This window comes from Neisseria leonii, assembly GCF_028776105.2.
Lineage (GTDB): Bacteria > Pseudomonadota > Gammaproteobacteria > Burkholderiales > Neisseriaceae > Neisseria > Neisseria leonii.
On the sequence record NZ_CP145606.1, the window covers coordinates 564,831 to 680,173 of the forward strand.

98 protein-coding genes and 6 tRNA genes (2 of these 104 cut by a window edge) are annotated in these 115,343 nt (G+C 54.4%); 54 read left to right on the forward strand and 50 right to left on the reverse strand.

The window, feature by feature from the left end; genetic code table 11:
* Nucleotides 1-246, forward strand: partial view of a site-specific recombinase gene (locus tag ORY85_RS02750; protein ID WP_274571446.1) — the 3' end only. The gene continues 1,755 nt to the left of window position 1, outside the view; only the last 246 of its 2,001 coding nucleotides appear in the window; its start codon lies off the left edge, out of view; its stop codon occupies nucleotides 244-246.
* 110 nt (nucleotides 247-356) lie between these two features.
* On the opposite strand, the gene truC is transcribed toward ORY85_RS02750, so the two are convergent.
* The 5 genes from truC to ORY85_RS02775 all read right to left on the reverse strand — a co-directional run bounded on the left by truC (nucleotide 357) and on the right by ORY85_RS02775 (nucleotide 5,047).
* Nucleotides 357-1,085, reverse strand: coding sequence for a tRNA pseudouridine(65) synthase TruC (gene truC, locus ORY85_RS02755; RefSeq protein WP_274571447.1), 729 nt, complete (start codon nucleotides 1,083-1,085; stop codon nucleotides 357-359).
* Nucleotides 1,078-2,748 carry a DNA repair protein RecN gene (gene recN, locus ORY85_RS02760; RefSeq protein WP_274571448.1) on the reverse strand — a complete coding sequence of 557 codons (1,671 nt, stop codon included), beginning with the start codon at nucleotides 2,746-2,748 and terminating at the stop codon, nucleotides 1,078-1,080. Before recN ends, truC begins: the two co-directional genes overlap by 8 nt.
* 461 nt (nucleotides 2,749-3,209) lie before the next feature.
* A complete protein-coding gene (gene xerD / locus ORY85_RS02765) occupies nucleotides 3,210-4,082 on the reverse strand; it encodes a site-specific tyrosine recombinase XerD (RefSeq protein ID WP_274571619.1) in 873 nt (290 codons plus the stop codon).
* Nucleotides 4,082-4,552, reverse strand: a complete 471-nt coding sequence (locus tag ORY85_RS02770; RefSeq protein WP_274571449.1) for a methylated-DNA--[protein]-cysteine S-methyltransferase — start codon at nucleotides 4,550-4,552, stop codon at nucleotides 4,082-4,084. The genes xerD and ORY85_RS02770 overlap by 1 nt, the downstream gene beginning before the upstream one ends.
* Before the next feature lie 15 nt (nucleotides 4,553-4,567).
* Nucleotides 4,568-5,047: a DUF456 domain-containing protein gene (locus tag ORY85_RS02775; protein WP_274571450.1), complete on the reverse strand. Its 480-nt coding sequence runs from the start codon at nucleotides 5,045-5,047 to the stop codon at nucleotides 4,568-4,570.
* A 234-nt stretch (nucleotides 5,048-5,281) separates the two neighbouring features.
* On the opposite strand from ORY85_RS02775, the gene ORY85_RS02780 reads away from it, so the two are divergent.
* Nucleotides 5,282-6,988 (forward strand): YadA C-terminal domain-containing protein, encoded by a 1,707-nt coding sequence (locus ORY85_RS02780; protein WP_338578286.1) that lies wholly within the window; start codon nucleotides 5,282-5,284, stop codon nucleotides 6,986-6,988.
* A 644-nt stretch (nucleotides 6,989-7,632) separates the two neighbouring features.
* On the opposite strand, the gene ORY85_RS02785 is transcribed toward ORY85_RS02780, so the two are convergent.
* Complete coding sequence (locus ORY85_RS02785; protein WP_274571452.1) at nucleotides 7,633-9,123, reverse strand: S41 family peptidase; 1,491 nt, start codon at nucleotides 9,121-9,123, stop codon at nucleotides 7,633-7,635.
* A 106-nt stretch (nucleotides 9,124-9,229) separates the two neighbouring features.
* The gene (locus tag ORY85_RS02790; protein WP_274571453.1) at nucleotides 9,230-10,552 is read right to left on the reverse strand and encodes a peptidoglycan DD-metalloendopeptidase family protein; all 1,323 of its coding nucleotides are present in this window, start codon (nucleotides 10,550-10,552) and stop codon (nucleotides 9,230-9,232) included.
* Nucleotides 10,553-10,697: 145 nt separating this feature from the next.
* Between ORY85_RS02790 and ORY85_RS02795 the strand changes: the two genes are divergently transcribed.
* The 10 genes from ORY85_RS02795 to ORY85_RS02840 all read left to right on the forward strand — a co-directional run bounded on the left by ORY85_RS02795 (nucleotide 10,698) and on the right by ORY85_RS02840 (nucleotide 18,334).
* The gene (locus ORY85_RS02795; protein WP_274571620.1) at nucleotides 10,698-11,246 is read left to right on the forward strand and encodes a YqgE/AlgH family protein; all 549 of its coding nucleotides are present in this window, start codon (nucleotides 10,698-10,700) and stop codon (nucleotides 11,244-11,246) included.
* On the forward strand, nucleotides 11,239-11,745 hold the full coding sequence (gene ruvX / locus ORY85_RS02800) for a Holliday junction resolvase RuvX (RefSeq protein ID WP_274571454.1): 507 nt from the start codon (nucleotides 11,239-11,241) through the stop codon (nucleotides 11,743-11,745). The genes ORY85_RS02795 and ruvX overlap by 8 nt, the downstream gene beginning before the upstream one ends.
* Nucleotides 11,699-12,112, forward strand: a complete 414-nt coding sequence (locus ORY85_RS02805) for a DUF1294 domain-containing protein (RefSeq protein ID WP_274571455.1) — start codon at nucleotides 11,699-11,701, stop codon at nucleotides 12,110-12,112. Before ruvX ends, ORY85_RS02805 begins: the two co-directional genes overlap by 47 nt.
* A 62-nt stretch (nucleotides 12,113-12,174) precedes the next feature.
* Complete coding sequence (locus ORY85_RS02810; protein WP_274571456.1) at nucleotides 12,175-13,803, forward strand: ABC-F family ATPase; 1,629 nt, start codon at nucleotides 12,175-12,177, stop codon at nucleotides 13,801-13,803.
* A gap of 192 nt (nucleotides 13,804-13,995) precedes the next feature.
* Nucleotides 13,996-15,012: an ABC transporter permease gene (locus ORY85_RS02815; RefSeq protein ID WP_274571457.1), complete on the forward strand. Its 1,017-nt coding sequence runs from the start codon at nucleotides 13,996-13,998 to the stop codon at nucleotides 15,010-15,012.
* A gap of 21 nt (nucleotides 15,013-15,033) precedes the next feature.
* Nucleotides 15,034-16,578 carry an ABC transporter ATP-binding protein gene (locus ORY85_RS02820; protein ID WP_405030338.1) on the forward strand — a complete coding sequence of 515 codons (1,545 nt, stop codon included), beginning with the start codon at nucleotides 15,034-15,036 and terminating at the stop codon, nucleotides 16,576-16,578.
* 84 nt (nucleotides 16,579-16,662) lie between these two features.
* The gene (gene trxA, locus ORY85_RS02825; protein WP_274571458.1) at nucleotides 16,663-16,995 is read left to right on the forward strand and encodes a thioredoxin TrxA; all 333 of its coding nucleotides are present in this window, start codon (nucleotides 16,663-16,665) and stop codon (nucleotides 16,993-16,995) included.
* 131 nt (nucleotides 16,996-17,126) lie between these two features.
* The gene (locus tag ORY85_RS02830; protein WP_274571459.1) at nucleotides 17,127-17,651 is read left to right on the forward strand and encodes a DUF2062 domain-containing protein; all 525 of its coding nucleotides are present in this window, start codon (nucleotides 17,127-17,129) and stop codon (nucleotides 17,649-17,651) included.
* Nucleotides 17,651-18,163: a type IV secretion protein Rhs gene (locus ORY85_RS02835; protein WP_338578292.1), complete on the forward strand. Its 513-nt coding sequence runs from the start codon at nucleotides 17,651-17,653 to the stop codon at nucleotides 18,161-18,163. Before ORY85_RS02830 ends, ORY85_RS02835 begins: the two co-directional genes overlap by 1 nt.
* Nucleotides 18,164-18,258: 95 nt before the next feature.
* Nucleotides 18,259-18,334 (forward strand) — tRNA-Asn (locus ORY85_RS02840).
* A gap of 304 nt (nucleotides 18,335-18,638) precedes the next feature.
* Here ORY85_RS02840 and ORY85_RS02845 read toward each other — a convergent pair.
* Nucleotides 18,639-19,130: a peptidylprolyl isomerase gene (locus ORY85_RS02845; RefSeq protein WP_274571461.1), complete on the reverse strand. Its 492-nt coding sequence runs from the start codon at nucleotides 19,128-19,130 to the stop codon at nucleotides 18,639-18,641.
* 161 nt (nucleotides 19,131-19,291) lie between these two features.
* On the opposite strand from ORY85_RS02845, the gene ORY85_RS02850 reads away from it, so the two are divergent.
* Nucleotides 19,292-20,125, forward strand: coding sequence for a BPSS1780 family membrane protein (locus ORY85_RS02850; protein ID WP_274571462.1), 834 nt, complete (start codon nucleotides 19,292-19,294; stop codon nucleotides 20,123-20,125).
* Between the two features lie 71 nt (nucleotides 20,126-20,196).
* On the opposite strand, the gene galK is transcribed toward ORY85_RS02850, so the two are convergent.
* Nucleotides 20,197-21,348, reverse strand: a complete 1,152-nt coding sequence (gene galK, locus ORY85_RS02855) for a galactokinase (RefSeq protein WP_274571463.1) — start codon at nucleotides 21,346-21,348, stop codon at nucleotides 20,197-20,199.
* A gap of 307 nt (nucleotides 21,349-21,655) precedes the next feature.
* On the opposite strand from galK, the gene ORY85_RS02860 reads away from it, so the two are divergent.
* On the forward strand, nucleotides 21,656-22,357 hold the full coding sequence (locus ORY85_RS02860) for a LysE family translocator (protein WP_274571464.1): 702 nt from the start codon (nucleotides 21,656-21,658) through the stop codon (nucleotides 22,355-22,357).
* On the opposite strand, the gene ORY85_RS02865 is transcribed toward ORY85_RS02860, so the two are convergent.
* On the reverse strand, nucleotides 22,289-23,416 hold the full coding sequence (locus tag ORY85_RS02865) for a UDP-glucose--hexose-1-phosphate uridylyltransferase (RefSeq protein ID WP_274571465.1): 1,128 nt from the start codon (nucleotides 23,414-23,416) through the stop codon (nucleotides 22,289-22,291). The two genes, ORY85_RS02860 and ORY85_RS02865, sit on opposite strands and share 69 nt — an antisense overlap.
* 183 nt (nucleotides 23,417-23,599) lie before the next feature.
* Here ORY85_RS02865 and mglB point away from each other — a divergent pair, with 183 nt between their 5' ends.
* The 9 genes from mglB (at nucleotide 23,600) to ORY85_RS02910 (ending at nucleotide 36,747) form a co-directional block, all read left to right on the forward strand.
* On the forward strand, nucleotides 23,600-24,622 hold the full coding sequence (mglB, locus tag ORY85_RS02870; RefSeq protein WP_274571466.1) for a galactose/glucose ABC transporter substrate-binding protein MglB: 1,023 nt from the start codon (nucleotides 23,600-23,602) through the stop codon (nucleotides 24,620-24,622).
* A 156-nt stretch (nucleotides 24,623-24,778) separates the two neighbouring features.
* On the forward strand, nucleotides 24,779-26,293 hold the full coding sequence (gene mglA, locus ORY85_RS02875) for a galactose/methyl galactoside ABC transporter ATP-binding protein MglA (protein WP_274571467.1): 1,515 nt from the start codon (nucleotides 24,779-24,781) through the stop codon (nucleotides 26,291-26,293).
* 14 nt (nucleotides 26,294-26,307) lie between these two features.
* A complete protein-coding gene (mglC, locus tag ORY85_RS02880) occupies nucleotides 26,308-27,318 on the forward strand; it encodes a galactose/methyl galactoside ABC transporter permease MglC (RefSeq protein ID WP_274571468.1) in 1,011 nt (336 codons plus the stop codon).
* A gap of 243 nt (nucleotides 27,319-27,561) precedes the next feature.
* Nucleotides 27,562-30,390 carry a 2-oxoglutarate dehydrogenase E1 component gene (locus ORY85_RS02885; protein ID WP_274571469.1) on the forward strand — a complete coding sequence of 943 codons (2,829 nt, stop codon included), beginning with the start codon at nucleotides 27,562-27,564 and terminating at the stop codon, nucleotides 30,388-30,390.
* A gap of 86 nt (nucleotides 30,391-30,476) precedes the next feature.
* Complete coding sequence (gene odhB, locus ORY85_RS02890) at nucleotides 30,477-31,670, forward strand: 2-oxoglutarate dehydrogenase complex dihydrolipoyllysine-residue succinyltransferase (protein WP_274571470.1); 1,194 nt, start codon at nucleotides 30,477-30,479, stop codon at nucleotides 31,668-31,670.
* Nucleotides 31,671-31,737: 67 nt separating this feature from the next.
* Nucleotides 31,738-32,493 carry a hypothetical protein gene (locus ORY85_RS02895; RefSeq protein WP_274571471.1) on the forward strand — a complete coding sequence of 252 codons (756 nt, stop codon included), beginning with the start codon at nucleotides 31,738-31,740 and terminating at the stop codon, nucleotides 32,491-32,493.
* 76 nt (nucleotides 32,494-32,569) lie between these two features.
* On the forward strand, nucleotides 32,570-34,003 hold the full coding sequence (gene lpdA, locus ORY85_RS02900; RefSeq protein WP_274571472.1) for a dihydrolipoyl dehydrogenase: 1,434 nt from the start codon (nucleotides 32,570-32,572) through the stop codon (nucleotides 34,001-34,003).
* A gap of 216 nt (nucleotides 34,004-34,219) precedes the next feature.
* Nucleotides 34,220-35,368, forward strand: coding sequence for an ATP phosphoribosyltransferase regulatory subunit (locus ORY85_RS02905; RefSeq protein WP_274571622.1), 1,149 nt, complete (start codon nucleotides 34,220-34,222; stop codon nucleotides 35,366-35,368).
* An 80-nt stretch (nucleotides 35,369-35,448) separates the two neighbouring features.
* Nucleotides 35,449-36,747 (forward strand): adenylosuccinate synthase, encoded by a 1,299-nt coding sequence (locus ORY85_RS02910; protein WP_274571473.1) that lies wholly within the window; start codon nucleotides 35,449-35,451, stop codon nucleotides 36,745-36,747.
* Nucleotides 36,748-37,177: 430 nt separating this feature from the next.
* Here the strand turns inward: ORY85_RS02910 and ORY85_RS02915 are convergent, their stop codons facing one another.
* A complete protein-coding gene (locus tag ORY85_RS02915) occupies nucleotides 37,178-37,969 on the reverse strand; it encodes a basic amino acid ABC transporter substrate-binding protein (RefSeq protein WP_274571474.1) in 792 nt (263 codons plus the stop codon).
* A gap of 72 nt (nucleotides 37,970-38,041) precedes the next feature.
* Entirely contained in the window at nucleotides 38,042-38,290 is a 249-nt protein-coding gene (locus ORY85_RS02920) for an NGO1151 family protein (RefSeq protein ID WP_274571475.1), read from the reverse strand.
* Nucleotides 38,291-38,366: 76 nt separating this feature from the next.
* Here ORY85_RS02920 and ORY85_RS02925 point away from each other — a divergent pair, with 76 nt between their 5' ends.
* A complete protein-coding gene (locus tag ORY85_RS02925) occupies nucleotides 38,367-39,086 on the forward strand; it encodes a hypothetical protein (RefSeq protein WP_274571476.1) in 720 nt (239 codons plus the stop codon).
* Between the two features lie 326 nt (nucleotides 39,087-39,412).
* Here ORY85_RS02925 and ORY85_RS02930 read toward each other — a convergent pair whose 3' ends face one another.
* Nucleotides 39,413-40,216 carry an outer membrane protein assembly factor BamD gene (locus ORY85_RS02930; protein ID WP_274571477.1) on the reverse strand — a complete coding sequence of 268 codons (804 nt, stop codon included), beginning with the start codon at nucleotides 40,214-40,216 and terminating at the stop codon, nucleotides 39,413-39,415.
* Here ORY85_RS02930 and rluD point away from each other — a divergent pair.
* The gene (rluD, locus tag ORY85_RS02935) at nucleotides 40,215-41,336 is read left to right on the forward strand and encodes a 23S rRNA pseudouridine(1911/1915/1917) synthase RluD (RefSeq protein ID WP_274571478.1); all 1,122 of its coding nucleotides are present in this window, start codon (nucleotides 40,215-40,217) and stop codon (nucleotides 41,334-41,336) included. The genes ORY85_RS02930 and rluD overlap by 2 nt on opposite strands.
* 83 nt (nucleotides 41,337-41,419) lie before the next feature.
* Here rluD and greB read toward each other — a convergent pair whose 3' ends face one another.
* Nucleotides 41,420-41,908 carry a transcription elongation factor GreB gene (gene greB / locus ORY85_RS02940; RefSeq protein WP_274571479.1) on the reverse strand — a complete coding sequence of 163 codons (489 nt, stop codon included), beginning with the start codon at nucleotides 41,906-41,908 and terminating at the stop codon, nucleotides 41,420-41,422.
* A gap of 3 nt (nucleotides 41,909-41,911) precedes the next feature.
* Entirely contained in the window at nucleotides 41,912-42,988 is a 1,077-nt protein-coding gene (prfA, locus tag ORY85_RS02945) for a peptide chain release factor 1 (RefSeq protein ID WP_274571480.1), read from the reverse strand.
* A gap of 205 nt (nucleotides 42,989-43,193) precedes the next feature.
* Between prfA and clpB the strand changes: the two genes are divergently transcribed.
* Nucleotides 43,194-45,770, forward strand: coding sequence for an ATP-dependent chaperone ClpB (gene clpB / locus ORY85_RS02950; RefSeq protein ID WP_274571481.1), 2,577 nt, complete (start codon nucleotides 43,194-43,196; stop codon nucleotides 45,768-45,770).
* Between the two features lie 117 nt (nucleotides 45,771-45,887).
* Here clpB and ORY85_RS02955 read toward each other — a convergent pair whose 3' ends face one another.
* The 5 genes from ORY85_RS02955 to ORY85_RS02975 all read right to left on the reverse strand — a co-directional run bounded on the left by ORY85_RS02955 (nucleotide 45,888) and on the right by ORY85_RS02975 (nucleotide 52,788).
* Complete coding sequence (locus tag ORY85_RS02955; RefSeq protein ID WP_274571482.1) at nucleotides 45,888-47,717, reverse strand: SurA N-terminal domain-containing protein; 1,830 nt, start codon at nucleotides 47,715-47,717, stop codon at nucleotides 45,888-45,890.
* A 53-nt stretch (nucleotides 47,718-47,770) separates the two neighbouring features.
* Entirely contained in the window at nucleotides 47,771-48,859 is a 1,089-nt protein-coding gene (nagZ, locus tag ORY85_RS02960) for a beta-N-acetylhexosaminidase (protein ID WP_274571483.1), read from the reverse strand.
* Between the two features lie 113 nt (nucleotides 48,860-48,972).
* Nucleotides 48,973-50,445: a DegQ family serine endoprotease gene (locus ORY85_RS02965; RefSeq protein ID WP_405030339.1), complete on the reverse strand. Its 1,473-nt coding sequence runs from the start codon at nucleotides 50,443-50,445 to the stop codon at nucleotides 48,973-48,975.
* Nucleotides 50,446-50,542: 97 nt separating this feature from the next.
* On the reverse strand, nucleotides 50,543-51,184 hold the full coding sequence (gene nth / locus ORY85_RS02970; RefSeq protein ID WP_274571484.1) for an endonuclease III: 642 nt from the start codon (nucleotides 51,182-51,184) through the stop codon (nucleotides 50,543-50,545).
* A 5-nt stretch (nucleotides 51,185-51,189) separates the two neighbouring features.
* Nucleotides 51,190-52,788 carry a peptide chain release factor 3 gene (locus ORY85_RS02975; protein WP_274571485.1) on the reverse strand — a complete coding sequence of 533 codons (1,599 nt, stop codon included), beginning with the start codon at nucleotides 52,786-52,788 and terminating at the stop codon, nucleotides 51,190-51,192.
* A 219-nt stretch (nucleotides 52,789-53,007) separates the two neighbouring features.
* Here ORY85_RS02975 and ORY85_RS02980 point away from each other — a divergent pair, with 219 nt between their 5' ends.
* From ORY85_RS02980 to ORY85_RS03010, 7 genes are all read left to right on the forward strand, one after another.
* Nucleotides 53,008-54,546, forward strand: coding sequence for a type I restriction-modification system subunit M (locus ORY85_RS02980; RefSeq protein ID WP_274571486.1), 1,539 nt, complete (start codon nucleotides 53,008-53,010; stop codon nucleotides 54,544-54,546).
* The gene (locus ORY85_RS02985; protein WP_274571487.1) at nucleotides 54,543-55,544 is read left to right on the forward strand and encodes a virulence RhuM family protein; all 1,002 of its coding nucleotides are present in this window, start codon (nucleotides 54,543-54,545) and stop codon (nucleotides 55,542-55,544) included. The genes ORY85_RS02980 and ORY85_RS02985 overlap by 4 nt, the downstream gene beginning before the upstream one ends.
* Before the next feature lie 61 nt (nucleotides 55,545-55,605).
* Nucleotides 55,606-56,220 (forward strand): restriction endonuclease subunit S, encoded by a 615-nt coding sequence (locus tag ORY85_RS02990; protein ID WP_274571488.1) that lies wholly within the window; start codon nucleotides 55,606-55,608, stop codon nucleotides 56,218-56,220.
* Nucleotides 56,198-56,947: a restriction endonuclease subunit S gene (locus tag ORY85_RS02995; RefSeq protein ID WP_274571624.1), complete on the forward strand. Its 750-nt coding sequence runs from the start codon at nucleotides 56,198-56,200 to the stop codon at nucleotides 56,945-56,947. The genes ORY85_RS02990 and ORY85_RS02995 overlap by 23 nt, the downstream gene beginning before the upstream one ends.
* A 28-nt stretch (nucleotides 56,948-56,975) precedes the next feature.
* The gene (locus ORY85_RS03000) at nucleotides 56,976-58,154 is read left to right on the forward strand and encodes an AAA family ATPase (RefSeq protein WP_274571489.1); all 1,179 of its coding nucleotides are present in this window, start codon (nucleotides 56,976-56,978) and stop codon (nucleotides 58,152-58,154) included.
* Nucleotides 58,147-61,248 carry an HsdR family type I site-specific deoxyribonuclease gene (locus ORY85_RS03005; RefSeq protein ID WP_274571490.1) on the forward strand — a complete coding sequence of 1,034 codons (3,102 nt, stop codon included), beginning with the start codon at nucleotides 58,147-58,149 and terminating at the stop codon, nucleotides 61,246-61,248. Before ORY85_RS03000 ends, ORY85_RS03005 begins: the two co-directional genes overlap by 8 nt.
* A 148-nt stretch (nucleotides 61,249-61,396) precedes the next feature.
* Nucleotides 61,397-62,260, forward strand: coding sequence for an alpha/beta fold hydrolase (locus ORY85_RS03010; protein WP_274571491.1), 864 nt, complete (start codon nucleotides 61,397-61,399; stop codon nucleotides 62,258-62,260).
* A gap of 27 nt (nucleotides 62,261-62,287) precedes the next feature.
* On the opposite strand, the gene ORY85_RS03015 is transcribed toward ORY85_RS03010, so the two are convergent.
* From ORY85_RS03015 to ORY85_RS03025, 3 genes are all read right to left on the reverse strand, one after another.
* Nucleotides 62,288-62,935, reverse strand: a complete 648-nt coding sequence (locus ORY85_RS03015; protein ID WP_274571492.1) for a cytochrome b/b6 domain-containing protein — start codon at nucleotides 62,933-62,935, stop codon at nucleotides 62,288-62,290.
* A gap of 46 nt (nucleotides 62,936-62,981) precedes the next feature.
* On the reverse strand, nucleotides 62,982-63,650 hold the full coding sequence (locus ORY85_RS03020; protein WP_274571493.1) for an HAD family hydrolase: 669 nt from the start codon (nucleotides 63,648-63,650) through the stop codon (nucleotides 62,982-62,984).
* Nucleotides 63,651-63,874: 224 nt separating this feature from the next.
* Nucleotides 63,875-64,711, reverse strand: a complete 837-nt coding sequence (locus tag ORY85_RS03025; protein WP_274571494.1) for a ferritin-like domain-containing protein — start codon at nucleotides 64,709-64,711, stop codon at nucleotides 63,875-63,877.
* Between the two features lie 423 nt (nucleotides 64,712-65,134).
* Here ORY85_RS03025 and lolA point away from each other — a divergent pair, with 423 nt between their 5' ends.
* Nucleotides 65,135-65,758 (forward strand): outer membrane lipoprotein chaperone LolA, encoded by a 624-nt coding sequence (gene lolA, locus ORY85_RS03030; protein WP_405030340.1) that lies wholly within the window; start codon nucleotides 65,135-65,137, stop codon nucleotides 65,756-65,758.
* 295 nt (nucleotides 65,759-66,053) lie between these two features.
* Here lolA and ORY85_RS03035 read toward each other — a convergent pair whose 3' ends face one another.
* Nucleotides 66,054-66,860 carry a glycosyltransferase family 25 protein gene (locus ORY85_RS03035; protein WP_274571495.1) on the reverse strand — a complete coding sequence of 269 codons (807 nt, stop codon included), beginning with the start codon at nucleotides 66,858-66,860 and terminating at the stop codon, nucleotides 66,054-66,056.
* Between the two features lie 484 nt (nucleotides 66,861-67,344).
* On the opposite strand from ORY85_RS03035, the gene ORY85_RS03040 reads away from it, so the two are divergent.
* The gene (locus ORY85_RS03040) at nucleotides 67,345-67,488 is read left to right on the forward strand and encodes a helix-turn-helix transcriptional regulator (protein ID WP_274571496.1); all 144 of its coding nucleotides are present in this window, start codon (nucleotides 67,345-67,347) and stop codon (nucleotides 67,486-67,488) included.
* Nucleotides 67,489-67,635: 147 nt separating this feature from the next.
* On the opposite strand, the gene argH is transcribed toward ORY85_RS03040, so the two are convergent.
* Both argH and trpS read right to left on the reverse strand, forming a co-directional pair.
* Entirely contained in the window at nucleotides 67,636-69,015 is a 1,380-nt protein-coding gene (gene argH / locus ORY85_RS03045) for an argininosuccinate lyase (protein WP_274571497.1), read from the reverse strand.
* A 66-nt stretch (nucleotides 69,016-69,081) separates the two neighbouring features.
* A complete protein-coding gene (gene trpS / locus ORY85_RS03050) occupies nucleotides 69,082-70,101 on the reverse strand; it encodes a tryptophan--tRNA ligase (protein ID WP_274571498.1) in 1,020 nt (339 codons plus the stop codon).
* Between the two features lie 141 nt (nucleotides 70,102-70,242).
* Between trpS and ruvB the strand changes: the two genes are divergently transcribed.
* The gene (gene ruvB, locus ORY85_RS03055) at nucleotides 70,243-71,274 is read left to right on the forward strand and encodes a Holliday junction branch migration DNA helicase RuvB (RefSeq protein WP_274571499.1); all 1,032 of its coding nucleotides are present in this window, start codon (nucleotides 70,243-70,245) and stop codon (nucleotides 71,272-71,274) included.
* Nucleotides 71,275-71,576: 302 nt separating this feature from the next.
* Nucleotides 71,577-71,768, forward strand: coding sequence for a hypothetical protein (locus tag ORY85_RS03060; protein WP_274571500.1), 192 nt, complete (start codon nucleotides 71,577-71,579; stop codon nucleotides 71,766-71,768).
* A 177-nt stretch (nucleotides 71,769-71,945) separates the two neighbouring features.
* On the opposite strand, the gene rplT is transcribed toward ORY85_RS03060, so the two are convergent.
* The 7 genes from rplT to ORY85_RS03095 all read right to left on the reverse strand — a co-directional run bounded on the left by rplT (nucleotide 71,946) and on the right by ORY85_RS03095 (nucleotide 80,752).
* Entirely contained in the window at nucleotides 71,946-72,302 is a 357-nt protein-coding gene (gene rplT / locus ORY85_RS03065; protein WP_004284179.1) for a 50S ribosomal protein L20, read from the reverse strand.
* Nucleotides 72,303-72,315: 13 nt separating this feature from the next.
* Entirely contained in the window at nucleotides 72,316-72,513 is a 198-nt protein-coding gene (rpmI, locus tag ORY85_RS03070; RefSeq protein ID WP_274571501.1) for a 50S ribosomal protein L35, read from the reverse strand.
* Between the two features lie 135 nt (nucleotides 72,514-72,648).
* A complete protein-coding gene (gene infC / locus ORY85_RS03075; RefSeq protein ID WP_338578460.1) occupies nucleotides 72,649-73,170 on the reverse strand; it encodes a translation initiation factor IF-3 in 522 nt (173 codons plus the stop codon).
* 209 nt (nucleotides 73,171-73,379) lie between these two features.
* Nucleotides 73,380-75,989 carry a DEAD/DEAH box helicase family protein gene (locus ORY85_RS03080; RefSeq protein WP_274571502.1) on the reverse strand — a complete coding sequence of 870 codons (2,610 nt, stop codon included), beginning with the start codon at nucleotides 75,987-75,989 and terminating at the stop codon, nucleotides 73,380-73,382.
* Nucleotides 75,990-76,350: 361 nt separating this feature from the next.
* Nucleotides 76,351-78,300 (reverse strand): site-specific DNA-methyltransferase, encoded by a 1,950-nt coding sequence (locus ORY85_RS03085; RefSeq protein WP_274571503.1) that lies wholly within the window; start codon nucleotides 78,298-78,300, stop codon nucleotides 76,351-76,353.
* A 61-nt stretch (nucleotides 78,301-78,361) separates the two neighbouring features.
* Nucleotides 78,362-80,266 (reverse strand): threonine--tRNA ligase, encoded by a 1,905-nt coding sequence (thrS, locus tag ORY85_RS03090; protein WP_274571627.1) that lies wholly within the window; start codon nucleotides 80,264-80,266, stop codon nucleotides 78,362-78,364.
* Nucleotides 80,267-80,675: 409 nt separating this feature from the next.
* Nucleotides 80,676-80,752: transfer RNA gene (locus ORY85_RS03095), tRNA-Val, on the reverse strand.
* Nucleotides 80,753-80,923: 171 nt separating this feature from the next.
* Between ORY85_RS03095 and tgt the strand changes: the two genes are divergently transcribed.
* Nucleotides 80,924-82,039, forward strand: coding sequence for a tRNA guanosine(34) transglycosylase Tgt (tgt, locus tag ORY85_RS03100; RefSeq protein ID WP_274571505.1), 1,116 nt, complete (start codon nucleotides 80,924-80,926; stop codon nucleotides 82,037-82,039).
* A 221-nt stretch (nucleotides 82,040-82,260) separates the two neighbouring features.
* On the opposite strand, the gene mqo is transcribed toward tgt, so the two are convergent.
* On the reverse strand, nucleotides 82,261-83,940 hold the full coding sequence (gene mqo, locus ORY85_RS03105; RefSeq protein WP_274571506.1) for a malate dehydrogenase (quinone): 1,680 nt from the start codon (nucleotides 83,938-83,940) through the stop codon (nucleotides 82,261-82,263).
* A gap of 243 nt (nucleotides 83,941-84,183) precedes the next feature.
* Between mqo and prpF the strand changes: the two genes are divergently transcribed.
* Nucleotides 84,184-85,350 carry a 2-methylaconitate cis-trans isomerase PrpF gene (gene prpF, locus ORY85_RS03110; protein ID WP_274571507.1) on the forward strand — a complete coding sequence of 389 codons (1,167 nt, stop codon included), beginning with the start codon at nucleotides 84,184-84,186 and terminating at the stop codon, nucleotides 85,348-85,350.
* A gap of 121 nt (nucleotides 85,351-85,471) precedes the next feature.
* Complete coding sequence (locus tag ORY85_RS03115; RefSeq protein WP_274571508.1) at nucleotides 85,472-86,674, forward strand: acetate kinase; 1,203 nt, start codon at nucleotides 85,472-85,474, stop codon at nucleotides 86,672-86,674.
* A gap of 91 nt (nucleotides 86,675-86,765) precedes the next feature.
* Here ORY85_RS03115 and ORY85_RS03120 read toward each other — a convergent pair whose 3' ends face one another.
* Nucleotides 86,766-86,978, reverse strand: coding sequence for a hypothetical protein (locus ORY85_RS03120; protein ID WP_274571509.1), 213 nt, complete (start codon nucleotides 86,976-86,978; stop codon nucleotides 86,766-86,768).
* Between the two features lie 200 nt (nucleotides 86,979-87,178).
* Nucleotides 87,179-88,672, reverse strand: coding sequence for a sodium/proline symporter PutP (gene putP, locus ORY85_RS03125; RefSeq protein WP_274571510.1), 1,494 nt, complete (start codon nucleotides 88,670-88,672; stop codon nucleotides 87,179-87,181).
* Between the two features lie 213 nt (nucleotides 88,673-88,885).
* Between putP and serB the strand changes: the two genes are divergently transcribed.
* The gene (gene serB / locus ORY85_RS03130) at nucleotides 88,886-89,716 is read left to right on the forward strand and encodes a phosphoserine phosphatase SerB (protein WP_274571511.1); all 831 of its coding nucleotides are present in this window, start codon (nucleotides 88,886-88,888) and stop codon (nucleotides 89,714-89,716) included.
* A 288-nt stretch (nucleotides 89,717-90,004) separates the two neighbouring features.
* Nucleotides 90,005-91,930 carry an RNA polymerase sigma factor RpoD gene (gene rpoD / locus ORY85_RS03135; RefSeq protein WP_274571512.1) on the forward strand — a complete coding sequence of 642 codons (1,926 nt, stop codon included), beginning with the start codon at nucleotides 90,005-90,007 and terminating at the stop codon, nucleotides 91,928-91,930.
* A gap of 181 nt (nucleotides 91,931-92,111) precedes the next feature.
* Here rpoD and ORY85_RS03140 read toward each other — a convergent pair whose 3' ends face one another.
* A complete protein-coding gene (locus tag ORY85_RS03140; RefSeq protein WP_274571628.1) occupies nucleotides 92,112-93,803 on the reverse strand; it encodes a glutamine--tRNA ligase/YqeY domain fusion protein in 1,692 nt (563 codons plus the stop codon).
* Nucleotides 93,804-93,870: 67 nt separating this feature from the next.
* Nucleotides 93,871-94,818 (reverse strand): prolyl aminopeptidase, encoded by a 948-nt coding sequence (gene pip, locus ORY85_RS03145; protein WP_274571513.1) that lies wholly within the window; start codon nucleotides 94,816-94,818, stop codon nucleotides 93,871-93,873.
* Between the two features lie 343 nt (nucleotides 94,819-95,161).
* Between pip and ORY85_RS03150 the strand changes: the two genes are divergently transcribed.
* The 3 genes from ORY85_RS03150 to ORY85_RS03160 are packed head-to-tail and all read left to right on the forward strand — an operon-like array spanning nucleotide 95,162 to nucleotide 97,081.
* Nucleotides 95,162-95,734: a DUF4126 domain-containing protein gene (locus ORY85_RS03150; RefSeq protein ID WP_274571514.1), complete on the forward strand. Its 573-nt coding sequence runs from the start codon at nucleotides 95,162-95,164 to the stop codon at nucleotides 95,732-95,734.
* The gene (gene ybeY, locus ORY85_RS03155) at nucleotides 95,731-96,249 is read left to right on the forward strand and encodes an rRNA maturation RNase YbeY (RefSeq protein ID WP_274571515.1); all 519 of its coding nucleotides are present in this window, start codon (nucleotides 95,731-95,733) and stop codon (nucleotides 96,247-96,249) included. Before ORY85_RS03150 ends, ybeY begins: the two co-directional genes overlap by 4 nt.
* A 1-nt stretch (nucleotide 96,250) precedes the next feature.
* Nucleotides 96,251-97,081 carry an HlyC/CorC family transporter gene (locus ORY85_RS03160; protein WP_274571516.1) on the forward strand — a complete coding sequence of 277 codons (831 nt, stop codon included), beginning with the start codon at nucleotides 96,251-96,253 and terminating at the stop codon, nucleotides 97,079-97,081.
* Nucleotides 97,082-97,407: 326 nt separating this feature from the next.
* Here the strand turns inward: ORY85_RS03160 and ccoP are convergent, their stop codons facing one another.
* From ccoP to ccoN, 4 genes are read right to left on the reverse strand one after another with little or no spacing between them, the layout of a single operon-like run.
* The gene (ccoP, locus tag ORY85_RS03165) at nucleotides 97,408-98,724 is read right to left on the reverse strand and encodes a cytochrome-c oxidase, cbb3-type subunit III (protein WP_274571517.1); all 1,317 of its coding nucleotides are present in this window, start codon (nucleotides 98,722-98,724) and stop codon (nucleotides 97,408-97,410) included.
* Nucleotides 98,721-98,912, reverse strand: coding sequence for a cbb3-type cytochrome c oxidase subunit 3 (locus ORY85_RS03170; RefSeq protein ID WP_274571518.1), 192 nt, complete (start codon nucleotides 98,910-98,912; stop codon nucleotides 98,721-98,723). Before ORY85_RS03170 ends, ccoP begins: the two co-directional genes overlap by 4 nt.
* A 4-nt stretch (nucleotides 98,913-98,916) precedes the next feature.
* On the reverse strand, nucleotides 98,917-99,528 hold the full coding sequence (gene ccoO, locus ORY85_RS03175; protein ID WP_274571519.1) for a cytochrome-c oxidase, cbb3-type subunit II: 612 nt from the start codon (nucleotides 99,526-99,528) through the stop codon (nucleotides 98,917-98,919).
* A 25-nt stretch (nucleotides 99,529-99,553) separates the two neighbouring features.
* Nucleotides 99,554-100,987 carry a cytochrome-c oxidase, cbb3-type subunit I gene (gene ccoN / locus ORY85_RS03180; RefSeq protein ID WP_274571520.1) on the reverse strand — a complete coding sequence of 478 codons (1,434 nt, stop codon included), beginning with the start codon at nucleotides 100,985-100,987 and terminating at the stop codon, nucleotides 99,554-99,556.
* A 387-nt stretch (nucleotides 100,988-101,374) separates the two neighbouring features.
* Between ccoN and ORY85_RS03185 the strand changes: the two genes are divergently transcribed.
* From ORY85_RS03185 to ORY85_RS03220, 8 genes are all read left to right on the forward strand, one after another.
* Nucleotides 101,375-103,171: a M61 family metallopeptidase gene (locus ORY85_RS03185; protein ID WP_274571521.1), complete on the forward strand. Its 1,797-nt coding sequence runs from the start codon at nucleotides 101,375-101,377 to the stop codon at nucleotides 103,169-103,171.
* Between the two features lie 316 nt (nucleotides 103,172-103,487).
* On the forward strand, nucleotides 103,488-103,922 hold the full coding sequence (locus tag ORY85_RS03190; protein ID WP_274571522.1) for a TIGR01244 family sulfur transferase: 435 nt from the start codon (nucleotides 103,488-103,490) through the stop codon (nucleotides 103,920-103,922).
* 240 nt (nucleotides 103,923-104,162) lie between these two features.
* Complete coding sequence (gene rng / locus ORY85_RS03195) at nucleotides 104,163-105,656, forward strand: ribonuclease G (protein WP_274571523.1); 1,494 nt, start codon at nucleotides 104,163-104,165, stop codon at nucleotides 105,654-105,656.
* 21 nt (nucleotides 105,657-105,677) lie between these two features.
* Entirely contained in the window at nucleotides 105,678-106,463 is a 786-nt protein-coding gene (gene cysE, locus ORY85_RS03200; protein WP_274571524.1) for a serine O-acetyltransferase, read from the forward strand.
* A 118-nt stretch (nucleotides 106,464-106,581) separates the two neighbouring features.
* A tRNA-Val gene (locus tag ORY85_RS03205) sits at nucleotides 106,582-106,657 on the forward strand.
* A gap of 31 nt (nucleotides 106,658-106,688) precedes the next feature.
* A tRNA-Asp gene (locus ORY85_RS03210) sits at nucleotides 106,689-106,765 on the forward strand.
* Nucleotides 106,766-106,774: 9 nt separating this feature from the next.
* Nucleotides 106,775-106,850, forward strand: a tRNA-Val gene (locus tag ORY85_RS03215).
* A 31-nt stretch (nucleotides 106,851-106,881) separates the two neighbouring features.
* Nucleotides 106,882-106,958: transfer RNA gene (locus ORY85_RS03220), tRNA-Asp, on the forward strand.
* Nucleotides 106,959-107,202: 244 nt separating this feature from the next.
* Here the strand turns inward: ORY85_RS03220 and ORY85_RS03225 are convergent.
* The 6 genes from ORY85_RS03225 to pheS form a co-directional block, all read right to left on the reverse strand.
* Nucleotides 107,203-107,499: an integration host factor subunit alpha gene (locus ORY85_RS03225; protein ID WP_274571525.1), complete on the reverse strand. Its 297-nt coding sequence runs from the start codon at nucleotides 107,497-107,499 to the stop codon at nucleotides 107,203-107,205.
* A 74-nt stretch (nucleotides 107,500-107,573) separates the two neighbouring features.
* Complete coding sequence (pheT, locus tag ORY85_RS03230; RefSeq protein ID WP_274571526.1) at nucleotides 107,574-109,937, reverse strand: phenylalanine--tRNA ligase subunit beta; 2,364 nt, start codon at nucleotides 109,935-109,937, stop codon at nucleotides 107,574-107,576.
* Between the two features lie 68 nt (nucleotides 109,938-110,005).
* Nucleotides 110,006-110,314 carry a nucleotidyltransferase family protein gene (locus ORY85_RS03235; protein WP_274571527.1) on the reverse strand — a complete coding sequence of 103 codons (309 nt, stop codon included), beginning with the start codon at nucleotides 110,312-110,314 and terminating at the stop codon, nucleotides 110,006-110,008.
* Entirely contained in the window at nucleotides 110,307-110,726 is a 420-nt protein-coding gene (locus tag ORY85_RS03240) for an HI0074 family nucleotidyltransferase substrate-binding subunit (RefSeq protein ID WP_274571528.1), read from the reverse strand. Before ORY85_RS03240 ends, ORY85_RS03235 begins: the two co-directional genes overlap by 8 nt.
* Nucleotides 110,727-110,764: 38 nt before the next feature.
* Nucleotides 110,765-111,568, reverse strand: a complete 804-nt coding sequence (locus ORY85_RS03245) for a PhzF family phenazine biosynthesis protein (protein WP_274571529.1) — start codon at nucleotides 111,566-111,568, stop codon at nucleotides 110,765-110,767.
* 91 nt (nucleotides 111,569-111,659) lie between these two features.
* The gene (gene pheS, locus ORY85_RS03250) at nucleotides 111,660-112,649 is read right to left on the reverse strand and encodes a phenylalanine--tRNA ligase subunit alpha (RefSeq protein ID WP_274571530.1); all 990 of its coding nucleotides are present in this window, start codon (nucleotides 112,647-112,649) and stop codon (nucleotides 111,660-111,662) included.
* A gap of 236 nt (nucleotides 112,650-112,885) precedes the next feature.
* Here pheS and ORY85_RS03255 point away from each other — a divergent pair, with 236 nt between their 5' ends.
* A complete protein-coding gene (locus tag ORY85_RS03255; RefSeq protein ID WP_274571531.1) occupies nucleotides 112,886-113,752 on the forward strand; it encodes a phosphoribosylaminoimidazolesuccinocarboxamide synthase in 867 nt (288 codons plus the stop codon).
* A gap of 365 nt (nucleotides 113,753-114,117) precedes the next feature.
* On the opposite strand, the gene ORY85_RS03260 is transcribed toward ORY85_RS03255, so the two are convergent.
* Together ORY85_RS03260 and ORY85_RS03265 are read right to left on the reverse strand one after the other, a co-directional pair.
* Nucleotides 114,118-114,738 carry a 3'-5' exonuclease gene (locus ORY85_RS03260; RefSeq protein WP_274571532.1) on the reverse strand — a complete coding sequence of 207 codons (621 nt, stop codon included), beginning with the start codon at nucleotides 114,736-114,738 and terminating at the stop codon, nucleotides 114,118-114,120.
* Nucleotides 114,739-114,747: 9 nt separating this feature from the next.
* On the reverse strand, nucleotides 114,748-115,343 hold the final stretch of the coding sequence (locus ORY85_RS03265; protein ID WP_274571533.1) for a DUF294 nucleotidyltransferase-like domain-containing protein. Its footprint extends 1,210 nt past the window's final position; 596 of the gene's 1,806 nt are visible here — the last part of the coding sequence; its start codon lies off the right edge, out of view — the gene reads right to left on this strand; its stop codon occupies nucleotides 114,748-114,750.

Below are 115,343 nucleotides of genomic sequence, written 5' to 3' on the forward strand. Positions count from 1 at the left end.
GGCAGCCTGCCGTGGTATATTTTTCTGCAAAGTCTGCTGTTTGTTTTGGCCATCGGCGCGGTCAATCTGTGGGTCAGTTTTTCGATTACGCTGTGGGTGGCACTGCGTTCGCGCGAAACCAAAATGATCAGTTGGTGGCGCGTTTTGCGCAATGTCGGCCAGATTGCCCGCCAGCGGCCGCTCAGCCTGTTTCTGCCCTTGCAGTTGGAAGAAGAAAAAGGCGCGGCGAAAAAAACGGAAGATTGATTAAGAAAGGTAAATTTGATTTTTCGTTAAATGATTGAAGCATGTCCTATCAGGCCGTCTGAAAACGCCGTGTCCGTTTTCAGACGGCCTCTGTATGTGGGAGGCGGGATTCAGCCGTCGGCCGGCCAGCCGAACGACTGCATCAGATCCCGCCAGGCGTTATCGGGCGGGGCGGTGATGGTGCAGGGGCAGCCGTTGTCCGGCCGGTTGAATTGCAGGCTGCGGGCGTGCAGCATCAGGCGGCGGATACCGGTATGGCAGACAACGGCATGGTTTTGGCGCAAATCGCCGTAATTGGTGTCGCCGACAATGGGGTGGAAAATATGTTTGAGGTGGCGGCGCAACTGATGTTTGCGGCCGGTATGCGGTGTCAGTTCCAGCCAGGCATAGCGCGAAGTGGGATAACGCAGGGCGGATTGGAACGGCTGTTCAGTACGGGCAAGCACACGCCAGTCGGTTACGGCGGTTTGCGGGATTTTGTCCGGCGCGGCATGAATATCGGCGATTTTGTCCAAAATGACGGTGAGCGGATAATCGATGCGGCCGCTGTCTTCGCGCGGCCAGCCGCGAACCACCGCCCAATAGCGTTTGACGGTTTCGTGCCGCTCGAATTGCAGGCTCAAATACCGTGCGGCGGAGCTGTTTAGGGCGAACAGCAGAACGCCGGAAGTGGGGCGGTCGAGGCGGTGGACGGGAAAAACGTGCTGCCCGATTTGATCGCGCAGGGTCTGCATGACAAAAACGCTTTCGCCGCTGCTGATCCAACTGCGGTGCACCAGCATACCGGCGGGTTTATTGACGGCGATGCAGTCATCGTCGCGGTACAGAATATCAAGCATGGCCGCTTCCGGCATGATCCAGCAGCTCTGCCGCATGATGGCGCGACAATTCCGTGATGACTTCGCCGCCGAGCATACGGGCGATTTCTTCGACGCGCTCACCGCGGTTCAGGGTGCGGATTCGGCTGACGGTTTGGCCGTCCTGTACCGCTTTGCTGACCTGCCAGTGGTTTTCGCCGCAGGCGGCCACTTGCGGCAGATGGGTAACCGCCAACACCTGATGGCGGCTGCCCAAAGCACGCAGGGCTTTGCCCACTATTTCGGCGACACCGCCGCCGATGCCGGTATCCACTTCGTCGAAAATCAGAGTCGGCACACGGGTATATTGGCTGGCGACCACCTGCAAGGCCAGACTGATGCGCGCCAACTCGCCGCCGGAAGCGACCTTGTTCAGCGGGCGCAGCGGCGAACCGGGGTTGGCGGCCACTCGGTATTGAACCTGTTCCAATCCGGCAGCGGACGGCTCGACAGGCAGCAGCGCGATTTCAAACTGTGCGCCGTTCATGGCCAGATGCTGCATTTGGGCGGCGGTTTCGCGGCCGAGACGTTCGGCCGCATCGCGGCGCAGGCGGGAAAGGGCTTCGGCCTGTGCTGTATATTCGGTACGGCATTGGGCGGCGCGGGCGGCCAAAGCTTCCGTATCGGCACCGGCTTCCAGCAGGGCGAGGGCATCGGCAATTTCCTGCTGTTTGGCAGGCAGGTTTTCCGGCTGAACCCGATATTTGCGCGCCACCGCCATCAGCTCGGACAAGCGCGCTTCCTGAGCGGCCAATTCGGCGGGGTCAAGGTCGGTATTGCCCGATACGGCGCGCATATTGGCGGCGGCTTCGCCCAATTCCGCTTCGACGGCCGAGAGCAGATTCAGGCTTTCTTCAAAGCGCGGCTCGATATGGCTCAAAGCCTGTAAGGATTTTTGGCAGCGGTAAACCATATCCTGCAAACCGTTGTCGCCGTTAATCAGATTTTCAACGGCTTCTGCCGTCTGAATCAGATCGGCGGCGTGCGCCAGCGTATCGTGGCGGCTGCCGAGCTCTTCCCATTCTCCCGCTTGAAGATTGAGTGATGACAGTTCGTCTGCCTGCCATTGCAGCCGTTCGCGTTCGACTTCCACACTCTCCTGCCGCGACTGTGCGTCGGCCAAGGCTTTTTCGGCCTGCTTCCAGTGATGATAGGCGGTTTTGACCGTTTCGGCCTGCGTTTCAGCACCGGCAAACGCATCGAGCAGGGTGCGTTGGGTGTGTTCCTGATTGAGGGACTGATGGGCGTTTTGACCGTGAATATCGATCAGGCGGCTGCCGATGCTTTTGAGCTGGGCGAGTGTCGCCGCCTGATGGTTGATAAAACTGCGGCTTTTGCCTTTGGCATCAATCAGGCGGCGGATCGATAATTCTTCCGCCCCTTCCTCCAACAGCCCGGCAGCGTACAGCTCCTGCTGTAAATCGGGCAGGCCGCTGATGTCGAATACGGCGGAGAGACGCGCTTCCGCCGCGCCGCTGCGGACTTGGCCGAAATCGGCCTTATCGCCCAGCAGCAGGCCGATGGCATCGAGCGTAATCGATTTGCCCGCACCGGTTTCGCCGGTCAGTACGGTAAAGCCGCTGTCGAAATCCAGATCAAGTTGATCGACGATAACGAAATCGCGTAGGGAAAGGGCTTGCAGCATGATGCTCCTTTGAAATTCCTGCGGAAGTGAGATTTTTCGAATTATAGCTAAGTTTTTTTTAAGTTGTGAAGAGATTTTCCTTAGTCTCTCTCACCAAGGCCGTCTGAAAACCGTTTCAGACGGCCTTTGCGGTGTTTTTTGTGCAGTACGGCAGACTTCAAACACTGCGCGGGCATTTCAATCGCATCAAGCCGGTCGCAATGGCAGGTTTCGGATTCAACTTTGGCTTTTCGTAGGTTGGATACCCGTATCCGACAAACTTATTTGCCATAGTTTTGCCCGCACCCAATCCGTTATGCCGCTCCGCCATTATGGTGTCGGATTCGAGAATCCGACCTACGGCGGCTTGGACAGGAAGTTGTTCGTTTTTCCAAGGGGATTGCAGCAGTGTGAAATCGAAATCGGAAACCGGATTCAGACGGCCTGAAAACAGTATGGTTCATGCAAAGAGCACCGTGCATCTAGCCGCGCGGGTGGTGTTCGGCGACGATGTGTTTGAGCCGTTCGTTGGCGACATGGGTATAGATTTGGGTGGTACCGATATCGGCATGGCCGAGCAGCATCTGCACCACGCGCAGGTCGGCACCGTTATTGACCAGATGGGTGGCAAACGCATGGCGCAGCCCGTGCGGACTCAGGCGGGCGATACCGGCGGCGGCGGCGTATTTTTCCACAATCAGCCACGCAAGCTGGCGGCTGACGGCACATTTTTTCTGGCTGACAAACACCGCATCGCAGCGGCTGCCTTTGAGCAGGGCGGGGCGCGCTTCGTTCAGGTAGCGGGTCAGCCAGTAAACGGCTTCCGCCCCCATCGGCACCAGCCGCTGTTTATTGCCTTTGCCGACGGTATTGACCAAACCTTTTTCCAGATTGATTTCGTTCAGAGAAAGTTTGACGGCTTCGCTGACACGCAGCCCGGTGGCGTACATGACTTCGAGCAGGGCTTTGTCGCGCAGGCCGTGCGCCGTTGCCGTATCGGGGGCATTGAGCAGGGTGTCGATTTGGCTTTCGCTGATGATGTCCGGCAGTTTGTCATGGTGTTTGGGCGCGCGCAGACGGGCGGTGGGCGGCTTGTCGCAGCGGCCGGTGTCGGCCAGCCAGCGGTAGAGCCGCTTGCAGGCGGATAAGGCGCGTGCCTGCGAGCGCGGCGACTCTTCTGCATGATAAACCGCAGCGGCCAAAGCGGTTTCGTCGGCACTCAGCCAATCGAAACCGTTTGCGGCCAGACGGCGCGCCACTTTTTCCAAATCGCGCCGGTAGCCGTTCAACGTATTTTCACTTAATCGCTCCTGCAACCAGAGATGTTCGAGCAGGCGTTCGATCAGCGTATTCATCATTCGTCCGCCAAGATGATACCCTCATGCCTCAGCAGCCAGCGTTTGACGGCCAATGCCCGGCTGCCGCCGCTGGAAAAACCGCCCAAGCCGTTTTTCGCGATCACACGGTGGCACGGCACCACCAGCGCCAGCGGATTTTTGCCGCAGGCCGCCCCCACCGCGCGCGGGTGGCTGCCGATTTCGCAAGCGATGTCCTGATAAGTTCGGACACTGCCGTAGGGAATGGCGGCAATGGCCTGCCACACACGGCGCTGAAACGGCGTGCCGTCCGAAGAAGGCGGGCAGTCGAAAGATTTCAGACGGCCTGAAAAATAACCGTCCAGCCTCTGCCGCCAGCATTCGGGCAAAGGATAGGGTGCATCGGCCTCATGACCGTGCAGATCCAGCGCAGTCAGCAAACCGCTGCGGTCGAACGTCAGGGTCATAGGGCCGAACGGGGCGGCATAAAGGGCGGGGTAAAACATCATCAAGGCCGTCTGAAATCAGAAAAACGCGCTGAACACCAGCGTCATCAAAATCGCAAAAGCACAGCCGACCTTGGCCGCCGTGCCGACAACAAAGCCGATAAACGTACCGATTCCGGCCTTGCCCGCCCGCAAAATATCGGGCTGCGACCACAACTGTCCGGCCGCCGCGCCGACAGGCGGCCCCAACAGCAGGCCGGGCAGGGCGAAAAACGCCCCGACAATCCCGCCGGCAAACGCGCCCCATACCGCCGCACGGCCTGCGCCGCTGAATTTTGCCCCCAGCATACCGGCCGCATAATCGGCCAGCATACCCAGCGCCGCCACCACAGCCAAAGCCATCACCGTATTGCCGCCGATGATCCGGTAATCGCCGCTGTAAGCCAGCAGCCACGCCCCCGCAAACATCAACCCCAACCCCGGCAAAGCCGGATAAACCGTCCCCAGCAATCCGGCCAGCAGAGCCATCAGGCCGAGAATAAACAGCAGTACCGTCATAGCACTTTCCCCCAAATCCGTCTCCCAAAAGACCGGCTGCCCGTCAGGCAGTCGCACCCGGCATTATAGCGGTTTTTACCGGCAGCCCTGAGTGTAAATTTTTGATAAAAACATTGATTTTTTGTTATGGGGGGTAAATTCTGAAAGCCTGAATTTTCATGATGTTGCAGAAATATGAAAACGGATTCGGGCTGCCTGTTGTTTAAATTTAATGACGAAAATCTAGGAAGGAAAATGATGAAACTCAAAAAAACCACCTTGCTTGTCAGCGGCGTATTGACGGCATGTATGGCTTCGGGCGCATTGGCGGCCACTCCCGAAGAAAACCGGAGGGATATTGACACCATCACTGAAATTTTGGGCTATACCCACCAGATTTTAACCGCACAAAACCAGAAATCCGACGAACTCCTTGCGGACATTGCATCCAATTCCGAACAGATTTTAGACAATGAAGGGAACATCGAACGGAATAGTGCAGCCATCGAAACCAATAAGGCCAATATCGATCTTCTGACACAAGCAGCCTTGGAAAACAAAGTAAGTGTTGAAGCCACCCAAGCCGCCGTTGAAGAGAACCAGAAGGACATCGGCACCATCACCGAAATTCTGGGCATGACCGAACAGATTTTAACTGCCCAGAAACAAAAAGTTGCAGAACTGGATATGAACAAAGCCGATAAATCGGCGGTTGAAGAGAACCAGAGAGACATCGGTACCATCACCGAAATTCTGGGCATGACCGAACAGATTTTAACTGCCCAGAAACAAAAAGTTGCAGAACTGGATACAAACAAAGCCAATGCGGCTGATGTTTACACCAAAGCAGAGGCAGACGGCAAGTTTGCCGAGAAAGCGGCTGTTGCCGGCAACCGTAAGGATATTGATACCATTACTGATATTCTGACTGTTAATGAGCAGATTTTAACCTTGCAGCATCAAAAAGTTACCGCCAATAAGGAGGGTATCGAAGAGCTGAAACTCAATAAAGCCGATAAATCGGCGGTTGAAAAGAATGAAAGAGACATCGGTACCATTACGCAAATTCTGGGTGTAACCGAGCAGATTTTAACTGCGCAGAACCAGAAATCTGACGAAATCCTTGCGGACGTTGCAGCCAATTCCGAACAGATTTTAGAAAATGAAGGGAATATCGAACGCAATGCCGCAGCCATTGAAACCAATAAGGCCAATATCGATCTTCTAACACCGGCGGTTCTGGAAAACACAGTAGGTGTCGAAACCAATAAAGCTGCCGTTGAAACCGTGAAGCAGGAATTGGCAGGTAAAGCCAACGTTGCCGACGTTTATGCCAAAGCCGAGGTCTACAATAAAACCGAAGCGGACGGCAAATTTGCCGAGAAGGCTGCCGTTGAAACCGTGAAACAGGAGCTGGCAGGCAAAGCCAATGCGGCCGATGTTTATGCCAAAGCCGAGGTTTACAATAAAACCGAAGCAGACGGCAAATTTGCCGAGAAGGCCGCCGTTGAAACCGTGAAGCAGGAATTGGCAGGTAAAGCCAACGCTGCCGACGTTTACACCAAAGCCGAGGTCTATAATAAAACCGAAGCGGATAATCTGTTTGCTTTAAAAGCCAGTGTCCAAGATGTATCGGGTCTGACAAAACGTGTCGATACGGTGGAAACCGCCTTGGCAGGCAAAGCGGATAAGGCGCAGGTAGATGCTTTGTCCAACCGTGTCGGCAAGCTGGAAAAAGACACCCGGCGCGGTTTGGCTACCCAGGCAGCGTTGGCCGGACTGTTCCAGCCTTACAAAGTCGGCAAAGTCAATATTTCGGCTGCCGTGGGCGGTTATAAATCGGAATCTGCCGTGGCCGTCGGTGCGGGCTACCGTTTCAGCGAACAGTTCGCGGCGAAGCTGGGCGTTGCCGCCAACAGCGGCGGTACGGCTTATAACTTCGGCGTGAATTATGAGTTTTAATCCGCCTGTTTCAGGCCGGTGTTAACGGCTTAGGCCGTCTGAAAAAGGGTTGCTTCTGCTTTCGGCAGACCGGCAGCCCTTTTTTCAGACGGCCGTTTTATGGCATGGATATGGATGGTACGCAGCCATTCCGTAGGTCGGACTCTTGAATCCGACATTTCATGAAATCCGGCAGGAGTATGATGGATTTTGCAGTTGATGGTTTGGCGGAATGTGCGGCGGATTCATGAGTGTCGGATTCGAGAATCCGACCTACGGAATTGTTGCTTCCATAACTTAATCAGGCCGTCTGAACCGCTTTTCAGACGGCCTGTTTGTTGAAGGAAACCTGTTTGCCGACATGGGGAGGTTTCCCGTAGAAATCTGCTTGATCAAGTAGGTCGGATTCTTGAATCCGACATTTCTTGAATCGGGCAAGGGTATGATGGATTTTGCAGTTGATGTTGATGATTTGGCGGAATGGGTGTCGGATTCGAGAATCCGACCTACGGAAAGGTTGTCCGAAAAGGTATTAAAAACCGCGCGGTTTTATCAGGCCGATAAAAAGCGCCATTTTCTATATGGAATGACCGGCCGTATCGGACGGAAATACCGCCGGCAGGCCGTTTTTTCGGTCTGCCGGCGGTGCCGGTTTTCAGGCGGCCTTATTGGCCGGTTTCCGCTTCTTTGTCTTTTTCTTTCTCTTTTTTCGGTGCCGGTTTTTTGGCAGCCAGGCCGAGCGACTGCTGCCACTGCGCGGGTTCTTTGATTAAATCCAATGCGGCTTTGAGTTGCGCATCTTTGGCCGGGTTGGGAATGCGGCGGGCGGCGATGTCTTCTTTCTCCTCTTTTCCGTCCGCTGCATCTTTGGATACGCCGTCCTGATCTTTTTGATCGGCTTCGTCCTCATCGTCGATGATGCGGCCGGTAACTTCTCTGCCGCCTGAGGGGTTGCCGATGTGCCCGGCCAAGTCGGCTTCGCGGCTTTCAAACAGGCGTTTTTTGTCTTTGACTTCCACGTCCGGCACGATGCCCTGTGCCTGAATCGAACGGTCGTTCGGAGTGTAGTAGAGTGCGGTGGTCAGTTTGACCGCGCTGCCGTTGGAGAGCGGCAGGACGGTCTGCACTGAGCCTTTGCCGAAACTCTGCGAACCGACAATCACGGCGCGTTTGTGGTCTTGCAGCGCACCGGCGACAATTTCAGAAGCGGATGCCGAGCCGGAATTGATCAGGACGGTGAGCGGTATGTTTTTGATTTCGGGCGGCAGTTTGTACAGCGGGTCGGTACCGGGGCCGAACATATAGTCGTCGGGCAGGGCGGACAGGCTCATGCCGTCGCGGCCGTCGCGGCCTTTGGTGCTGACAACTTTCACGCCTTCGGGCAGGAAGGCTGCCGATACGCCCACCGCGCCGTTGAGCAGGCCGCCGGGGTCGTCGCGCAGGTCAAGTACCAAGCCTTTCAGCGCGCCGCCGTTTTCTTTTCTCAACTGCTGTACTGCTTCGTTCAGCGCGCCGATGGTACGTTCTTGGAATTGGGTGATGCGCACATAGCCGTAGCCCGGTTCCAATAGATGCTGGCGTACGCTGTTGACTTTGATGATGGCGCGGGTAAGTTTGACGCTGATCGGTTTGGGGCTGTCTTTGCGCGTGATGGTCAGCGAAATTTGCGTTCCCGGCTCGCCGCGCATTTTTTTCACCGCTTCGCTGACGGTGATGCCGCGTGTGGAAACGCCGTTGATTTGGGTGATGTAGTCGCCGCTTTTGATGCCGGCACGCTCGGCGGGGGTGTCCTCAATCGGCGCGACAACTTTGATAAAGCCGTCTTCCGCACCGACTTCCATACCCAAGCCGCCGAATTCGCCTTTGGTGGATTCGCGCAGGTCGGCATAGTCTTTCTTGTTCATGTATTCCGAATGCGGATCCAGACCGGAAACCATGCCTTTCATGGCGTTTTCCAGCAGGTCTTCGTCTTTTTTGTTTTCGTAATAATTGGCTTTGATCTGGCTGTACACTTCGGCCATGGTGCGTATCGACTGTACCGGCAGGGCCCGGCTGTCTGTTTTGTCGGCGGCGTAACTTTGGAGGCTGAAACTCAGTGCTATGCCGCTGAGTGCGCCTGCGGTATAGAGGGCGATTTTTTTCAGAGTGTTGGCCATACAACTGCTTTCTGTTCTTTTGAATTGAATGGGGCAAACGGTAAAACTTTATTGGATTTGAATCTGTCAGGCAATAGGCGGGGCGTTAAATCACGCTAAGCCGCATTCAGCGCAGCCAGGAGGCGGGGTTAATCGGCGTACCTTTATAACTGATGGCAAAGTACAGACCGCTGCCCGCATCGGGCAGGCTGCCGCTGCTGCCCAAACTGCTGCCGGCCGATACGCTGCTGCCGCTGCCGACGGAAATGGCAGACAAGCCTGCATAGACGCTGGTATAGCCGCCGCCGTGATCGACGATGACCGTATTGCCGTATCCGCCCAGGCTGCCGGTGTAGGCCACGGTACCGGCGGCTACGCTGCGCACGGCGGCAGTGCCGGTACTGAAAAACAGGCCGCGCCAACTGCCGCCGCCGGGACGCGGGCTGCCGAAGCGGCCGGTCATGCTGCCGCCGGACGGGCGGTTCAGACGGCCTTGCAGGCGGGCAAAACCGCTGCTGTTTTCATACGGAGCCTGTAAGGCTCTGTCTTCTGCGGTCAGTGTGGATTTCGGTACGGCCGGGGTTGTTTTCGGTGCAGCGGCGGTCTGTTTGGTTTTCGGTTCGGACTTGGCGGGGGCGGGTCGGGTGCGGTTCCGGGCCTGGCGGGCTTTTTCCGCCGCCAGCCGTTCTTGTGCCGCTTTGGCGCGTGCCTGTGCTTCTTGGCGGCGCTGTTGCGCATGGCGGCGCGCAATGTCGGCCAATACGCGGTTCAGGCGTGCTTCGTCGGCGCGCAGGGCGGTAATACGTTTGGCCTGACTGTCGATTTGTGCCGTCAATTTGCGGCTTTCGGCCTGCGCCTCGCTGCTGTTGCGGCTCAGGCGGCCCAAGGCATTCTGTTTTTGTGTTTTCAGGCGGTTGAGGCGTGCCAGTTCGGCATCGATGGCCGCTTCGCGCTCTTCCAGTTTTTTTTGCTGACCGGCCAGATCGGCAATCATGCGGCTGTTGGCCTGACTGATGCGGCGGGCGTATTCCAGATAGCGTGTTTTTTGGCCGGACTCGGCGTTTTTCAGAAACAGGACAACGGCATGGGGCTGGCGGTTTTTGTACTGGCTGCCCAGCAGGCGGGCAACTTGGGCTTTGGCGGCGGCCGCTTCGGTTTTCAGGCTTTCCAGTTCGTTTTGCAGGGTTTGCAGTTTCTGCCACGCATCGCGCTGGCGGCGGGTAACGGTATCCAGCTCGCGGCGGGCTTTGTCCAAAGCGGCACGGGAACGGTTCAGCGTCTGCTCGGCCTGCTGTCTGGCGGCCTGTTTCTGCCGCAGGTCGGCATCGGCGGCGCTGATGGCCGCACGGACATCCTGTAACTGTTCGGCAGGGGCGGCATCGGGATTGGCCGATGCGGGGGCGGCAAAAACGGCGGACAGGACGGTAAAAGTGAGGGTGCGGAGCAGCATGGCGGATCGGAGAAAAAACAATGGCGCGATTATAACGGATTTGGGCGGCAGGGATAACTGTCCTGCCCGGTGCGGTTCAGACGGCCTCTTGTTTTTTGCCGCACGGGGCGTTATATAGGCCGCCTGAATGCGAATGGGGATACAGATGAATTTGAGCGACCATTTTCTGATTGCGATGCCGCAGGTGGAAGACCCGTTTTTCGGCGGCAGCGTGGTGTATATGTGCCGCCATGACGGAGACGGGGCGATGGGGGTGGTAGTCAATAAACCGTCGCCGGTAATGATGGAACTGGTGTTTGAAGCAGCCGCATCGGCTACGCCGGAACGCTTTGCCGGGCAGTCGGTGATGATGGGCGGACCGGTGCAGATCGATCGCGGTTTTGTGCTGCATTCGCCGCCGGGCAACTGGCAGAGCAGCCTGCTGGTCAGTGATGAAGTGGCACTGACCAGCTCGCGCGATATTATCGAGCAGTTTACGGAAACGGGTGCGGTGCGGCAGGCATTGGTGAGCATCGGCTATGCCGCATGGCAGGCGGGGCAGCTGGAACGCGAGCTGGCAGACAATGCCTGGCTGACGGTAGCGGCCGACCGGGAAATTCTGTTTGAACTGCCCTACGGAGCGCGTTATCAGGCGGCATTGGACAAATTGGGGGTCAATGCGGCTTTTCTGATGAAAAGGGCAGGCCATGCCTGAGCATTATCCCGCACCGCAGGGCTGCGGTTTGGCTTTCGACTTCGGCGAAGTACGAATCGGCGTGGCGCAGGGCGATGTGCAGGTCGGTACGGCGCATCCGATTGCCACGGTTACCGGCCGCAGCAATGAGGCGAAATTTGCGGCACTGGAACAGTTAATCCGCGAATGGCAGCCGGTTTATCTGGCCGTCGGGCTGCCGGTACATGCCGACGGTACGCCGCACGAGATGACCCGTCTGGCACAAAAATTCGGACGCCGCCTGTACGGGCGGTTCGGCCTGCCGGTGTACTGGGTGGACGAACGTTTGTCGTCGGTTTATGCCGAAAGCCTGTTGGCCGAGGCGGGCGTATTCGGACGCAAACGCAAGGCGGTACTCGACCGGGTGGCCGCACAGGCGATTTTGCAGGGCTTTTTCGACGGCGGTGCGGCCGATTATTTTAACGGGCGGGACAATGATGAAAGCGGTACGCATCAGGAAGACGGCACGGGCGTTCCGTAACGGCGGCAGTCTGCGTATGCCGCTGGCGGCAGCAGCCGTGTGGCCGGGCGTTTGGGCATATCCGGTACCGTGGTGGGCGGCGTGTCTGGCCGCCTTATCGCTTTGGTGCTACCTGCTTTATGCTTGGGACAAGCGGGCGGCACGGCTGGGCAAGCGGCGCGTTGCCGAAAAACGGCTGCTGCTGGCCGCGCTGCTCGGCGGCTGGCCGGGTGCTTGGATCGCACGGCGGCAGTGGTGCCATAAAACGGCCAAACAGCCGTTTGTCCGTTTGTTTTGGTGCTGCGTGCTGCTGCATACGGCAGGCAGCATCGGACTGTATCTTTATTGGCGTGCCGCCGCAGTGAATACAGACGGCCTTTTCCTGTAAAAGGTACGGATTTAATGCTACAATCCGCCGATTTTGATTCTTGGAACGGAAAGGTTAGACAGATGATTTCCACCAACGGCATCACCATGCAGTTCGGCGCCAAGCCGCTGTTTGAAAATGTGTCCGTCAAGTTCGGCGAAGGCAACCGCTACGGCCTGATCGGTGCCAACGGATCGGGCAAGTCCACCTTTATGAAAATTCTGGGCGGCGATTTGGAGCAGACTTCGGGCGAGGTGGCCATCGAACACGGCGTGCGGCTGGGCAAACTGCGCCAGGACCAGTTTGCCTACGAAGATATGCGCGTGCTGGACGTGGTTCTGATGGGCCACAGCGAAATGTGGGCGGCGATGACCGAGCGCGACGCGATTTATGCCAACCCCGATGCCACCGAAGACGATTACATGCGCGCGGCCGATTTGGAAGCCAAGTTTGCCGAATACGACGGCTACACCGCCGAAGCGCGCGCGGCCGAATTATTAAGCGGCGTGGGCATCGAAGAGGGTTTGCACAATGCGACAATGAGCGAGGTCGCTCCCGGTTTCAAACTGCGCGTGCTGCTGGCACAGGCACTGTTTTCCAAACCCGACGTGCTGCTTTTGGACGAGCCGACCAACAACCTCGATATCAATACCATCCGCTGGCTGGAAGGCGTGTTGAACGAATACGACTCGACCATGATTATCATCAGCCACGACCGCCACTTTTTGAACGAAGTGTGCACCCATATGGCCGATTTGGACTACAACACCATCACCATCTACCCCGGCAACTACGACGACTACATGCTGGCTTCCGCCCAATCGCGCGAACGGGCGATGAAGGACAACGCCAAAGCCAAAGAAAAACTGCAAGAACTGCAAGAGTTTGTCGCACGTTTCTCGGCCAACAAATCCAAAGCCCGCCAGGCCACCAGCCGTCTGAAACAGGCCGATAAAATCAAAGCCGAAATGGTGGAAGTCAAACCGTCCACCCGCCAGAACCCCTATATCCGTTTTGAAACCGACGAAAAAGCCAAGCTGCACCGTCAGGCGGTGGAAGTGGACAATCTGGCCAAATCTTTCGACAAACCCCTGTTTGAAAACCTGTCCTGCATCTTGGAAGCGGGGCAGCGGCTGGCGGTTATCGGCCCCAACGGCGCGGGCAAATCCACCCTGCTCAAACTTTTGGCCGGTGCGTTCGATGCGCAATATTCAGACGGCCTCGCGCCCGATGCGGGCAGCATCAAATGGGCAGAAAAAGCCACCGTCGGCTATTATCCGCAAGACCATGAAAACGATTTCGATGTCGATATGGACTTGGCCGAATGGATGCGCCAATGGGGGCAGGAAGGCGACGACGAACAGGCCATTCGCGGCACACTCGGCCGACTGCTGTTCGGCAGCAACGATGTGGTAAAAAAAGTCAAAGTCCTGTCGGGCGGCGAAAAAGGCCGTATGCTCTACGGCAAACTGCTGCTGCTCAAACCGAACGTGCTGATTATGGACGAGCCGACCAACCATATGGACATGGAAAGCATCGAATCGCTGAATATGGCCTTGGAAAAATACAAAGGCACGCTGATTTTTGTGTCGCACGACCGCCAGTTTGTCTCTTCGCTGGCCACCCAGATTATTGAGTTGGACGGCAAAGGCGGCTACGAACACTATCTGGGCGACTACGAAAGCTATCTGGAGAAAAAAGGCTTGGCCTGAGTCCGGCCCGATTCGCTGCATCAGGCCGTCTGAAAACGCGGAAAGCCGTTTTCAGACGGCCTTTCTGCATTTTCTGTATATGGCTGCCAAATGGTACGGAAATACGCAACAGATATTTTCAGACGGCCTGAATCTGCCGCCGGCACGGCTTTCTGCTATGATGCGGTATTTCGGACTGCGGCAGAAACTGCGATGGGCATCTCTTCTTCACACTGGCAGGCATTCAAACGGCACCGGCGCGGCTTTGCCGCCCTGCGCCTCTTGCTGCTGCTGTTTGTTCTGGCCTTGGCCGCACCGTTGTGGAGCAACGACAAACCCTTGTGGATACAGTATGAAGGCCGCCATTATTTTCCGCTGTTTGCCACTTATTACGACCGCGACTTCGGCGGCAGTTTCGATACGCCTGCCGATTACCTCGACCCCTTAATCCGTCGGAACATCACACAAAACGGCAACCGTGCACTGTTTGCCCCCAATCCTTACTCTGCCGCCACGCTCAACGATTTCGATACCCGCCCCGACCCCGCGCCGCCTTCGGCCGCCCATCTGCTCGGCACCGACGACCGCGGCCGCGATGTGCTGGCACGGCTGGTTTACGGTTTCCGCGATTCTCTGCTGTTTGCCTTGGTGCTCACGGCCGTTACTACCGCCATCGGTTTGGCCGCCGGTGCGGTACAGGGCTATTTCGGCGGCAGGGTCGATTTGCTGATGCAGCGTTTTCTCGAAATTTGGAGCGGCCTGCCCGAACTGTATCTGCTGATTATCCTGTCGTCGTTTTTCAGTCCCGGCCTGACGGTTTTGCTGGTGATTCTGTCGCTGTTCGGCTGGATGGGACTGTCGGATTATGTGCGTGCCGAATTCCTGAAAAACCGACAGGCCGATTATGTGCTGGCCGCCCGCAGCATGGGCGTTTCTGACCGGCAGATTATTTGGCGGCACATTCTGCCCAACAGTCTCACGCCGGTGTTTGCCTTTCTGCCGTTCCGCATTTCCGGCGCGGTACTGGCTCTGACCAGTCTGGATTTTCTGGGTTTGGGCGTACCGGCGGCGCAGGCCAGTTTGGGCGAACTGCTGGCGCAGGGCAAAGACAACCTCGATGCCTGGTGGATCGGCCTGTCGGCGTTCGGCACGCTGACGCTGATGTTGCTGCTGCTGGTGCTGGTCGGCGAGGGAGCCAGGCAGGCGTTTGATGTCCGCGCGCGCACTTAGGCCGTCTGAAAAGGGATTTTGATGGCGATTCTGACAATAGAAAATCTGAATGCGGCGTTTGACGGCAAACCGGTGCTGCACGACATCAGCCTGAGCTTGCCGGCCGGGCGGAAAATGGCATTGGTGGGCGAAAGCGGCAGCGGCAAAACCGTATTGGCGCAAAGCATCATGCGGCTCAATCCGGCCGTTTCGCTCAACGGCACCCTGCGGTTTGACGGTACGGATATATTGGCACTCGGTCCGCGCGCACTGCAAAGCCTGCGCGGACGGCGCATCGGCATGGTGTTTCAGGAACCGATGAGCGCACTCAATCCCGTTATGCGGGTAGGGCAGCAGATTGCCGAAGTGCTGACGCTGCATTTGGGATTGGACAAAAAGCAGGCTTGGCATACGGCGGTGGCATGGTTGGACAAAACCGGCCTGCACGATGCCGGACAGAAAGCACACGCCTATCCTTTCCAACTTTCCGGCGGCGAGCGGCAGCGGGCAATGATTGCCATGGCGGTGGCGGCCGAACCGCAGCTGTTGATTGCCGACGAGCCGACTACCGCATTGGACGCTTCGGTTCGGATACAGATACTCGATTTGTTGGAACGCTTGCAGGCCGAACGGCAGATGGCACTGCTGTACATCACGCACGATTTGAATCTGGTGCGCCGCTTTGCCGACGACGTGGCGGTCATGCGGCAGGGGTGCATTGTCGAACAGGGACGGATGCAGGACGTTTTCAGCCGCCCCCGACATGCTTATACGCGCCTGCTCATCGATACCGTGCCGCAGCGGCTGGCACAGGCAGTACCCGAAACCGCAGATCCGCCTGTTTTGGCCGCGGAAAACCTGAGCGTGGCCGTCAGTGAAAAGCAGGGCTGGTTTGCCCGACGGCAAAAAACGCTGCTGCATCCGCTGTCGTTCGGGCTGGCGGCAGGGCAGACTTTGGGCATCATCGGCGGCAGCGGCAGCGGCAAAACCACGCTGGCCAAAGCCCTGCTGCGGCTGATGCATGCACAAGGCCGTCTGAAAATCCGCGGACGGGACTGGGACGGCAGCGTGCGGCGGCGGATTCAGATGGTGTTTCAAGACCCGTTCGGCGCATTTAACCCGCGCATGACGGTGTTGCAGATTGTGGCCGAAGGCCTGACGGTATATGAACCCGGCCTGCTCCGGAAAGAGGTGGAAATACGGGTGCGGCAGATACTGCAAAAAGTCGGCCTGCCCGACGATATACTGGCACGTTATCCGCACCAGTTTTCCGGCGGCCAGCGGCAGCGTCTGGCCATTGCGCGCGCATTGATTGTGCGCCCCGATGTGCTGGTGCTGGATGAGCCGACCAGCGCGCTGGACGTGCAGCGGCAGCATCAGATTCTGACGCTGCTGGCCGGTTTGCAGCAGACCGAAGGTACCGCCTATATTCTGATCAGCCACGATTTGGCCGTCATCCGCGCACTGGCACACCGCGTGATGGTGCTGCATAACGGGCGTGTGGTGGAAGAGGGCGATTGCGGAACGGTTTTTGCCGCCCCCAATCACGCCTATACGAAAAAGCTATTGTCGCACGATGCCCCTTGAAATTTTTCCCGTCCGCCCCTATCCTGCCCGACAGAGCGCAGGCGGCCGGCCGGCCGTCTGAAACCACACATAAAGGAAACGATGATGAGCAGCGAATTGATTGTACACGCCACCGATGCGAGCTTCGAGCAGGACGTTTTGCAGGCCGATGTGCCGGTATTGCTGGATTTCTGGGCACCGTGGTGCGGCCCCTGCAAAATGATTGCCCCGGTTTTGGACGAAGTGGCCGCCGATTTTGCCGGCCGTCTGAAAGTCGTCAAAATCAATATCGACGAAAATGAACAGACACCTGCCCGCTTCGGCGTGCGCGGCATTCCGACCCTGATGGTGTTTAAAAACGGCGAAAGCACGGCCACCAAAGTCGGCGCGCTTGCCAAAAGCCAGCTGGTGGCTTTTGTCGAAGCATCGATTGCCTGACCGGCAAGATGCGGACAGCTGCGGTATGCCTGCGGGCATACCGTTTTCGTTTGCCGGCTTCCGGCAGAAAAAACAGTCAACCCGCTTTTTCAGACGGCCTTGACAGCACAGCATACGGGTAACGGGAAAAGATGAAAAAAGACTGGCTGTACAGCAAACTGCCCGACCGCAGGCAGATTTTTGCGTCGCGTTGGCTCAAACCTTTGGCACCGGCATTCGACAAACCGCATTTTTGGGCGGTAAACCGCCGCAGTGTAGCACTTTCGGCGGCAATCGGCCTGTTTTGCGGCCTGATGCCGGGGCCGTCGCAAATGCTCAGTGCGCTGCTGGCGGCGTATCTGCTGCGTACCAACCTGCCCGTGGCCGTTTTCACCACACTTTACACCAACCCCCTGACCTATATGCCGCTTTATTATCTGGCCTACCGTCTGGGCTGTGCCGTGCTCGGCATACCGGCCGATACCGCCTGGCAGCTGCCCGATACCGATTCCGGCCTGTTTTGGCATGAAGCGGCCGTGTGGCTGGGCGAGAAGGGGAAACCGCTTTTGGCCGGTGTACCGCTTTTGGGTACGGTACTGGCCGCTTCGGGCTATATGGCCGTACGCCTGCTGTGGCGCATCAACAGTATCCGCCGCTGGCGGCAGCGGAGCAGCTGATGCGCCGCCGTTTGACAGCAGGCGAAAAATCCGCAGCCGCCTTACTGTTCGGCGGCAGTCTGGATACGGATGCCGTCTGGATTTACTGCGGCCTGCCGTTTTGGCCGTGGCACCGCACTGCCGTTTCGCCCAACGGACATATTTATTTTCCCCGCCGCGCTTTCCGCGATGATTTCACACAAGAACCGCACGCCCTGAAATGGCTGGTACACGAGCTGGTACACGTCTGGCAGTGGCAGAACGGCTTCCATACGTTTCTCGGCGGCTTATTGTTGGCCTGCCGGGGCGGCTACTTCCGAGGCCGTGCCTACCGTTGCCCGCCGTTGGAACAGATTGACTGTCTGTCTCAGTTGAATATGGAGCAGCAGGCGGAAATTTTGGCAGACTATTTTATGCACCGTTATACCGCTGCAAACAGTGTGCAGGCCATACCGCCGTATTTGGATGGATTTTGCCGGAATCCGGCAGACCGCAGCCTGATGCCCCGTTATCGGGCAAAAATGACAAAATAAATTCCGATATAATTCATCAAATTGAACCTTCCGGAAAAGAATTTCCGCATCATGCCTTGACCACCCGCCGAGATCCGCTATAATGCACGCTTCTTTCCCCGATAGCTCAGTCGGTAGAGCGACGGACTGTTAATCCGCAGGTCCCTGGTTCGAGCCCAGGTCGGGGAGCCAGATATGAAACCCAAGCATTTCTGCTTGGGTTTTTTGCATTTGACAGAGCGGCATATAGCGTTACAGCGCAACAACCGGAGTAGGTCGGATTCTTGAATCCGACATGGGTAATCAATGAGATAAAGTCGGATACAAGTATCCGGCCTACGGTTAAGTCTGTAATGGGCTAATGGAAAAGGAGGCCGTCTGAAAACAGGATTTCAGACGGCCTTGTGATAGCACAGATAGCCGGATTCTCAAATCCGACATAAATGGATAATACGATATATTGGCAGTAGATCGGATACCGGTATCCGGCCTACTGTTATACCAACTCGGCTTTTTCGATGATGACAGCTTCAACCGGTACATCGTCGTGCATACCGCGGCGGCCGGTTTGAACCTGCTCGATGGCATCGACGACATCAAAACCGTCGGTTACTTTGCCGAAAACGGCATAGCCCCAGCCGTGCATACTGGGCGAGGTATGGTTGAGGAAATCGTTGTCTTTGGTGTTGATGAAAAATTGTGCCGAAGCGGAATGCGGTGCCATGGTGCGTGCCATGGCGATGGTGTATTTGTCGTTTTTCAGGCCGTTTTGCGCTTCGTTCTGAATCGGATCGCGGGTGGTTTTTTCGTTCATGTCGGGGGTCATGCCGCCGCCCTGAATCATAAAGTTTTTAATCACTCGGTGGAAAATCACGCCGTCGTAAAAGCCGTCTTTGACGTATTGCTCGAAGTTGGCGGCGGTTTGCGGGGCTTTTTCGTGATCCAGTTCCAGTGTGATCACGCCTTTGCTGGTGTGCAGTTTAATCATCGGTTTTCCTTGGTGGGTAAAAAATCGGTGGATAAAAAATCGGCCTGCGCGGGCGGGCGTGCTGCGTGATATAAGGGTGGTGGCGGAAAATTCAAGAGGCTGTTTTGCCGCGCATCGGGCAGGGGGTATAATCGCAGGGTTGATAAAACGAAAGGGACGTTATGAAGGATTTTACTTTCTTGCCGCCACAGGGCAATGCACCCAAATTGCTGCCGCAGCCGCGCAAGGCAACGATGGGCGAAGGGGCGGCTTGGTTCGGCCAGTCGTTCCGTCTGTTTAAACGCCGCCCGCTGATGTGGCTGGCGATGTTTGCGGTGATGCTGCTGATCACGACGGTGCTGTCTATGGTGCCGGTATTGGGTGTGGTGGCGAATTTCACTTCGCTGCTGTTTGCGGGCGGGCTGATGATGTCGGCCGATGCGTTAAGCGAAGGCGACCAGTTGGAATTCGGTTATCTGTTTGCCGGATTTAAGTATAAATTTGCCGCGCTGTTGCGCTGTACGCTGCTGTATATGGGCGTTTTTATCCTGCTGATGCTGGTCATGGCGGCCGTGTTTGCGCTGACGGGCGGTTCGGAAAGCAGTATTGCCGATTTGGGGCGGACGCTGGAAGATCCGACAGCGGTTTCCAAACAGACCGACAGCCGTCTGTATCTGCTGATTCTGCTGGTGGTGTTTTTCGGCATTCCCGCCACCATGATGGTGTGGTTTGCCCCCGCGCTGATTACTTTGAACGATATGAAGGCATGGTCTGCCATGAAGTTGAGCCTGCGGGCCTGTTTGCAGAATATTCCCGCTTTTTTCAGCTATTTGGCCGTATTGGTCGGTTTATTGCTGCTGTGCATCGTGCCGTTGGGGATATTGATGAGCGTGGACTCCATGGCGATGGTTGCCCTTTTTCTGATGGTATTGCTGATTTGGCTGTATTCCGTACTGGCGGTATTGGGTCAATATGCAGCCTACCGCACGGTTTTTACGGATAAGCCCTTGCCGTAAAACGATAATAACCGAAAAAGGCCGTCTGAAAAACCGTGTTCAGGCTTTTCAGACGGCCTTGATATTCTGTTTTACAGATGGTGGATGCTGACACCGTCCTGCGCACGGCAGACGAAGATTTCTTCTTTCAAACCCGTCTCAGCCTGATAATGCGCGGCCAGATGGCTGCGGACGGCTTCCACCATATCATGCGGCACCAATGCCACCACACAGCCGCCGAAGCCGCCGCCCGTCATACGCACGCCGCCGCGTGTCCCGACAATGTCATTGACCAGCTCGACCAGCGTATCTACTGCGGGGTGGGTAATGTCAAATTCATCACGCATACCGGCATGACTCTCGGCCATCAGGCGGCTCAATGCGGCAGTGTCGTTGCGGCGCAGGGCAGCGGCAGCGGCCAGCGTGCGCGTATTTTCTTCAATAATATAGCGTGCGCGGCGCGCGACAGTAGGATCCAATCCCGCTTTGCCCGCTTCAAAGGCCGCCAAATCCAAATCTCGTAAAGCAGGCACGCCGAAATGGGCGGCCGCTTCTTCGCATTGGCGGCGGCGGGTGTTGTATTCGCTGTCCACCAGACCGCGCTTGACGTGCGAGTGGATAATCATCACCGTCAAACCGTCCGGCATCGGAACCGCTTCGCATTCCAGCGTGCGGCAGTCGATTAAGACGGCATGGCCTGCCTGTCCGCGCGCGCTGACCAGCTGGTCCATGATGCCGCATTGGCAGCCGACAAAACGGTTTTCCGCATATTGGGCGATTTTCGCCAAATCGGTTTCACTCAATTTCCAGCCGGACAGAGCTTGCAGGGTTCGGGCAACGGCCACTTCCAAAGCCGCCGACGAACTCAATCCCGCGCCTTGCGGCACATTGCCGCCGACGGCCATATCCAGCCCGTGCGGCAATATGTAGCCGTGTTCTGCCATCGCCCACACCACGCCGCGGATATAGTTCGCCCACTGTTTGCTGCTTTTGCCGATTGGCGCGTCCAAATCAAATTCGTCCTGCTCACCGTAATCGGCAGCAAACACGCGCACTTTACCCAAACGGTTCGGAGCCGCAACGATATGGGCGGAAAAATCAATCGCGCAGGGCAGCACAAAGCCGTCGTTGTAATCGGTATGCTCGCCGATTAAATTGACCCTGCCGGGTGCGCGCACGGCAATTTCGGGTTTATTCGCAAACAGCGTTTCAAATCGGGCGGATAAATCGGTTTTTATCGTCATATTCAATTCTCTTTTGTGTCAGGCCGGATGGTTCTGTCAATAAGAAAAGTGTTGGTTATAGAGGTTGACATCGTAAAAGCACAGGCTTACATTATTTTACCGAATAGCCGGAAAATGTTGAGATGGAAATTTAATCATGAACAAGAATTAAGCCACTTTCTCAGTTTACTATTAGGTATCAATCATCGTGTTTCCGAATCAGGTATTGTAGATGCCGCTAAGGATTATTTGGGCATTTACCAATTGAATAATCAGATATGTTTAAACTGGGAAATGACCTTAATGCTGAGTCGGGCAGGAGAATAAAATGTCTCAGCAAACCTTATTCACCTATGTCCTGACCTGTATCATCGCCGCCGCCACGCCGGGACCGGGCACAATGAGCGTAGTGGTTTATGCGGCTACCGCCGGTTGGCGCAAAACCCTGCCGGTGATTTTCGGTGTGCAGGCAGGTATGCTTGCCATGGCGTTATTGGCTTTGTCCGGCGTTACCGCCGCGCTGCTTGCCTCGCCGCAATGGTTTGCTGCATTGCAGTATTTCGGCGCGGCCTATATTGCCTGGTTGGGGGTGATGAGCCTTCTGGCCGCACGGCGGGCGGCGTATGTCGAATCTGCCGTGCAGGACAGGGGAGCTTGGCGCAATTTCCGCCACGGTATGACGGTAACGTTTGCCGGATCGAAAACCCTGCTCTTTTTTACCTCGTTTTTTCCCTTATTCATCGACCATACACAGGCAGTGCCGCCGCAAATGGCCGTACTGCTGTTTATTCTGCTGTTTTGTACTTTGGCGGTACATCTGATTTACTGTTTCTGTATGAATAAAATCAGCCGCATTTTCCGGCAATATAACCGGCAGTTTCACTTCGGGGTCGGTATGGTTTTTCTGCTGATGGCCGTTTATATGGCCGGGAATATTAAGTACGGCACCGGCGGCAGGAATTCAGACGGCCTCGCGGTAGTGGGTGTCGGGCAGGGCGGCGAGGCGTCCGGCGGCCTGCTCGGGAGTTAAGTCGCGCTGGGCTTCGGCCAGCATTTCGTAGCCGACCATAAATTTGCGTACGGTGGCCGAGCGCAGCAGGGGCGGGTAGAAATGGGCGTGCAGCTGCCATTCGGGGTGGTTCCGGCCGTCAAACGGTGCGCCGTGAAAGCCCATCGAGTAGGGGAAGGCCGTCTGAAAAAGATTGTCGTAGCGGGCGGTCAGTTTTTTGAGCGCGGCGGCCAGATCGCGGCGTTGCGTGCCGTTTAAATCGGTGATGCGCTGTAAGGGGATTTTGGGCAGCAGCAGGGTTTCAAACGGCCATGCGGCCCAATACGGTACGACGGCGATCCAATCGTCGGTTTCGACCACCACCCGTTCGCGCCGTGCGGCTTCTTCGGCAGCATAATCGGCGAGCAGGGCGCGGCCGTGGCGTTGGAAATAGGCCTGTTGGCTCTGATGGGCTTTGGCGGGCAAATCGGGCAGAAAGTCGCCCGCCCAGATTTGGCCGTGCGGGTGCGGATTGGAGCAGCCCATGGCCGCGCCTTTGTTCTCGAAAATCTGCACCCACGGATATTGCGCGCCCAATTCGCGGCATTGCGCCTGCCACAGTTCAATCAGGGCTTCAATCTGTTCTGCCGCCAGTTCGGGCAGGGTTTTGCTGTGGTCGGGCGAAAAGCAGATGACGCGGCTGATGCCGCGCACGCTTTGGCTTTGAAACAGCTCGTGGGCGTTTTCCCGATGCGGCGGCGTATCGGGCAACAGGGCGGAAAAGTCGTTGGTAAACACATACGGGCCGGTATAGGCCGGATTGGATTCGCCGTTGATCCGTGTATTGCCGGGACAAAGATAGCAGGCGGGATCGTAGGCGGGCGGCTGTGCGGTATCGGCTGTTTCCTGCTGCCCCTGCCAAGGGCGTTTGGCACGGTGCGGCGAAACCAAAACCCATTGGTCGGCAAGGGGATTGTAACGGCGGTGGGGGTGGTCGGCGGGGTGGAACATGGCAGAATCGGGCAGCCGTTCTTGTGCTGCATGGAGGGTTTTCGGGAAAAACGGCCGTTTCAGACGGCCTTTTGCCGCATTATAGGTCAAGCAGCAGGCAAATTGAATAAATTTACCGTCAATTGTGTGTCGGGTAATTTACAAAAGTTTTATTTTGATTCAAACTGCGCGCTGTTTTCAAGGCTGTACGGCAGGAAACGGATTGCCGTTTTTCCGTTGTGCGCCTGATTATTCAGGTGGAATGAAACCCAAAATAAAACTCAGGAGATGAATATGAAGTTCAAGAAAACGCTGACAGCTGCCGCATTGGCGGCTGCATTGGGTCTGTCGGCCTGCGGCGGTTCGGACAAAGCTGCGGCTCCGGCTGCGGAAGGTGTGCCGGCCGTCGGTGTAACCATTTATAAATACGACGACAACTTTATGTCGTTGATGCGCAAAGCACTGGAAGCGGAATCGGCAGCGAAAAACGACGCGCAATTGTTGCTGAACGATTCGCAAAACAACCAATCGACGCAAAACGACCAAGTTGACGTACTGATTGCCAAGGGTGTGAAAGCACTGGCCATCAATCTGGTGGATCCCGCTGCGGCCGGTACGGTCATCGACAAAGCCAAAGCCGCAGGTATTCCGGTGGTGTTCTTCAATAAAGACCCCGGCGAAGCCGCGCTGGCTTCTTACGACAAAGCCTACTATGTCGGTGCGGATCCCAAGCAGTCCGGCGAAATTCAGGGCGAGCTGATTGCCAAAATGTGGAAAGAAAATCCGGAATGGGATTTGAATAAAGACGGCGTACTGGATTTTGTTTTGCTCAAAGGCGAACCCGGCCATGCCGATGCCGAAGCGCGTACCAAATACGTGATTGAAAAACTGAATGCCGACGGTGTGCAGACCAAGCAGCTGCAACTGGATACCGGCATGTGGGACGCAGCCAAAGCCAAAGACGTGATGCAGGCATGGCTGTCCGGCCCGACCGGCAAACAAATCGAAGTGGTGATTACCAATAACGATGCGATGGCGATGGGTGCGGTTGAGGCCATGAAAGCGCAGGGTGCGGTACTGCCGACTTTCGGTGTGGACGCTTTGCCCGAAGCGCTGCAAATGATTAAAGCCGATACGCTCAAAGGCACCGTGCTGAACGACGGTGAGGGACAGGCCAAAGCGGTTTATGCACTGGCAGTGGACTTGGCCAACGGCAAAGACCCGAAAGCCAACACCGCCATCACGCTGGACGGCAACAATATACGCATTCCGTATGTGGGCGTGGAAAAAGGCAATCTGGATCAATTCCTGAAATAATCCATGCCGATTTTGGAAACCGATTGGCCGGTTTGCGGCCGGTCGGTTTTCGCTATATGAAATATCCGCCCGCCAACGGCCGTCCGCGGCACCATGCTCCGGCAACCTGTTTTCAGACGGCCTTGCGGCGGGCGGTAACATTCAAGGAAACGAGTGATGACAGCTGGGTCTTCAACCGACGGCAACATTCTGCTGACTATGACCGATGTCCACAAAGCCTTTCCCGGCGTGAAAGCCTTGGACGGTGTCAATCTGCAGGTAAAAGCACATTCCGTCCATGCACTGATGGGGGAAAACGGCGCGGGCAAATCTACTCTGCTCAAATGTCTGTTCGGCATTTATGCCAAAGATTCGGGCAGCATTACCTTTCTGGGCAAGGAAGTCAATTTCAGCAATGCCAAAGAAGCATTGGAAAACGGGATTTCCATGGTTCATCAGGAACTCAATCTGGTGAAACAGCGCACCGTGATGGACAATCTGTGGCTGGGCCGCTATCCGACCAAAGGCCTGTTTGTCGATCAAAAGAAAATGTACAGCGACACCAAAGCCATTTTCGACGAATTGGGCATCGACATCGACCCTAAAGAAAAAGTCGCCAAGCTGACGGTATCGGAAATGCAGATGATCGAAATCGCGAAAGCATTTTCATACGATGCCAAAATCGTGATTATGGACGAGCCGACTTCGTCTTTATCGGAAAAAGAAGTCAATCATCTGTTCAATATCATTGCCAAGCTGAAAGCGCGCGGCTGCGGCATCATCTATATTTCGCACAAAATGGAAGAAATTTTCAAAATTTGTGATGAAATTACCATTTTGCGCGACGGAAAATGGATTGACACGGTGGCCGCCAAAGACACCAATATGGACGAACTGGTGGCAAAAATGGTCGGCCGCAGCCTGACACAGCGTTTCCCCGAAAAGAACAATAAGCCGGGAGAAGTGGTGTTGCAGGTCCGCCACCTGACGGCCAAGAACCAACCCTCCATTCAGGATGTCGGCTTCGAGCTGCGCAAGGGCGAAGTCTTGGGTATCGGCGGTTTAGTCGGTGCCAAGCGCACCGACATCGTGGAAACCCTGTTCGGCATCCGCGAACGCAGCGGCGGCGAAATTCTCGTCCACGGCAAAGCCGTTCAAAACAAAACACCGGTAGAGGCCATTAAAAACGGCTTTGCACTGGTGACGGAAGAGCGGCGCAGCACGGGGATTTTCGGCGGTCTGGACATCAGTTTCAACTCGCTGATTTCCAATATGCGCCAGTACGAAACCGCAGGCTGGCTCAATACCAAAAGTATGCGCGAAGATACGCAGTGGGTCATCGACTCCATGCGCGTGAAAACGCCCGGCCAGAAAACCCGCATCGGTACACTTTCCGGCGGCAACCAGCAAAAAGTGATTCTCGGCCGCTGGCTTCTGACCGGCCCGGAAATCCTCATGCTGGACGAACCGACGCGCGGCATCGATGTGGGTGCCAAATTTGAGATTTACCAACTGATTGCCGATTTGGCCAACCGCGACAAAGCCGTCATCATGATCTCGTCGGAAATGCCCGAGCTGCTGGGCGTTACCGACCGCATTCTGGTAATGAGTGCCGGCAAAGTGGCCGGTATCGTTGAAACCGCGCAGACCAGTCAGGAAGAAATCCTGCAACTGTCTGCAAAATATTTATAAACGAAGGACAAAATATGCGTTCTGCCTCTTCCCAAAAAACGCTGAATTTCATGAAAGACTATGCACTGTATTTTGTGCTGCTGCTGTTGCTGATAGTCATTATTTCGCGCGATACCAGCTTTTTGAGCCTGACCAATTTCAGTAATATCCTGACTCAGTCTTCCGTACGCATCATCATCGCGCTCGGCGTGGCCGGCCTGATTGTGACACAAGGCACCGATTTATCGGTCGGCCGTCAGGTCGGCTTGGCGGCGGTCATCTCCGCCACCCTGCTGCAATCGATGGGCAATGTAAATAAAGTCTTTCCCGCGCTGGATGTCGTGCCGATTCCGTTTGTGATTCTGCTCGTGTGTGCCATCGGCGCCGTTTTGGGACTGATTAACGGCGTGATTGTTACCGTACTGAACGTTACGCCGTTTATCGCCACACTGGGTACCATGCTGGTCATTTACGGTGTCAATTCGCTGTATTACGACTCGGTCGGTTCCGCACCGATTGCGGGCTTCGATGCCGGCTATTCGGCATTCACCCAAGGCTTTATCGATCTCGGCGGCTTCCGTCTGTCCTACATTACCATTTATGCCGCCATCGCCGTGGCACTGGTCTGGGTAATTTGGAATAAAACCCGTTTCGGCAAAAACCTGTTTGCCATCGGCGGCAACCCCGAAGCGGCCAAAGTATCGGGTGTGAACGTTACGCTCAACCTGTTGGGTATTTATACTTTGTCGGGTATTTTCTATGCTTTCGGCGGCTTTCTCGAAGCAGGGCGCATCGGTTCGGCCACCAACAACTTGGGCTTTATGTACGAGTTGGACGCCATTGCGGCCTGCGTCATCGGCGGCGTGTCGTTCAGCGGCGGCGTGGGTACCGTTATCGGCGTGGTCATCGGCGTGATTATTTTCACCCTGATTAACTACGGCCTGAGCTATATCGGCGTCAACCCTTACTGGCAATACATCATCAAGGGCAGCATCATCGTGCTGGCCGTAGCCATCGACTCACTGAAATACGCCAAGAAAAAATAACCGCAGCCCTGTGCCTCGGCTGTCAGGCCGTCTGAAAACCGCGTCACCTTGTTTTCAGACGGCCTCAACCGCATTCGGACGGCCATTCTGCACACCTTCCCCAAACCGGGTGTAGGCATCAGTAGTCAGGCTGCAAAAGAGCAGGTAGAATAGAGTAAATCCACAAACCGCTTTCCGGGAAAAGCTGAAAACGCAGCGCAAACCGTAGCGAGCAATCCACCCAACATCAACCGAGGCCGTGCCATGATGGACGAACAACAAAGCTTTTCTTATCTGTTTGGCTCCAACGCTCCCTATATCGAGGAGCTTTATGAGGAGTTTCTCAACGATCCCTATTCGGTAGACGATTACTGGCGTGCATATTTTACCGACTTGGCCGCCCAGCCCGGTGCCGCCCCGCGCGATGTCGCACACCGGCCGATTCAGGAATCGTTTGCCAATCTGGCCAAATCCCGTCCTGCACCGGCCGGTGCGGTAGATGAAAACCTGCTCAAAAAACAAGTGGCCGTCCTGCGCCTGATTTCCGCCTACCGCATCCAAGGTTCGACCGCCGCCGATCTCGACCCGCTCAAACGCAAACCGCCCGTCCACATCGAAGGCCTGGATCCCCGCCATCACGGCCTGTCCGATGCCGATATGGCGGTAAAATTCAATGTGGGCGAGGGCGACTTCGGCAGCAGCGAAAAACTGACGCTGGCCGACATTGTAGGCCGTCTGAAACAGACTTACTGCGGCCATATCGGTGTCGAATATATGTATATTCCCGACCGTGCCGAACGCCGCTGGATCCGCGATTATTTTGAAAAATCCCTGTCCACTCCGTCTTACAGCGCCGATCAGAAACGCTATATCCTCAAACAGATGACGGCCACCGAAACACTGGAACGCTATCTGCATACAAAATACGTCGGCCAGAAACGCTTCGGTGTGGAAGGCGGCGAAAGCGCAATTGTCGGCCTGAACCATCTGATTCAAAATGCCGGCAAAGACGGCGTGGAAGAAGTCATTATCGGCATGGCGCACCGAGGCCGTCTGAATGTGCTGGTCAATACGCTGGGCAAACTGCCGCGCGATCTGTTTGCCGAATTTGAAGGCAAGGCCGAAATTACCCTGCCCAGCGGCGATGTCAAATACCACAACGGCTTCTCCTCCGACATTGCCACACCCAACGGCCCGATGCACGTTACGCTGGCATTCAACCCCTCGCATCTGGAAATCGTCAATGCCGTGGTCGAAGGTTCCACCCGTGCCAAGCAGCGCCGCCGGGGAGCCAACGCCACCAACGAAGTACTGCCGGTACTGATTCACGGCGACTCGGCATTAATCGGCTTGGGTGTCAATCAGGCCGTCTTCAATATGTCGCAAACCCGCGGTTACGGCGTGGGCGGCACCATCCACATCGTCATCAACAACCAAATCGGTTTTACTACCTCCGACGTGCGCGATATGCGTTCCACCCAACACAGCACAGACATTGCCAAAATGGTTGATGCGCCGGTATTCCACATCAACGGCGACGATCCCGAAGCGGTATGTTTTGCTGTCGATGCCGCACTGGCTTACCGCAAAGAATTTAAAAAAGATGTCGTGATTGATGTCGTCTGCTACCGCAAACTCGGCCATAACGAGGGCGACGATCCCACGCTGACCCAACCGATGATGTACAAAGCCGTTGCCAAGCACCCGGGGGCACGCGCCATCTACGCCGAAAAACTGGCAAAAGAAGGCGTAATCAGCGCAGAAGAAGCCGAAAAATTCATTGCCGACTACCGTGCGGCACTGGATAAGGGCGAGCATGTCGAGCAAACCCGCCTGACCGATTACGAAAGCAAGCACCGCATCAATTGGAGCCTGTACCAAGGCCAAGACTGGCGCGAAAAAGTGGAAAGCGGCCTGCCCGCGCAGGATATTGCGCGCTTGGCCGATAAATTTACCGCCGTACCGGAAGGTTTCGCCCTGCACAATACTGCCAAGCGTGTTTTGGAAGGCCGCAAAGCCATGGCGGCAGGCGAACAAGATATGGACTGGGGTATGGCCGAGACGCTGGCTTATGCGAGCCTGGTCAGCAACGGAGTCGGTGTACGCATTTCCGGCGAAGATTCCGGACGCGGCACATTCTCCCACCGCCACGCCGTTTTGCACGACCAAAAACGCGAAAAATGGGACGACGGCGCCTATATTCCGCTGGAGCACATCAGCGAAGGCCAGGCCCCGTTTGTCGTCATCGATTCGATTCTGAATGAAGAAGCCGTTATGGCTTACGAATACGGCTTTGCCTGCTCGGCACCCGACAAGCTGACCATCTGGGAAGCCCAGTTCGGCGACTTTGCCAACGGTGCGCAAGTAGCGATTGACCAGTTCCTCTCATCGGGCGAGACCAAATGGGGACGCCTGTGCGGCCTGACCACCATTCTGCCGCACGGTTACGACGGTCAGGGGCCGGAACACTCTTCCGCCCGCTTGGAGCGTTGGCTGCAACTGTGTGCCGAACACAATATGCAGATTGTCATGCCGTCTGAAGCCTCGCAAATGTTCCATATCCTGCGCCGTCAGGCCTTACGCTCCTACCGCAAACCGCTGGTTGTTTTCATGAGCAAACGCCTGCTGCGCTTCAAAGACTCCATGAGTCCGCTGGCCAATTTCCTGGAAGGCCAGACTTTCCGTCCGGTCATCGGCGACCAATTGGCGCGCGACGATAAAGGCAGCGTAAAACGTGTCATTATGTGTGCAGGCCAAGTGTATTACGATCTGGCCAAAGCCTGCGAAGAGCGCGGTTTGACCTCGGACATCGCCATCGTCCGCGTGGAACAACTCTACCCGTTCCCCTACACCGAAGCCGAAGCCGCCTTGGCCGAGTTTCCGAATGCCGCAGAAATCATGTGGGTACAGGAAGAACCGAAAAACCAGGGAGCATGGTATCAAACCCGTCACCGCTTGGAACGTCTGGCGAAAAACGGGCAGAAAGTACGGTACGCCGGCCGGCCGGCCAGCGCATCACCGGCAGTGGGCTACCTGAGCAAACATGTTGCCCAACTGAAACAGCTGATTGACGATGCTTTGGATTTAAATTGAAACAACTGAGATATGCCGTCTGAAAACACTAAGGCCGAACACGCTTTTTCAGACGGCCTGACACTTTCCCACTTGGAGACTGCAAGATGATTATTGAAGTAAATGTTCCCGTATTCGCAGAAAGCGTTACCGAAGGCACGCTGGTCGAATGGCATAAAAAAACCGGCGAAGCCGTTGCCCGCGACGAAGTATTGGTCGATATCGAAACCGACAAAGTAGTATTGGAAGTACCCGCCCCGCAAGCCGGTGTTTTGGTCGAAATTATTGTACAGAACGGTGAAACGGTTGAGTCGCAGCAAGTGATTGCCAAAATCGATACCGAAGCGGCCGCCTCAGCCGGTACCTCAGAAGAAAAAACGGCCTCTGCCGCGCCGCAGCAGGAAGAAAACAAACCCGCCGGCAACAACAGCCAAGCCGGTGTCGCCATGCCTGCGGCTGCCAAACTGGCCGCCGAAAAAGGCGTGGACATCAACAGCGTTCAGGGTTCCGGCCGCGACGGCCGTGTGCTGAAAGAAGACGTTGCCAACGCACAAGCTGCCCCCAAAGCCGCCGCACCGGCTGCGGCAGTTGCGCAAGGTGCACGCCCCGAAGAACGCGTACCGATGAGCCGCCTGCGTGCCCGTGTTGCCGAGCGCCTGCTGGCTTCCCAGCAGGAAAACGCCATTCTCACCACATTCAATGAAGTCAATATGAAGCCGGTGATGGATCTGCGCAACAAATACAAAGAAAAATTCGAAAAAGAGCATGGCGTCAAATTGGGCTTTATGTCCTTCTTCGTCAAAGCCGCCGTAGCTGCATTGAAAAAATTCCCGGTTGTCAATGCGTCCGTAGACGGAAAAGACATCGTTTACCACGGCTATTTCGACATCGGTATCGCCATCGGCAGCCCGCGCGGCCTGGTCGTACCGATTCTGCGCGATGCCGATCAAATGAGTATTGCCGACATTGAAAAAGCCATCGTGGATTACGCTGTCAAAGCCAAAGACGGTAAAATCTCCTTGGACGATCTCACCGGCGGCACATTCTCCATTACCAACGGCGGTACATTCGGCTCCATGATGTCCACGCCCATCATCAACCCGCCGCAATCGGCCATTCTGGGTATGCACGCCACCAAAGAGCGCGCCGTAGTCGAAAACGGCCAAGTGGTTGTCCGTCCGATGATGTATCTGGCTCTGTCATACGACCACCGCATCATCGACGGCCGCGAAGCCGTATTGACACTGGTTACCATCAAAGACCTGCTGGAAGATCCGGCCCGTTTGCTGCTGGATCTGTAAAACCCTGCGGACGGTGTAACTCAAACACCGTCCGGCCTTTATCTGGCAAGCCGCCTCAGGAGGGCAGATGAAAAAATTATGGACGGCAGCGGCTGTTTTGCTGGCGTTATCCGGCTGCGCCGCACCGCAGCAGCCGGTCAGCTATGAAGCTGCCGTACAGGCTGCTTCCGCTCCAATCGCCCGTACGAAAACGCAGCGTTATGATTACGATGCCGCCAGCCGCCGCAGCGACCGTCCGGTTTCAGACGGCTTTTACCGTTTGGTAAAAGGCAGAACCATTACCGGCCGCCTGGCGGTACAGGATTTTTACGCATCGGGTCAGGCTCAAACTTCGCCTTTTATCTTGGCCGAAGGAGAATCGGCTGATAATTTTGTCGATACCCGTGCCGAAGGTTCGGTCAATTTCTATCTGCCGGACGGCACTTTGGTCCGTCATGCACGCTTCAAACAGGGCGAAGAAATCAGCAGCAACTATTACCGCAAAAAGCGGCTTTATCTGCATACCGCAGGCCGCAGGAACGGTTATGTGCTGCTGTACAACACAGAAGGCGGCAAAGAGTTGGAAATCAGCGACTTGAAAGGCAGCGGACAGCATACCCGTTTTTACCACGATAACGGCCGTTTGGCCTTAGAGCAGAAAAACGGTGGCGAAGCCCGGGTATGGGACGAAAACGGCGAACCGATCAGTGAGGCCAGCCACCCATACGAATATACCAAAATCCTCATGCGGATGCAGATTGCCACACGCCTGTTGTCGCTCTATACGGACGATTTGGACAAGGTCTTTACCGTTCCTGCCCAATCGGCCGAAGCCGTAAAATAGGCGCACCCTTTTCAGACGGCCTGTCTCGCTTTCCTGCGTGCTCAGGCTTGGGATTTCATCGTTTTAAGGAAAAACTATGTCTCAATTTGATGTTGTTGTCATCGGTGCCGGCCCCGGCGGCTATGTTGCCGCCATTCGTGCCGCACAACTGGGTTTCAAAACCGCCTGTATCGATGCAGGTGTCAATAAAGCGGGCGATGCGCCCGCACTCGGCGGTACCTGCCTGAATGTCGGCTGTATCCCGTCCAAAGCCTTGCTGCAATCAAGCGAACACTTCCATGCCGCACAGCATGATTTTGCCGAACACGGCATCAACTTGGGCGGGTTGTCGTTCGACGCGGCCAAAATGATTGTGCGCAAAGACGAAATCGTTACCAAACTCACCGGCGGTATCGGCTTTCTGTTCAAGAAAAACAAAGTGGAAAGCCTGCACGGCAGAGGTTCGTTTGCCGGTAAAAACGGCGATTTCTATCAAATCGAAATCGACAACCAAGGCCAAAAAAACGTGGTGGAAGCCAAGCACGTGATTGTGGCCACCGGCTCCGTACCGCGTCCTCTGCCGCAGATTGCCATCGACAATCAAAATGTTCTGGATAACGAAGGTGCGCTGAATCTGACTGCCGTACCGAAAAAACTCGGCATCATCGGCGCGGGCGTTATCGGTTTGGAAATGGGTTCGGTATGGAAGCGCGTCGGTTCGGACGTTACCATTCTGGAAGCCGCTCCGGCATTTTTGGCTGCGGCCGACCAGCAGATCGCCAAAGAGGCCTTGAAATATTTCACAAAAGAGCAGGGGCTGGCTATTGAGCTGGGCGTGAAAATCGGCGACATCAAAAATGAAGGCAACGGCGTGAGCGTGGCTTTTGAAACAGCCACAGGCGAAGCCAAAACCGAAGTATTCGACAAACTGATTGTCGCCATCGGCCGTATTCCGAACACTCAAGGCCTGAATGCCGAAGCAGTAGGCCTGGAAAAAGACGAACGCGGCTTTATCAAAGTAGACGGCGACTGCAAAACCAACCTGCCCAATGTGTGGGCAGTCGGCGACGTGGTACGCGGCCCGATGCTGGCGCACAAAGCGAGCGATGAGGGCGTGGCCGTAGCCGAACGCATTGCCGGTCAGAAGCCGCATATCGACTTCAACAATGTGCCGTTTGTGATTTATACCGACCCCGAAATCGCATGGGTGGGCAAAACCGAAGAACAGTTGAAAGCCGAAGGTGTCGAGTACAAAAAAGGCACATCGGGTTTCGGTGCCAACGGCCGCGCGCTGGCTTTGGGCAAAGCCAAAGGCACGGTTAAAGTTCTGGCCGATGCCAAAACCGACCGTATCTTAGGCGTGCACATGATCGGTCCCGTCGTCAGCGAACTGATTTCCGAAGGCGTGATGAGCTTGGAATTTTCTGCCAGCAGCGAAGACATCGCCCGCATTATCCATGCCCATCCGACTCTGGCCGAAGTGGTACACGAAGCCGCGCTGGCTGCCGATAAGCGCGCGCTGCACGGCTAAGCGGCTCCCGCCATTCATCAGGCCGTCTGAAAACACCGTTCCTAACGGTTTTCAGACGGCCTTTTTTCACGATTTCAACCATCGATTGAAATCTCATGGCTGAACGCAGTTTCTATGTTACCTTTAACGTGATTTTATGTTAAAGTCTGGCTTTAAAAACTCAACAGAATGTTTAAGCGCAGCCTGACTGCCTTGATACATTCGCCAAATCCGCCCATGCAGTCTTGGCAGCTCCCAGAATACATCGCCGACATCCTGCCCAACAGCGCACGCCATTTGGAAAGCGCGAAAGAGCAGTTGCTGGCACTTTTCCGCTCGCACGGCTTCGAACTCGTACATCCGCCGCTGATGGAGTACAGCGCATCGCTGCTGACCCATATTGATGCGGGTCTGTCGCTCAAAACCATTCGGATTGTCGATCAAATCAGCGGCCGCCAGCTCGGTATCCGTGCCGATATAACGCCGCAGGTGGCGCGTATCGATGCCCATCTGCTGTCGGCCAACCGTGGCATCAACCGTTTGTGTTATGCCGGTTCCGTGCTGCACGCGCGGCCGGAAGGTTTTTTGAATACGCGCGAGCCGTTGCAGGTGGGGGCAGAACTGTACGGCTATGAAGGCATTGCGGCCGACATCGAATTAATCGGCCTGATGCTGGACAGCCTGAAAATCGGCAGCCCGGACGATTTGCTGTTATCTTTGGGGCATTTGGGCATCTTCCGTGCGCTGGCCGCCGCCGCCGGTTTGGATTCGGAACAGTCCGCCGCACTTTTACCGCTTATGCAGGATAAGGACACCGAAGCCGTTGCCGCACTTACGGCACAGTGGCCGGTAGGCAGTGTATGGCAGAAAGCATTTGCATTACTGCCCAAACTGTACGGCGGGCGCGAAATATTGTCCCGGGCGCGGACGCAGCTGCCCGATCTGCCTGCCGTCGCCCATGCACTGGACGCTTTGGAGGCCGTCTGCACTGCCTTCCCGCAACAGCCGGTACACATCGACTTGTCCGAGTTGCGCGCCGACAGCTACCATACCGGCCTGCTGTACGCCGCTTACGGCAGTCATGCACATGACGCGCTGGCGCGCGGCGGCCGTTACGACGGCTTGGGCAAATACTTCGGCACAGCACGCCCCGCCACCGGATTCAGCTTCGATTTGCGCAAATTTCTGGGCAAGCTGCCCAAAGCCGAACGCGGGCAGGCCATTGCTGTGGCACAGCGCGATGTCCGGCGGGCAGCCGCAGAAATCGAACGGCTGCGTGCCCAGGGGGAAACCGTCGTTATCGACTACGGTTTGCCGTGCAATCAGACGCAAAACAGCAGCCGGCGGCTGATCGAGCAAGACGGACAGTGGTTGGTCTGCGAATAATTTCTCCGGCAAACCGGCGGTATTTCAGACGGCCTCCCGGAATGCCGAACCTTTTCAACATCAGCATTAGGTAAATACACATGGCTAAAAACGTAGTGGTCATCGGCTCGCAGTGGGGCGATGAGGGCAAAGGTAAAATCGTCGATTGGCTGGCGGAAGAGTGCAGCGGCGTGGTACGTTTCCAAGGCGGCCACAACGCGGGACATACCTTGGTTGTCGGCGGCAAGAAAACTATTCTGCGCCTGATTCCCAGCGGTATCCTGCATGAAAATCTCGACTGTTTTATCGGCTCGGGCGTGGTGGTTTCGCCCGAAGCTTTGTTGGCCGAGATTGACGAATTAAATGCCGCCGGCGTGAAAAATGTCGAAGGCCGTCTGAAAATCGCGCCGACCTGTCCGCTGATTCTGCCGTACCACATTGCATTGGATAAAGCGCGCGAAGCGAGCAAAGGCGACAAAAAAATCGGCACCACCGGCCGCGGTATCGGCCCCGCTTATGAAGACAAAGTGGCCCGTCGCGCCATTCGCGCGGTCGATTTGTTCGATACCGAGAAAATCGCCGAGAAAATCAAAACCAATGTCGCGCTTTACAATGTCCAGCTCGAACATCTGCACGGTGCCGAGCCGATCCGTTACGAAGACATCATGGAAACAATCAACGGCTTTAAAGACCGCATTTTGCCGATGATTCATGATGTTTCGCGCACATTGTACGAAAAAGGGCAAAAGGGCGAACGCCTGCTGTTTGAAGGTGCGCAGGGAACGCTGCTCGATATCGACTACGGCACTTACCCCTATGTAACGTCTTCCAACTGTTCGGCCGGTGCTGCCGCGCCGGGCGCGGGTGTGCCGCCGCATATGCTCCATTATGTTTTGGGCATTGTTAAGGCTTATACCACCCGTGTCGGTTCCGGTCCTTTCCCGACCGAACTGTTTGACGAAATCGGCGCGGGTTTGGCTGAGCGCGGCAATGAGTTCGGCTCGGTAACCGGCCGTGCGCGCCGCTGCGGCTGGTTTGATGCCGCCGCCTTGAAGCGTTCGATTCAGGTAAACGGCATCAGCGGCATGTGCATTACCAAACTCGATGTCATGGACGGTATCGAAGAAATCAAAATCTGTACAGGTTATGAATTTGACGGCAAGCAAGTCGATATTCTGCCGTTCGGTGCCGATGCGGTTGCAAAATGCGTTCCCGTTTACGAAACCATGCCGGGTTGGAAAGAATCTACGTTCGGCATCAAAACTTACGGACAATTGCCGCAAAATGCGAAAAACTATCTCAAACGTATTGAAGAAGTCTGCGGCGCACCGATTGCCATTATCTCAACCGGCCCGGAACGCGATGAAACCATTTTGGTGCAGCATCCGTTTGCCGACTGAGCAATCAGCACCAACCCGATACAAACCGGCCGTTACGGCCGGTTTTCTTTTCTCATCAACGTATTTCCATTTCAGAGACCTGCCTGATCCGCTCAATTTCTGATTTGAGTATGGTTCGGCGGCTAGAAAAGGGCATCAGGCATCATCAATACAGCAAAACCGGCCGGAGTGGAAACGTATTGAACCGGGCAGGGGCTTTCCATCTTTTTGAAATTCAGACGGCCTTTATGTGCCGATATGGTTTCCCGATACTGGTCTAACCCTCCCGGCGTGAAAACCTGGAGGGGAGGGCAGCCGTTTGAAATTGTGCAGGATTCCTGTCAAGTTTCAGCAGATATGCCTGTATCCATCGGCTTTTTGGCCGTCTGAATATCAAGATTTAAAATAAAAAAACCAACCCGAATCGGGTTGGTTTCTATAGGCAGCCGGTTTATTTGGCAAAGTATTTCGCGGCAACCGCATCATATTCGCCTGATTCACGTACTGCTTTCAAGGCATTGTTCAGCATTTCCAAAGTCGCCGTATCGCCTTTGCGCACCGCAAAACCGTAGTTTTCCACCTCGAAATCCGGTACGGTAATCATGCTGAAACCTTTGTTTTCATTGTTTTTGACATAGTTTGCAATCACTGCGCTGTCGCTGATGACCGCATCCAAGCCGCCGTTTTCCAACTCTTTGATCACCAAGGGCAGGCTCTCGAAGCGGGCGATTTTACTGCTGTCGTTCCCCAAAATCTTGCCAGCGGCAAAATCACCGGTTTGGCCGGTAACGACACCGACTCGGTTGGCCTGTTTCAAATCTTCAACCGATTGAATATTTTTACCTTGCGGTACCAAAATCACTTGGGTAATTTCAAAGTAGGGGGTAGAGAAATCCATAGACTGCTTACGCTCGTCGGTAATCGTTACGGCAGAGGCCAGAATATCCACATCACCGTTACCCAAAGCAGCAAACAGGCTGTCCCACGGCTGATGTTTGAATTCGACTTGGAAATTGCCTGCCTTAGCCATGGCATTCACCAAATCCACATCGAAACCTTCGATATTATTGTTAGCGTCCATGGATTCAAAAGGGGCAAATTCCGCATTCATCGCCACCCGGTAAACTTTACCTTCTGCCGCAGCAGGTGCAGAAGCCTGCTGCGAAGCCGATTGACCGCCGCAGCCGGCCATAAACAGTACAGAACAGGCCAAGGCACCCGCCAACCATTTTTTCATATTCATGTTCAGTGTTCCTTACAATCAGAAAGAATCAGTCGTGAAGTTTAACACGTTTTTCAGTAAACTCGGAAAATCTTACGATTGCTCGCGAAAAAAAGCATAGGTAACATCGTGGAACAAGTCTGTTTGCGGATGCTCTTCATAGCTCAGACGTGCCAGCTCATCTTCAAACGCCAATTGCACCGCCTCGACCACATCGGCAGCCGTATCCGCGGGCAGGCCGCGTATCATGCCTTTCAACGCTGTCGCCAAGACACGGTTCTGCATACGCAGTACATCATTGGCTTCTTCCAAATATTCCAAACGTTCATCAATATTGTGCATCAATCTTTCCCTGAATTTCTGTTAAAATAAACAGTTATTATATGTCTAATACATTGAAAAAAGAAAGAACACAGCCATGATCCACCCCGACAAAACCACAAACCGGCCGGCCGATGAAAGCAGCGATTGGGAAACATCCCTGCAACAATTACGCGCCAACCGCACCCGTCGGCCGCAAGCAGAACCTGCTGTTTCTATCCGCAACCATACTGCCCACAGCCAAAACGCCGATCACCGCCGTGTCTTGCAGGAATATTTACAGCAGTGGCAGCAACAGCACAACAGCAAGATCCCAGATCCGGAAAGTAGTGAACACGATGCTGCTGTGTTATTACAGGAAGATTGGCTGGCTGCACAAAATGCTATTCAAGGCGAAGTACCGCCGCAGGCCGTGCTGAACACGCAAACAGTTTGGATCAATCCCAAGCGGCACACACCGCCGGAAGAAAATCTACCGAAAACAGAAGAGACCGTTGCTACTGACGAACCGCAATGGGAAGCACTGCCGGTCAGCGTCAATGTACTGGATCCGAAAGCCGTAGCACAAAATCAACCCGTATTCTGCCTGTCGGAACAGGAATTGATGCAGCGGCTGACCCAACGCCTGCTGCCGCACTTGACCGATGCAGTAAACGGTATGGTGCGCACTGCTATCCAAAAACAGGCCGCCACTCTGACTTATCAATTACAAAAAAATCTGAGCGAAGAAACCCCGTCATTGGTTCAGGAAATCTTGGATTACAATTTGAAAGCGACCTTGGCCGAAATTAAATATCATCTAAAACTCAAACGCTGAAACCAACACAGAATTATTGATAAGTGCAAAAATATCGGCAGTGTTGGCGGCGGTTTGCAGAGTGGTTTTGCCGCCTAGGTATTACGTCCGTCAGGCGGATGTAAGTCTAGCATAAAATTTTACATAATATACATTATACGAACTTGAATTTGCACCTTAATTACCCACCGTCTTGGCCAGCGCATCAAAATACAGATCCTTGATAAAGTCCCGGCCACAATCCCTTGCTCTTGGAAATTCAAGTGCGGCATCAAGATTGGGAACATGCATAAAAGCCGTCTGAATGGGGAATTTCAGACGGCCTCGGTGTTCCTAGTGCGGCATGTTTATTTCCAGTAACGCCACCACGGAATGATTTCCGACGACCATTCTTTTTCCAAGAACGGGCTTTGCGGGAAGTTTTTCGCCAGAATACGGCGGGTGTCGTCAGCCAATTGGGTACGTCCCATTTTTTGATACGAAAACACCATAATTGCCAGCGACTCTTCGACAAAACGGGTATTGCGGAAGTTCTGCAGGATGTTTTGAGCGCGTTTGGCTGCTGCCAGATAGGCTCCGCGACGGGCATAATAGCGGGCAATCGAGATTTCGTTACCGGCCAGGGCATCGACCAGTTTGCCCATGCGTTCGGTGGCATCGGGAACGTATCTGCTGTCGGGATAACGCTGGATCAGCTCGGCAAACGCACGGTAGGCATCGCGGTTGGCCTGCGGGTCGCGGTCGGACCAGTCCTGAGAGGCCAGACGGTTTAAGAAAGACTGATCCTCATTGAACAATACCAAGCCTTTGAGATACAAAGCATAATCCATGCTCGGGTGTTGCGGGTGCAGACGCTGGAAACGTTCGATGGCGGCCAAGGCTTTGGCTTGTTCTTCATCTTTATAATACGCATAAGCGGTATCCAGCTGGGCCTGCTGGGCAAAGCGGCCTTGCGGGAAGCGCGATTCCAGCAGTTCATATAACTTGATGGCTCGCGTATAATTGTTACTGTTCAGCTCGTCTTGCGCTTCGGCGTACAGGCGTTCCACAGGCCAGTCTTGGGTAATCTGCGCATCTTTATCGGCTGTACCGGTATTGGCGCAACCGCCCAAAATCACGCTTAATGCGGCAACTAAAAGAATTTTTTTCATGCAGAACACTTCCTTTGAAAATTTGGCTGATTATAACGATGATTTCGAATTTTCGTCAGCCCCCGATGCAGAAAGTTGCATAAATTTAACCGTTCCGGTGGATTTGGCGGGTTGGCGGTTGGATGCGGCATTGGCCAAGCTGCTGCCGGATTATTCGCGCAGCCGCTTGAGCGACTGGATTAAAGACGGCGCGGTTCAGATGGACGGTCAAGCCGCCAAGCCCAAAGATAAATTAATCGGCGGCGAAAAACTGGCGGTAACGGTACGTTTAAGCGATGAAGCATTGGCTTTTACGCCCGAAGAGATGGATTTGGCTATCGTTTATGAAGACGATGCGGTTTTGGTGGTCAATAAACCGGCCGGGTTGGTGGTACACCCTGCCGCGGGCAATTGGACAGGAACGCTGCTCAACGGCCTGTTGGCGCACTGCCCTGCTCTGGCACAGATTCCGCGTGCGGGGATTGTGCACCGTCTGGACAAGGATACCAGCGGTTTGATGGTGGTCGCCAAAACACTGCCGGCACAAAATCATTTGGTACAGCAGCTTCAAGCGCGTACGGTGAAGCGGATTTACCGTGCGGTGGCTATCGGCATTGTGCCGTTTGACGGCAAAATCGACAGTCCGATCGGCCGCGACCCGCACAACCGCCTGAAAATGGCCGTTGTCAAATTCGGCGGCAAAGAGGCGGTTACCCACGTCAAGGTTTTGGAACGCTATCAGGCGCACAGCTATATAGAATGCACATTGGAAACCGGCCGCACCCACCAGATACGCGTGCATATGCGCGAAGCCAATCACTCCCTGGCCGGCGATCCGGTTTACGGCAATCCGCGCCACGCCTGTTCGGAAACGGTGAAAACCGTTGTCAAGCAGCTGGGCAGGCAGGCACTCCATGCCTACCGTCTGAGCTTTGTCCACCCGAAAACGGGCGGGACGGTCAGTTTTGAAGCCCCGCTGCCGGAAGATATTTATCATCTGCTGTCGGTTTTGCGTTTGGAAAGCGGCATGGATTCGCCGCTCAACCATGAAGACGAATGGCGGGCGAAATTTGAAAATGAAGACGATGACGATTGGAACGAAGACGATTACGATGTGGAAACCGTATATGTCAGAGAGTAGATAATCAAAAATGGTCAAAATAGGCCGAGGCCGTCTGAAATCCGGTTTTCCGTTTTCAGACGGCCTCGACTGCCAAGTCGCCCTCAGTCGATGCGTTCGTAACGCACGGCCAGAACCTCAATCACTTCCCTGCCCTCCGGCCCGTTGAGCACCACTTCGTCGCCCTCCGCCGCTTTAATCAGGCAGCGTGCCAATGGCGAAATCCACGAAATTTTATTTTGCGCGGTATCGATTTCGTCGATGCCGACAATGCGCACGGTCTGTTCGCTGCCATCGCCGCGCAGAATATCGACGGTGGCACCGAAATACACGCGCTCGCTCGCTTCGCGGGTTTCGGGATCGACCACCTGTGCGGCTTCCAAACGTTTGGTGAGAAAGCGGATGCGGCGGTCGATTTCGCGCATTCTCCGTTTGCCGTACAGATAATCGCCGTTTTCGCTGCGGTCGCCGTTGCCCGCCGCCCAATTGACCACCTGCACAATCTCCGGCCGCTCTTTATGCACCAAATGATACAGCTCGTCTTTCAAACGCTGCCAGCCTTGCGGCGTGATGTAGTTCGGCGTTTCGCTCATCGCTTATTCCCCCATTTCGGCCAGCAGCTGCGCCTGATGTTCGGCCGTCAGCGCGTCGGTAATTTCCGCCATATCGCCGTCCATCACAAAATCCAGTTTGTGCAGGGTTAAATTGATGCGGTGGTCGGTAACGCGGCCTTGCGGATAGTTGTACGTGCGCACGCGTTCGCTGCGGTCACCGCTGCCGATTAAGGATTTGCGTTCCGCCGCTTCTTTGGCCTGCACTTCACGTTTCTGTGCATCGTTCAAACGCGCGGCCAGCACTTTCATCGCCTGTGCCTTGTTGGCATGCTGGCTGCGGCCGTCCTGACATTCGACCACCACGCCGCTGGGCAGATGGGTGATGCGGACGGCCGAATCGGTTTTGTTGATGTGCTGGCCGCCTGCACCCGAGGCGCGGAACGTGTCGATGCGTAAATCGGCAGGATTGATTTGGATTTCCTCCAATTCGTCCGCTTCGGGCATCACGGCCACCGTACAGGCCGAGGTGTGGATACGCCCCTGGCTTTCCGTGGCGGGAACCCGCTGCACGCGGTGCCCGCCTGACTCGAATTTCAGACGGCTGTACGCACCCAAGCCGATAATGCGCGCAATCACCTCTTTATAACCACCCAAATCGCTTTCATTGGCCGAAACGATTTCCACCTGCCAGCCGCTGCGTTCGGCATAACGGCTGTACATACGCAGCAGATCTCCGGCAAACAGTGCCGCTTCGTCGCCGCCCGTGCCAGCGCGGATTTCGACAAAAATATTCTTGTCGTCGTCGGCATCTTTGGGCAGCAGCAGTTTTTGCAGCTCACTTTCCAAAGTTTCGATTTGCGCTTTGGCCGTCTGAATTTCTTCTTCCGCAAAAAGCCTCATTTCCGGGTCGCCCAGCATCGCTTCGGCTTCGGCCATATCGCTTTGCGCACGACGGTAGTTCAGATAAGTTTCGACCACCGGCGTGATTTCCGCGTGTTCGCGGGTCAATTTGCGGAAATGGTCCATATCGGCGGTGGCCTCCGGCGTACCCAATAAATGGGTTACCTCTTCCAACCGTTCGCTCAATTGTTGCAGTTTATCCAAAACAGACGGTTTCATGCTTGCGTATCCTGTCAAGATAGGCCGTCTGAAAAACGGAAACCCGCAAATTCAGACGGCCTGTCATATGCAGCCGCCATTATACCCGTGAAGCCCTGCCGCTGAAAGTGAAGTTATCCACAACTTAACCTGTCTTAACCATTGAAGTTATCCACAGAAGCCTTATATAGCGTCGCAGGACAACTTTCCCAAAAGGAGCTTATTTATGAGATTCGACAAATTAACGGCAAAATTCCAACAGGCTCTGGCAGACGGCCAAAGCTTGGCTCTGGCCGCAGACCATGCCTATCTGGAAGCCGCACACGTTTTAAAAGCCCTGCTGGACGACCATGACAACAGCACCGCCGCCCTGCTCGCCCATGCCGGTGTCCATGTGGCGCAAGTGAAGCAGCAGTTGCAGCAGACCTTGGACAGTCTGCCCAAAATTGCCGGACAAGGCGGCGAAATCCTGCCCGGGCGCGAATTGCAGGCGGTGCTGAATCTGACGGACAAAGCCGCCGCAAAACGCGGCGATACCTATATCGCTGCCGAACTGTTTTTACTGGCACTGGTTCAGCAAAACGATACTGTCGGCAAAATTCTGAAAGCCGCCGGTGCCACCGAATCCAATATCAACGCCGCCATCGATGCGGTCAGAGGAGGCCGGACTGTGGACAACCCCAATGCAGAAGAGCAACGCGAAGCCCTGAAAAAATACACGCTCGATTTAACCCAACGCGCCCGCGAAGGCAAGCTCGACCCCGTTATCGGCCGCGATGACGAAATCCGCCGCGCCGTTCAGGTATTGCAGCGGCGTACCAAAAACAATCCGGTCTTAATCGGCGAACCGGGCGTGGGCAAAACCGCGATTGTCGAAGGCTTGGCACAACGCATCGTGGACGGCGAAGTGCCGGAAAGCCTGCGCAACAAGCGTCTGCTGGTGCTGGATTTGGCCGCGCTGATTGCCGGTGCGAAATACCGAGGCGAATTTGAAGAACGCTTGAAGGCCGTCTTAAACGACTTGGCGAAAGACGACGGCAATACGCTGATTTTCATCGATGAAATCCACACTTTGGTGGGCGCGGGCAAAAGCGACGGCGCAATGGACGCGGGCAATATGCTCAAACCTGCCCTGGCGCGCGGCGAGCTGCACTGCATCGGTGCCACCACCTTGGACGAATACCGCCAATACATCGAAAAAGATGCCGCATTGGAACGGCGTTTCCAGAAAGTGCTGGTGGGCGAACCGAGCGTGGAAGACACGGTAGCCATTCTGCGCGGTTTGCAGGAGCGGTATGAAATCCACCACGGCATCGACATTACCGACCCCGCGATTGTCGCGGCGGCGGAACTGTCCAACCGCTACATCACCGACCGTTTCCTGCCCGACAAAGCGATTGATTTGATTGACGAAGCCGCCAGCCGCATCAAAATGGAGCTGGATTCCAAACCCGAACAGATGGACAAACTCGACCGCCGCATTATCCAATTGAAAATGGAAAAAATGCACGTTGAAAAGGAAAGCGACGAGGCGAGTAAAAAGCGTTTGGAACTGATTGACGGCGAAATCGCGGAATTGTCCAAAGAATACGCCGATTTGGACGAAATCTGGAAAGCGGAAAAAGCCGCCAGCGCAGGTACGGCCGATATTAAAAAGCAGATTGACGAAATTAAAGTAAAAATCGAGCAGGCCAAACGTCAGGGCGATTTCGGCCGCGCCTCCGAGTTGGAATACGGCGAGCTGCCCAAGCTGACCCAACAATTGCAGGCGGTGGAAAGCCATTCAGACGGCCAAAAACAGAGCAACAAGCTGTTCCGCACGAAAGTCGGCGCCGACGAAGTGGCCGAAATCGTATCGCGTATGACCGGGATTCCGGTGGCCAAAATGATGGAAGGCGAACGCGACAAACTGTTGAAAATGGAAGAAGTACTGCATCACCGCGTGGTCGGCCAAGACCAAGCCGTGCGCGCCGTATCCGATGCCATCCGCCGCAGCCGCAGCGGTTTGGCCGACCCGAACAAACCCTACGGCAGCTTTCTGTTTTTAGGCCCCACGGGGGTGGGTAAAACCGAATTGTGCAAGGCACTGGCGTCGTTTCTGTTTGACAGCGAAGACCATTTAATCCGCATCGATATGTCGGAATATATGGAAAAACACGCCGTCGCACGCTTAATCGGTGCGCCGCCGGGCTATGTCGGCTATGAAGAAGGCGGCTATCTCACGGAGCAGGTGCGCCGCAAACCTTACAGCGTGATTCTGCTCGACGAAGTGGAAAAAGCTCACCCCGACGTGTTCAATATCCTGTTGCAGGTGTTGGACGACGGCCGTCTGACCGACGGACAAGGCCGCACGGTGGACTTCAAAAATACCGTGATTGTGATGACTTCCAATATCGGCAGCCGCCATATCCAGCAAATGGGCACGGCCGATTATGATGCGGTGAAAGAAGTGGTGATGGAAGATGTGAAAGAACATTTCCGTCCCGAAATGATTAACCGCATTGATGAAGTGGTGGTATTCCACGGCTTGGATCAGGCCGCGATCCGTAATATTGCCAAAATCCAGCTGTCCGGCCTGACCCGCCGCCTTGCGGCAATGAGCCTGTATCTGGACGTAGAAGAGGCCGCGCTCGACGTGATTGCCCAAGCCGGTTTCGACCCTGTGTACGGCGCACGCCCGCTCAAACGTGCCATTCAGGCGGAAATCGAAAATCCACTGGCCAAAGCCTTGCTGGAAGGCCGTTATGCGCCCGAAAGTACGATACGGATCCGTGCCGACGGCAGCCGGTTGAAGTTTGATTAATGGCGTTACACGGCCGGAAAACAGAAAGGCCGTCTGAAAAGAGAAAGGTCGGATACAGAGTATCCGACCTTTCTTCGTTTATGCCGTGTCGGATTCAAGAATCCGATTACGCAAAAGTTACGAACCGAGCTTTTGCGCGCCCTGCTCTTTTTTGATTTTGGCCTGCCAATACGCCGACACCCGATTGAATACGCTGTCGCTTTCACGCTGTTGCAGCAGCATTTTGGCATCGGGCAGCCCGGCTTGGGTATTGCCGGGCAGCGTGACCGCCTGCACTTCCACCAGCACCGGTACAGGCAGATCCGACAACAGCACATACGCGGGCTTTCCGTCTTTCGGACGCGCTTTGATTAATTCGTTAAACGCCTGCGGCGGCAAAACTTCGCGGGCTTTATCGGCCGACAATTTTTCCACGGGCGACCACGGCAGCTTCACCGCCTCACCGCCCTTCAAATCCAGCAAAGCCTGTTCGGCTTTTTCCTGTGCGTTTTTTTGTGCTTGCGCCATCACATAAGCCGCCCGTACGTCTTCCTTGACTTCTTCATACGGTACTTGCTTTTCCTGACGCACATCACTGACGCGCACCACCTGAACCGTATCATTGCCGATATTGACCGGCTCGGAATTGCGCCTGTTTTTCAGTGATTCCTCACTGAAAAGCGCAGCGGCCAGTGCTTCGGGCATACCCAGCTTCAAGGCTTCACTGCGGCTGAGCCATACATCGTTTTTTTCCAGTTTCAATCCCATTTTCTGTGCTACTACCGCCAAATTGTCGTTGCCGTTGAACGCTTCTTCGGCCAGTTTTTCGCGTGCTTGGGCAAACTGCTGCTGTGCTTTCTGCCGTTTCAGCTGCTCAATCAGACCTGCCCGCTCCTGCGCAAAATCCGCAGCAGCAGCCCCCTCGATTTTGACAATGTGCAGTGCACCGCTGCTCGGCACCAAGGCAATGTCGCCGCTGTTCAGCTTCAAAACAGCATTTTTAAAATCTTCCGGCAACGGACTGTCTTTACCCACCGCCCCCAGACTGCCGCCGGTTGCCGCCGAACCTTCGTCTTGTGATTTTGTGCGTGCCAGCTCGGCAAAGCGGGCAGGCTGTGCTTTAAGCTGTTCCAGCAGCTGTTCGGCTTCGGCACGCACTTTGGCCGCTTCTGCGGCATCGGCAGGCAGGTTCAGCATAATATGCGCCACCTGTTTTTTACCTGCCCCGCTGCTGTTTTGCGCCTCAAATGCTTTTTTTGCTTCTTCCTCACTGACCTGCTGTTTGGCCGCCAAATCGGCCAATGACAGAGAAACGTATTCGAATTTCACGGCCTGAGGCAGGGTATAATTGGCTTTTTCGGCCTCGTAATACGCTTTCAGTGCGGCATCATCAGTTTTAACGGCGGCAAGGTAGGCGCGGGGATCAAAGCTGGCGGAACGGACGGTGCGTTCGGCCTGCATCAGATTCACCAGCTGCTTGGCCTGTGCATCGCTGACCAGATTGCCCGCCTGCATCAGATTGGTCAGATTTTGGAGCATAAACTGGCGGCGGATGTCTTCTACCAGCTGGTCTTCGCTCAAACCGGCCGAAGCCAGATACTGATTGAGCTTCTCCTGACTGAAACGCCCCTGCTCATCATGAAAAAACGGCTCATCGACAATGGTCTGCTTAATCTGATCCAAAGAAACAGTGATGCCCAAATCTTTTGCCCCTTCAATCAGATACGCGCGCTGAACCAGGCCTTGGAATACGCTGTCTTCGGTCAAATCGGCCGCCTGCCCGCCCGACTGGGCATTGCGCAAGGCCTGCTGTACATCTTGCTGGCTGATTTTGCTGTCGCCCACTTTAACCACATAATCGGAACCGGGCGCGGCCACGGTGCTGACACCGAAGCCGACAAAAGTTAAAGCAATCAGCCCCAACAGAACTTTCGCCGGGCCGCTGTATTTTTCTACGGATGCAAACATAGGGAATCTGTTTCAAAAAGAAAATAAAATTTAAGCGCGCATTGTAACCGATTTTAAAAGGCTTCGCCCACTTTGACGCCGCCTGCCGTATCCTGCGGTGAAGCGAGACGGCGGCATACCGCAACGGCCGTCTGAAAATCACTGCTCTGCATAACGGTTTTCGCGGCTTCGGCCGTCAGCGTACCGGCCATCGCCTGCCAGCGGGCGGCCAATGCGGGATTGTCAGGCGCGGAAAAACCGGCGCGCAGCTCATCGACCAAGTCGGGACGGTTGCAGACCAGCACAATATCGCAGCCTGCCGCCAACGCCGAATGCGCCCGCTCGGCAATACTGCCCGCACCGACTGCTCCTTCCATGGTTAAATCGTCGGAAAAAATCACGCCGTCAAAACCGATGCGGCCACGTAAAACCTCTTTCAACCATACCGGCGAAAAACCGGCCGGTTGGTCGTCCACCGCCGGATAAACCACATGCGCGGGCATCACGGCAGCCATGCCCGCAGCCGACAAAGCGGCAAACGGCCGCAGGTCGTGCGCTTCCAATTCCGCCAAGGGACGGGGATCCACCGGCAGGGTCAAATGGCTGTCTCCCTCGACAAAACCGTGTCCCGGAAAATGCTTGCCGCAGGCTTTCATACCGCCGCGCGCCAAGCCTTTCTGCAAAGCCAGTGCCAATTCTGTTACCACGGCCTCATCGGCATGGAAACTGCGGTTGCCGATGACGGCGCATTGTCCCCAATCCAGATCCAAAACCGGTGTAAACGACAAATCCACGTCGCAGGCGGCCAATTCCACCGCCAACACCCAGCCCACCGCTTCGGCCTGCTGTTTGGCCGCTTCGCTGCCTTCGCGCGCCCACATTTCGCCCAAAGTGCGCATGGCGGGCAGACGGGTAAACCCTTCGATAAAACGTTGGACGCGCCCTCCCTCGTGATCGACGGCCACCAGCAGCGGCGGCTGACGCAGCTGTTTGATTTCGGCCACCAGCGTGCTCAACTGCTCACGGCTGTGAAAATTGCGTCGGAACAGAATCACGCCGCCGACGGCCGGATCCGACAGACGCTGTTTTTCTTCCGCACTTAATGCCAGCGCGGCCACATCGGCCATAATCGGGCCGCGTTCGATACGCGGTACAGCATTCATGGCAACACTCCATTCGTTCGGGTAAACAAAAAGCCGTTATACAACGGCGGAATCGGAACAAAATGCTTTTCAGACGGCCTATACCGCAGCAGGCCGTCTGAAAACGGCATAACTCAGGGGCGGCTCAGCGCCAAGAAGACCGTATTGCCGCCGCGCTCCACCAGCAGCGGTACGCTGGCACCGGCCGATTGCAGCGCATTGCGGAATGTAGCTTCGTCGCTGACACGTTCCTGGCCGACCGACAAGATATAATCGCCGCGCCGCAATCCGGCCTGTACCGCCGCGCCTTCGACACGAACCACCATCAGACGGCGTTCGCCGCCGACCGTCTGGCCGATCAGTTCCAAGCCCACATCATCAATCCGGAACGCGGAACCCGTGCTGTCCGCACCGTCGTCCGGGCGGCTGCCGCTGCTGCTCATGCGGTTATTGTCGTCGGCATTGCCCAGCGTGAGACGCTGCTCGATTTCCTGCCCCTGCCGCCAAATGCCCAGCATAATTTCTTTGCCCGGCGCAATCGCACCGACCATCACCGGCAAATCGCTGGATGCGCGGACTTCCTCGCCGTTCACACTGCGCACAATATCGCCCACCTGCAAACCGGCACGCTCGGCCGGGCTGCCGGGCATTACCCGTGCAATCAGCGCACCCGCCGGTTTGTCGAGTTGGAACGATTTGGCCAGATCATAAGATACTTCCTGAATAATCACGCCCAATTGGCCGCGCTGTACTTTGCCGCTGGTTTTCAGCTGGTCGGCCACATTCATCGCCACATCAATCGGAATGGCAAACGAAATGCCCATAAAGCCGCCGCTGCGGCTGTAAATCTGCGAGTTGATGCCCACCACTTCCCCGTTCAGATTAAACAGCGGGCCGCCCGAATTGCCGGGATTGATAGCGACATCGGTTTGGATAAACGGCGTGTAATTTTCGTTCGGCAGGCTGCGGCCTTTGGCCGATACAATACCTGCGGTTATGCTGTTGTTGAAACCGAACGGCGCACCGATGGCGGCTACCCATTCGCCCGGCTTCAGGGCTTTGGCATCGCCGATTTTCACCGCAGGCAGTCCTTCGGCATCGATTTTCAGCAAAGCCACGTCCGACTGGCGGTCTGATCCGATCAGGCGCGCGGTATATTCGCGTTTGTCGTTAAGCGTAACCTTGATATTGTTCATGCCGCTCAAAACATGGGTATTGGTCAGAATATAACCGTCGGCACTGATAATGAAACCGGAGCCGAAATTCTGCTCGTTTTCCTCTTCCGGCTCCTGCAACTGCGGTGCATTGGGCACCAGCCGTCTGAAAAAGTCGTAAAACGGATCATTGTCTGCAAACGGCCCGGTATCACGTTCGCTGCGGCTGTCGGCAGAAGGCAGTTTGGCAGCCTGAATATTGACCACACTCGCCCCTTCCTGCGCCACCAGCTTGGTAAAGTCGGGCAGCAGCATCGTAACCGTGCTGCCGTTGCCAGTCGTCGCTTCAATCTGCTTGACCAATGCACCCGCTTCTTGATCTTTTTTACCGCAGGCAGAAACGGCCAACACGGCTGCGACAGCCAGAGCCAGAGATTTGGAAGGGAAATTCACGTTTTTTCCTTTTTTGAAAACAGTTGTCGGGAAAGACAAAACACCCGCTATTGTAAACAAAATCCGCCGCACCTGAACAGATGCGGCGGCGGGCGGTTTAAGCCATTTGCACGGTTTTACCCTTGAAGCCGCACAAATCGTTTACCGGACAGGCGGCACATTGCGGTTTTTGCGCTTTACACACATAACGCCCGTGCAGAATCAGCCAGTGGTGGGCATCGAGCAGGAATTCTTTGGGAATCACTTTCATCAGTTTGTCTTCTACTGCGCGTACCGTTTTGCCCGGCGCCAGCCCCGTACGGTTGGACACACGGAAAATATGGGTGTCCACCGCCATCACAGGCTGGCCGAAAGCTGTATTGAGCACCACATTGGCGGTTTTGCGTCCCACACCGGGCAGGGCTTCGAGGGCTTCGCGCATTTGCGGCACTTCGCCGCCGTGCTGCTCAATCAAAATGCGGCAGGTTTCGATAATGTGTTTGGATTTGGTTTGGTACAGGCCGATGGTTTTGGTGTATGCCTTCACGCCGTCCAAGCCCAAATCCAGCATGGCCTGCGGCGTATCCGCCACCGGAAACAGCTTGGCAGTGGCCTTGTTCACACCCACATCGGTGGCCTGCGCCGAGAGCAGCACCGCAATCAGCAATTCAAACGGCGAAGCATAGTTCAGTTCGGTTTGCGGGTGCGGATTGGCCGTCTGAAAACGGCGGAACATTTCATAACGTTTGGCGGCATTCATCGCAATCAACCGTTCAGACTGGCCGAATGCTCGCGCGTTTCGTGGAATACGATGTCCGGCCAGCGTTCCTGCGTCAAACTCAAATTCACGCGGTTGGGCGCGAGATAGGCCAGATTGCCGCCCGCATCCACCGACAGATTCACTGCATTGGCTTTTTCAAATTCGGCCAGCTTTTTCTTGTCGTCGCACGACACCCAGCGCGCCGACCAAATCGAAGCGTTGTCGAACACCGCTTCCACGCCGTATTCCGCCGCCAGCCGCGACGTTACCACTTCAAACTGCAACACGCCCACCGCGCCCAAAATCAAATCGCCGCCCGAATGCGGTTTGAACACCTGCACCGCGCCTTCTTCGCCAAGCTGCTGCAAACCTTTTTGCAGCTGCTTGATTTTCAGCGGGTTTTTAATGCGCACGCTGCGGAACAGCTCGGGCGCGAAAAACGGGATACCGGTAAACGCCAGCGGTTCGCCTTCGGAAAAACTGTCGCCGATTTGGATATTGCCGTGGTTGGGAATGCCGATGATGTCGCCAGCGTAGGCTTCTTCCACCAATTCGCGGTCGTGCGACATAAACGTTACCACGCTGGAAGCGGCGATTTCGCGGTTGATGCGCAGATGCTTCATCTTCATGCCGCGTTCGAATTTGCCGGAACACACACGCAGAAAGGCGATGCGGTCGCGGTGTTTTGGATCCATATTCGCTTGTATTTTAAACACAAATCCCGAAAACTTCTCTTCAGACGGCATCACCTCGCGCACGGTGGCATCGCGGCCTTGCGGTGCAGGCGCCCAGTCGATTAGGGAATTCAAGATTTCCTGAATACCGAAGTTGTTAATCGCCGAGCCGAAGAACACAGGCGTGAGTTCGCCTGCCAAAAATTCTTCCAAATCAAATTCGTTGGAAGCGGCCTGCACCAGCTCGATTTCGTCGCGCAGTTGTTGGATTTCCAAAGGAAAACGTTTTTCCAATTCCGGATTGTCAATGCCTTTAATCACGTCGAATTCATGCGGCAAACGCTCTCCGCCGGCTTCGAAGAGGTACACTTCGTCATTGAGAATGTGATAAACGCCTTTGAAATTTTTGCCCATGCCTATCGGCCAGGTAACCGGCGCGCAGCGGATTTTTAAAATATTCTCCACTTCGTCGAGCAATTCCAGCGAATCGCGTACCTCGCGGTCGTATTTGTTCATAAACGTAACAATGGGCGTATTGCGCAGACGGCAAACGTTCAACAATTTGATTGTCTGCGCTTCCACGCCTTTGGCCGCGTCAATCACCATCAGCGCGCTGTCCACAGCGGTGAGTACGCGGTAGGTGTCTTCCGAAAAGTCTTGGTGGCCGGGGGTGTCGAGCAGGTTGACGGTGTGGCCTTTATAGTCGAACTGCATCACCGACGAGGCCACCGAAATCCCGCGCTGTTTCTCGATTTCCATCCAGTCGGAAGTGGCGAATTTGCCGCTTTTCTTGCCCTTTACCGTGCCCGCGCTCTGAATCGCACCCGAAAACAGCAGCAGCTTTTCGGTAAGCGTGGTTTTACCCGCATCGGGGTGGGAAATAATGGCAAACGTGCGGCGGCGGCGCACCTGATCGGGAATATTCGACATAAGGCTTTCTTGGCAAAAAATTCAGGCCGCACCATGTTCAGACGGCCCGCACAAACAAAATGCTAAAACTTGGGAATTGTACAAAAAAACACCTGCCGACTCAATGCAGACGGCACAGCCCGGCCGTCTGAAAAAGCGGCAGGCGCGTTTTCCGCCGCACAGGTATAATCCCCGCTGTTTACATATCCTTACCTCAACCCGAAACAGGAGCTTCCCGAAATGACCGCCACACAACAACGCGCCGAACTGCACCGCCGTATCTGGCAGATTGCCAACGAAGTCCGAGGATCTGTGGACGGCTGGGACTTTAAACAATACGTTTTGGGTGCATTATTCTACCGTTCTATCAGCGAAAACTTCGCCGCCTATTTCAACGATGAAGAAACCGATTATGCCTCCCTGCCCGACAGCGTCATTACAGACGGCATCAAAGAAGATGCCGTCAAAACCAAGGGCTATTTCATCTATCCGAGCCAATTATTTGAAAACATCGTCAAAACCTCGCACCAGAACGACAACCTGAACACCGATTTAAAAGCCGTTTTCGACGCTATCGAATCCTCCGCCCAAGGCTACGAATCCGAGCGCGACATCAAAGGCCTGTTTGCCGATTTCGACACCACATCCAACCGCCTGGGCAATACGGTTGCCGAAAAAAGCCGCCGCCTGGCAGCCGTATTGAAAGGCGTGGCGGAATTGGATTTCGGCCGTTTTGAAGACAATCAGATTGATCTGTTCGGCGACGCCTACGAATTTTTGATTTCCAACTATGCGGCCAATGCAGGCAAATCGGGTGGCGAATTCTTCACACCGCAAAACGTTTCCAAACTCATCGCCAAACTCGCCACCCACGGACAGAGCGAAATCAACAAAATCTACGATCCCGCCTGCGGCTCGGGCAGCCTGCTGCTGCAGGCAAAAAAACAGTTTGACAGCCATATTATCCAAGACGGCTTCTTCGGGCAGGAAATCAACCATACCACCTATAACCTTGCCCGCATGAATATGTTCCTGCACAACATCAACTACGACAAATTCGACATCGCGCTCGGCGATACCCTGACCAGTCCGCAATTCGGCGATGGCAAACCCTTTGATGCCATCGTCTCCAATCCACCCTATTCCATTAACTGGGTCGGCTCGGACGACCCGACACTAATCAATGATGAGCGTTTTGCCCCTGCCGGAGTATTGGCTCCGAAATCCAAAGCCGATTTCGCCTTTATCCTGCACGCATTAAACTATCTCTCCGCCCGCGGCCGCGCCGCCATCGTTACCTTTCCCGGTATTTTCTACCGCAGCGGTGCCGAGCAGAAAATCCGCAAATATCTGGTAGACAACAACTATATCGAAACTGTGATCGCCCTTGCACCCAATCTGTTTTTCGGTACATCGATTGCCGTCAATATTTTGGTGCTGGCAAAAAACAAACCCAACAACCACAGCATCCAGTTTATCGATGCAGGCAAGCTGTTCAAAAAAGAAACCAACAATAATATCTTAACCGACGAACATATCGATAAAATTGTGCAAACCTTCGCCGACAAAAGCGAAACCGCCCATTTCAGCCGCAATGTGGACAATCATGAAATTGCCGAAAACGGCTATAATCTTGCCGTTTCCAGTTATGTAACCCCCGAAGACACCCGCGAAATCATCAATATTGACGAACTCAACGCAGAAATCCGCCACACCGTCGCCAAAATCGACACCCTGCGCCAAAGCATCGATAAAATCATCGCGGAGATTGAAGCGTGAGCCTGATTTTATACACCACCTCAGACGGTATCGCCCAAGTTGCTTTGCAGCAGTTTGACGAGCAAGTATGGCTGACGCAGGCAGATATGGCCGAACTTTATCAAACCAGCAAACAAAATATCAGTAAGCACATCAAAGCCATATTTACCGAGCAAGAGTTATCGGAAGCGGCAACTGTCAACCATCAGTTGACAGTTCAAAACGAAGGGGGGCGCAAGATTAACCGCAAAATCGCCTACTATTCGCTTCCCCTGATTATTGCCGTGGGCTACCGTGTCCGTTCCGCACGCGGAACGCAATTCCGTCAATGGGCCACAGAACGCCTGAGCGAATACTTGCGCAAAGGCTTTACGCTGGATGACGAACGCCTGAAAGGAACGGGTGGCGGCGATTATTGGAAAGAGCTGCTTGACCGCATCCGCGACATCCGCTCATCAGAAAAAGCCCTGTACCGCCAAGTGTTGGATTTATACGCAACCAGCCGCGATTACAATCCAAACAGCACAGAAAGCCGGCAATTTTTTGCCGCCGTGCAAAACAAACTGCATTACGCCGTCAGCGAACAAACTGCTCCCGAACTGATCTACCGCCGCGCCGACAGCAGCAAAGACTTTATGGGTTTAACCACTTTTAAAGGCTCGCTGCCCACGCTGGACGAAGCCAAAATTGCCAAAAACTATCTGACCGAAGACGAACTCTTCCGCCTGAACCGGCTGGTATCCGCCTTCTTCGATCTTGCCGAAATCAAGGCACAAGAGAAAACCCCCATGTATATGCGCGACTGGCTGGCAGAATTGGACAAATTTGCAGGCATCTACGGCAAAGGCGTATTACAGGGCGCAGGCAGCATCAGACGTGAACAGGCAGATCAAAAAGCCGAACGCGAATACCGTGCCTATGAAGCGCGCACCTTGTCGCCAATAGAGCACAGCTATTTGGACAGCATCAAGGCATTAGAAAAAACAGCAGTCAAACACAGTAAAGCACAGAAAAAATAGCGTTCAGGCCGTCTGAAAACGGTTCAGACGGCCTGAACACAAAACCGACAGGAAACAGACAATGAAACCCAATCCGATTATGGAAAAACTCATCAATACAGGCGTACTTGCCCGTCATGCCGAAACGGTGAAATGGAAGACTTTGGGGGAAGTGGCGGATTATGAACAGCCAACAAAATATCTGGTCAGCTCAAACCATTATGATGATAAATATCCAATCCCAGTTTTAACCGCAGGCAAAACCTTTATTTTGGGTTATACCGACGAAACCTACGGCGTTTATCCCGCTTCACACAGTCCCGTGATTATTTTTGATGATTTCACAACCGCGAATAAATGGGTGGATTTTGACTTTAAAGCCAAATCGTCAGCAATGAAGATGATCACAGCAAAAGATGAAAATGTCGCTTTATTGAAATATATTTATTACTGGCTCAATACACTACCTAACGAGCAGACAGATAATGATCACAAACGGCAATGGATTAGCAATTATGCCAAAAAATTAATCCCCATTCCCCCACTGGAAGCGCAACGTGAAATTGTCCAAGTACTGGACAATTTCACGGAGCTTACAGCGGAGCTTACAGCGGAGCTTACAGCGCGTAAAAAACAATACGAATATTACCGCAACCTTTTGTTAGATTTTGGCAATGGCATGGGGGGGGGGCAATAGCCTTTTTCTTTCAGGCAGCCTGACAACAGGTAGGGTGGGCATCCCTCCCCACCATCAAGCAGCAGAAGATATTGCCATGGAGGGCAAGCATGCCCGCCCTACCCGCAACCCGTTTTCAGACGGCATCGAAGTGGTTTGGAAGACGTTGGGGGAAGTGGGTAAACTTATTCGCGGAAACGGTATGCAGAAAAAAGACTTTACCGAAACAGGTGTTCCCGCCATTCATTACGGACAAATTTACACCTATTACGGATTTGAAACCCATAAAACCCTTTCTTTTGTTTCGTCTGAATTGGCAAAGACCTTGAAAAAGGTCAATCACGGCGATGTTGTGATTACCAACACCAGCGAAAATCTTGAAGATGTGGGAAAAGCGGTACTCTATTTGGGAGAAAAACAAGCCGTAACAGGCGGTCATGCCACTATTTTCAAACCCAATCCTGAAATGATTTTGGGCAAATATTTTGTTTACTGTACACAAAGTGCTTTTTTCGCAGCAGGAAAACGTAAATATGCCAAAGGGACAAAGGTGATTGATGTTTCTGCAACCGATATGGCGAAAATCAAAATCCCCATCCCCCCGCTCGAAACCCAAACCCGCATCGTCGCCATACTGGATAAATTCGACGCGCTTACCCATTCCATTTCAGACGGCCTGCCACGCGAAATCGAATTGCGGCAAAAGCAGTATGAATACTACCGCGAGCGGCTGCTGACTTTTGCGTAAATATGGGAATAGCGAATGAGGAATAAATATGGGCAGCACGCTGACCGAAATTGCAGAACAACTTAAGGATGCAAACAAAAAAGTCCATTTGATTTATGCGTTCAACGGCACGGGCAAAACACGTCTGTCGCGTGAGTTCAAACGGCTGATTTCCCCTAAAACGGACGACAACACAGAAAATAAGGATGGGGAAGATGCAAGCACTTTGACCCGGAAGAAAATTCTTTATTACTCGTCTTTTACGGAAGATGTGTTTTATTGGGATAATGATTTGGCACATGATTCCGAAGTCAAATTGAAAATTCAAGACAATTCATTCACGCATTGGGTGTTTGTCGAACAGGGTTTGGAAGAGAGGGTAACCAAAACATTCCAGAGCTATACGGATGAAAAACTTACCCCTGTTTTCAACGAGGATTTTTCGGAAGTCAGGTTCTCTTATGCCAGCGGCGATGATGCGGTGCTTGAAAACATCAAAATTTCCAAAGGAGAAGAAAGCAATTTTATTTGGAGCGTGTTTTATTCGCTGCTGCAGCAAGTGATTTCCGAGTTGAACATTGCTGAAAAGGAAGAGCGTTCGACGGATAAATTTGACAATTTGGAATATATTTTCATTGATGATCCTGTGAGCTCTTTAGATGAAAATCACCTTATTGAACTGGCTATTGATGTTGCCCAATTAATAAAATCAAGCCAATCGGAATTGAAATTTATCGTTACAACGCATAACCCGCTTTTTTATAATGTGCTGCATAATGAATTCAAATATGAAAAGAAACTCGGAAAGAAATATGTGATGGAAAAGCTGAATGACGGCAGCTTTCTGCTGAATCCCCAGAATACCGGTTCACCGTTTTCCTATCATCTCTATCTGAAAAAAGAAATCCATCGGGCTCTTATGGAAAATCAGGTACAGAAATACCACTTCAACCTGCTGAGAAATCTGTTGGAAAAAACTGCAACTTTTCTCGGTTACGAACGTTGGGGGGAGTTGCTGCCGAAAGACCCCGACGGATCCAATGCTACGGAAAACAGGCTGGCCAGAATGATTAATTTCTACAGCCATTCTTCTCACTCCAATGAAGATGCCGCATTAATCAAGCCCGAAGAAAAACAGATTCTGAATCATATTTTAAAGATATTAGACAATGATTACAGGTTTTATCCGATTACCCCAGCGTCTGACAAGGTAGAAAAACATGACTGAAGCCACCCTCCCCATCGCCGAAACCAACCATTTCATCGTTCTTGACACATACGAAAAAATCGATCAGTCCGGCGCGGTATATCAGACCGAATACGATTTGGAGAAAGAATTAATTACCGATTTGCAGGCGCAGGGTTATGAATACCGACGCGATTTGAATACGCATGACAAGCTGCTGGCCAATGTGCGCGAGCAGTTGCAGAAGTTGAACGGCACGGTGTTTTCAGACAGCGAGTGGGCGCGTTTTACGGCGGAATATCTCGACAGGCCGTCTGAAAATCTGATTGAGAAAACCCGCAAAATCCATGACGACTACATTTACGATTTTGTGTTTGACGACGGGCATATCCAAAACATTTACCTGCTGGATAAGAAAAATATTACCCGCAACCATGTACAGGTGATCAATCAGTTCGAACAGACAGGCAGTCATGCCAACCGTTATGATGTTACGGTGTTAATCAACGGCCTGCCGCTGGTGCAGATTGAATTGAAAAAACGCGGCGTGGCGATCCGTGAAGCGTTTAACCAAGTGCACCGCTATACCAAAGAAAGTTTCAATACAGAGCATTCACTATTCAAATACCTGCAAATCTTCGTGATTTCCAACGGCACGGACACGCGCTATTTTGCCAATACTACCCGCCGCGATAAAAACAGCTTCGATTTTACGATGAACTGGGCGCGAGCCGATAACGGGCCGATTAAAGATTTGAAAGACTTTACCGCCACTTTTTTCCAGAAAAATACGCTGCTGTCCGTACTGCTGCATTATTCGGTATTCGATACCAACGACACACTGCTGCTGATGCGCCCTTATCAAATTGCGGCAGCGGAACGGATTCTGTGGAAAATCACAAGTTCGGCTCAGACCAAAAACTGGAACAAACCCGAAAGCGGCGGCTATATCTGGCACACCACAGGCAGCGGTAAAACGCTTACCAGCTTCAAGGCCGCGCGCTTGGCCACCGAATTGGACTTTATCGACAAAGTGTTTTTTGTGGTGGACAGAAAAGACTTGGATTATCAGACGATTAAGGAATACCAGCGTTTTTCGCCCGACAGTGTGAACGGTTCGGAAAGCACGGCAGGATTGAAACGCAATCTGAACAAAAACGATAATAAAATCATTGTTACCACCATTCAGAAACTGAATAATCTGATGAAGTCGGAAGATAATCTGCCGGTGTATCAACAGCAGGTAGTATTTATTTTCGATGAGTGCCACCGCAGCCAGTTTGGCGAAGCACAGAAAAACTTAAAGAAAAAATTCAAAAAATTCTGCCAGTTCGGTTTTACAGGTACACCGATTTTTCCCGAAAACGCCTTGGGCGCGGACAATACGCAAAACGTGTTCGGCCGCCAGCTGCATACTTATGTGATTACCGATGCCATCCGCGATGAAAAAGTATTGAAATTCAAAGTAGACTATAACAATGTGCGGCCGCGTTTCCAGTCTTTGGAAAGCGAGCAGGATTTGGAAAAATTATCCGCGTATGAGAACCGCCAAGCACTTTTGCATCCCGAGCGTATCCGCGAAATTACGCAATATATCCTGAACAGCTTCAAACACAAAACCCACCGTATGAACGCGGGCGGCAAGGGATTCAACGCCATGTTTGCCGTCAGCAGTGTAGACGCGGCCAAAGCCTATTACGAAGCGTTCCGACAGTTGCAGCAGGAAGCGGAAAATCCGCTGAAAGTGGCAACCATTTTTTCTTTTGCAGCCAACGAAGCACAAGATGCGATCGGCGATATTGCCGACGAAGGTTTTGGGACGGATGCCATGGACAACAGCGCGAAAGCGTTTTTAAATGCCGCTATTGCCGACTACAACGCACACTTCCGCACCAATTACAGCACTGACAGCCGCGAGTTTCAAAACTATTACCGCGATTTGGCACAAAGAGTGAGAAACCGGGAAGTGGATTTGCTGATTGTAGTCGGCATGTTTTTAACCGGTTTTGATGCGCCCACGCTGAACACCTTGTTTGTCGATAAAAACCTGCGCTATCACGGCCTGATGCAGGCGTTTTCCCGCACCAACCGCATTTATGATGCCACCAAACCTTTCGGCAATATCGTAACGTTCCGCGATTTGGAACAGGCGACGATAGATGCGGTTACCCTTTTCGGCAATAAAAATACCAAAAATGTGGTACTGGAAAAAAGTTATCGGGAATATATGGATGGTTACACCGACCAGCAGACCGGCGACGTGCGGCGCGGCTATTTGGCAGTGGTCAAAGAATTGCAGGACCGTTTTCCCAATCCCGATCAGATCGCAACCGAACAGGATAAAAAAGACTTTGCCAAACTCTTCGGCGAATACCTGCGCGTGGAAAATGCGCTGCAAAATTACGATGAATTTACCGCGCTGCAAGCCTTCCGCGATTTGAACCACACCAATGAAACAGCAGTCGAGGAATTTAAAGAAAAATTCAATCTCCAAGACCAAGATTTTGCCGCTATGCAGACGGTTCCGATGCCGTCTGAACGCACCGTGCAGGATTACCGCTCGGCCTACAACGACATCCGCGACTGGCTGCGTCAAGCCCATTCCGCAGAACAGCAGACGCAATCCAAGATTGATTGGGGCGATGTGGTATTTGAAGTGGATCTGCTCAAATCGCAGGAAATCAATCTGGATTACATTTTGGAATTGATTTTCGAACACAACCGGAAAATCAAGGATAAAGACGTATTGGTGGAAGAAATCCGACGTACCATTCGCGCCAGCATCGGCAACCGCGCCAAAGAAAGTCTGGTGGTGGCATTTATCGAAACAACCGATCTGGATGCAATCACCGACAAACCCGATATTCTCGACCACTTTTACCGTTTTGCTCAAAACGAAATGAAGCGCGAAGCAGCCGAATTAATCGAAACAGAGCAGCTCGACGGCCGGACGGCCAAACGCTATATAGAAACTTCGCTCAAACGCGGTTTTGTCTCGGAAAACGGAACCGACCTGCACCAAATGCTGCCCAAAATAAGCCCGCTCAATCCGAAATACCTCAAACGCAAACAGTCTGTTTTTGAAAAAATCAGCGCGTTTGTAAACAAATTCAAAGGCGTGGATAAAAAAATCTGAACCTGACCGGTTCAAGGTTTGCAGCAGCTGCCTGATAGCCGGAAACATCAGGCCGTGAACAGGCCGTCTGTGAAATTCCGGCAGAACGCCCGATATCCGTATATCTGGATGCCGTCTGAAAACCCATTTGAAAATTGAGGAGCAAACGATGCCGTATGAACCTTTCACGTTTTCCTGTGCCGACGGTTATCCGTTGGCCGCATCTTGGCATATACCCGGACAACCGCCACGCGCCACTGTGATGATCGCTCCCGCCACAGGCATTACCCAACGCTTTTACCGTCCGTTTGCCGAATATCTGGCGCAAAACGGTTTTGCCGTACTCACGTTCGACAACCGCGGCATCGGGGAATCGCTGCACGGCCGTCTGAAAGGCCATACGGCATCACTGGTCGATTGGGGGCGGCTGGATATGGCTGCCGCACTGGATACGCTGATGAAGCGTTACCCCGCCCTGCCCTGCCACCTGATCGGCCACAGCGCAGGGGCGCAGCTTGTCGGACTGATGGACAATGCCCACCGTCTCGCTTCCCTGTTTGCTGTCGGCTGCTCATCGGGCTGTCTGGCCAATATGAAGGGCTGGTACGGCCTCAAAGCCCGTTTTTTTATGAATGTCTTTATCCCGTTGTCCAATGTGCTGTCGGGCTATGCGCAAACCGACAAACTCGGCATGGGCGGCCCTCTGCCCAAACAGGTGGCGGCGGACTGGCGGCATTGGTGCAACGGGCGCGGTTATGCACAAACCGATTTCGGCAGCCGTATCCGGCAGCATCAATATGACACGCTCGCCGTTCCCGCCCTGTGGCTGACCGCCACCGACGACGATATAGCCGTGGCCGCCAATGTATACGATATGGCTGCGGTATTTGCCCGCCTGTCGCCGGATCTGGTGTTTCTGAACCCGGCCGATTACGGCCTGGAAAGCATCGGCCACATGAAATTTTTCAGCCGCAGCAGCAGCGTGGCACTCTGGCCGCTGGCTTTGGAGTGGCTGAACCGCCACAGCGGGTAGCAGACATACAGGCAGGCCGTCAAACGCTTATACCTGATACAGCGCATACACCGCCGCCACAGCAACGGCGGCGGCGGCCAGAAAAGCACCGGCACCGGCAAACCGCAGTTTCGGCGCAGCGGGCAGGAATTTATAGCCGCTGATCATCGGCGTTACCAGATTCTGCTTTTTCACCAAACGGTACACCGCCACCGCAGCGATATGCACGGCAACCAGTGTCAGCAGAACATTGAAAAACGCCATATGCAGCGAACGCATCGCACTGCCGGCGGTCTCGCTGACCAAGCCGTTGAGGTAGCCGTTGTGGATAAACGTATTTTCATCGGCGGCAAACAGCCCGCTGACCAGCTGGACAGCCAAAGCCGCCAGCAAAGCCAGCACCATCATCGCCCCCAGCGGATTGTGTCCCGGCTGTTCGCTTTCGCCGACTTGGCCGCGCAGATAAGCCGCAATACGGCCGGGACGGACAAATTGGCGGAAACGGGCGGTGTCGCTGCCCCAAATACCCCAGCAGATACGGAAAACCAGCAGCCCGAACAGCAGAGAACCGATGCGGATATGCCAAGCCAGCCAATTGCCGCCGGTTTCGGCACTGAACCACATAAAGGCAAATCCCGCCGCCAGCAGCCAGTGAAACAGGCGCGTGGGCAAATCCCAAATTTTAAAACGCTGCATCTTCCATTCCCTTCCTCAATCCCATCGAATACCGACGGCCGAATATTCAGCGGCCGTTGATGCGGTCTGCCAAACCGAGCAGTGCCAGAGGCACGGCGGCGTAATCGTCAGCCGGCCAGCTGTCCGTATCGTCGCTATCGGCGATATAGCCCCAGCCGGCCAGAACCGTCCGCATACCGGCAGCGCGTCCGGCCTGCATATCGCGCTCGGCATCACCCACATACAGGCAGTACTGCGGCGCAATACCCAGTTGGGCGCAGGCATACAGCATGGGTTTGACCGAAGGCTTGGCTTCGCCGCAGGTATCACCGCTGACCACCACTTCTGGCGGCGGCTCAAACGCCAGATGCGGTACCAGACGGTCGGTAAACGCCGCGGGCTTATTCGTGATAATGCCCCAGCGGATACCGCGTGCCGCCAGCCCGGCCAATACTTCTGCCACGCCCTCGAACAATACCGTATCGCGGTCGAAGCATTGTCCGTATTCGGCCAGATACTCCGCCCGCCATGCCGCATAATCGGCATGGTCTTTGCCGATGCCTGCACCCAGCATAATCAGCCCCGCCGCGCCGTGGCTGGCCACCGGCCGTATGGCCGCCATGCTTTGCGGCGGCAGGCCTTTTTTGGCCAGCAGACGGTTGAGCGCGCCGCCCAAATCCGGCGCGGTATCGGCCAGCGTGCCGTCCAAATCGAATAAAACTGCCTGTATTTCCATTGTTTTCCTTTAAACGGCCGTCTGAAATCGTGATGCCGTCAAACGGTTGCCGCCGAATATTGGCCGTTGGACAGATTTTGCCGAAAGCCGGACCGTCGGGAAACGCTTCGGCACATTTCCCGCCAAGGCCAAACACGCGCAACGGCGGGATTCAGACGGCCTTTGGCGGCCATAAACGTTCTGCCGCAGCACGGTAAGCCCGCAACGGCAGGCGGGCTATTTTATCAGAAAGCGCTCCGCGCCGTTTTCCCGTGTTGCAGGCTCTGCTCAAAGTTCTCCAACACCGCCATTTCAAAACGGCTGAAACCCGCCCGCTCGCGCGCGTCCAGATTGACATAGCCGCGGAAAATAAACAGATCGTAGCGCGACAGCAGACGGCGGAACAGCGCCATCGGTTCCAGCCCGCGTTCGCGGCACAGATATTGATACCAATGATTGCCGGTTTGGACATGGCCGACTTCGTCGCGGTAAATCATGTCCAGCACCCCGCAGGTGGCCGTGTCGCCCTTTTGCGCCACCTTGGCGCGGATGGCGGGGGTAACGTCCAACCCGCGCGCTTCCAGTACGCGCGGCACCAACGCCATACGCAGCAGCGGGTCGTAAGCGGTTTTGTAGGCCATATCCCACAAATGGCCGTGTGCCTCAAAATCGCCGTAGTCGAAGCCGTGTGCGCGCAGGCGGTCGCGCATCGCTGAAAAATGCCGCGCTTCTTCGGCGGCCACCGTCAGCCAGTCGCGGGTAAACGCAACCGGCAGACGGCGGAAACGGTAGGCCGCGTCCAGCGCGAGATTGACTGCGTTAAATTCGATATGGCAGATGGCGTGCAGCATGGCGGCATAGCCTTCGGGCGTATTCATTTTGCGCGGGGTAACCGCCGAGGGCGGCACCAGCACCAAACCGTCGGGCAGCCCCGCATAGCGGAAATCGGCCGCCGCCGTCTCGGCATCGCGGCCTGAGCGGATCTCCGCCGCCAACGGCCGCAGCTGCCCGGCCAAACGGCATTTTTCATCGGCATCGCGGCAGAGCAATGCAGTCAGAATATCGGCATAAACAGCCTTCATGGGGATTTCCTTTCGCCGCCAAGCATAGCACAAAGCCTTATATATTACAGGTCCGAAGGAACTTCACAAAACTTCACAGTGCTTTTGAACCGCAGTCAGGATGACCGGTTCAGCCCGGTTCGAATTCCTTTATTTATTATCCGTTACAACCCAAAGAACCCGACTCTGTCTGTGCCCAAGTCCTCGTCTTGACTGCCGTCAAAGGCGGTGCCGGTAAAACTTTCTGTCAAGAAAATGATAAAATCACGCTTTTCAGACGGCCTGCGGTTTAAATAAATGTCAATATTCCGGCGGTCCAAACGCAAAAGCCGCCACGTTTTCACGGACTTGATACAGTTTACACAAATTAGCTGCCGCCCCCGCCCCTTGCCGTATACGGCAAAATCCCTATACTGCCGCCCATCGTCAGAAACGAAAGGAATCATGATGCGACACCCTGCTTTTACCCAACTGCTGACCGCCGCCGCGCTGGCCGCCGCTTTCAGTACCGCGCAGGCCGGTGCCGTCGATGCACTGAAAACATTCAATGCCGATGCAGACGGCCTGAGTGGCAGTTTCACGCAAACCGTCCAAAACAAAAAACGCACGCAGACTTCGTCCGGCACGTTTCAAATCCAACGCCCCGGCCTCTTCAAATGGGAATATACCCGCCCGGGCAGACAGCTGATTATCGGCGACGGCAAAACGGTTTGGCACTATGATGCCGAACTGAAACAGGCCGTCAAATCCGACCAGAAACAGGCCATCGGCAGCAGCCCCGCCGCCATTCTGGCCGATAAATCCGCATTGGATACCGGCTACACCCTGAAAGAAGACGGCTCAACCGACGGTGTCGATTATGTGCTGGCCACGCCCAAAAGCAGCAATGCGGGCTATAAATCGATCCGCATCGGCTTCAAAGACGGCCAACTGGCCGCCATGCAGTTGCAGGACAGCTTCGGCAACCGCACACAAATCCGATTTGCCAACCTGAACACGCAACCCAACCTGTCGGCCTCGCAATTCCGCTTTACCCCGCCCAAAGGCGTGGACGTGATGAGCCGCTGAATTCCTTTGCCGTCAAAAAGGCCGTCTGAAAACACCGTATCGTTTTCAGACGGCTTTTAAGGTATTGCTCAAAAAATCTTATTTTTCGGAATCTGACCTCGGCTCTTATCACCGTTTTTTTGTGCCGGTGTCCGATCGATACCTGTATGATAGTGATGGTCATGCCCGCCATCTTTCCGATTTTTTCCATAAGAAAAAGATTTTACCAAAGAGACTCATCTGATACCCCAATCGATTAAGAGTTAATCAAATATCCAATCAACCAGCTTAAAATCAGGTTTATGGATATGCCGATTTAACGAAAACCAACACGATGTGTGATTTTGCTTTTTATGTTCAATATCTGTTTCAGCACACGCATCAGTTCCCGCTTGATTTTGTAAATTAGAGTAGGTTTTGGCTTTGTGGATTGTTCCAAGGCTGCTTGCCGGTTAAATCTGACTCTTCGGTCTTGTTCCAGATTGCTGGTGTAGATTTGAAAATGTTGTTTGTTGGGCAGCAGATTGGTTCTGTCTGATTGTATACACAAAGCGGGCGTGAGTTGGTAGACATTGAGCTTATCTAGTGCAAATTCAAATAAGAAGTGATCAACGACTATCGGTTGCCGTGTTTTGGCAATTGCCAATAAATCACGACAAGCCTGCCGGCTTAAAATATAGCCGGCTGTCCCTGCATGGCACTGCTGCAGCTTTCGTAAAACTCTGCCATCATGAACGGGCAGCCGCTGTTTTTGCATCAGCACTTGGGGGTTAAAAAATTCAAGTTTGACAACATCAATGGCGGCATCAAGCCAGTTATCTTGGGCGAGGATTTGGGCAGCATTATCTCCAAGATAAATATCATCTTCAAAAATGGCGATATGCTCAAGATGAGTATCAATACAGTGCTGCCACAAACTTAAATGACTAAATAGACAAGCCAGCTCGCCTGCGGTCAGATTTGCACCTTGAATATCAAGACCGAATTGCTTGGCTAAAAGCGGTACTTGGCTGGGTGTGATGGCATCAAAAAACTCAAATGCAATGCCTTGTTTGCCAAATTCATCACAAATGTGCTGACGGCGTTCGTGCGAGCTTGTCAGGCTGATGACGTAGTTTTTCATAAAATTTATCCGCTTAATGATTTGATTTATTTATAAAATCATGCCATTTTGATGATTTTGTACCCATTTGTCAAACGTTGCCTACAAGGCGGCCCGATGCCATACACTTTGATGATTCAAAACCCATCGAGGCACAAGTTGATGGCTGGGCGGATATTGTGCATTTTCATTTTCTGTATCAAGGCGAGCTAAACACGCCGTTTGTCTGCACAACGCATAATTAGTTTTTCATGGTATGCTGGGAGGTGAGCCAAAAAATGAGCTGATTTGCGATTCTTCTGCGTTGTTATTTCCTTTGCTAAACTATGAGGTATTTAGTATGTACCATAAGCGGCGCAGCAGCTGTAATGGCAATACCAGCAGCCATACCGCCACCCTACCTGAAATAGCTCCTGCTTTTTGCGCATCATCTTCCAGCATAATTCCCCTTTCTATTTGATATCCCGATTGATGAAAATATTACCGCCTGATTTTTGCCCAAAATATGCGCCAGCTGAGACAGCTTAAAAAAATGTCGCAGGAAGAATCGGCCTTTGAAACAGATGTCAGTAAAACCTATATCAATGAAATGGAAAAAGGCAGCCGCGCGGTTTCCATTGATGTGATGGGAAAAATTTCCGAAGCATGACAAGTGTCCTTGAATCAGTTAGTCAAAAAAGATTGAATCAAAATAGCGGAATAGATTGAGCCGTCCGAAACCAGTTTCCGGACGGCTCGATTGATGAAGTCTGCTTTTTTTCAAACTGTCATACTGAATAGAACTCAGCAATCTGTATTACGCCAATAATTTGCGCCAGCGTTGCACTTGAAAGCGCACCTGCTCGGGGGCGGTGCCGCCCAAATGGTTGCGGGCGTTGAGACTGCCTTCCGGTGTCAGTACGCCATAAACGTCTTCAGTAATCAAATCCGAAAAACCGCGCAGTACCTCAATCGGCAGATCGCTCAAATCCACTCCCTCCTGATCGGCATGGCGTACAGCCAAAGCGACAACTTCGTGCGAATCGCGGAAGGGCATGCCTTTTTTCACCAGATAGTCGGCCAAATCGGTGGCGGTGGCAAAACCCTGCATCACGGCTGCACGCATATTTTCAGGTTTGACGGTTACGCCGCGCATCATATCGGCATAAATGCGCAGGGTGTCGATCAGCGTATCCACGGTGTCGAACAGCGGTTCTTTGTCTTCCTGATTGTCTTTGTTGTACGCCAGAGGCTGTGCCTTCATCAGCATCAGAAGCGCGGTCAGATGGCCGATGACGCGCCCGCTTTTGCCGCGCACCAATTCCGGCACATCGGGGTTTTTCTTTTGCGGCATAATCGAAGAGCCGGTACAGAAGCGGTCGGCAATATCGATAAAGCCAAAGCGCGGGCTCATCCATACAATCAGCTCTTCGCTCAAACGGCTCAAATGCACCATTACCAAAGAGGCGGCAGCGGTAAATTCCACGGCAAAATCGCGGTCGGACACAGCATCGAGCGAGTTCTGGCAGATTTGCTCGAAACCGAGCAGGTCGGCGGTAATTTCACGGCGGATCGGATACGTGGTGCCCGCCAGCGCGGCCGCACCCAAAGGCATACGGTTTACCCGTTTGCGGCAGTCGGCCATGCGCTCGAAATCGCGGCCGAGCATTTCCACATAAGCCAGCATATGATGGCCGAAACTCACCGGCTGCGCCACTTGCAGATGGGTAAATCCCGGCATGACGACTTCGGCATTTTGGTCGGCCAAATCCACCAATGCACTTTGCAGGTCGCGGATTAAGTGCTGAATACCGCTGATTTGGTCGCGCAGCCACAGACGGATATCGGTGGCGACTTGGTCGTTGCGGCTGCGGCCGGTGTGCAGGCGTTTGCCCGCGTCGCCGATTTTGTCGGTCAGACGGCGTTCGATATTCATATGCACATCTTCCAAATCCAGCGACCACGGCATATGGCCGGCTTCAATGTCTGCCAGAATCTCGGCCATGCCGTTCTGAATTGCCGCCAAATCCTGCGCACTCAATACGCCCGCCTGATGCAGCATGCCGGCGTGTGCCAGCGAGCCTTGAATATCCCATTTGGCCAAGCGTTGATCGAAATCGACCGAACCGGTGTATTTTTTGACCAATTCGCTCACCGGCTCGTTAAAACGGCCGGACCAAGTTTTCTGTCCGCTCATCATCTGTTCCTTATATTGATCGGGAGGCCGTCTGAAAACGGCGTTTATCGGATTTTCAGACGGCCTTTAAGCCGTTTTCAGGCTGCGTATGCCCACGGCATCGCGTACTTCGTCCAACAATCCGCGTGCCTGCGCACGGGCTTTCTGTGCACCCGCCTGTAAAATATCTTCGATTCGGCCGGGGTTGTCCATCAATTGCCGGTAAATTTCGCGCTTGGGTGCCAATTCCGCGTCCAACTTCGCGCCCAGCAGTTTTTTCGCCTCGCCCCATGCCAGACCGTCGGCCAACATCCGGGTAAATTCGGCGGTTTCTTCCGGCGTGGCAAAGGCTTTGTAAATCTCGAACAGCGGGCTTTCATCGGGCTGCTTCGGCTCGCCCGGCTCTTTCAGGTTGGTCACGATTTTGTTTACCGATTTTTGCAGCTTCTTGCTGTCTTCAAACAGCGGAATCGTGTTGCCGTAGCTTTTCGACATTTTGCGCCCGTCCAAGCCCACCAGCAGTTCCACGCCTTCGTCAATCTTGGCTTCGGGCAGCACGAACAGCTCGCGGCCGAAGCGGTGGTTGAAGCGGGCGGCAATATCGCGCGCCATCTCCACGTGCTGAATCTGGTCGCGCCCCACCGGCACATCGTTGGCCCGGAACATCAGAATATCGGCCGTCATCAGCACGGGATAGCTGTACAGACCCATTTCGATTTGATGGTCCTGATCGTCCTGCCCGTTGTCCAAATTGGCCTGCACGGCGGCTTTATACGCATGGGCGCGGTTCATCAGGCCTTTGGCCGTGATACAGGTCAGAATCCAGTTCAATTCCAAAATTTCGGGAATATCGCTTTGGCGGTAAAACGTGGTTCGCTCGGGATTGAGGCCGCAGGCCAGCCAAGTGGCGGCCACGGCACGGGTCGATTCGTGAATCATCTGCGGATCGTGGCATTTGATGATGCCGTGGTAGTCGGCCAAAAACAGAAACGATTCGGTATCGGCCGCCTGTGTGGCACGGATGGCGGGACGGATGGCACCGGCATAATTGCCCAAATGCGGAATGCCGGTGGTGGTAACACCGGTCAGGACACGTTTTTTGCTCATCGCAGAATTCCTTTTCATGCGCGGCGGCAAAACAGCGTTTTCAGACGGCCTGCCGGACGCGGGTTTCGGTTAGGCGGCGATTGTAGCAGAAGCGGCACAAGATTTCAGGTATCATAACGCTTTGCCTTTGATTTTTCCGCCATGCTGCACACCGACAACCTTACCGCCGCCCAACCGCAGCGCGTCATCACCGCCCACAGCCTCTCTGCCCAAGAAGAGTTGCTCGAACGCGCGCTGCGCCCGAAAACGCTGGCCGACTACATCGGCCAAACCAAAGCCAAAGAGCAGCTGGCCATTTTTATCGCGGCGGCGAAAAAGCGCGGCGAGGCACTCGACCACACCCTGCTGTTCGGCCCGCCGGGCTTGGGCAAAACCACGCTGGCACACATCATCGCAAAAGAACTGGGGGTCAATCTGCGCCAAACCAGCGGCCCCGTTTTGGAACGCGCAGGCGATTTGGCCGCCCTGCTCACCAATCTCGAACCGCACGATGTGCTGTTTATCGACGAAATCCACCGGTTAAGCCCCGTGGTGGAAGAAATTCTCTATCCCGCGCTGGAAGACTACCAGCTCGACATTATGATCGGCGAAGGACCCGCCGCCCGCTCGGTAAAAATCGACCTGCCGCCGTTTACTTTGGTGGGTGCCACCACCCGCGCCGGTATGCTGACCAACCCGCTGCGCGACCGTTTCGGCATCATTTCGCGGCTGGAATTTTACGAAACGCCCGATCTGGCCACCATCGTGGCACGCTCGGCACAACTGCTGCAATTGGATATGGGTACAGAAGGTGCGCTGGAAATTGCCCGCCGCAGCCGGGGCACACCGCGCATCGCCAACCGCCTGCTGCGCCGCGTACGCGATTATGCCGAAGTCAAAGGCAACGGCCGCATCAGTGCCGAAACCGCCGATGCCGCCCTCTCCATGCTCGATGTCGATGCCGTCGGGCTGGACGTGATGGACAGGAAATTTCTCGAAGCCGTTCTGCACAAATTCGGCGGCGGCCCTGTAGGCTTGGAAAATATCGCCGCCGCCATCGGCGAATCGACCGATACCATCGAAGACGTTATCGAACCCTACTTAATTCAACAAGGTTTTTTACAGCGCACCCCGCGCGGCCGCATGGCTGCCGAAATCTGTTACCGCCATTTCGGCCTGCCGCCCAAAGACTGAAACGCATACCTGCACCAAAGGCCGTCTGAAAATGCCGATAGCGGTTTTCAGACGGCCTTATCTATTACAGGCTCTTATGCCGAATGCGCCCAAATAGTCCGGATACAGAAAGCATAACAAGCATAAATTGTTAGGGGAATAGCCGACACAGCTGATCCAACCTGCCGATTTTCCCGCTTGCCCGACACCTCCTTTGTTTACCCCGCCGCAACCCGTCAATCAACAGGCCGAAAACCCGACAAAGGTCCATTTTAATTTTCATTGAACAATTTGACCAGCTGATAATTTGATAAGGATTTTCCATGAACATGAAAACATTATGGGCAGGCATTTTCACCCTTGCCGCACTCTCTTTAACCGGCTGTGCCAATCCGGTAACCGAATTGCGCGGCATCGGCACGGCCGCCAAAAATTCGGCCGTTACCCGGGCCAAAATGGAAGCAGGCATGAGAGCTTCCGAAGCCACAGGTAAAATTTTAGGATCAAAATACTGATTGACTGTTTCAGGCGGCCTAAGGCCGCCTTTTTTGCTTTCACCGCGGTCCGTAAAACCGGCGTCCGCAGTCCTATATGCCAAATTCCCGGGTGCATTATATCTACCTGATAAATAAAAAAAGGAAACCGCCAAGGGTTTCCTTCCATGTATTTCAAACTGTCTGCCTGATATTGAATCAAGCCAAAGCAGTTTTGGCTTTTTCAACCAATTGGGCAAAAGCGGCTTTGTCGAAAACAGCCAGATCAGCCAATACTTTGCGGTCGATTTCAATGGCGGCGCGTTTCAGGCCGTTCATGAATTTGCTGTAAGACAAACCGTTTTCGCGTGCACCGGCATTGATACGCACAATCCACAATTGGCGGAACTGGCGTTTGCGCTGACGGCGGTCGCGGTAGGCATATTGACCGGCCTTCATCACCGCCTGTTTGGCAACACGGTAAACGTTTTTACGACGACCGCGGTAGCCTTTGGCTAACGCTAATACTTTTTTATGACGGGCACGTGCGGTTACACCGCGTTTTACGCGTGGCATATTCTAAACTCCTTTAAGCGTAGGGCAACATTTTGGCAACAGCAGCCAAATCGCGCTCGTGAACCATAGCGGTACCGCGCAGCTGGCGTTTGTTTTTGGTGGTTTTCTTGGTCAGAATATGGCGTTTAAACGCATGGGCGCGTTTGACACCACCGTTACCCAGTACTTTAAAGCGTTTTTTCGCGCTCGACTTGGTTTTCATTTTCGGCATGGAAAAACTCCGTTATTTATTAGATAAGGCATAAGGGGACTGTTGAACAGTGCTTGAAACCCGAATGCCACGATTTTCTGCCGCTGAAATCACATTCCGCCGCGCGGCAAAACGGCGAAATACGGGATTATACGCCTACTTCTTTTTCGGCGCAATCATCATCACCATCTGGCGGCCTTCCATTTTCGGAAACGACTCCACCACAGCCACTTCGGCCAACTCTTCTTTGATGCGCTCCAACAATTGTGCGCCCAACTGCTGATGTGCCATCTCGCGGCCGCGGAAACGCAGGGTAACTTTCACTTTGTCGCCGTCTGCCAAAAAACGGTTGATGTTGCGCATCTTGATCTGATAATCGCCCTCGTCCGTACCCGGACGGAATTTGATTTCTTTAATCTGCACCTGCTTCTGCTTTTTCTTGGCTTCGTCGCGCTTTTTCGCCTGCTCGTATTTGAACTTGCCGAAATCCATCAATTTACAGACCGGCGGTTTGGCAGTCGGCGAAATCTCCACCAGATCCACATCCTGCTCTTCAGCCAAGCCCAAGGCCTCTTTGAGCGGTACCACACCGAGCTGCTCGCCGGCTCCACTGATTAAACGCACTTCTTTGGCCGTAATTTCGCCGTTGATGCGTGCTTCGCGTTCTTGTGCGATGATAATTCTCCCGTATCGGATTGCTTTATTTAGAGGCCGTCTGAATCATCTGGCAACAGCCCCGCTGAAAAATTCCGCTATTGTAAACGGTTTTTAAGAAACTTGAAATGCCTTATCCGATTCAGGCGGCCTCGGGTTCGCCCTGTCTGTCGGATACAGACAGCCTGAAAGACTCGACAAGCACTCAGGCCGGATCGGATGCGGCCGGGCGTTCAGATTTCGGACAGTTTGCCGACCACTTTGTAACCGATTCCGTCCAGTACGGCAAAGTGTTTTTCCGCACAGGCAATTTTCTGCTGTTCGCTTTCACGCAATTTGCCCAAATCCACCCCGTCTTGAATGCCTTTGCCTGTGTTTTTGGTTTCGGCGACAAAATACACTTTTTCCCGGTTTTCCAACACCAAAGCCCAGTCGGGATTGTAGTTGCCGATGGGTGTGGGGATTGTGAACCATGAAGGCAGCTTGAAATACAGCAGCACATCATCACGGCTTTCGCAGGCGGCGGCGAAGGTTTTTTCGGTTTGCGAATCCAGCGCGATATAGTCGGCAAAAATGGTTTTGGCTTTTTTCCCTCCGTTTTCCTGATTGATTGCAAATGTATATTCGTTCAAGAAAAACTCGGTACCGTTTCGCTCCAATTCCTGCCAACGTGCGAGACTTTGCGCGTAGCCGTTTTCCGCTTCGGACCGTTTGAAATATTCGATGCCTTCAATCATCAAACCATGCAGAGCCGTCTGAATTTTTTCGGCCGCCAAATCGATAAAACGCTGCGGGTTGTTGCCAATCTCGCCGATGCGGCCCGATTGCTGCAAAATCTCGAAGACGGTTTGGCGGGTTAAGCGGGTTTTCTTTTGGATTTCATGCAGCACATCGGGAATCTCCCACGCCATATCGGCCTGTACGGCGCGGCTGCTTTTTTCTTCGCCCCAAATGCCGTCGGTTCGGTTTTGGTGAATCGCCGCTTTTTTCACTATGATTTGCGGTTTTTCTACAGCCGGCATATTTTTAAGCGATTGAGAGGCCGTCTGAATCAGCTTTCTGCGTTCGAAGTTCACTTGATAGCGGGTGTTGTGCTGCAATTTCTGCCAGATTTCCAAAAACAGCGGATCCAGCGTAAAACCTTTCCGGTAGGTTTGATGCTTGCGTTTGGCTGCATTTTTCGCCCCGCCGTTGCCGAATGTGATGCCGCATTCGTCTTGGTATTCTTGTTGCAGGTTGGCGGCGAAACTTTCGTAGCTTTCATTGGCAATCACGGTCAAAATATTCACGCCTTCATCGCGCACGCGTTCGCCGCGCTGATTGACACACAAACGCAAACCGCGTCCGATTTCCTGGCGTTTTTTGATGGGCGACTGGGTTTCGTTGAGCGTGCAGATTTGGAATACGTTCGGATTGTCCCAACCCTCTTTCAACGCGGAGTGGGAAAAAATAAAGCGCAGCGGCGAATCGAAGGACAAGAGTTTTTCCTTGTCGCGCATAATCAGGTCATAGGTGTCTTCATCGGCCTTGCTGTTGCCTTTGGTATCTTTGTCCTGCGAAAAATAGCCGTCGTGCACACCGGCCGCGCTTTCGCCCGTTTCGCGCTCGTAAATTTCTTCAAACCAGCGGGCGAACTTGCCGCCGTTGCGGTAGTGAGCGACCTTGTCGATAAAGAACAGCGATAAAACCTTGATGTCCTTCGGTTTCAGCTTGCGTTCTTTTTTCAGATGTTCTTTGACCGTTTCTTCAATCTGTTTTTTCATCACTTCGTCGCGCAGCTCATCACCGTTGCCGTCCAAACCGATAATCTGCCCGCCCGACAACACCATTTCGCCGTTTTGTGCATCTAATCCGTTGATGACAAAACCGTGGCGGTAACTTTCATTGCCGCCTGATTTTTCAAACAAATCATCGCCCGACTGCACCGTTACGGTTTTCTTTTTGGTTTCTTTTTTACCCTGATGATGGATTTCCACTTTGGCTTTCAGACGGCCTTTGCCCGGCACAAATTCTTTTAAGGCCGCATACGCGCCGTTCACATCATTTTTCGCCAACACGGGCATGACTTCAATCTGTTTGACCAGTTTTTGGTTGTAGGCCTCAATCGGGTTCAGGCTGTAAATTTTGTGGTAGGCGTGTTTGTGGGTGGCCGAGTAGCGCAGCACAAACAGCGGATTGAGGGTTTCAATCGCCTTATGCGCCAAAGCCGTTTCCATATTTTGCGGCTCATCGATGATGACAATCGGATTCGTGCCGCTGACCCACTCAATCGGTGCCGCACCGCTTTCGTTAATGCGGTTAATCACATTGCCGTCTTTTTTGAACGCATCAATATTCATCAGCAAAATTTCGATGTGCGAACCGGTTGCAAAACTGCGCAAATCGTTGAGGCGGTCGCTGCGGTAAACGCGGGCTTGATAAACCGGCCGGTGAAATTCCACGCCAAAATGCGCTTGGGTAGCGCGGATACTCTGCACCACACCCTCGCGAATCGCCACACTGGGCACCACAATCACAAATTTTTTCCAGCCGTAGCGCAGGTTCAGCTCAAAAATGGTACGCAAATAAACATAGGTTTTGCCCGTACCCGTTTCCATTTCCACCGAAAAATTCAAGCCGTGTTCGCCCAATTCGGTTTCAGGCTGCCTGAAATCACGCTGCACCGCATGCAGATTGCGTGCCATATCCGTGTGTGAAAGAAAAAGGCGGTTCGCTGCCACCGTGCCGCCACCTGCCGCATTCAGTTCAAACACAGTGCCGTGATTCGGCTCACCTTCAAACAACCTTACCACCGCATCGACGGCATCGTGCTGGTATGCCAGCATTTCAAATTTCAACTGCATATTTCCATCCTTATGTTGCGGATACACCCATCCGGCACCATACCAATTTTTGTCGGATATGAATCCTACTGTACCCACACCCCGTAGGTCGGATTCTTGAATCCGACAAACACGCAAACACCGTATTTCGAATCAACACTGTGCAAGGTATTCTTTTTTGTCGGATATGAATATCCGACCTACATTGATTCCGCCTTGTTCAGACGGCCTGTAACGCTGCACCGTAGGTCGGATTCTCGAATCCGACAAACACGCAAATTCCGACATTCCGCATCCGACAGTCATGCAAAATCCGGTATGACAAATCCGATACCCTGCCAATGTCGGATTCAAGAATCCGACCTACTTTTTTCAGACGGCCTTAAAGTGTTTCAAACCTGACCCCTGCATCTTGGCATTGCAAGGCGGCGTTGGTTTTTGCGGCATCGTCTCCGCCGAATATGCGGTCCAGGGCAAAAACGGTTTCGGGCGATGCTGCTAAACAGCGGTTCAGCAGGTTTTCATTGAAATGTTCCAACAAAAGCGCGGTTTTGCGTGTGCCTGCCGCATTGTCCAGCCATACGATGCCGTCTGAAAACGCCATCGGATCGGTCAATTGAAAGCCCAAGCGCAAAGCCAGTTCACAGGCCAGATGTCCGGCGGGGACATTTTCATCGACAATATTTTGAAAGATTGCCAGCTGCGCCGTTAAGCCTGCTTCATCACGGGTTTCGGGATTTTGCCATTGCCTGAAATGGCTCTTATGAAGTTTGAACACTTTAAAACCCGTATCCACGCTTTGACCGTCTTTCAGGCCGTCTGAAATCTGCTTGCCTGCACGGCGGATGCGTTCTTTGGCGATGTCGGCGATGGTGGCGAAACCTGCTTTGTGGGCTTCGGATTTTTCATCGGTTTCTTCGGGCAACTGCACGCAGATGAAACGGCGGTTGCCGCCGTCTTCGGCGTTTAACTGCATAACGGCGTGGGCGGTTGTGCCGCTACCTGAAAAGAAATCCATAATCAACGAATTTTTATCATTTATTGTTGAAATTAAAGTAGAAATAAATTTTACGGATTTAGGATAGTTGAAATATTTAGCATCAAATAAATCCTGTAAATCACTATTTCCGTCTGTTGTTCCGCCGAAATCCATTGTAAAACTTCTTGGCGTTTTACCTTTGTTATTCAAGTACTGCTTAAATTGAATACTCCATTCATCTGAATTATTTTTGCGAGTAATACGGACTAATCCTGTTGCGTATTCCTGTTCAAATCTTTCTTTTGAATGTATCCAACGCTTGGTTAAAATCGTTCCGTCTGGGCATTCAATACCATAAACAAGACTTTCTTCGCTTTTTAATTGCAAACCTGGTCTTGCAAAAGTATCCCAAAAATATTTACCGTTTTCGTCCTCTTCTTTATAGCGTTTAAGATAATCTTGGCTGTGTTGAATATACATTTCTTGTAAATATTCAATATTTTTTGCATAACAAAAACAAAACTCGTGTTCTTTCACGATAAATTTTGTATCGTTTCCACCGCCGACTTTTGATTGTTTTAAATATTCGCCGACAAAATTCTCCGCCCCAAAAATTTCATCACACAACAATTTCAGTTGTGCCTGTTCATTGTCGTCAATGCTGATAAAAATCACGCCGTCATCGCGCAGCAGCGTTTTCGCCAAATGCAAGCGCGGCAACATCATGGAAAGCCAATTGCTGTGATAGTGCCCACTTTCTTTGCTGTTTTTGCGCCACGCACCTTGAAATACGCCGTCCCTTATTAAGTAGCCGTCTGTATCTTTATCGCTCACGCGGCGGGCATATGCATCGCGGGTTTCGCTGAATTTATCGGGATAGATAAAGCTGTCGTTACCCGTATTGTAGGGCGGGTCGATATAGATCATTTTCACGCTGCCCGCATAGGATCTTTGCAGGATTTTCAGCGCGTCCAGATTTTCCGCTTCGATAAAGATGTTTTGCGTGGTGTCGAAATTGACGCTTTCATCTTGGCAGGGAATCAGGGTATTGAAGGTGGGCGACTGTAAGGCGCGGTAGGCTTGGGATTTGCCCGCCCAGTTGAGTTGGTAGCGTTCGCCGTTTTGGCAGAGATGGTCTTCGCCGAGAATGAGTTTGAGTTTTTCCCAGTCGATTTGGTTTTCGCAGAAGATTTCGGGGAAAAGTTGCTTGAGCTGTAATAATCTGTTTTGTTGGAAATTATTTTCTAAATCATGTATAATTTCGGTTCGGTTCGGTTCGGTTCGGTTCGGTTCGGTTCGGTTGCCATACTTGTCCCCTCTGTTTCTGAATCGGTTTAATCGGATAGGATTCAAGGCCGTCTGAAATCTGAATTTATCAGGTTTTCAGACGGCCTTTTATGCTGCTGCGGCCGCTTTACGCTGTCTGCAATTCCTGCTGCAACTGTGCAATAAAATCGGCCACGTTCAGGCTGCCCAAGTCTTCGCCTTTGCGGCGGACGGCCACTTGGCCGTTTTCCATTTCTTTATCGCCGACGACGATTTGGTAGGGGTAGCGGTATTGGCTGTTGTCGCGGATTTTGTAGCCGATTTTTTCGTTGCGCAAATCCAGCTCGGCGCGCAGGCCGGCGGCTTTGAGTTTTGCGGCCACTTCGCGGCAGTAGTCGGCCTGTTTTTCGGTAATGTTCATGACCACCATCTGCACGGGCGCGAGCCACAGGGGGAAGGAACCGGCGTGTTCTTCAATCAGAATGCCGATAAAGCGTTCCAGCGAACCCAAGATGGCGCGATGCAGCATCACTGGGCGGGCGCGGCCGTTGTCTTCGGTAACATATTCGGCATCGAGACGTTCGGGCAGGACGAAGTCCAGCTGAATGGTGCCGCACTGCCATGAGCGGCCGATGGCGTCTTTGATGTGGTATTCGACTTTGGGACCGTAAAACGCGCCCTCGCCCGGCAACTCTTCCCACTCCACACCGCAGGCGGTAAGCGCGTCGCGCAGACCCTGCTCGGCTTTATCCCAAATCTCGTCGCTGCCCGCACGCTGTTCTGGGCGCAGGGAGAGTTTGATGCTGACGTTTTCAAAGCCGAACTGTTTGTAGATTTTCATCACCAGTTCGTTGAAAGCACGGGCTTCTTGGGTTATCTGCTCTTCGGTACAGAAAATATGCGCATCGTCCTGCACAAAGCCGCGCACACGCATCAGGCCGTGCAATGCGCCGGAAGGTTCGTTGCGGTGGCAGGAGCCGAATTCGGCCAGGCGCATGGGCAAATCGCGGTAGGAGCGCAGCGCGTGGTTGAATACCTGCACGTGGCCGGGGCAGTTCATCGGTTTGACGGCATAGGTGCGTTTTTCCGACTCGGTAACAAACATATTTTCCTGATAATTTTCCCAGTGGCCGGATTGTTCCCAGAAGGCTTTGTCCATCATCAGCGGGGTTTTGATTTCGCGGTAGCCCGCCGCTTCCAGTTCGCGGCGCATATGCTGTTCGATAATCTGCCATAAGGTCCAGCCGCGCGGGTGCCAGAACACCATGCCGGGGGCTTCGTCCTGCAAATGGAATAAATCCAACTGTCTGCCCAGCTTGCGGTGGTCGCGTTTTTCGGCTTCTTCGATACGCTGGATATAAGCTTTCAGGTCTTCTTTGCTCGCCCATGCCGTGCCGTAGATGCGCTGCAATTGTTCGTTGTTGCTGTCGCCGCGCCAATACGCACCGGCCAGTTTGGTCAGTTTGAAATGTTTCAGGAAACGGGTATTGGGCACATGCGGACCGCGACACATATCGACATATTCCTGATGGTGGTACATGCCCATTTCGGTAACTTCCGCGCCCATGTCTTCAATCAGGCGCAGTTTGTAGTCTTCACCGCGTTCGGCAAACTGTTTCACTACTTCGGCGCGCGGTGTCATGATTTTGACAACATCGTAATCTTGGGCAATCAGCTCTTTCATGCGCGCTTCGATGGCGGCGACATCATCGGGGGTAAACGGTTTGTCGGTAGCGATGTCGTAATAAAAGCCGTCTTCAATCACGGGGCCGATTACCATTTTGGCCTGCGGATAAAGCTGTTTGACGGCGTGGCCGATCAAATGGGCACAGGAGTGGCGGATAATTTCCACGCCCTCGGGGTCTTTCGGAGTGATGATTTGCACGGCGGCATTTTCGGTAATCGGATCACACGCATCGCGCAATACGCCGTTTACTCTGCCCGCCACAGTGGCTTTCGCCAAACCCGAGCCGATGGAGGCGGCAATCTGCGCCACAGTAACCGGCGATTCGTATTGGCGGACGGAGCCGTCGGGCAAGGTAATATCAATCATCATAAAATCCTGATTTTTATATAAAATATTAGAAAACAGCAGCCTGAAACGCGGCATCTGCATCAAGGAGCCTTAACGTTGGGGCCGTCTGAAACACGGTTTCTTCGGAATGAATATTCGGATAAAACAAAACGCCGAATTATAGGGAAATCAAGGCTTTTTTTCAAGAACGGCCGTTTGGTGAAAACCGTCGGCCGTGTCGGTCGGATACCGATGTTCCGGCCAATCGGTTTAGCCGTAGCCGTAGGTCGGATTCTCGAATCCGACATCAGCCGTTGGTAACAGATTTTAAATTTATGTCGGATACAAGTATCCGACCTACCGCATTTCGGGCATTCAATCCGCTGTTTTCAGACGGCCACCGTCAAACAAAAATAAAAAAGGCAGCCGGAAAGCTGCCCTTAAAAAATGGTAGGCACGATTGGAATCGAACCAACGACCCCCACCATGTCAAGGTGGTGCTCTAACCAACTGAGCTACGTGCCTGTGAAGCGGTGCATTATACCAAAGGCAGAACATTTGGCAAGCCCCGCATCCGCTTGCGGAGCACAATCGTTTTCCCGCGCAAAAAACGCTATAATTTCCGCCGACAAATGAATTTCAGGCAGCCTGACCCCTTCCGGCTGCCTGAAAATTATGATTGCATGGAAACACGATATGTTGAAATTTACCGTACACCAAACCGACGGCCACGCCCGCCGTGCCACGCTGGAACTGAATCACGGCAGCATCGAAACCCCCGTTTTTATGCCCGTGGGCACTTACGGCTCGGTTAAGGCGATGACGCCGCAGAATCTGCACGACATCAAGGCACAGATTATTTTGGGCAACACTTATCATCTGTGGCTGCGGCCGGGACTGGAAGTTATCGAACAGTTCGGCGGCCTGCACCGGTTTATCGGTTGGGACAAGCCGATTCTCACCGATTCGGGCGGCTTCCAAGTTTTTTCGCTGTCCGATATGCGCCGGCTCACCGAAGAAGGCTGCACGTTCAAAAGCCCGATCAACGGCGACAAACTGTTTCTGTCGCCCGAAATTTCGATGAAGATTCAAACGGTTTTGAATTCCGACATTGTGATGCAGCTCGACGAATGCACGCCCGGCGACGCTTCGCACGAACAGGCGCGCCGGTCGCTGCATATGAGCCTGCGCTGGGCGGAACGCAGCAAAAAAGCGTTTGAAGATTTGAACAATCCCAACGCCCTGTTCGGTATTGTGCAGGGCGCGATGTACGAAGATTTGCGCGAAGAATCGCTGCGCGGGTTGGAGCAGTTCGATTTTCCCGGTTTGGCCGTCGGCGGCTTATCGGTGGGCGAACCTAAACCCGAAATGTACCGTATGCTGCGCGCGGTCGGCCCCATACTGCCCGCGCACAAACCGCATTATCTGATGGGCGTAGGCACGCCGGAAGATCTGGTATACGGCGTGGCACACGGCATCGATATGTTCGACTGCGTGATGCCTACCCGCAACGCGCGCAACGGCTGGCTGTTCACCCGCTTCGGCGACATCAAAATCAAAAACGCCAAACACCGCTGCGACACCCGTCCTTTGGACGAGAGTTGCGCCTGCTATACCTGCACCCGTTTCAGCCGCGCCTATCTCTACCACCTGCACAAAGCGGGCGAAATTCTCGGCGCGCAATTGAACACCATACACAATCTGCATTTTTATCAGGTGATAATGGCAGAAATGCGCGAAACCATCGAGCAGGGAAAATTTACCGACTGGCAGGCCGCATTTCACGAAAACCGCGCACGCGGCACGGATTAAACACGGATTGAACACGGATTGAACACGGATTGAACACGGATTGAACACGGATTGAACACGGATTGAACCTGGCAACAGCGGTACGGCAAAAGGCCGTCTGAATCTGCACTCAGCAGGATTCAGACGGCCTTATATATTACAGGCTCGAAGGAACTTAACAAAACTTCACAGCATCTTTTATCGCAGGGAGCAGCCCTCGGGCTGCCCGTTGCAACGGAGGCTCAGAGTGCCTGTTCTTCCTTATTGAGGTTTTTTCCCTCAGGCTTCGCAGGCTGTGCCTGAGGTTCCGCCTGCCGTACAGACGACGGCACTTCGATATACGGCAGTTGCAGCGTTTGGCTGGTGGCACGGCGGATTTCGTTGGTCAATTCGGCACTGTCGTTGATTTTGCGGCCGTAAGACGGGACGATGGTTTTCACCCGTTCTGCCCACCCCTGCGCCATCTGCTCGGGGAAAGCCTTTTCGAGCAGGCCGATCATAATCGAGGGCGAAGTCGATGCACCGGGCGATGCACCAAGCAAGGCGGCAATGGTGCGGTTTTGGTCGGTAACCACTTCCGTTCCGAACTGCAAAACCGGCCCCTTTTCAGGGTCTTTCTTAATAATCTGCACACGCTGGCCGGCCGTAATCAGCTTCCACGAATCGGGCGAAGCGGAAGGATAGTATTTCAGCAGTTCGGCCTGGCGGTCGCTGTCTTTCAGCATGGCCTGCTGTACCAGGTAGCGCACCAGATCCAAATTGTCCGCACCCACTTTCAACATCGCACCGGCATTATTCATATTGACCGAGCTGAGCAGGTCGAACCACGAACCGTTTTTCAGGAACTTGGTGCTGTACAGGGCAAACGGGCCGAACAGCATGGATTTCTGACCGTCCAGATAACGGGTATCCAGATGTGGCACCGACATGGGCGGCGCACCCGTTTCGGCCTGACCGTATACCTTGGCATTGTGCCGTGCCGCCAGTTGCGGATCTTGGAACGACAGGAATTGGCCGCCGACCGGGAAGCCGGCATAGTTTTTCGATTCGGGAATGCCCGACAGTTGGAGCAGTTTCAATGCCGCACCGCCCGCGCCGATAAAGACAAATTTCGCTTTTACGGTTTTTTCGCTGTTATCGGCGTAATTGTAGAACGTTACATTCCAGGTTTTATCGCTGTTTTGACGCAGATCGCGCACTTCATGCTGCAAATTCAGCGTAAAGTTGGGCTGTTTTTGCAGCGCGGCAGTCAATTGTCTGGTAATCGCACCGAAGTTCACATCGGTACCCAAAGGCATATAGGTGGCCGCCACCTTCTGCTGCGGGTCGCGTCCTTCAATCAGCAGCGGCGCCCATTCGCGGATTTTGTCCTGATCGGTAGAAAACTCCATGCCGTAGAACATGGGCTGCTGCACCAGCGTCTGATGACGTTTGCGCAGAAACTCAATATTTTTATCGCCCCAAACAAAGCTCATATGCGGCGCGGCATTGATAAATTCTTTCGGATTGCTGCTCAGACGGCCTTGACGGACCTGGTGTGCCCAAAACTGGCGCGACACCTCAAACTGTTCGGTAATACGCAAAGCTCGGTCCACTTCAATCACGCCGTTCTTCTCCGGCGTGTAGTTCAATTCGGCAAACGCTGCATGGCCGGTACCGGCATTATTCCAGCCGTTGGAACTTTCCAGGCCGACCGCATCCAAACGCTCGTAGGCGGCAATCGTCCAGTCGGGCTGCAATTCCTGCAACAGCGTCGAGAGCGTCATGCTCATAATGCCGCCGCCGATCACCACAACATCAACCGGTTTTTCGTTTTCCGCCGCAGGCACACTGCGCTGATACAGCGGCCAGTTCAGGAAAACCAACGCGGCAATCAGCAATACCGCCGCAGCGGCAAGGAAAAGTTTGATAATCTTTTTCATATCGGCATCAAATGGTTTCAAAACACCCGAGTGTACCACAAACCATTTTGACTTAAATCAAATTACAGAAATTTGCCATGCCAGTTTGAAATTTAAGTACAGCCAATCCGTTTCAGACGGCCTGCCGTCCTGCTCAGGCCGTCTGAAACGGCTGCCCCGGCATCATCGGCCTACACGGCTCAATTTCTTTCCGCTACAATCCTGCGGTACCGTTGCCGGAAATAACAAACAACAGGAGAAACCATGCAGATGACCATTCCCGCCGTCTATTATCGGGGCGGCACATCCAAAGGCATTTTTTTCAAACAAAGCGACCTGCCCGCCGCCGCACAGCAACCGGGCGAAGCACGCGACCGCATCCTGCTGCGCGTATTGGGCAGCCCCGACCCCTACGGCAAACAGATAGACGGTCTGGGCAATGCTTCTTCTTCCACCAGCAAAGCCGTCATCGTCGATAAAAGCAGCCGCCCCGGCCACGATGTCGATTACCTGTTCGGCCAAGTCGCCATCGACAAACCCTTTGTCGATTGGAGCGGCAACTGCGGCAACCTGACCGCCGCCGTCGGCGCATTCGCCGTCAGCCAAGGCCTCATCGACCCGTCCGCCGTACCGCAAAACGGTCTCTGCACCGTGCGCATCTGGCAGCAGAACATCGGCAAAACCATTATCGCCCATATCCCGATCTGCAACGGGCGGGTACAGGAAACCGGAGATTTCGAGCTGGACGGCGTTACCTTCCCTGCCGCCGAAATCCGAATCGACTTTCTCGATCCCGCCGACGGCGAAGGCGATATGTTCCCCACCGGCAACCTGACCGACGAATTGGACATACCCGGTATAGGCCGCCTGAAAGCCACACTCATCAATTCCGGCATTCCCACCATTTTCGTGAACGCCGCCGACATCGGCTGCACCGGCACCGAAGCGCAGGAAGACATCAACAACAATGCCGCCATGCTGGCCAAGCTGGAAACCCTGCGCGCCCACGGCGCCGTCAAAATGGGACTCATCCGGGACATTTCGGAAGCCGCCGCACGCCAGCACACGCCGAAAATCGCCTGGGTGGCACCGCCCCGCAGCTATCAGGCGGCGGGCGGCAAAACCGTAGCGGCGGAAGACATCGATATTTTGGTGCGCGCCATGAGCATGGGCAAACTGCACCACGCCATGATGGGTACGGCCTCGGTCGCCATCGCCACGGCCGCCGCCGTACCCGGCACTTTGGTTAATCTGGCGGCGGGCGGCGGGGATCGGAACGAAATCCGCTTCGGTCACCCTTCCGGCACCCTGCGCGTAGGTGCGGCGGCACAGCTGCACAACGGCAAATGGACAGTAGCCCAAGCCTCCATGAGCCGCAGTGCGCGCGTCATCATGAGCGGACAAGTCCACCTGCCCGAGTCCGCCTTTTAAGCGCCTGTCCGCTGCCGCGCATACCCAAGCATTCAGACGGCCTGTATAATTACGTGCCGTCATGTGCGCGCCGCAGCCCGAAACGCTGCGGCATCATATATTGAAAAACGAAGGAAAAACTATGTCCCAACAATTGATTCTGGTTTTGAACTGCGGCAGCTCGTCGCTCAAAGGCGCGCTGCTGGACAACCGAAGCGGCGATGTCCTGTTGAGCTGTCTGGGCGAAAAACTGACGACTGACGATGCCTACATCACATTCAAGCAGAACGGCGAAAAACAGCAGGTTTCACTGGCCGGACGCACCGACCATACCGGCGCAGTCGCCGCCCTGCTGGAAAAACTGCAAGAGCTGGGTCTGCAAAACCAAGTCAGAGCCATCGGCCACCGCGTGGTACACGGCGGCGAAAAATACAGCGCGTCCGTTTTGATTGACGAAACCGTGATTGCCGAACTGGAAGCCTGCATTCCGCTGGCTCCCCTGCACAATCCGGCCAACCTCACCGGTATCCGCGCCGCACAGAACATCTTCCCCGGCCTGCCCAATGTGGCCGTTTTCGATACCGCCTTCCACCAAACCCTGCCCGCCCACGCCTACACCTACGCCGTGCCGAACAAGCTCTACCGCGAACACGGCCTGCGCCGCTACGGTTTCCACGGCACCAGCTACCGCTTTGTCGCACCCGAAGCCGCCCGCATCATCGGCAAAAACATCGATGACAGCCGTCTGGTGATTGCCCACTTGGGCAACGGTGCGTCCATTGCCGCCGTGAAAAACGGCCGCTCCATGGACACCAGCATGGGGCTGACCCCGCTGGAAGGCCTGGTCATGGGCACACGTGCCGGCGACATCGATGCCAGCGTATTTGCATTCCTGGCTGCAAACGCGGGCATGAATGCCGAAGCGGTAAACGATATGCTGAACAAACAGTCCGGCCTGCTGGGCATTTCCGAGCTGTCCAACGACTGCCGCGAAATTGAAGAAGCCGCCGCGAAAGGCCATGAAGGCGCGAAACTCGCCATGGAAGTGATGACCTACCGTCTGGCCAAATACATTGCCGCCATGGCCGTGGCCGCAGGCGGCATCGATGCACTGGTCTTTACCGGCGGCATCGGCGAAAACTCCGATACTGTACGCAGCAAAACCGTCGGCTATCTGGCTTTCCTCTGCCTGAACATCGACGAAGCCGCCAATACGGCCGTACGCTTCGGCAAAGCCGGCATCATCAGCCCCGACGGCCAAACACCCGCCGTGGTGGTGGTACCGACCAACGAAGAGCTGATGATTGCCAACGATACCGCCGATCTCGCCGGCCTGTCCGCCTGATCCGATTCGTCGTTCCCCTCATAATCCAGGCCGTCTGAAATACGGAAAACCCGTTTTCAGACGGCCTGATATATTGCAAGTTCAAAGCAGTTCAATAAAAATCCACATGATTTGCCGGCCGTTCCGCCATTCCGGCAGATTCAGCCTTTCCGTTCAGAAACACAGAAAACGGCATACTGCCAAAATGATGCCTGTCCATGGCCGCTTCCATACCGATTTGCGGCAGCCTTGGTTGGCGCAGAACATCAAAGAAGGAAAACATGCCAAACGGATTGGTGTCCTGACAACGTGCAGGATGTTGCAATCTGCCTGCACCTGCATACAGTCCGACACACTGTTCCCTCGAACGGCACCGCGGCATAAAACAACAAGCGGCAGACTTTCGCCTGCCGCCCGAATGAATCAACTATACCCCTGCCAACGCTGTTGCCTGTCAGTATACGGGGCGATTGATATTTGTAGGTTTGACGGATGGTACAGCGCCTTTCCACTCAGACGGCAGCATCATTTCAAGCTGCGGTATGCGCGGTCGGCCTCGTCAAAACGCGCTTCCACACCGGCCGCAGGTTTGCCCAGCAGCGATACCGCTACCACAGCCAGTGTACAGGCGATAAAGCCCGGTACAATTTCATACAGGCTGCTGCCGGTGGCTTTCCATGCCACTACGGTAACCGCACCGGTCACCATGCCCGCCAGCGCACCGGCAGCCGTCATGCGTTTCCACCATACCGACAGAATCACGACCGGGCCGAATGCGGCACCGAAACCCGCCCAAGCATAAGATACCAAGCCCAATACTTTGCTTTCGGGGTCGGCGGCAATGATGATGGCAATCACAGCCACTGCCAGCACCATAAAGCGGCCGATCCAAACCAGCTCGCCCTGCGCGGCGGTCGGACACAGGAAGCCTTTATAGAAGTCTTCGGTAATCGCGCTGGAACAAACCAGCAGCTGACAGGACAAGGTGGACATCACGGCGGCGAGAATGGCCGACAGAATCACACCGGCCACCCACGGGTTGAACAGCAGCGTGGTCAAGGCAATAAAAATGCGCTCATTATTGCCGCCCAAAGCATCGATTTTATCGGGGTGGCCGCCGAAATAGGCAATACCGAAATAACCCACGGCACAGGCACCGGCCAGACACAGAATCATCCATGTCATACCGATACGGCGGGCGGAAACCAGCGATTTGACGTTTTCGGCCGCCATAAAGCGCGCCAGAATATGCGGTTGGCCGAAATAGCCCAAGCCCCAAGCCGCAGTGGAAATAATGCCCATCAGAGTCGTACCGGCCAACAGGCTGCCGTACTGTTTGCCGCTGCCCTCAGCCACCAGCTGAATGGCCGCACGCATTTCATCGGCTCCGCCCAAGGCCAGATACACCATGACGGGCGTTAAAATCAGAGCGAAAATCATCAGCGTGGCCTGAATAGTATCCGTCCAGCTGACCGCCAGGAATCCGCCGATAAAGGTGTAGGCAATGGTGGCACCCGCCCCCAACCACATGGCTTGTGTGTAGCTGACATCAAACAGGCTCTGGAACAGGCGCGCGCCGGCGACAATGCCCGATGCGCAGTAAATCGTGAAGAAAAACAGGATAATCGCCGCCGAAATCACTTTCATCGCTTTACCCTGCGCACCGAAGCGGTGGAAAAAGTAATCCGGCAGAGTCAAGGCATTGTTGTTGAATTCGGTATGCACGCGCAGACGGCCGGAAACCAGCAGCCAGTTGAGATACGCACCGACAGTCAGGCCGATGGCAATCCAAGCCTCGCTCAGTCCGGTGGCATAAATCGCACCGGGCAGGCCCATCAGCAGCCAGCCCGACATATCCGAAGCACCGGCCGACATGGCAGTTACAAAACTGCCCATTTTGCGGCCGCCCAGAATGTAGTCGTCAAAATTGCGGGTGGAAAAATACGCCGCCAAACCGATCAGCAACACCGCAACGATGTAGATCGCAAAGGTAACGTACATGGGATTAAACGTATTCATGGTAAAACTCCAAAACAGCGGCTGCGGATTGGCGGACACAGGCCGGACCGCAGCAGCAGGCGGTTTTCAGACGGCCTGCCATTTAACCCGAAATGTTTCCTGCCGTCAATATATGTCAATTTATGTTGACAAAGCATCAAAACCTGCCGTCCGAATACTGTTTTTTCCGTTATAATCAGCGCCCTTCCCTTTATCCGCTGTGTGGTATCTTCCATGTCGAACGTTTTGGTTTTACAGCATCCCGATATTCAGCAATGCCGTCTGAACGGTCTGCCCGATACGGCAGCAAACGTGCAGGACGGACGGATTCTGCGCATCCCCGTCGATGACGGATTTGCCCTTTCCGAAACGCAGCGCATAGAGCTGGCCGCGCAACAGATTGATGCGGCGGTTCTGCCCGATACCGCCTTTGCCGATTTGGGGCTGCTGGTCAGCGATATGGATTCCACACTGATTACGATTGAGTGTATCGATGAAATTGCTGCCGGTGTCGGCTTGAAAGACCAAGTGGCCGAAATTACCGAACAGTCCATGCGCGGCGAATTGGATTTCGAGCAGTCGCTGCGCCGCCGTGTCGCCCTGCTCAAAGGCTTGCGCGAAGGCGTATTGCAGGAAGTGTATGACTCGGTTTTACAATTATCGCCCGGTGCGGAATACCTGATGGAAGAATGCCGCCGCCATGCGGTGAAATTCATGCTGGTATCGGGCGGATTCACCTTCTTTACCGACCGTCTCCGAACACGCTTGGGATTGGATTACGCCTATGCCAATACGCTGGAAAGTACAAACAGCATACTGACCGGCAGGCTGACCGGCCGCATCATCGACGCACAGGCCAAAGCCGATTTGCTGTGCCTGCACCGCGACCGGCTGGGGCTGCGCCCCGAACAGGTTCTGGCCATGGGCGACGGCGCCAACGACATTCCCATGCTTCAAGCCGCCGGCTTCGGCATTGCCTACCGTGCCAAACCCAAAGCCGAAGCGGCTGCCGATGCCGCTGTCCGCTACGGCGGACTGGAAGCCGTGCGCGGCTGGTTCCGCTGACGGCCGGAGCATTTTTTCAGACGGCCTAAACAGCCGTCAGGCCGTCTGAAACCGACAAAATTGAAAAAACACCCGACCATTCAGTATAATCTTTCCCTTTTAACCATACGTATCTTGCATTAAAACCGTTCCGCCCTTATTTTTGGGCTGACTCCTTTTTCCCGCCTGAAAGCCGTCCGTGCTATTGCAGGCCGTTTTCCGAATCAGGCCGAGCCAGCCGCGCTGCCGCAAAACGGCAGAATCTTTCTTCCCGCTCAGCCGATTCCACCGACAGCCGAGAAACCTTACATGAATACAAACGACTACGACGAGCAAGACGACAACCGCCCGCTGACACCCGAAGAACAGCGTGCCCGCCTGCGCCAGCTGATTATCCAGGGTAAAGAGCGCGGCTACATCACTTATGCCGAAATCAACGATGCTCTGCCCGACGATATGTCCGATGCCGAACAGATCGACAACATCGTCAATATGATTCAGGGCTTGGGCATTCAGGTTACCGAAGAAACACCCGATGCCGAAACCCTGCTGATGAGCGACAGCGGCACAGGCATGACCGATGACGACGCAGTGGAAGAAGCCGAAGCCGCCCTCTCCAATGCCGACTCCGAATTCGGCCGCACCACCGATCCTGTGCGCATGTATATGCGCGAGATGGGTCAAGTCGATCTGCTGACCCGCGACGACGAAATCATCATTGCCAAAAAAATCGAAAATGCCCTAAAAAACATGGTTCAGGCCATTTCCGCCTGCCCCGGGTCGATTGCCGAAATTCTCGCGCTGATCGAGCAGGTACGCAACGATGAAATCAAAGTCGATGAAGTAGTCGAAGCCATCATCGATCCCAACGAGCTGCTGCTCAACGAATTGGGATTGGGACATCTCGAAAGCAGCAGCGACACCCCGGGCGAAGCAGATAATACCGACGACGATGATGCAGAAGCCGACGATGACGACGGCAGCGGCGACATCGAAAGCACCAATCTGGAAGAGCTGAAAGCCAATGTGCTGGCACACTTTTCCGGCGTGCAGGCCGAATACGATCTGATGGTGGCCGCCCTGACCGAACACGACAGCCGCCATCCGTCCTACCTGCAACACCGCGACACCATCGCAGGCAAACTGCTGGAAGTACGCTTTGCCACCCGCCAGATCGAAAGCCTGAGCAACAATCTGCGCCGGCGTGTCGACCATATCCGCAAGCTCGAGCGCGAAATCCGCGACATTTGTCTGGAACGCGTCCAAATGGACCGGGAATACTTTCTGTCCCAATTCCTGCCCAATATCACCGACATGACGTGGGTGCCGCAGGAAATCGGCAAAAACCGCATCTGGGGCAATGCCTTGGAGCGTTTCCAATACGCCATTATCGAAAAACAGGCCGCATTGGCAGAAATGGAAGCCTCGTCGCAGATTTCGATTGACGAACTCAAAGACATCAACAAAAACATGGTCGTCAGCGAAAAAGAAACCGCTGCCGCCAAACAGGAAATGATTCAGGCCAACCTTCGTCTGGTCATTTCCATCGCCAAAAAATACACCAACCGCGGCCTGCAATTTCTCGATCTGATTCAGGAGGGCAACATCGGCCTGATGAAAGCGGTGGACAAATTCGAATACCGGCGCGGCTATAAATTCTCCACCTACGCCACTTGGTGGATCCGTCAGGCCATTACCCGATCGATTGCCGATCAGGCGCGCACCATCCGCATTCCGGTACACATGATTGAAACCATCAACAAAATGAACCGCATTTCACGCCAGGAATTGCAGAAAACCGGCGAAGAGCCTGATTCTGCCAGACTGGCCGAACTGATGGAAATTCCGGAAGACAAAATCCGCAAAATCATGAAAATCGCCAAAGAACCGATTTCGATGGAAACCCCGATCGGCGACGACGACGATTCTCATCTGGGCGACTTTATCGAAGACATCAACAACATCGCACCGGCCGATGCCGCCATGTATTCCAGCCTGCGCGAAGTGACCAAAGACGTGCTCGAAAGCCTGACCCCGCGCGAAGCCAAAGTATTGCGCATGCGTTTCGGTATCGATATGAACACCGATCATACGCTGGAAGAAGTCGGCAAACAGTTTGACGTTACCCGCGAACGGATCCGCCAAATCGAAGCCAAAGCCTTGCGCAAACTGCGCCACCCCACCCGCAGCGACCGCTTGAAGAGCTTTCTCGACAGCGACGACCATAAGCAGTAAAACAGCATAGAGGCAAAAAGGCCGTCTGAAATATGCCTGACACGCATTTTCAGACGGCCTGTATCCGTAGGTCGGATTCTCGAATCCGACAAAACCATGCCAAAGCAGGCAGATTTGATGCTTGAATCGGAAGATCATCTCCGCCGCATAAACAAGTCGGATAACGAGTATCCGACCTACTTTAATCGGTTTTCTGCCAAGTATCTTTCAGGCCTACCGTACGGTTGAATACCGGTGCATCGGCACGGTGGTCGTAACGGTCGGTAACGAAATAGCCCAAACGCTCGAACTGCCATCGGCTTTCGGGCGGCAGGTTGTTCACGGCCGCTTCGGCGTAAGCAGTGGTTTCTTTCACGGATTCGGGGTTGAGAAAATCGGTAAACGGCAGATAGCCGCCGTTTTCGCCGCGTACCGCATCAGGCCGCTCGGCCGTAAACAGGCGGTCATACAGGCGCACTTTGATTTCGGCGGCATGTTCGGCAGACACCCAGTGAATCACGCCTTTGACTTTGCGCCCTTCGGGTTTCTTGCCCAAAGTATCGTGGTCGATGCTGCATTTGAGTTCGACAATATCCCCGTTTCCGTTTTTCACCACTTCGTCGCATTTGATGACATAGCTGTAACGCAGGCGCACTTCGCCGCCCAAGGTTAAACGCTGCCAGCCGGCAGGCGGGTTTTCGCTGAAATCGTCGGCTTCGATATAGATGGTTCGGGCAATCGGCACTTCGCGTTCGCCCATTTCTTCATGATGGGGGTGGAACGGCGCGCTGCGGCTTTGGGTGAGGCCGTCTGAAAAATTGGTAAGCGTAACTTTGACCGGATTCAGCACAGCCATCAGGCGCGGCGCGGAATGTTCCAATTCTTCGCGTACCGCGCCTTCCAATACGCTCATATCGACCACGTTTTCCGATTTGGAAATGCCTGCGCGCTTGGCAAACAGGCGCAGGCCTTCGGGCGTGTAGCCTCGGCGGCGCATACCGGAAATGGTGGGCATACGCGGATCGTCCCAGCCGGACACATGGCCGTCTGAAACCAATTGGTTCAGCTTGCGTTTGGACGTTATCGAGTACAGCAGCTCCAAGCGCGAAAATTCGTATTGGCGCGGGCGGGTGGTGTGCGGTGCGGGAATATTGTCGAGCACCCAGTCATACAGCGGGCGGTGGGCTTCGAATTCGAGCGTGCACAGCGAATGGGTGATGCCTTCGATGGCGTCGGAAATGGCGTGGGTGTAGTCGTACATCGGATAGATGCACCATTTGTCGCCGGTGTTGTGGTGGTGCGCGCGGCGGATGCGGTAAATCACGGGATCGCGCAGATTCACATTGCCCGACGCCATGTCGATTTTCAGGCGCAGGGTTTTGCTGCCGTCGGCAAATTTGCCGTTTTTCATGCGCATAAACAAATCGAGGTTTTCTTCGATGCTGCGCTCGCGATAAGGGCTGTTTTTGCCCGGCTCGGTGAGCGTGCCGCGGTATGCGCGCATTTCTTCGGCGGTCAAATCGTCGACATAGGCTTTGCCGTCCCGAATCAGGCCGACGGCATAATCAAACAGTTGGTCGAAATAGTCGGAAGCGTAACGCGGTTCGCCGTTCCACTCGAAACCCAACCAGCGCACATCTTCTTTAATCGAATCGACGTATTCCTGATTTTCCTTTTCGGGATTGGTATCGTCGAAGCGCAGGTTGCATAAGCCGTCGAAAATATAAGCCAAGCCGAAGTTCAAACAGATGGATTTGGCATGGCCGATATGCAGGTAGCCGTTGGGTTCGGGCGGGAAACGGGTGTGGACGGCGGAGTGTTTGCCGCTGTTCAAATCTTCTTCGATGACGGTACGGATAAAATGATTGTCGGCAAATTGGTCTTTGTTCATGATGTTCTCGAAAAATAGGGAAAGCCGCCTGCACGGTTTTCAGACGGCCGGTCAGCACTTTCGGCAGATTTTACCTGATTTCGGCGGCGTCTGCCCGTGCGGCAAATTCATCGGCCGCGCGGGTCAGTGCATCGCACAGCGGGGCCTCCAACGCAGCATGGCCGCCCTGAACAATGCGCAACTCGGCTTCGGGAAAGGCTTGGTGCAGTGCCCACGCGCTGTGCATCGGCGTACAGATGTCGTACCGCCCCTGCACGATTACGGTGGGAATATGGCGGATACGGTCGATGTTTTCCAGCAGCGCGCGTTCGTTGTCCAGCCAACAGCGGTGGGTGAAATAATGGTTTTCGATACGGGCGATGGCCAGCGATGCTTCGCCGTCCCCGTCTACCGGCTGCGGCTCGAAACGCACCAGATAAGCTTCCCAGTCCGCCCACGCTTTCGCGGCAGCCGAAGCCGTCGCGCGGCAGTCGGAAAACAGCAGCTCGCGATAAGCCTGCACCAGCGCGCCGCGTTTTTCGGGTGCGATGTGGTTTTGATAATGCTGCCACTGTTCGGGATAAATCAGGCCGGCACCGCCCGCTTCGTTCAGCCAGTCGATTTCGCTTTGGCGGCCGAGAAAAATACCGCGCAGAATCAAGCCCGCCACGCGTTCCGGGTGGCTTTGGGCATAAGCCAGCGACAAGGTACTGCCCCACGAACCGCCGAATACCAGCCAGCGGCCGATACCCAGCATTTCGCGCAGTTTTTCCATATCGGCCACCAAATCCCAAGTGGTATTTTCTGCTGTTTCCGCATACGGCTCCGAACGGCCGCAACCGCGCTGGTCGAACAGCACGATGCGGTAAACTTCGGGATTAAAAAAGCCGCGGCAGGCGGCAGATGTGCCAGCCCCCGGACCGCCGTGGACAAATACCACCGGCAAGCCCTGCGGATTGCCGCTTTCTTCCCAATAAATGCGGTGTAAATCGGAAACCGGCAGATGGCCGTGCCGGTGCGGCTCGCGGATCGGATACATACGCCTTACCTGTTCAGCGGGAAACATAATCAAGCGGCAATTTTAGCATTTTCAGACAGCACAACCAAACACGAGGCCGTCTGAAAAAACGTTTCAGACGGCCTACTCTGCCTGGCAGCAACCCGAACCGGTTTATTCAACCGCCTCTTGGGCCGGATACCCGTATCCGGTATGACCCCATGCTGCAGCAATTCCGATTATTTTTCCCGCAAGATTTCCGTCGGATTCCTGAATCCGACCGCCGGCCGCCACTTCCTTGCCCATGCCGCCCGAAAGCGCAGCCAGCCCTGTATCATCGATGAAACGGTGTTAAAATACACCGTTTCCGCAAGCACAGCCGCTCATGACTTTCGACACTCTGATCAGCATCGCCTTAGGCATAGGCTTGGCCGCCGCCTCGGGTTTCCGCGTTTTTCTGCCTCTGTTCGCGCTCAGCCTGTCCGCCTACTTCGGCCTGTGGCCGCTCAATGACAACTGGGTTTGGCTGGGCAGCATCAGTGCATTGCTGATTCTGGGCACGGCATCGGCAGCCGAGGCATTGAGCTATCTGGTGCCGCTGGTGGACAATCTGCTCGACACTTTGGCCGTACCGCTGGCGGCGGTGGCGGGAACGGCCGTGATAGCTTCCACCGCAGCCGATTTAAGCCCCGCCGTAACATGGGCGTTGGCCATTATTGCGGGCGGCGGCGCGGCAGCGGCGGTAAAAGGCGCCAATGCCGCTACCCGTGCCGCCGGTACGGTTGCCACAGGCGGCCTGGCCAATCCGCTGTTTTCCCTGTTTGAAACCGCTGCCGCCGTTTTCATGAGCCTGCTCAGCCTGTTTCTGCCTGCCTTGGCCGCACTGGCCGTACTGCTCGTCGGCTTCCTGCTCTACCGCCGTCTGCGCCGCCACACTCTTCGGAACGCAAACCCATGAAAACCGCCAAACGCTATCCTTTTCTGACCATCCAGCAACGCCGTCTGAAACTGTTTTTCGACAACCAAAGCAGTTTTGCCCCCCTGCCCGGCGAACGCGATTTCTACCGTTGGGTCTGGCAAGCCGTGAAAAACAGCTACCGCCGTGCCGAAATCGGTCTGCTGCTGCTGGATGAAGCCGAAGCCCGCCGCTATAACCGCGACTACCGGAACAAAGACTACGCCACCAATGTATTGAGTTTTGCCCTGAACGAAGGCGACAACACCGCCCTTACCCCTTTTTCAGACGGCCTCAGAGGCGACTTGATTATCTGCCCGCAAGTCGTAGCCAAAGAAGCGGCCGAACAGGGCAAAAGCCCGGAAGCCCATTTCGCCCATCTGACCCTGCACGGCACGCTGCACCTGATGGGCTACGACCATGTCGAAGAAGCCGAAGCCGAAGCCATGGAAACACTTGAAACCCGCCTGCTGAATCAGTTAGGATACCCCAACCCTTACCAACACGACGAAACCTGATATGGACGATCCCTCGAAGCCCAATTTTATCGAACGCCTTTTCAACCGCCTCTCCGGCAGTGTTCCCGAAAACAGCGAACAAGTTCTGGCCGGCCTGCGCGAAGCCCACCGCCAGCAGGCCTTTGACAGCGAAACCCTCGCACGGCTGGAAAAAGTGCTCAACTTTTCCGATCTCGAGGTGCGCGATGTAATGATCACCCGCTCGCAGATGGACGTCATCCGTGCCGACGACAGTATCGAACGCATCATGGCCTATGTGGTGGAAACCGCCCACTCGCGCTTTCCCGTTATCGGCGGCGACAAAGACGAAGTATTGGGCATTCTCCATGCCAAAGACCTGCTCAAATACGCCCTTCATCCCGACCAATTCCAACTCAGCAGCCTTTTGCGCCCTCCTGTGTTCGTCCCCGAAGGCAAAGCTCTCAACAGCCTGCTGAAAGACTTCCGCGAACAGCGCAACCATATGGCCATCGTCATCGACGAATACGGCGGTACCAGCGGTCTGGTTACTTTTGAAGACATCATCGAAGAAATCGTCGGCGACATCGAAGACGAATTCGACGAAGACGACTCGGCCGACAATATCTTCCCCGTTTCCGCAGAACGCTGGCGCATCAATGCCGTAACCGAAATCGGCGACATCAATGCCTATTTCGGCACCGATTACAGCGACGAAGAAGCCGACACCATCGGCGGCCTGCTGATACAGAAATTCGGCCACCTGCCCGTGCGCGGCGAGAAAATCCCGCTCGGCCCGCTGCTGTTTACCGTTGCCCGCGCCGACAAACGCCGTCTGCACACCTTAATGGCCACACGGCTGAAACCGGAATAACCCCTCCCGAACCATCATTTAGCCGCTTCCAAGATCGGGTTGATTTCATCAAGCGGCTACCAGAACCGGATTCTGTTATACCCAACAGGCCGGTTTTTTATTTCCTGATTATTCATCCGGAATACCGAATCCGGCTTTGGAAACCATATCCGTACATGCCAACAAACCATTATTCAGTTCAGCGCATCACTTCTCTGCGGCATATTTGAGATAACGAAAAAAATCAACGGCCGTCTGAATCCTTACCATAAAAAAACCGCACGCCGAAGTTGGATTTATCTCCCAACTCCGGCATGCGGTTCAATCTGCCGTTTCAGTGTCTGCGATTAAGAACCGATGACCACTTCCACCCGGCGGCCTTCGACATCATTGCCTTTCGCACCGGTCGTATTTTCAGGTTTGCGCAATTCAATATTGGCAGCAGGTACCCCTTGCGCCTCTAAGAATGCCTGCACAGCTTGCGCACGCTCTTTGGACAGCACCTCATTGGCCGCCGCGTCGCCCGTACTGTCGGCAAAACCGCTGACAATCAGCTTCTTGCCGTCCTTACCGGCTGCGACGACATCGGCAGCCACGGTTGCAGCATCGGCAGCAAGCTCATTGGAAGCGGTAGCAAAATAGAATTTGACTACACCGTTTTCCACGCTGACGCGCGCAGTATCCGCTGCAGGTGCGGAAGCCTGTCCCGAGGCGGGTGCTTCCTGCTTCGCGGCAGCCCCACCGTCTCGGTTGGACAAACCCCAGACATAAGCGGTCATCAGGTGCAGCTTGTCCGAATCCAAGAAGCTATTCCACGCGGGCATTTGATTGTGGCGACCGTTGGTAATGGTTTCGATAATGGCTTTCTGCGAACCGCCCCACAGCCAGATGTCGTCGGTCAGATTCGGTCCCAGACCCTGAATACCCTGCCCCTTATCACCGTGGCAGGTGAAGCAGTTGGCCGGTGCACCGTTGAAGACTGCGGCACCGCGTGCGGCACGGTCGGCATCATAGGCTTCTTTGGGTTTGGACAAAGACATCACATAATGCGCTACATCACGCACACGCTCTTCACCCAATACCGGACCCCAGGCAGCCATCACACCCACACGGCCTTTTTCGATGGTTTCACGGATTTTTTCCGGCGAACCGCCCCACAGCCAATCGTTGTCGGTCAGATTCGGAAAGCCGCGGTTACCTTTGCCGTCTGAAGCGTGGCATTGGATACAGTAGGTATCGAACAGGTTTTTACCGATGCGCAATGCCTGCGGATCTCTGGCTACTTCTTCAACGGGCATACCGGCGAATTTGGCATACAGCGGACCGTAAGTATCGTTGGCCTCGGCAACTTCTTTTTCATACTGGTTGGCACTGGTCCAGTTCAGGAAACCTTTATAGTCGCCCAAACCGGGATAGGCAGCCAAGTAGCCGATGGCAAACAGCATGGTCAAAATAAACAGATAAAACCACCACTTAGGCAGCGGATTGTTATATTCCTCAATGCCGTCCCAAGCATGACCCATGGTTTCGACTTCTTCGCCTTTTTTGGGCTGTTTCACTTTGTTTTGGGAAAACAGAAGCCAAAACAGACCGATAAAGCTCAACACCACAATGGCGATAATGTAATAGCTCCAAAAGCTACTGGTAAATTGCGTTGTGTTCATTCTTTTGCTCCGTTATCACGGTTTGGTCGGGCGGCATCCTCATGCAGCGTATCTTCATCGTCTATGATGCTGCGCGATGCTTCTTCGTAATTGGCCTTATTGCGCTTACTGAAAACAATCAGCAGCACCAAGAGAAAGCCGATAAATACCGACACAGTAAACAGGCTGCGCGCCCAATTGACATCCATAACGTTACCTTACGTTTTTCAGTGCCAGACCCAAGCCTTGCAGATAAGCCACAACGGCATCCAGCTCGGATTTGTCTTTCAGCTCTTCGGGGGCTTTGGCGTAGTCTTCTTCGGTGTAAGGCGCACCCAGAGTCTGCAAACCCTTCATGTTACGGATAACGGTATCGGGATTGACTTTATTGCGTGCCAGCCAAGGGAAGGCAGGCATATTGGATTCGGGAACGACATCGCGCGGATTCAGCAGGTGGATACGGTGCCATTCGTCCGAATAGCGGCCGCCGACACGGGCCAGATCCGGGCCGGTCCGTTTGGAACCCCATTGGAACGGACGGTCATAAACCGATTCGCCCGCTACCGAATAATGGCCGTAACGCTCGGTTTCCGCACGGAACGGGCGGATCATCTGAGAGTGGCAGTTGTAGCAGCCTTCGCGGATATAGACATCGCGTCCTGCCACTTGCAGAGCAGAATACGGCTTCACTCCCTCGATCGGTTTGGTTACCGTCGGCGAGAAAAACAGCGGCACAATTTCAATCAGCAGACCCACACTGATGACCAAGAGAGTGGCCACAATCAGGAAGCCGACTTTTTCCTCAGCTAATTTTTGCAATTTCATTTTGGTAGCCTATTCTTTCTTTGTTTTAATGCTGGGTGTGGGCGACAGCCGGAATCTCCGCATCCACAGGCTTACCGCCGATAACGGTACGGTACACATTGTAAGCCATCAGAATCATACCGCTCAGGTACAGCAGGCCGCCTGCAAAACGGATGGCATAGAAAGGCATACTTTGTTTGACAGACTCGACAAAAGAGTAAGTCAGCGTACCGTCTTCATTCAATGCACCCCACATCAAGCCCTGCATCACACCGGAAATCCACATGGAAGCGATATAGAGTACGACACCGATGGTCGCAATCCAGAAATGCGCTTCAATCAGCTTGATGCTGTACATTTCTTTTTTACCGAACAGGCGCGGAATCAGGTAATAGATAGAACCGATAGTGATGAAGCCGACCCAGCCCAATGCGCCGGCATGTACGTGGCCGACTGTCCAATCAGTATAGTGGCTCAGGGCATTGACCGTTTTGATGGACATCATCGGGCCTTCAAACGTGGACATGCCGTAGAACGACAGAGAAACCACCAGGAATTTGAGAATCGGATCGGTACGCAGTTTGTGCCATGCACCGGAAAGCGTCATGATGCCGTTAATCATACCGCCCCAAGACGGTGCAAACAGAATCAGCGACAAGACCATGCCGAGCGACTGCGTCCAGTCGGGCAGAGCGGTGTAATGCAGATGGTGCGGACCCGCCCACATATAGGTGAAAATCAGTGCCCAGAAGTGCACGACGGAAAGACGGTACGAATACACCGGACGACCGGCCTGTTTCGGCACAAAGTAATACATCATACCCAGGAAGGCGGCCGTCAGGAAAAAGCCCACGGCATTATGCCCATACCACCACTGCACCATCGCATCGATGGCACCCGAATAGGCGGAATAAGATTTCATGGCACCGACAGGCAGCGAAATGCTATTGACGATGTGCAGCAGTGCCACCGCCAGAATGAAAGCACCGTAAAACCAGTTGGCCACATAAATATGCTTGATTTTGCGCGTGGCAATCGTGCCGAAGAAGATAATGGCATACACCACCCAAACCACAGCAATCAGAATATCGATCGGCCACTCCAACTCGGCGTATTCTTTACCCTGAGTGTAACCCAGCGGCAGTGTGATGGCAGCCAGCACAATAACCAGCTGCCAACCCCAGAAGGTAATGGCCGGCAGGATATTGCCGCCGAACAGGCGCACGTTACAGGTACGCTGGACGACATAATAGGAAGTGGCGAACAGACCGCAGCCGCCGAATGCGAAAATCACCGCATTGGTATGCAGCGGACGCAGACGGCCGAAGTGGAACCACGGGCCGATTTCCGACAGGTTGAGTGCGGGCAAAAAGAGCTGGGCGGCAACAATCACGCCGACCAGCATACCCACAATCCCCCAAACTACGGTCATGATGGCGAACTGGCGCACCACTTTGTAGTTATAAGTTTGCGTTTCCATGAAAGTCTCCATAAACATGGCAATAAACATCGGCATTTACCGGCAGGCCGTCTGAAAACGCCCAAACGGCGGCATTCAGCTTTTCTTTCGGGTATTTACCGTTTTTCTTAATAACTTAACAGCGCCTACCGTGCAGCAACCAAAGTAAGCGGAATTTAACTTTGGCATTTTAAATCAAATCCGGCATCAAACCAAGCCAAAACCGCCAATACGGCCGGAAGGTGTTGTATTGCCCGACAGAACCGCCGGCCGAAATGCGCCGCCGGGAAAAAGCGCGCGGGAAGACGCCTGTCTGTTTTGTTTGTAAGCGTATCGGCTTTACCTGTATGATGACTTGATTAAAATCAACATACGGCAAATCCGTAAGCAATTCTTAACACTATATCGATGATGCATTACATTCTGACTCCCCACCCTCACAGCCACACTTGGCATATCCGCCTGACCCTGAACCAAACCGAAAACGTGCCGCTGAAACTCTCGCTGGCCAACTGGGTACCCGGCAGCTATATGATCCGCGATTTTTCCCGCCACATTATCCGCATCGGCGCACAGTGTAACGGCCGTCCCGCCGAACTGCTTCAAACCGCCAAAAACCGCTGGCAGAGCGAGGCAGCAGCGGGCGAATGGCAGATTGACTACACCGTCTACGCCCACGATTTGTCCGTCCGGGCCTCGTTTCTCAACCAAGAACGCGGCTTTTTCGACGGTGCCTGCCTGCTGCTGAGTGCCGAAGGCCGGGAACACGGGCCGCACCGGCTGGAATTCTCCGGTCTGCCCGACCATTGGCAGATTGCCACCACCCTGCCCGCGCCGGCGGAAAACGGCGGCAATGTTCCGTCATTCGGCACGGAACAACCCCTCCGAACCGTTTTTCAGGCGGCCTCTTATGCCGAAATCATCGACCACCCCGTAGAAATGGGCCATATCGAATATTTGGATTTCACCGCCTGCGGCATTCCCCACCGCATCGCCCTGAGCGGCGACTATCCCGATTTCGACCGCGAACGCCTGCGCTTCGACGTGCAGAAAATCTGCGAAGCCGAGCTGAAAATGTTCGACTCGCCCGCACCGTTCAAACATTATCTGTTCCTGCTCTATCTGGGCGACCATATTTACGGCGGCCTGGAACACCTCGACAGTACCGCCCTGCACGCCGACCGCCTCAGTCTGCCCCGTATCGGCCTGAACGCGCCCGATGATGCCTATATCCAACTGCTCGGCCTGATTGCTCACGAGTATTTCCACGCATGGAATGTCAAATCCATCAAACCGGCCGCATTCATGCCCTACCGGCTCGATGAAGAAAGCCATACCGAACAATTGTGGGCATTTGAAGGCATCACATCTTATTACGACGACCTGATGCTGGTGCGCAGCGGCGTCATCAGCCAAACCGATTATCTCAACCTGTTGGCCAAAAATCTGACCCGTGTGCAGCAGGGCGGAGGGCGTTTGCAGCAAACCTTGGCCGAATCCAGCTTTGCCGCCTGGCACAAATACTACAAACAGGACGAAAACAGCCCCAATGCGATTGTCAGCTACTACCAGAAAGGCGCGCTGGCGGCCTTGTGCCTCGACCTGTTCATCCGCGAACGCAGCGGCGGCCGTCAAAGTCTCGACGACGTGATGCGCACGCTCTACCGCGACTACCTGGCCGACGGTAAAGGCATTGAAGAACGGGCGTGGCAACGCCGCTGTCAGGAAATCACCGGTTTGGATTTAACCGCCTTTTTTCAGACGGCCTTATATTCCACCGACGACCTGCCGCTGGAAAACTGCCTGTCCGCTGCCGGTATCGCTCTGCAATGGCACGCCCTGCCGCGCAGCCACGGCGGCGGCTTGTGCAGCCAATGGCCCGAGCCGCAGCCCGCAACCGATTTCGGCGCGCGCTACACACAAACCGGCAACGGCATCACGCTCAGCCACATTGCCAACGGCAGCAGCGCGGAAACGGCCGGTTTGAGTCCGGGCGATACCGTTATCGCCGCCGACGGCTACGCCTGTACCGACTTTGCCGCCATCTGGCAGAACGTCCGCCCAGGCCACCGCCTGACGCTGCACTATTTCCGCCAAGGCGTATTGAAACAGACCGTCCTCACCGCCCTGCCCGCTGCCGCCGACACCGCGCTTTTGCGCATCGAAAACGAAAGCAAACTGCACGCATGGCTGCACACCGTCTAAACTGCCTGCCAAACGCATTATTCTCATATTCAGACGGCCTTCACCCGCCCCAAGCCGTCTGAATATCGGATTGCGGGCAGATTTTCATAACGCGGCCACGCCACCCGAAAACCGGCAGCACGCCAAACCTTTCGAGCCGGTGTCCAAGCGGTAACCGTTTCACGGTTTACAAAACCGCGACCGATACCGTTCCGTTTCCGCACCTGCCGTGGTTGGTGTCCGGCAGAAAAATCCGTATGTCGGACAGATGGTTGCCGACGTGCAAACGCCGTTTTTACTGTTTTCCTGTTTGAATAAACACCCGAAAGGACAGACCATGCCTGTTTACCGTTTAAGCGACGCCCTCTATACCGCACCCCAATTAGATGCCGAAACCGTCCGCACCGCGGCAGATTTGGGTATCCGCAGCGTTGTCTGCCACCGCCCCGACGGCGAAGAACCCGACCAGCCCTCTTTTGCCGACATACAGCGGCTGCTCGCCGCACACGGCATTATCCACAGCCGCCACCAGCCCACCGCCGCTCCGCACATCAGCGCAGCCGATGCCGCCGCGTTCCAAGCCCTGCTTGACGAACTGCCCGCCCCGACGCTGGCCTACTGCCGCACCGGCACCCGCTCTTCTTTACTGTGGGCGATGACCGAAGCGGCCAAAGGCCGCCCTGCCGAAGCACTGACAGCACATATTGCCGCGCAGAGCGGCTTGAACTTGCAGCCGTTCGCCGACCGCATAACCGCCGTACAGAAAGGGTAAAAAAAACCGAAAACCGCCTGCCCGTTTTTTCAGCAGGCCGTTTTTCAGACGGCCTTTCAGCCGCTTAACCGCTTTATCCACAAACTGCCCACATCTTTGCCCCGCCGCCGTGCGGATAATCCGGCTGCCGCCATCTGGCAGCCCTGAATGCTTTCGCGTATTATCGCGGCAGGTTTCTTTTGCCGTACCGCTTGATCTCAGGCCGTACCGCAAAATATCCCGCTTTTTTGAAAGACAACCATGCTGCCCAGCATTCCCTTACCCAAAGACATCGTCCGCCCTCCCGAAACCGTTCTGGTCAATATCACGCCTCAGGAAACCCGCGTTGCCGTTTTAGAAGCCAATAAAATCTGCGAACTGCACATCGAGCGCAACAGCGGGCAGGGATTGGTCGGCAATATTTATCTGGGCGTGGTCCGGCGCGTGCTGCCCGGAATGCAGAGTGCGTTTATCGACATCGGCTTGGAACGCGCCGCTTTCCTGCACATTGTCGATGTGCTGGAACAGCGGCAAAACCCCGATGCCGCCCAACGCATCGAACATATGCTGTTTGAAGGGCAGACGGTTTTGGTGCAAGTCATCAAGGATCCCATCAACTCCAAAGGCGCGCGCCTTTCCACCCAGATTTCACTGGCCGGCCGCTTCCTGGTCCACCTGCCGCAAGACCGGCACATCGGTGTTTCCCAGCGCATCGAAGACGAAGAAGAGCGCAACAGCCTGCGCGAACGCCTGAACAACCTGCTGCCGCCCGAAGCCGGACGCGGCTATATTATCCGTACCAGCGCAGAAACCGCTACCGATGCCGAGCTGCAAGCCGACATCGACTATCTCACCAAAGTCTGGGCCGACATCCAACATCAGGCCAAAACCCGCCCGCCCGAAACCCTGCTCTACCAAGACCTGCCGCTGGCTTTGCGCGTCCTGCGCGATATGTTCAGTGGAAACACGCGCGAAATTCTGGTCGATTCCACCGAAAACTTCCATAAAATGCAGGCCTTCGCCACACAATATGTCCAAGGTGCCGTCAACCGGCTGAGCCTGTTCCAAGGCGAACGCCCGCTGTTTGAAACCCACAACGTCGAAGCCGAAATCAACCGCGCCCTCCAACCGCGCGTCAATCTCAACTTCGGCAGCTACCTGATTATCGAAGCCACCGAAGCCATGACCACCATCGATGTCAATACCGGCGGCTTCGTCGGCGCGCGCAACTTCGACGAAACCGTCTTCAAAACCAATCTGGAAGCCTGCCACGCCATTGCCCGCGAACTGCGCCTGCGCAATCTGGGCGGCATCATCATCATCGACTTTATCGACATGGCTTCCGATGCCCACCGCGAAACCGTTTTACAGGAACTGGCCAAAGCCTTGGGATTCGACCGCACCCGCGTTACGCTCAACGGTTTTACCAGTCTCGGACTGGTCGAACTGACCCGCAAGCGCACCCGGGAAAACCTCAGCCATGCCCTGTGCGAAGCCTGTCCGACCTGTCAGGGCAGAGGCCGTCTGAAAACCCCGCAGACCGTCTGCTATGAAATCCAGCGCGAAATCGTACGCGAAAGCCGCCGTTTCGATGTCAAACAATTCCGCATCCTGGCCTCGCCCGAAGTCATCGACCTGTTTCTCGACGAAGAATCACAATCACTGGCCATGCTGATCGACTTTATCGGCAAACCGATTTCCCTGGCCGTCGAAAACAGCTACACGCAGGAACAATACGACGTTGTATTACTGTAACCACGCCCCGAAGGAACCATCATGAATCACGGCAACGAAACCGTTTGGCAGACCATCCGCAATGAAACCCAACAGGCCGCCGCCGAAGAGCCTGCACTGGCCAGCTTCCTGCACATGACCGTATTGCGCCACAACGCACTGCTGCGCGTACTGGCCTTCCACCTGTCCAGTAAATTGGCCAACCCCACTATGGACGCGCGCACCCTCTACGAACTCTTTCTCGGCGCGCTGCAAAACCACCCCGAAATCGAAAATGCCGTTGTCGCCGACATCCGCGCCTGCTACGAGCGCGACCCCGCCTGCGACCAATACAGCCTGCCCCTGCTCTATTTCAAAGGCTTCCATGCCATTCAGGCACACCGCATCAACCACTGCCTGTGGCAGCAGGGGCGGAAAACTTTGGCCTATTTTCTGCAAAACCGCGCATCCGAAGTGTTCGGCGTCGATATCCACCCCGCCGCCCGCTTCGGCAGCGGCATCATGTTCGACCACGGCACCGGCATCGTCATCGGCGAAACCGCCGTATTGGGCAACGATATTTCCATTCTGCACGGCGTTACCCTCGGCGGTTCGGGCAAAGAGTCTGGTGACCGCCACCCCAAAATCGGCGACGGCGTGATGATTGGTGCCAATGCCTCCGTGTTGGGCAATATCCGCGTCGGCAGCTGCGCCAAAATCGGCGCGGGCAGCGTCGTTGTTGCCGATGTCCCGGCCAATACCACCGTCGTCGGCGTACCCGCCCGCGCCGTAGGCAACAAACGCCTTACCCGACCTGCCGAAGAAATGGATCAAAACTTCTACATCTGAGTTGTTTTAAATTATCTTTTAAAACCGAAATTTAAATTAAAACCACACAAAACGGCCCGCAAAACACTTGCCGCCCGATATTTTTTTTGATTTAATCGCGTCTTCGCTTCAAGCAAACGGGTGATTAGCTCAGTTGGTAGAGCGTCTGCCTTACAAGCAGAATGTCGGCGGTTCGACTCCGTCATCACCCACCAAGTTTCCTTTGCCGCATTGAAACGGCAATGCGCGGCGGTAGCTCAGTTGGTTAGAGTATCGGCCTGTCACGCCGAGGGTCGCGGGTTCGAGCCCCGTCCGCCGCGCCACCATATTCAGGGTGATTAGCTCAGTTGGTAGAGCGTCTGCCTTACAAGCAGAATGTCGGCGGTTCGACTCCGTCATCACCCACCAAGTTTCCTTTGCCGCCTCAAAACGGCAATGCGCGGCGGTAGCTCAGTTGGTTAGAGTATCGGCCTGTCACGCCGAGGGTCGCGGGTTCGAGCCCCGTCCGCCGCGCCACATCATGCACCGTTCGGGTGCTTTTTTTCTGCCCCACGAAAACACCCAAACCGTACCTGACAAAAATACAGCAGATGCCAAACAGAATGCCCGTCTCTTTCAGACGGCCTTCTATATCGCATATCGCACCAAATCATTCGATATTCTGTTGTTCCCCATCCCGTACGGCATTTTGACTGACTCAATTCAACCACTCGGATACAAAAAAAGCAGATTCCCGGGAATCTGCTTATCCGATGTAGCTTTACTTGCTGCAATAATGCTCTACCATACCTTTCAGCTTCTGGCTGGCATGAAACGTTACCACGCGGCGGGCAGTAATCGGCACTTCTTCGCCGGTTTTCGGATTGCGGCCGGGCCGCTGCGGTTTGTCGCGCAATTGGAAGTTGCCGAAACCGGAAATTTTGATTTCTTCGCCGCGCTCCAAGGTCGCACGGATTTCTTCAAAAAAAAGCTCAACGATTTCTTTGGCATCGTTTTTGGTTACATTGCTGACTTTTTCCACCAAAATATCGGCCAATTCTGCTTTTGTTAAGGTCATTTTTTGTCCTTCTATTTTATTAAGGGCGGGATTCTACCCGTTTTTACATAAAATTCAAGAAAATATCGAAAATTTTATCCGCGCAGGCGTGCACCGGCCGCCTCCGCCGCCGCAATCATTTGCGCCATCAGCGGTTCGACTGTTTCGTCAGTCAGCGTGGCTTCGCCATCTTGAAGCAGAATTTTCACCGCCATGCTCTTCATACCTTCCGGCAGCCCCGTGCCGCGATAAACATCGAAAACGGCAATATCCTGCACCAACTTGTTGTCTACGCGTTTGAGCGCGGCCAATAAATCGTCATGGCTGACCGCTTCCGCCATCACAAACGCCAAGTCGCGGCGTACGGGTTGAAATTTGGATACGGGGCGGTATGCCGTTTTTTGCGTGGCCAATACCGCAGTCATATCGATTTCGAATACCAAAGGTGCTTGCGGCAAACCGTATTTTTGCAACCATTGCGGATGCAGTTCGCCGATAAAGCCGATGACCCGGCCGTCTGAAACTATTTCCGCCGTACGCCCCGGATGCAGCGCGGGGTGTTCTGCCTTCACAAATGATACTGCCCGGTTGCCGAGCAAATCTTCGGCATCGCCTTTGACATCGTAGAAATCGGCCGCGCGGTCGGCCGCGTCCCACTGTTCGGGATAAGCCGCACCGTAAACCAAACCGCCCAAACGCTCGTTCTGCACAAAACGGCCGTCTGAATCTTTGCCGAACACGCGGGCAATTTCAAAGACCCGCACCCGGTTTTGTTTGCGGTTGAGATTATTTTGCAGAATTTCCACCAAACCGCCGATCAGGGTCGAACGCATCACGCTGTATTGCGCCGCCAGCGGGTTTTGCAGGCGGATAGGGTTTTCGTTGGCGGCAAAATCGCGCTCCCATGCTTCGTCTACAAAAGCGTAACTGACCACTTCCTGATAGCCGCGCGCGGCCATCTGGCGGTAAACGGCAAAACGGCTGCGGCGGGTTTCCGGCAGCACCGGCATTTTCAGACGGCCCGAAGTCGCATCGTCGGGAATGTTTTCATAGCCGTAAACTCGGGCGATTTCTTCGATTAAGTCGGCTTCGATTTCAATATCGTAACGGAAGCTCGGCGATATGGCTTGCAGGCCGTCTGAAATTTTTTCCGGCTGCAAACCGAGCGCGGCCAAAATGGTTTCCATCCGCGCTCCATCAATCGCCACGCCCAGCATTCTTTCCACCCGTGCGGTACGTACGGCCACGGTTTTGCGTTCAGGCAGACTGCCCACTGCTTCGACTATTTCGCCTGCCGCGCCGCCGCAAATCTGCAACACCAGCTCCGTTGCCCGCTCGACGGCATCGCGTTGCAGTTCAAAATCCACGCCGCGCTCGAAACGGAACGACGAATCCGAACCGAAACCGTATTGGCGGGATTTGCCGGCGATGGTTTCGGGCGTGAACCATGCTGCTTCCAGCACGATATTTTGAGTGCCGTCTGAAACCGCGCTCGCTTCACCGCCCATCAGACCGGCCATACTCAATGCGCCCCGCTCATCGGCCACCACCAGCGTATTTTCCGCCAGGGTAACCGTTTTTTCGTTCAGACAGGCCAGCGTTTCGCCTGCCTGTGCACGGCGCACCACCAGACTGCCCGTCAATTTGTCGGCATCGAAAACGTGCATCGGCTGGCCGAGTTCCAACATCACATAATTACCGATGTCCACCAGCGCACAAATGCTGCGGATACCGCTGCGCGCCAAACGCTGTTTCATCCATTCCGGCGTCGGCGCGGCCGCATCGACATTTTCCACCACACGGCTCAAAAAACGGCCGCAGTCTTCCGGCGCATCAATGCGCACCGCCTGCGTTTTCGCACTCTGCACGGAAGCCGTCTGAATTTCAGGCGGCGTAAAAGGACAGCCCGTCAGCGCGGCCACTTCGCGCGCCAAGCCTTTGATGCTCAAACAGTCTGCGCGGTTGGGCGTGATTTTCAGCGTCAAAACCGTGTCGTCCAAATCCAAATATTCGCGGATATTGAGGCCGACGGGCGCATCGGCAGGCAGAATATGCAGGCCGTCCACACCGTCATCAGGCAAACCCAATTCATCGGTGGAACACAGCATACCGTTGGAAACCTGCCCGCGCATCTTGGTGGGCTTAATTTTGAAATTGCCCGGCAAAACCGCGCCCGGCAAGGCACACGGTACTTTAACGCCCGCTTTCACATTCGGCGCGCCGCACACGATTTGAATCAGCTCACCCGTCCCCGCATCGACTCGGGTAATATTCAGGCGGTCGGCATCAGGGTGTTTTTCCACCGATTTCACTTCGGCCACAACCACGCCGTGAAACGCCGGCGCAGCCGATTCGGTTTCCTCCACTTCCAAACCGGCCATCGTCAAAAGATGCGCCAGCTTATCGGCAGAAAGATGGGTATGGGCTTGGGTTTTGAGCCACGAGTAGGAAAATTGCATGGTTAATCTCTATAAAATCTTATTTTTAAATCAACGATAAAATGAATCATCTACATCACAGGCAGATTTCAGACGGCCTCTTGAAGCACCCGATACTGTCTGAGAATAATATTCCGAAATTCCGGGCCGATAACACCCCAATCGACAATATCCACCTTCCAAGGCAAATCGGATTGGGAAAAATCGTCTTTTAATGCGGCATGAACCGCCAAAGGCAACGGCCGGTTGCCGATCACGGCCAAATCCAAATCAGAATACATTCTGGCCGTACCGTTCACACGGGAACCGAATGCCCAAACAGCGTGTTGCGGCACATTTTTCCGCAAAATCCGACACACAATCTCGCGCTCTTGAGGTGTAATATCCAGTTTATTCATGATGTTGAGACAATCTGCGTTGCAGTTGGCCCAGCAGGAAAGCCGCTTCCTGCAAAAACTGCTCGATACCGGCAACCACAGCCAATGCCACAGCTTCATCATACGTATGACTCGTACGGCTGCGCATATCGCGGTACTGCCGCCAATCCGCCCAATTGCCGAGCAGCAAGTCCTGCTCATTGGCGGTGCGGATCAAATCCTGAAAAGCCATTTGGTCGAACTGTACCGGATTGGCCGATGTTTCCGCCAAATAACGCTTCAAGATTTTATGGCTGATTTCATATGTAAACTCAAACCGCTGAATCAGACCGTCGCGGATTTGATCGTCACCGACATCTTGCAGGTAACGCTGCCAACCTTCCTCCAACCGCTTCACTGCATTCGCCAGTGGTGTCAAACTGAGTACACTCATGGTTTTATCCCCCAACATCGGATTTCAGACGGCCCAGATCAATCGGCCACGCTAATCCGCCCTTCCAGATAAGGCACACAATAGCCACCGACGGTTACGCCGTCTTCATCAACGCTGCAATAAAGACGGCCGCCGCGTGCGGAAGCCTGAAAAGCGTATAAAGTCCTCCTGCCCAGCGCGGCAGCCCAATAAGGCGCAAGGCCGGCATGAATCGAGCCGGTTACTGCATCTTCGCTGCCGCCGTTGGCCGGCCAGAAATAGCGTGAAACAAAATCATATCCGCCGCCTTCGGCCGCAGCGGTCGCCACCACATCGTAAGGTGCCAGCTGTTTTAAATACGCATCATCGGTTTGCAGCGCGCGGACATCGGATTCGCGGCCATACACGGCAAAATAAGCCTGTGGGTTGCGCAACACTTTTTCCGGCCGGACACTCAAACCTTGCAGCAAGGCATCGGGAACGGTATCGAGCGGTTCGGGCGCACGGTTGGGGAAACGCATTTCGATGCGCCCGCCTGCCTGCTCAATCCGCATTTCGCCCACAGCGGGCGCGTAAACCGACAGACTCTGCCACGCGGTATGACGCTGGAACAGCACCCAAGAAGCCGCCAGCGTGGCATGGCCGCAAAAATCCACTTCCAGCAAAGGCGAAAACCAGCGAATATCGAAACACGCATCGCCTTTTTGCACGACAAACGCCGTTTCGGCCAGATTGTTTTCGGCGGCAATCTGCTGCATCACGCCCTCGGGCAGCCATGCGTCCAGCAACACTACCGCCGCCTGATTGCCGCGAAACGGCACATCGCTAAACGCATCAACAATATAAATCGGATATTGCGCCATCACACTCTCCCCAAATCCGCCCCTGCGGCCGTTTTTTCGGATATTCAGACGGCCGAAGCCGTCAACGGGGTATTTCAGGCCGTCTGAATATTCAGCGGAACTGCTTCAAAAAATTCAAATCATTGTCGAAAAACAGGCGCAAATCGTTTACGCCGTAGCGCAGCATAGCGAAGCGGTCGAGGCCGATGCCGAAAGCGAAACCGGTGTACTGTTCAGGATCGATATTCACGTTTTTCAACACATTAGGGTGCACCATGCCGCAGCCGCCGACTTCCAGCCATTTGCCGTTGTCGCCCATGATGTCGATTTCGGCGGAAGGCTCGGTAAACGGGAAAAACGACGGCCGGAAGCGCACCTGCAAATCGTCTCGCTCGAAGAAGCGGCGGATAAAGTCGGTGAACACGGCTTTCAAATCGGCCATGCTCACACCCTCTTCCACCCACAAACCTTCGCATTGGTGGAACATGGGCGAATGGGTGGCGTCGCTGTCCACGCGGTACACGCGGCCGGGCGCGATGATGCGGACCGGCGGATTTTTTTTGTCCAGCATATAGCGGATCTGAATCGGCGAAGTGTGCGTGCGCAGCACATCGCCGTTTTCGACGTAAAACGTGTCCTGCATGGCGCGTGCGGGGTGGTTTTTCGGGATATTGAGGGCTTGGAAATTGTGGAAATCGTCTTCGATTTCGGGGCCGTCGGCCACTTCGAAGCCCATGCCGTGAAAAAGTTCGACCACGCGTTGCAGGGTCAGGGTAACGGGGTGCAGGCCGCCGGAAGTCTGGCCGCGGCCGGGCAGGGTAACGTCCAAAGCCTCGGCTGCCAGTTGTGCCTGCAGTTTGGCGGCATGAAAGGCATCGCGCTTTTGATTGTAGGCCGTCTGAAAGCGGTTTTTACATTCGTTGATGTGGGCACCGACGGTTTTTTTCTCTTCGGGCGGCAGGCTGCCGAGCTGTTTGAGCAAGGCGTTCAGTTCGCCGGTTTTACCCATGTAGCGGGCTTTCACCAGCTCCAATTCTTGAACATCGGCGGCCGCTTCGACGGCGGCAATGCCGGCGGCGGCAATTTGATCTACATTCTGCATAGTGGTCGGGATTCGGAGATTGGGTTACTCGGCCGCCTGCCGGACTGCTGCGGACGGCGGGTTTTCAGACGGCCTGATGAAGCTCGGATTTTAACGTATTTCGGCGGCAATTTAAATTGCGGCGGCAAAAAACCGTCCCTGTCCGATGCGGATTTATTTTCCGCTTCCCGCCTTTTCGGCAGAAATTTACCGTAAAATAGCAGCCTTGTTTATCTTTCTTGTATCCGGGACTCAAAATGAACGGCATCAGTTTGCAAAAAATCTATTCGGGCAAAGTGCGCGATCTGTATGAAATCGACGATAAACGTATGTTGATGGTGGCCTCCGACCGTTTATCCGCGTTTGATGTGATTCTGGACGACCCGATTCCGGGCAAAGGCGAAATTCTGACCCAGATTTCCAATTTCTGGTTCGACAAACTCGCCCACATCATGCCCAACCACTTTACCGGCGATTCTGTTTACGATGTGCTGCCGAAAGCGGAAGCCGATTTGCTGGCCAAACGCGCGGTCGTAGCGAAAAAACTCGAACCGGTCAAAGTAGAAGCGATTGTGCGCGGCTATCTGGCGGGCAGCGGCTGGAAAGACTATCAGAAAACCGGTGCAGTATGCGGCATTGCCTTGCCCGAAGGCCTGCGCGAAGCGGAAAAACTGCCCGAAGTGATTTTCACGCCGTCGACCAAAGCCGCCGTGGGCGATCACGACGAAAACATCAGCTATGAAGCGTGCGAAGCGGTTATCGGTAAAGAGTTGGCCGCACAAGTGCGCAACAAAGCCATTGCGCTCTACACCGAAGCGGCCGCCTACGCCGAAACGCGCGGGATTATTATCTGTGATACCAAATTCGAGTTCGGTCTCGACGAAAACGGCACGCTGACTTTGATGGACGAAGTGCTGACCCCCGATTCCAGCCGTTTCTGGCCGGCCGGTCAGTACCGCGTCGGCAGCAATCCGCCCTCGTTCGACAAACAGTTTATCCGCGACTGGCTGGAAGCGGCAGGCTGGAACAAACAGGCTCCCGCACCGCGCGTGCCTGCCGATGTGATTGCTCAAACCATGGAAAAATACCGCGAAGCCCTGCAGCTGCTCAGCGGCAGCTGCTGATAACAGGTTATCAAAAGGCCGTCTGAAAAACAGTTATCTGCGTTTTCAGACGGCCTTTTGGACGGTTTCCGTGTCGGTGAGCGTGCGCGTTTTTTACCCGTTTCCTCTCTGGATTTATCTGTTGAAAATCATGTCGGATTCAAGAATCCGACCTACCAAATTCAGGCGGGCGGGTGCGTTTTTACACGTTGCACCTTCGGATTTGCCTGTTGCGAATCATGTCTGTCGGATTCGAGAATCCGACCTACCGAATCAACGTAGGTCGGATACTTGTATCCGACACCATTCAACCACACCATTCAACCACAACCTGAACAATGCCGTCTGAAAAGCGCAACCTGCTGTTTTCAGACGGCCTCTGCCTCCTATACTTTTCGTGCCTGCAAGGCCAGGAACATCATGGCCACATTGATGGAATCGTTCAGCGCATCATGGCGCGGCAAGTCGGGAATGGCGAGTTTGCGTATCATGCTGGCCATACGCAGATCGACATAGCTGTCATAATATTTGTTTTTGGTTTCCTGACGGTGATAAAGCGCGGATACTTCTATCCGGCGGTTGGGCAGGCGTATGCCCAGCATCGGGCGCAGGAATTTATTGACCATCGCCACATCGTAATCCAAAAAATAACCCACCACCGGCCGGCCGCCGACAAAATCGAGAAACTGCCGCAACGCGGTTTCAATATCGAGGCCGTTGCGCAAGTCTTTCGGCCGCAGTCCGTGAATCGTTACATTGGCGGCTTCCATCATACCTTCGGGCTTGACCAGTACATAAAACGGTTCGCTGGTCAGCACGGCATTGTCTTTGATTTTGACCGCGCCGATGGAAATAATTTCTCCTTCTTTCACGTTCAGGCTGGTGGTTTCGCAATCGAAACTGACGTATTCACCGTGATACGGACGCTCGTCGAACAGATAAGCGTATTGCGGGTGTTTCAGCATCAGGCGGTCGCGGCGGCGCTGTATGGCGCGGATCAGATTCATACGGCCTCCTCAGGCGTTCAAATGGAAATGTTGACGCACAAAGCCTTTGAAGCGTTTCACCACCTGTAAAGATTCTTTGAGCAGGTCGCGTTCCAAAGTCGAGAGGCTGTGAATATCCAACTGGTTCGGCTGCGTCACACGTCCCTCGTGCAGCGTTGCCAGCCCCGCTTTCAGGCGCATTTCCATTAAAAACCGGTAGGCCTCCGCCACGTCCTGCGCCAGCTGCTCCTCCATCACGCCTAACTGGGCCAGCCGTTTGAGCCGTTCGAATGTATTGGTTTCCGCCAGGCGCGCTTCCAACGCCAACGCACGCACGCCGTGTACCACCGGAAACAGTCCCATTTTTTTCACGTCCATACGCTCTTCGCGGCCGCGGTGCAGCAGTTGGGCGAAAAATCCCCTGCTGTGGCTGTCGAACTGCTCGACCGCGCGGGCAAACGTCATCAGCATACCGGCATCCTTGCTCATCACGCTGCGCAGATGTGCTTTTACTTCGTCCAGCAGAGTGCTGTCCCCCGCCACCGGTTTGGCATCGATAAAAATCGCCAGATTCATCATCGCTTCGGGCGACGCAGCGCGCAGCCAGCCCGATACGGTCTGTTTAA

Coding starts and splice junctions, on each gene's coding strand:
- ccoO (WP_274571519.1), bottom strand. CDS start 99,528: ATGAAATTGCAAAAATTAGCTGAGGAAAAAGTCGGCTTCCTGATTGTG.
- pip (WP_274571513.1), bottom strand. CDS start 94,818: ATGTATCCGATCCGCGAGCCGCACCGGCACGGCCATCTGCCGGTTTCC.
- trpS (WP_274571498.1), bottom strand. CDS start 70,101: ATGAGCAAAAAACGTGTCCTGACCGGTGTTACCACCACCGGCATTCCG.
- prpF (WP_274571507.1), top strand. CDS start 84,184: ATGCAGATGACCATTCCCGCCGTCTATTATCGGGGCGGCACATCCAAA.
- rplT (WP_004284179.1), bottom strand. CDS start 72,302: ATGCCACGCGTAAAACGCGGTGTAACCGCACGTGCCCGTCATAAAAAA.
- ORY85_RS02915 (WP_274571474.1), bottom strand. CDS start 37,969: ATGAATATGAAAAAATGGTTGGCGGGTGCCTTGGCCTGTTCTGTACTG.
- greB (WP_274571479.1), bottom strand. CDS start 41,908: ATGAGCGAAACGCCGAACTACATCACGCCGCAAGGCTGGCAGCGTTTG.
- mglC (WP_274571468.1), top strand. CDS start 26,308: ATGCGTTCTGCCTCTTCCCAAAAAACGCTGAATTTCATGAAAGACTAT.
- ORY85_RS02815 (WP_274571457.1), top strand. CDS start 13,996: ATGGGCATCTCTTCTTCACACTGGCAGGCATTCAAACGGCACCGGCGC.
- putP (WP_274571510.1), bottom strand. CDS start 88,672: ATGAATACGTTTAATCCCATGTACGTTACCTTTGCGATCTACATCGTT.
- ORY85_RS02850 (WP_274571462.1), top strand. CDS start 19,292: ATGAAGGATTTTACTTTCTTGCCGCCACAGGGCAATGCACCCAAATTG.
- ORY85_RS02955 (WP_274571482.1), bottom strand. CDS start 47,717: ATGTTTGCATCCGTAGAAAAATACAGCGGCCCGGCGAAAGTTCTGTTG.
- galK (WP_274571463.1), bottom strand. CDS start 21,348: ATGACGATAAAAACCGATTTATCCGCCCGATTTGAAACGCTGTTTGCG.
- ORY85_RS02860 (WP_274571464.1), top strand. CDS start 21,656: ATGTCTCAGCAAACCTTATTCACCTATGTCCTGACCTGTATCATCGCC.
- truC (WP_274571447.1), bottom strand. CDS start 1,085: ATGCTTGATATTCTGTACCGCGACGATGACTGCATCGCCGTCAATAAA.
- ORY85_RS02835 (WP_338578292.1), top strand. CDS start 17,651: ATGCGCCGCCGTTTGACAGCAGGCGAAAAATCCGCAGCCGCCTTACTG.
- ORY85_RS03115 (WP_274571508.1), top strand. CDS start 85,472: ATGTCCCAACAATTGATTCTGGTTTTGAACTGCGGCAGCTCGTCGCTC.
- ORY85_RS03190 (WP_274571522.1), top strand. CDS start 103,488: ATGCCTGTTTACCGTTTAAGCGACGCCCTCTATACCGCACCCCAATTA.
- ORY85_RS03245 (WP_274571529.1), bottom strand. CDS start 111,568: ATGGCGCAATATCCGATTTATATTGTTGATGCGTTTAGCGATGTGCCG.
- ORY85_RS03080 (WP_274571502.1), bottom strand. CDS start 75,989: ATGCAGTTGAAATTTGAAATGCTGGCATACCAGCACGATGCCGTCGAT.
- ORY85_RS03260 (WP_274571532.1), bottom strand. CDS start 114,738: ATGAATCTGATCCGCGCCATACAGCGCCGCCGCGACCGCCTGATGCTG.
- ORY85_RS03020 (WP_274571493.1), bottom strand. CDS start 63,650: ATGGAAATACAGGCAGTTTTATTCGATTTGGACGGCACGCTGGCCGAT.
- ORY85_RS03150 (WP_274571514.1), top strand. CDS start 95,162: ATGACTTTCGACACTCTGATCAGCATCGCCTTAGGCATAGGCTTGGCC.
- ORY85_RS02980 (WP_274571486.1), top strand. CDS start 53,008: ATGACCGCCACACAACAACGCGCCGAACTGCACCGCCGTATCTGGCAG.
- ORY85_RS03035 (WP_274571495.1), bottom strand. CDS start 66,860: ATGAAAAACTACGTCATCAGCCTGACAAGCTCGCACGAACGCCGTCAG.
- nth (WP_274571484.1), bottom strand. CDS start 51,184: ATGAATGCCGCCAAACGTTATGAAATGTTCCGCCGTTTTCAGACGGCC.
- ORY85_RS03235 (WP_274571527.1), bottom strand. CDS start 110,314: ATGAATAAACTGGATATTACACCTCAAGAGCGCGAGATTGTGTGTCGG.
- cysE (WP_274571524.1), top strand. CDS start 105,678: ATGAATCACGGCAACGAAACCGTTTGGCAGACCATCCGCAATGAAACC.
- rpmI (WP_274571501.1), bottom strand. CDS start 72,513: ATGCCGAAAATGAAAACCAAGTCGAGCGCGAAAAAACGCTTTAAAGTA.
- ORY85_RS02905 (WP_274571622.1), top strand. CDS start 34,220: ATGCAGTCTTGGCAGCTCCCAGAATACATCGCCGACATCCTGCCCAAC.
- ORY85_RS02990 (WP_274571488.1), top strand. CDS start 55,606: ATGAAACCCAATCCGATTATGGAAAAACTCATCAATACAGGCGTACTT.
- ybeY (WP_274571515.1), top strand. CDS start 95,731: ATGAAAACCGCCAAACGCTATCCTTTTCTGACCATCCAGCAACGCCGT.
- ORY85_RS03240 (WP_274571528.1), bottom strand. CDS start 110,726: ATGAGTGTACTCAGTTTGACACCACTGGCGAATGCAGTGAAGCGGTTG.
- thrS (WP_274571627.1), bottom strand. CDS start 80,266: ATGATTGATATTACCTTGCCCGACGGCTCCGTCCGCCAATACGAATCG.
- serB (WP_274571511.1), top strand. CDS start 88,886: ATGTCGAACGTTTTGGTTTTACAGCATCCCGATATTCAGCAATGCCGT.
- mglB (WP_274571466.1), top strand. CDS start 23,600: ATGAAGTTCAAGAAAACGCTGACAGCTGCCGCATTGGCGGCTGCATTG.
- ruvB (WP_274571499.1), top strand. CDS start 70,243: ATGCTGCACACCGACAACCTTACCGCCGCCCAACCGCAGCGCGTCATC.
- ORY85_RS02780 (WP_338578286.1), top strand. CDS start 5,282: ATGATGAAACTCAAAAAAACCACCTTGCTTGTCAGCGGCGTATTGACG.
- ORY85_RS02995 (WP_274571624.1), top strand. CDS start 56,198: ATGGCATGGGGGGGGGGCAATAGCCTTTTTCTTTCAGGCAGCCTGACA.
- ORY85_RS03185 (WP_274571521.1), top strand. CDS start 101,375: ATGATGCATTACATTCTGACTCCCCACCCTCACAGCCACACTTGGCAT.
- xerD (WP_274571619.1), bottom strand. CDS start 4,082: ATGAATACGCTGATCGAACGCCTGCTCGAACATCTCTGGTTGCAGGAG.
- lpdA (WP_274571472.1), top strand. CDS start 32,570: ATGTCTCAATTTGATGTTGTTGTCATCGGTGCCGGCCCCGGCGGCTAT.
- ORY85_RS02925 (WP_274571476.1), top strand. CDS start 38,367: ATGATCCACCCCGACAAAACCACAAACCGGCCGGCCGATGAAAGCAGC.
- ORY85_RS02830 (WP_274571459.1), top strand. CDS start 17,127: ATGAAAAAAGACTGGCTGTACAGCAAACTGCCCGACCGCAGGCAGATT.
- ORY85_RS02975 (WP_274571485.1), bottom strand. CDS start 52,788: ATGTCGAATATTCCCGATCAGGTGCGCCGCCGCCGCACGTTTGCCATT.
- recN (WP_274571448.1), bottom strand. CDS start 2,748: ATGCTGCAAGCCCTTTCCCTACGCGATTTCGTTATCGTCGATCAACTT.
- ORY85_RS02770 (WP_274571449.1), bottom strand. CDS start 4,552: ATGATGTTTTACCCCGCCCTTTATGCCGCCCCGTTCGGCCCTATGACC.
- clpB (WP_274571481.1), top strand. CDS start 43,194: ATGAGATTCGACAAATTAACGGCAAAATTCCAACAGGCTCTGGCAGAC.
- ORY85_RS02895 (WP_274571471.1), top strand. CDS start 31,738: ATGAAAAAATTATGGACGGCAGCGGCTGTTTTGCTGGCGTTATCCGGC.
- pheS (WP_274571530.1), bottom strand. CDS start 112,649: ATGCAGAATGTAGATCAAATTGCCGCCGCCGGCATTGCCGCCGTCGAA.
- ORY85_RS02810 (WP_274571456.1), top strand. CDS start 12,175: ATGATTTCCACCAACGGCATCACCATGCAGTTCGGCGCCAAGCCGCTG.
- mqo (WP_274571506.1), bottom strand. CDS start 83,940: ATGAAAAAGATTATCAAACTTTTCCTTGCCGCTGCGGCGGTATTGCTG.
- pheT (WP_274571526.1), bottom strand. CDS start 109,937: ATGCAATTTTCCTACTCGTGGCTCAAAACCCAAGCCCATACCCATCTT.
- ORY85_RS02845 (WP_274571461.1), bottom strand. CDS start 19,130: ATGATTAAACTGCACACCAGCAAAGGCGTGATCACACTGGAACTGGAT.
- rluD (WP_274571478.1), top strand. CDS start 40,215: ATGCAGAACACTTCCTTTGAAAATTTGGCTGATTATAACGATGATTTC.
- ORY85_RS03000 (WP_274571489.1), top strand. CDS start 56,976: ATGGGCAGCACGCTGACCGAAATTGCAGAACAACTTAAGGATGCAAAC.
- ORY85_RS02930 (WP_274571477.1), bottom strand. CDS start 40,216: ATGAAAAAAATTCTTTTAGTTGCCGCATTAAGCGTGATTTTGGGCGGT.
- ORY85_RS02920 (WP_274571475.1), bottom strand. CDS start 38,290: ATGCACAATATTGATGAACGTTTGGAATATTTGGAAGAAGCCAATGAT.
- ORY85_RS03015 (WP_274571492.1), bottom strand. CDS start 62,935: ATGCAGCGTTTTAAAATTTGGGATTTGCCCACGCGCCTGTTTCACTGG.
- argH (WP_274571497.1), bottom strand. CDS start 69,015: ATGAGCGGACAGAAAACTTGGTCCGGCCGTTTTAACGAGCCGGTGAGC.
- ruvX (WP_274571454.1), top strand. CDS start 11,239: ATGCCTGAGCATTATCCCGCACCGCAGGGCTGCGGTTTGGCTTTCGAC.
- odhB (WP_274571470.1), top strand. CDS start 30,477: ATGATTATTGAAGTAAATGTTCCCGTATTCGCAGAAAGCGTTACCGAA.
- ORY85_RS02795 (WP_274571620.1), top strand. CDS start 10,698: ATGAATTTGAGCGACCATTTTCTGATTGCGATGCCGCAGGTGGAAGAC.
- ccoP (WP_274571517.1), bottom strand. CDS start 98,724: ATGAACACAACGCAATTTACCAGTAGCTTTTGGAGCTATTACATTATC.
- ORY85_RS03010 (WP_274571491.1), top strand. CDS start 61,397: ATGCCGTATGAACCTTTCACGTTTTCCTGTGCCGACGGTTATCCGTTG.
- ORY85_RS02910 (WP_274571473.1), top strand. CDS start 35,449: ATGGCTAAAAACGTAGTGGTCATCGGCTCGCAGTGGGGCGATGAGGGC.
- ORY85_RS02775 (WP_274571450.1), bottom strand. CDS start 5,047: ATGACGGTACTGCTGTTTATTCTCGGCCTGATGGCTCTGCTGGCCGGA.
- ORY85_RS02885 (WP_274571469.1), top strand. CDS start 27,562: ATGATGGACGAACAACAAAGCTTTTCTTATCTGTTTGGCTCCAACGCT.
- ORY85_RS03025 (WP_274571494.1), bottom strand. CDS start 64,711: ATGAAGGCTGTTTATGCCGATATTCTGACTGCATTGCTCTGCCGCGAT.
- ORY85_RS02785 (WP_274571452.1), bottom strand. CDS start 9,123: ATGGCCAACACTCTGAAAAAAATCGCCCTCTATACCGCAGGCGCACTC.
- ORY85_RS03170 (WP_274571518.1), bottom strand. CDS start 98,912: ATGGATGTCAATTGGGCGCGCAGCCTGTTTACTGTGTCGGTATTTATC.
- trxA (WP_274571458.1), top strand. CDS start 16,663: ATGAGCAGCGAATTGATTGTACACGCCACCGATGCGAGCTTCGAGCAG.
- nagZ (WP_274571483.1), bottom strand. CDS start 48,859: ATGAATGCTGTACCGCGTATCGAACGCGGCCCGATTATGGCCGATGTG.
- ORY85_RS02820 (WP_405030338.1), top strand. CDS start 15,034: ATGGCGATTCTGACAATAGAAAATCTGAATGCGGCGTTTGACGGCAAA.
- prfA (WP_274571480.1), bottom strand. CDS start 42,988: ATGAAACCGTCTGTTTTGGATAAACTGCAACAATTGAGCGAACGGTTG.
- rpoD (WP_274571512.1), top strand. CDS start 90,005: ATGAATACAAACGACTACGACGAGCAAGACGACAACCGCCCGCTGACA.
- tgt (WP_274571505.1), top strand. CDS start 80,924: ATGTTGAAATTTACCGTACACCAAACCGACGGCCACGCCCGCCGTGCC.
- ORY85_RS03225 (WP_274571525.1), bottom strand. CDS start 107,499: ATGACCTTAACAAAAGCAGAATTGGCCGATATTTTGGTGGAAAAAGTC.
- lolA (WP_405030340.1), top strand. CDS start 65,135: ATGATGCGACACCCTGCTTTTACCCAACTGCTGACCGCCGCCGCGCTG.
- ORY85_RS03160 (WP_274571516.1), top strand. CDS start 96,251: ATGGACGATCCCTCGAAGCCCAATTTTATCGAACGCCTTTTCAACCGC.
- rng (WP_274571523.1), top strand. CDS start 104,163: ATGCTGCCCAGCATTCCCTTACCCAAAGACATCGTCCGCCCTCCCGAA.
- mglA (WP_274571467.1), top strand. CDS start 24,779: ATGACAGCTGGGTCTTCAACCGACGGCAACATTCTGCTGACTATGACC.
- ORY85_RS02805 (WP_274571455.1), top strand. CDS start 11,699: ATGATGAAAGCGGTACGCATCAGGAAGACGGCACGGGCGTTCCGTAAC.
- ORY85_RS03040 (WP_274571496.1), top strand. CDS start 67,345: ATGCGCCAGCTGAGACAGCTTAAAAAAATGTCGCAGGAAGAATCGGCC.
- ORY85_RS03005 (WP_274571490.1), top strand. CDS start 58,147: ATGACTGAAGCCACCCTCCCCATCGCCGAAACCAACCATTTCATCGTT.
- ORY85_RS02790 (WP_274571453.1), bottom strand. CDS start 10,552: ATGCTGCTCCGCACCCTCACTTTTACCGTCCTGTCCGCCGTTTTTGCC.
- ORY85_RS03060 (WP_274571500.1), top strand. CDS start 71,577: ATGAACATGAAAACATTATGGGCAGGCATTTTCACCCTTGCCGCACTC.
- ccoN (WP_274571520.1), bottom strand. CDS start 100,987: ATGGAAACGCAAACTTATAACTACAAAGTGGTGCGCCAGTTCGCCATC.
- ORY85_RS03255 (WP_274571531.1), top strand. CDS start 112,886: ATGAACGGCATCAGTTTGCAAAAAATCTATTCGGGCAAAGTGCGCGAT.